Source organism: Pseudomonas sp. CFBP 8758 (assembly GCF_014841725.1).
GTDB classification, from domain to species: domain Bacteria; phylum Pseudomonadota; class Gammaproteobacteria; order Pseudomonadales; family Pseudomonadaceae; genus Aquipseudomonas; species Aquipseudomonas baltica.
Window position 1 is genome coordinate 454271 of record NZ_JACYUK010000002.1, and the last position, 115343, is coordinate 569613.

94 protein-coding genes, 9 tRNA genes and 3 pseudogenes (1 of these 106 cut by a window edge) are annotated in these 115343 nt (G+C 61.0%); 48 read left to right on the plus strand and 58 right to left on the minus strand.

What is annotated here, in order from left to right; all coding sequences use genetic code 11:
- The first annotated feature begins 138 nt into the window (after positions 1 to 138).
- The 4 genes from IFT75_RS05890 to IFT75_RS05905 all read left to right on the plus strand — a co-directional run bounded on the left by IFT75_RS05890 (position 139) and on the right by IFT75_RS05905 (position 550).
- Positions 139 to 214: transfer RNA gene (locus tag IFT75_RS05890), tRNA-Glu, on the plus strand.
- 2 nt (positions 215 to 216) lie between these two features.
- A tRNA-Gly gene (locus tag IFT75_RS05895) sits at positions 217 to 292 on the plus strand.
- A gap of 103 nt (positions 293 to 395) precedes the next feature.
- Positions 396 to 471: transfer RNA gene (locus tag IFT75_RS05900), tRNA-Glu, on the plus strand.
- Positions 472 to 474: 3 nt separating this feature from the next.
- Positions 475 to 550: transfer RNA gene (locus tag IFT75_RS05905), tRNA-Gly, on the plus strand.
- Positions 551 to 699: 149 nt separating this feature from the next.
- Here the strand turns inward: IFT75_RS05905 and IFT75_RS05910 are convergent.
- The 12 genes and pseudogenes from IFT75_RS05910 to IFT75_RS05965 form a co-directional block, all read right to left on the minus strand.
- Complete coding sequence (locus IFT75_RS05910) at positions 700 to 1566, minus strand: TauD/TfdA dioxygenase family protein (protein WP_192053740.1); 867 nt, start codon at positions 1564 to 1566, stop codon at positions 700 to 702.
- 62 nt (positions 1567 to 1628) lie between these two features.
- A complete protein-coding gene (locus IFT75_RS05915; protein ID WP_192053742.1) occupies positions 1629 to 2963 on the minus strand; it encodes an LLM class flavin-dependent oxidoreductase in 1335 nt (444 codons plus the stop codon).
- A 12-nt stretch (positions 2964 to 2975) separates the two neighbouring features.
- Positions 2976 to 3953, minus strand: a complete 978-nt coding sequence (locus IFT75_RS05920) for an ABC transporter substrate-binding protein (protein ID WP_192053743.1) — start codon at positions 3951 to 3953, stop codon at positions 2976 to 2978.
- A 602-nt stretch (positions 3954 to 4555) separates the two neighbouring features.
- Positions 4556 to 6175, minus strand: a complete 1620-nt coding sequence (locus IFT75_RS05925; RefSeq protein WP_192053745.1) for a dipeptide ABC transporter ATP-binding protein — start codon at positions 6173 to 6175, stop codon at positions 4556 to 4558.
- Positions 6172 to 7128 (minus strand): ABC transporter permease, encoded by a 957-nt coding sequence (locus IFT75_RS05930; protein WP_185793932.1) that lies wholly within the window; start codon positions 7126 to 7128, stop codon positions 6172 to 6174. Before IFT75_RS05930 ends, IFT75_RS05925 begins: the two co-directional genes overlap by 4 nt.
- Before the next feature lie 20 nt (positions 7129 to 7148).
- Entirely contained in the window at positions 7149 to 8108 is a 960-nt protein-coding gene (locus IFT75_RS05935; protein ID WP_192053747.1) for an ABC transporter permease, read from the minus strand.
- Positions 8105 to 9757 carry an ABC transporter substrate-binding protein gene (locus tag IFT75_RS05940; RefSeq protein WP_192053749.1) on the minus strand — a complete coding sequence of 551 codons (1653 nt, stop codon included), beginning with the start codon at positions 9755 to 9757 and terminating at the stop codon, positions 8105 to 8107. The genes IFT75_RS05935 and IFT75_RS05940 overlap by 4 nt, the downstream gene beginning before the upstream one ends.
- Positions 9758 to 9920: 163 nt before the next feature.
- Positions 9921 to 10712 (minus strand): ABC transporter ATP-binding protein, encoded by a 792-nt coding sequence (locus tag IFT75_RS05945; RefSeq protein WP_192053751.1) that lies wholly within the window; start codon positions 10710 to 10712, stop codon positions 9921 to 9923.
- Between the two features lie 4 nt (positions 10713 to 10716).
- Positions 10717 to 11493, minus strand: a pseudogene (locus IFT75_RS05950) (ABC transporter permease); the annotation flags it as partial.
- 61 nt (positions 11494 to 11554) lie between these two features.
- Positions 11555 to 12349 carry a class II aldolase/adducin family protein gene (locus tag IFT75_RS05955; RefSeq protein WP_122479286.1) on the minus strand — a complete coding sequence of 265 codons (795 nt, stop codon included), beginning with the start codon at positions 12347 to 12349 and terminating at the stop codon, positions 11555 to 11557.
- A gap of 113 nt (positions 12350 to 12462) precedes the next feature.
- Complete coding sequence (locus IFT75_RS05960) at positions 12463 to 14046, minus strand: rhodanese homology domain-containing protein (RefSeq protein WP_192053755.1); 1584 nt, start codon at positions 14044 to 14046, stop codon at positions 12463 to 12465.
- Positions 14043 to 14666, minus strand: a complete 624-nt coding sequence (locus IFT75_RS05965; RefSeq protein ID WP_192053757.1) for a cysteine dioxygenase family protein — start codon at positions 14664 to 14666, stop codon at positions 14043 to 14045. Before IFT75_RS05965 ends, IFT75_RS05960 begins: the two co-directional genes overlap by 4 nt.
- 94 nt (positions 14667 to 14760) lie before the next feature.
- Between IFT75_RS05965 and IFT75_RS05970 the strand changes: the two genes are divergently transcribed.
- From IFT75_RS05970 to mntP, 3 genes are all read left to right on the plus strand, one after another.
- Entirely contained in the window at positions 14761 to 15654 is an 894-nt protein-coding gene (locus IFT75_RS05970; protein WP_192053759.1) for a LysR family transcriptional regulator, read from the plus strand.
- 148 nt (positions 15655 to 15802) lie between these two features.
- A complete protein-coding gene (locus tag IFT75_RS05975; RefSeq protein ID WP_192053761.1) occupies positions 15803 to 16927 on the plus strand; it encodes an acyl-CoA dehydrogenase family protein in 1125 nt (374 codons plus the stop codon).
- Between the two features lie 226 nt (positions 16928 to 17153).
- Positions 17154 to 17720 carry a manganese efflux pump MntP gene (gene mntP / locus IFT75_RS05980; protein WP_192053763.1) on the plus strand — a complete coding sequence of 189 codons (567 nt, stop codon included), beginning with the start codon at positions 17154 to 17156 and terminating at the stop codon, positions 17718 to 17720.
- Between the two features lie 96 nt (positions 17721 to 17816).
- Here the strand turns inward: mntP and IFT75_RS05985 are convergent, their stop codons facing one another.
- Positions 17817 to 18782 carry an aliphatic sulfonate ABC transporter substrate-binding protein gene (locus IFT75_RS05985; RefSeq protein ID WP_192053765.1) on the minus strand — a complete coding sequence of 322 codons (966 nt, stop codon included), beginning with the start codon at positions 18780 to 18782 and terminating at the stop codon, positions 17817 to 17819.
- Positions 18783 to 19153: 371 nt separating this feature from the next.
- On the opposite strand from IFT75_RS05985, the gene IFT75_RS05990 reads away from it, so the two are divergent.
- Positions 19154 to 24379 carry a Tc toxin subunit A gene (locus IFT75_RS05990; RefSeq protein WP_192053767.1) on the plus strand — a complete coding sequence of 1742 codons (5226 nt, stop codon included), beginning with the start codon at positions 19154 to 19156 and terminating at the stop codon, positions 24377 to 24379.
- A gap of 36 nt (positions 24380 to 24415) precedes the next feature.
- On the plus strand, positions 24416 to 28522 hold the full coding sequence (locus IFT75_RS05995) for a Tc toxin subunit A-related protein (RefSeq protein ID WP_192053768.1): 4107 nt from the start codon (positions 24416 to 24418) through the stop codon (positions 28520 to 28522).
- A 77-nt stretch (positions 28523 to 28599) separates the two neighbouring features.
- Here the strand turns inward: IFT75_RS05995 and IFT75_RS06000 are convergent, their stop codons facing one another.
- A complete protein-coding gene (locus tag IFT75_RS06000; protein ID WP_192053770.1) occupies positions 28600 to 29010 on the minus strand; it encodes a PA2817 family protein in 411 nt (136 codons plus the stop codon).
- Between the two features lie 72 nt (positions 29011 to 29082).
- On the minus strand, positions 29083 to 31530 hold the full coding sequence (locus IFT75_RS06005; protein ID WP_192053772.1) for an acyl-CoA dehydrogenase: 2448 nt from the start codon (positions 31528 to 31530) through the stop codon (positions 29083 to 29085).
- A gap of 384 nt (positions 31531 to 31914) precedes the next feature.
- Between IFT75_RS06005 and IFT75_RS06010 the strand changes: the two genes are divergently transcribed.
- The 5 genes from IFT75_RS06010 (at position 31915) to IFT75_RS06030 (ending at position 36852) form a co-directional block, all read left to right on the plus strand.
- Complete coding sequence (locus IFT75_RS06010; protein ID WP_122479275.1) at positions 31915 to 32847, plus strand: ABC transporter ATP-binding protein; 933 nt, start codon at positions 31915 to 31917, stop codon at positions 32845 to 32847.
- The gene (locus IFT75_RS06015; protein ID WP_122479274.1) at positions 32844 to 33623 is read left to right on the plus strand and encodes an ABC transporter permease; all 780 of its coding nucleotides are present in this window, start codon (positions 32844 to 32846) and stop codon (positions 33621 to 33623) included. The genes IFT75_RS06010 and IFT75_RS06015 overlap by 4 nt, the downstream gene beginning before the upstream one ends.
- A gap of 154 nt (positions 33624 to 33777) precedes the next feature.
- Positions 33778 to 34632, plus strand: coding sequence for a glycine betaine ABC transporter substrate-binding protein (locus tag IFT75_RS06020; protein ID WP_122479273.1), 855 nt, complete (start codon positions 33778 to 33780; stop codon positions 34630 to 34632).
- A 253-nt stretch (positions 34633 to 34885) separates the two neighbouring features.
- Positions 34886 to 35197, plus strand: coding sequence for a DUF485 domain-containing protein (locus tag IFT75_RS06025; protein ID WP_122479272.1), 312 nt, complete (start codon positions 34886 to 34888; stop codon positions 35195 to 35197).
- Positions 35194 to 36852, plus strand: a complete 1659-nt coding sequence (locus tag IFT75_RS06030) for a cation acetate symporter (RefSeq protein ID WP_192053774.1) — start codon at positions 35194 to 35196, stop codon at positions 36850 to 36852. Before IFT75_RS06025 ends, IFT75_RS06030 begins: the two co-directional genes overlap by 4 nt.
- Positions 36853 to 36954: 102 nt before the next feature.
- Here the strand turns inward: IFT75_RS06030 and IFT75_RS06035 are convergent, their stop codons facing one another.
- Entirely contained in the window at positions 36955 to 37113 is a 159-nt protein-coding gene (locus tag IFT75_RS06035; protein ID WP_122479270.1) for a DUF3309 family protein, read from the minus strand.
- A gap of 168 nt (positions 37114 to 37281) precedes the next feature.
- Between IFT75_RS06035 and IFT75_RS06040 the strand changes: the two genes are divergently transcribed.
- Positions 37282 to 37614, plus strand: a complete 333-nt coding sequence (locus tag IFT75_RS06040) for a YnfA family protein (protein ID WP_122479269.1) — start codon at positions 37282 to 37284, stop codon at positions 37612 to 37614.
- Positions 37615 to 37832: 218 nt separating this feature from the next.
- Entirely contained in the window at positions 37833 to 38030 is a 198-nt protein-coding gene (gene csrA, locus IFT75_RS06045) for a carbon storage regulator CsrA (protein ID WP_043187251.1), read from the plus strand.
- 3 nt (positions 38031 to 38033) lie between these two features.
- Here csrA and IFT75_RS06050 read toward each other — a convergent pair whose 3' ends face one another.
- The 13 genes from IFT75_RS06050 to IFT75_RS06110 all read right to left on the minus strand — a co-directional run bounded on the left by IFT75_RS06050 (position 38034) and on the right by IFT75_RS06110 (position 52002).
- Complete coding sequence (locus IFT75_RS06050) at positions 38034 to 38261, minus strand: YheU family protein (RefSeq protein ID WP_192053776.1); 228 nt, start codon at positions 38259 to 38261, stop codon at positions 38034 to 38036.
- Between the two features lie 112 nt (positions 38262 to 38373).
- Entirely contained in the window at positions 38374 to 39564 is a 1191-nt protein-coding gene (locus IFT75_RS06055) for an osmoprotectant NAGGN system M42 family peptidase (protein WP_122479267.1), read from the minus strand.
- A gap of 107 nt (positions 39565 to 39671) precedes the next feature.
- On the minus strand, positions 39672 to 41414 hold the full coding sequence (ngg, locus tag IFT75_RS06060; RefSeq protein ID WP_192053778.1) for an N-acetylglutaminylglutamine synthetase: 1743 nt from the start codon (positions 41412 to 41414) through the stop codon (positions 39672 to 39674).
- Between the two features lie 3 nt (positions 41415 to 41417).
- Positions 41418 to 43190, minus strand: coding sequence for an N-acetylglutaminylglutamine amidotransferase (locus tag IFT75_RS06065; RefSeq protein WP_192053780.1), 1773 nt, complete (start codon positions 43188 to 43190; stop codon positions 41418 to 41420).
- 171 nt (positions 43191 to 43361) lie between these two features.
- Positions 43362 to 44126, minus strand: a complete 765-nt coding sequence (locus IFT75_RS06070) for an ABC transporter ATP-binding protein (protein WP_185793914.1) — start codon at positions 44124 to 44126, stop codon at positions 43362 to 43364.
- A 13-nt stretch (positions 44127 to 44139) separates the two neighbouring features.
- Positions 44140 to 45255 carry a succinylglutamate desuccinylase/aspartoacylase family protein gene (locus IFT75_RS06075; protein ID WP_192053782.1) on the minus strand — a complete coding sequence of 372 codons (1116 nt, stop codon included), beginning with the start codon at positions 45253 to 45255 and terminating at the stop codon, positions 44140 to 44142.
- 9 nt (positions 45256 to 45264) lie between these two features.
- Positions 45265 to 45975 carry an ABC transporter permease gene (locus IFT75_RS06080; RefSeq protein ID WP_122479262.1) on the minus strand — a complete coding sequence of 237 codons (711 nt, stop codon included), beginning with the start codon at positions 45973 to 45975 and terminating at the stop codon, positions 45265 to 45267.
- A complete protein-coding gene (locus tag IFT75_RS06085) occupies positions 45972 to 46700 on the minus strand; it encodes an ABC transporter permease (RefSeq protein ID WP_192053784.1) in 729 nt (242 codons plus the stop codon). Before IFT75_RS06085 ends, IFT75_RS06080 begins: the two co-directional genes overlap by 4 nt.
- A 69-nt stretch (positions 46701 to 46769) precedes the next feature.
- A complete protein-coding gene (locus IFT75_RS06090) occupies positions 46770 to 47552 on the minus strand; it encodes a transporter substrate-binding domain-containing protein (protein WP_192053787.1) in 783 nt (260 codons plus the stop codon).
- A 256-nt stretch (positions 47553 to 47808) separates the two neighbouring features.
- The gene (locus IFT75_RS06095) at positions 47809 to 49518 is read right to left on the minus strand and encodes an ATP-dependent DNA ligase (protein WP_122479259.1); all 1710 of its coding nucleotides are present in this window, start codon (positions 49516 to 49518) and stop codon (positions 47809 to 47811) included.
- A complete protein-coding gene (locus IFT75_RS06100; protein WP_192053789.1) occupies positions 49515 to 50525 on the minus strand; it encodes a ligase-associated DNA damage response exonuclease in 1011 nt (336 codons plus the stop codon). The genes IFT75_RS06095 and IFT75_RS06100 overlap by 4 nt, the downstream gene beginning before the upstream one ends.
- Positions 50526 to 50669: 144 nt before the next feature.
- Positions 50670 to 50745, minus strand: a tRNA-Asn gene (locus IFT75_RS06105).
- A gap of 60 nt (positions 50746 to 50805) precedes the next feature.
- Positions 50806 to 52002, minus strand: coding sequence for an amino acid aminotransferase (locus tag IFT75_RS06110; protein WP_192053791.1), 1197 nt, complete (start codon positions 52000 to 52002; stop codon positions 50806 to 50808).
- Between the two features lie 288 nt (positions 52003 to 52290).
- Here IFT75_RS06110 and uvrB point away from each other — a divergent pair, with 288 nt between their 5' ends.
- The 9 genes from uvrB to IFT75_RS06155 all read left to right on the plus strand — a co-directional run bounded on the left by uvrB (position 52291) and on the right by IFT75_RS06155 (position 58919).
- On the plus strand, positions 52291 to 54306 hold the full coding sequence (uvrB, locus tag IFT75_RS06115) for an excinuclease ABC subunit UvrB (protein ID WP_192053793.1): 2016 nt from the start codon (positions 52291 to 52293) through the stop codon (positions 54304 to 54306).
- A gap of 219 nt (positions 54307 to 54525) precedes the next feature.
- Positions 54526 to 56004 carry a glutamate--tRNA ligase gene (gene gltX, locus IFT75_RS06120; protein ID WP_122479255.1) on the plus strand — a complete coding sequence of 493 codons (1479 nt, stop codon included), beginning with the start codon at positions 54526 to 54528 and terminating at the stop codon, positions 56002 to 56004.
- Between the two features lie 242 nt (positions 56005 to 56246).
- Positions 56247 to 56322, plus strand: a tRNA-Ala gene (locus IFT75_RS06125).
- Positions 56323 to 56391: 69 nt separating this feature from the next.
- Positions 56392 to 56467: transfer RNA gene (locus IFT75_RS06130), tRNA-Glu, on the plus strand.
- 52 nt (positions 56468 to 56519) lie between these two features.
- Positions 56520 to 56595 (plus strand) — tRNA-Ala (locus IFT75_RS06135).
- Positions 56596 to 56638: 43 nt separating this feature from the next.
- Positions 56639 to 56714 (plus strand) — tRNA-Glu (locus tag IFT75_RS06140).
- 122 nt (positions 56715 to 56836) lie between these two features.
- Entirely contained in the window at positions 56837 to 57274 is a 438-nt protein-coding gene (locus tag IFT75_RS06145; protein WP_122479254.1) for an acyl-CoA thioesterase, read from the plus strand.
- 102 nt (positions 57275 to 57376) lie between these two features.
- Complete coding sequence (locus IFT75_RS06150) at positions 57377 to 58321, plus strand: tRNA dihydrouridine synthase (protein ID WP_122479253.1); 945 nt, start codon at positions 57377 to 57379, stop codon at positions 58319 to 58321.
- A gap of 151 nt (positions 58322 to 58472) precedes the next feature.
- On the plus strand, positions 58473 to 58919 hold the full coding sequence (locus IFT75_RS06155) for an Hsp20 family protein (RefSeq protein WP_192053795.1): 447 nt from the start codon (positions 58473 to 58475) through the stop codon (positions 58917 to 58919).
- 71 nt (positions 58920 to 58990) lie between these two features.
- Here the strand turns inward: IFT75_RS06155 and IFT75_RS06160 are convergent, their stop codons facing one another.
- Positions 58991 to 60076: an ABC transporter ATP-binding protein gene (locus IFT75_RS06160; RefSeq protein WP_192053797.1), complete on the minus strand. Its 1086-nt coding sequence runs from the start codon at positions 60074 to 60076 to the stop codon at positions 58991 to 58993.
- On the minus strand, positions 60073 to 60993 hold the full coding sequence (gene argF, locus IFT75_RS06165) for an ornithine carbamoyltransferase (protein WP_192053799.1): 921 nt from the start codon (positions 60991 to 60993) through the stop codon (positions 60073 to 60075). The genes IFT75_RS06160 and argF overlap by 4 nt, the downstream gene beginning before the upstream one ends.
- Positions 60994 to 61272: 279 nt before the next feature.
- On the opposite strand from argF, the gene IFT75_RS06170 reads away from it, so the two are divergent.
- The gene (locus IFT75_RS06170) at positions 61273 to 61566 is read left to right on the plus strand and encodes a hypothetical protein (protein WP_122479249.1); all 294 of its coding nucleotides are present in this window, start codon (positions 61273 to 61275) and stop codon (positions 61564 to 61566) included.
- A gap of 134 nt (positions 61567 to 61700) precedes the next feature.
- Positions 61701 to 62042: a Grx4 family monothiol glutaredoxin gene (gene grxD, locus IFT75_RS06175; protein ID WP_043187303.1), complete on the plus strand. Its 342-nt coding sequence runs from the start codon at positions 61701 to 61703 to the stop codon at positions 62040 to 62042.
- 103 nt (positions 62043 to 62145) lie between these two features.
- On the opposite strand, the gene bfr is transcribed toward grxD, so the two are convergent.
- From bfr to pyrC, 4 genes are all read right to left on the minus strand, one after another.
- The gene (gene bfr / locus IFT75_RS06180; protein WP_122713240.1) at positions 62146 to 62622 is read right to left on the minus strand and encodes a bacterioferritin; all 477 of its coding nucleotides are present in this window, start codon (positions 62620 to 62622) and stop codon (positions 62146 to 62148) included.
- A gap of 199 nt (positions 62623 to 62821) precedes the next feature.
- A complete protein-coding gene (locus IFT75_RS06185) occupies positions 62822 to 63043 on the minus strand; it encodes a bacterioferritin-associated ferredoxin (RefSeq protein WP_122479247.1) in 222 nt (73 codons plus the stop codon).
- 153 nt (positions 63044 to 63196) lie between these two features.
- Positions 63197 to 63871: a ribonuclease T gene (gene rnt, locus IFT75_RS06190; RefSeq protein ID WP_122479246.1), complete on the minus strand. Its 675-nt coding sequence runs from the start codon at positions 63869 to 63871 to the stop codon at positions 63197 to 63199.
- Positions 63868 to 64914 carry a dihydroorotase gene (gene pyrC, locus IFT75_RS06195; RefSeq protein ID WP_192053801.1) on the minus strand — a complete coding sequence of 349 codons (1047 nt, stop codon included), beginning with the start codon at positions 64912 to 64914 and terminating at the stop codon, positions 63868 to 63870. Before pyrC ends, rnt begins: the two co-directional genes overlap by 4 nt.
- Positions 64915 to 65044: 130 nt before the next feature.
- Here pyrC and IFT75_RS06200 point away from each other — a divergent pair, with 130 nt between their 5' ends.
- Both IFT75_RS06200 and IFT75_RS06205 read left to right on the plus strand, forming a co-directional pair.
- Complete coding sequence (locus IFT75_RS06200; protein ID WP_122479244.1) at positions 65045 to 65968, plus strand: flagellar protein MotY; 924 nt, start codon at positions 65045 to 65047, stop codon at positions 65966 to 65968.
- 96 nt (positions 65969 to 66064) lie between these two features.
- On the plus strand, positions 66065 to 67282 hold the full coding sequence (locus IFT75_RS06205; protein ID WP_122479243.1) for an argininosuccinate synthase: 1218 nt from the start codon (positions 66065 to 66067) through the stop codon (positions 67280 to 67282).
- Between the two features lie 52 nt (positions 67283 to 67334).
- On the opposite strand, the gene IFT75_RS06210 is transcribed toward IFT75_RS06205, so the two are convergent.
- Positions 67335 to 67883 carry a hypothetical protein gene (locus tag IFT75_RS06210; RefSeq protein ID WP_122479242.1) on the minus strand — a complete coding sequence of 183 codons (549 nt, stop codon included), beginning with the start codon at positions 67881 to 67883 and terminating at the stop codon, positions 67335 to 67337.
- A 470-nt stretch (positions 67884 to 68353) separates the two neighbouring features.
- Here IFT75_RS06210 and IFT75_RS06215 point away from each other — a divergent pair, with 470 nt between their 5' ends.
- On the plus strand, positions 68354 to 68980 hold the full coding sequence (locus IFT75_RS06215; protein WP_122479241.1) for a response regulator transcription factor: 627 nt from the start codon (positions 68354 to 68356) through the stop codon (positions 68978 to 68980).
- 21 nt (positions 68981 to 69001) lie between these two features.
- Here the strand turns inward: IFT75_RS06215 and IFT75_RS06220 are convergent, their stop codons facing one another.
- The 4 genes and pseudogenes from IFT75_RS06220 to metG form a co-directional block, all read right to left on the minus strand.
- Positions 69002 to 69181 (minus strand): PA3496 family putative envelope integrity protein, encoded by a 180-nt coding sequence (locus IFT75_RS06220; protein WP_192053803.1) that lies wholly within the window; start codon positions 69179 to 69181, stop codon positions 69002 to 69004.
- Between the two features lie 106 nt (positions 69182 to 69287).
- A complete protein-coding gene (gene nth / locus IFT75_RS06225) occupies positions 69288 to 69926 on the minus strand; it encodes an endonuclease III (protein ID WP_192053805.1) in 639 nt (212 codons plus the stop codon).
- Positions 69927 to 69960: 34 nt separating this feature from the next.
- Positions 69961 to 70779: pseudogene (locus IFT75_RS06230) on the minus strand (RnfABCDGE type electron transport complex subunit B); the annotation flags it as partial.
- Between the two features lie 107 nt (positions 70780 to 70886).
- Positions 70887 to 72938 (minus strand): methionine--tRNA ligase, encoded by a 2052-nt coding sequence (gene metG, locus IFT75_RS06235; RefSeq protein ID WP_192053808.1) that lies wholly within the window; start codon positions 72936 to 72938, stop codon positions 70887 to 70889.
- A 190-nt stretch (positions 72939 to 73128) separates the two neighbouring features.
- Here metG and IFT75_RS06240 point away from each other — a divergent pair, with 190 nt between their 5' ends.
- Both IFT75_RS06240 and IFT75_RS06245 read left to right on the plus strand, forming a co-directional pair.
- Positions 73129 to 73455 (plus strand): aspartate-semialdehyde dehydrogenase, encoded by a 327-nt coding sequence (locus tag IFT75_RS06240; RefSeq protein WP_192053810.1) that lies wholly within the window; start codon positions 73129 to 73131, stop codon positions 73453 to 73455.
- 61 nt (positions 73456 to 73516) lie between these two features.
- Positions 73517 to 73681 (plus strand): hypothetical protein, encoded by a 165-nt coding sequence (locus IFT75_RS06245; RefSeq protein WP_163007605.1) that lies wholly within the window; start codon positions 73517 to 73519, stop codon positions 73679 to 73681.
- A 7-nt stretch (positions 73682 to 73688) separates the two neighbouring features.
- Here IFT75_RS06245 and IFT75_RS06250 read toward each other — a convergent pair whose 3' ends face one another.
- The gene (locus IFT75_RS06250) at positions 73689 to 74159 is read right to left on the minus strand and encodes a MaoC family dehydratase (RefSeq protein WP_043187336.1); all 471 of its coding nucleotides are present in this window, start codon (positions 74157 to 74159) and stop codon (positions 73689 to 73691) included.
- A 164-nt stretch (positions 74160 to 74323) separates the two neighbouring features.
- Here IFT75_RS06250 and fadD2 point away from each other — a divergent pair, with 164 nt between their 5' ends.
- From fadD2 to IFT75_RS06270, 4 genes are all read left to right on the plus strand, one after another.
- Positions 74324 to 76009, plus strand: coding sequence for a long-chain-fatty-acid--CoA ligase FadD2 (gene fadD2 / locus IFT75_RS06255; protein ID WP_192053812.1), 1686 nt, complete (start codon positions 74324 to 74326; stop codon positions 76007 to 76009).
- Positions 76010 to 76279: 270 nt separating this feature from the next.
- On the plus strand, positions 76280 to 77977 hold the full coding sequence (gene fadD1, locus IFT75_RS06260; protein ID WP_192053814.1) for a long-chain-fatty-acid--CoA ligase FadD1: 1698 nt from the start codon (positions 76280 to 76282) through the stop codon (positions 77975 to 77977).
- A gap of 101 nt (positions 77978 to 78078) precedes the next feature.
- Positions 78079 to 81990 carry an ATP-dependent RNA helicase HrpA gene (gene hrpA / locus IFT75_RS06265; protein ID WP_192053816.1) on the plus strand — a complete coding sequence of 1304 codons (3912 nt, stop codon included), beginning with the start codon at positions 78079 to 78081 and terminating at the stop codon, positions 81988 to 81990.
- A 76-nt stretch (positions 81991 to 82066) separates the two neighbouring features.
- On the plus strand, positions 82067 to 83188 hold the full coding sequence (locus IFT75_RS06270) for a beta-ketoacyl-ACP synthase III (protein ID WP_122479233.1): 1122 nt from the start codon (positions 82067 to 82069) through the stop codon (positions 83186 to 83188).
- An 82-nt stretch (positions 83189 to 83270) separates the two neighbouring features.
- Here the strand turns inward: IFT75_RS06270 and IFT75_RS06275 are convergent, their stop codons facing one another.
- On the minus strand, positions 83271 to 84554 hold the full coding sequence (locus tag IFT75_RS06275; RefSeq protein ID WP_192053818.1) for a putative porin: 1284 nt from the start codon (positions 84552 to 84554) through the stop codon (positions 83271 to 83273).
- A 278-nt stretch (positions 84555 to 84832) separates the two neighbouring features.
- On the opposite strand from IFT75_RS06275, the gene IFT75_RS06280 reads away from it, so the two are divergent.
- Positions 84833 to 85957, plus strand: coding sequence for a GNAT family N-acetyltransferase (locus IFT75_RS06280; RefSeq protein WP_192053820.1), 1125 nt, complete (start codon positions 84833 to 84835; stop codon positions 85955 to 85957).
- A gap of 439 nt (positions 85958 to 86396) precedes the next feature.
- Here the strand turns inward: IFT75_RS06280 and IFT75_RS06285 are convergent, their stop codons facing one another.
- The 3 genes from IFT75_RS06285 to IFT75_RS06295 form a co-directional block, all read right to left on the minus strand.
- Positions 86397 to 88226, minus strand: a complete 1830-nt coding sequence (locus IFT75_RS06285) for an ABC transporter ATP-binding protein (protein WP_122479715.1) — start codon at positions 88224 to 88226, stop codon at positions 86397 to 86399.
- Between the two features lie 61 nt (positions 88227 to 88287).
- Complete coding sequence (locus IFT75_RS06290; RefSeq protein WP_122479230.1) at positions 88288 to 88851, minus strand: peptidylprolyl isomerase; 564 nt, start codon at positions 88849 to 88851, stop codon at positions 88288 to 88290.
- Between the two features lie 154 nt (positions 88852 to 89005).
- Positions 89006 to 89947, minus strand: a complete 942-nt coding sequence (locus IFT75_RS06295; protein WP_192053822.1) for a LysR family transcriptional regulator — start codon at positions 89945 to 89947, stop codon at positions 89006 to 89008.
- A 212-nt stretch (positions 89948 to 90159) separates the two neighbouring features.
- Here IFT75_RS06295 and IFT75_RS06300 point away from each other — a divergent pair, with 212 nt between their 5' ends.
- The 5 genes from IFT75_RS06300 (at position 90160) to IFT75_RS06320 (ending at position 96522) form a co-directional block, all read left to right on the plus strand.
- Positions 90160 to 91026: a carboxylate/amino acid/amine transporter gene (locus IFT75_RS06300; RefSeq protein ID WP_192053824.1), complete on the plus strand. Its 867-nt coding sequence runs from the start codon at positions 90160 to 90162 to the stop codon at positions 91024 to 91026.
- Positions 91026 to 92216 carry a sugar transporter gene (locus IFT75_RS06305; RefSeq protein WP_122479227.1) on the plus strand — a complete coding sequence of 397 codons (1191 nt, stop codon included), beginning with the start codon at positions 91026 to 91028 and terminating at the stop codon, positions 92214 to 92216. The genes IFT75_RS06300 and IFT75_RS06305 overlap by 1 nt, the downstream gene beginning before the upstream one ends.
- 351 nt (positions 92217 to 92567) lie before the next feature.
- Positions 92568 to 93080 (plus strand): sigma-70 family RNA polymerase sigma factor, encoded by a 513-nt coding sequence (locus tag IFT75_RS06310; RefSeq protein ID WP_122479226.1) that lies wholly within the window; start codon positions 92568 to 92570, stop codon positions 93078 to 93080.
- Entirely contained in the window at positions 93077 to 94024 is a 948-nt protein-coding gene (locus tag IFT75_RS06315) for a FecR domain-containing protein (RefSeq protein WP_199864062.1), read from the plus strand. Before IFT75_RS06310 ends, IFT75_RS06315 begins: the two co-directional genes overlap by 4 nt.
- 167 nt (positions 94025 to 94191) lie before the next feature.
- On the plus strand, positions 94192 to 96522 hold the full coding sequence (locus IFT75_RS06320; protein ID WP_244652716.1) for a TonB-dependent receptor: 2331 nt from the start codon (positions 94192 to 94194) through the stop codon (positions 96520 to 96522).
- A 155-nt stretch (positions 96523 to 96677) separates the two neighbouring features.
- On the opposite strand, the gene IFT75_RS06325 is transcribed toward IFT75_RS06320, so the two are convergent.
- Complete coding sequence (locus IFT75_RS06325) at positions 96678 to 98621, minus strand: methyl-accepting chemotaxis protein (protein WP_122479224.1); 1944 nt, start codon at positions 98619 to 98621, stop codon at positions 96678 to 96680.
- 252 nt (positions 98622 to 98873) lie between these two features.
- Between IFT75_RS06325 and IFT75_RS06330 the strand changes: the two genes are divergently transcribed.
- Together IFT75_RS06330 and IFT75_RS06335 are read left to right on the plus strand one after the other, a co-directional pair.
- Positions 98874 to 99758, plus strand: a complete 885-nt coding sequence (locus tag IFT75_RS06330) for a hypothetical protein (RefSeq protein ID WP_244652702.1) — start codon at positions 98874 to 98876, stop codon at positions 99756 to 99758.
- Positions 99759 to 99921: 163 nt separating this feature from the next.
- Positions 99922 to 100203, plus strand: coding sequence for a hypothetical protein (locus tag IFT75_RS06335; protein ID WP_192053830.1), 282 nt, complete (start codon positions 99922 to 99924; stop codon positions 100201 to 100203).
- Positions 100204 to 100287: 84 nt separating this feature from the next.
- Here the strand turns inward: IFT75_RS06335 and IFT75_RS21580 are convergent, their stop codons facing one another.
- The 12 genes and pseudogenes from IFT75_RS21580 to IFT75_RS06390 all read right to left on the minus strand — a co-directional run bounded on the left by IFT75_RS21580 (position 100288) and on the right by IFT75_RS06390 (position 112419).
- A complete protein-coding gene (locus tag IFT75_RS21580; RefSeq protein WP_425311994.1) occupies positions 100288 to 101073 on the minus strand; it encodes a methyl-accepting chemotaxis protein in 786 nt (261 codons plus the stop codon).
- Positions 101074 to 101142: 69 nt separating this feature from the next.
- Positions 101143 to 102168: pseudogene (locus IFT75_RS21585) on the minus strand (HAMP domain-containing protein); the annotation flags it as partial.
- A 748-nt stretch (positions 102169 to 102916) separates the two neighbouring features.
- Positions 102917 to 103708 (minus strand): SDR family NAD(P)-dependent oxidoreductase, encoded by a 792-nt coding sequence (locus tag IFT75_RS06345; protein ID WP_192053835.1) that lies wholly within the window; start codon positions 103706 to 103708, stop codon positions 102917 to 102919.
- A 648-nt stretch (positions 103709 to 104356) separates the two neighbouring features.
- The gene (locus IFT75_RS06350; RefSeq protein WP_192053836.1) at positions 104357 to 105013 is read right to left on the minus strand and encodes an amino acid ABC transporter permease; all 657 of its coding nucleotides are present in this window, start codon (positions 105011 to 105013) and stop codon (positions 104357 to 104359) included.
- Entirely contained in the window at positions 105010 to 105657 is a 648-nt protein-coding gene (locus IFT75_RS06355) for an amino acid ABC transporter permease (RefSeq protein WP_096140669.1), read from the minus strand. The genes IFT75_RS06350 and IFT75_RS06355 overlap by 4 nt, the downstream gene beginning before the upstream one ends.
- Positions 105657 to 106457, minus strand: a complete 801-nt coding sequence (locus IFT75_RS06360) for an amino acid ABC transporter ATP-binding protein (protein ID WP_192053838.1) — start codon at positions 106455 to 106457, stop codon at positions 105657 to 105659. The genes IFT75_RS06355 and IFT75_RS06360 overlap by 1 nt, the downstream gene beginning before the upstream one ends.
- Before the next feature lie 161 nt (positions 106458 to 106618).
- The gene (locus IFT75_RS06365; protein ID WP_192053840.1) at positions 106619 to 107506 is read right to left on the minus strand and encodes a nitrilase-related carbon-nitrogen hydrolase; all 888 of its coding nucleotides are present in this window, start codon (positions 107504 to 107506) and stop codon (positions 106619 to 106621) included.
- Positions 107499 to 108995 (minus strand): class I adenylate-forming enzyme family protein, encoded by a 1497-nt coding sequence (locus IFT75_RS06370; protein WP_192053842.1) that lies wholly within the window; start codon positions 108993 to 108995, stop codon positions 107499 to 107501. Before IFT75_RS06370 ends, IFT75_RS06365 begins: the two co-directional genes overlap by 8 nt.
- Positions 108996 to 109045: 50 nt before the next feature.
- Positions 109046 to 109534 (minus strand): MaoC/PaaZ C-terminal domain-containing protein, encoded by a 489-nt coding sequence (locus tag IFT75_RS06375; protein WP_096140673.1) that lies wholly within the window; start codon positions 109532 to 109534, stop codon positions 109046 to 109048.
- Entirely contained in the window at positions 109527 to 110363 is an 837-nt protein-coding gene (locus tag IFT75_RS06380) for a polysaccharide deacetylase family protein (protein ID WP_192053844.1), read from the minus strand. Before IFT75_RS06380 ends, IFT75_RS06375 begins: the two co-directional genes overlap by 8 nt.
- Positions 110360 to 111544, minus strand: a complete 1185-nt coding sequence (locus IFT75_RS06385; protein ID WP_096140675.1) for an acyl-CoA dehydrogenase family protein — start codon at positions 111542 to 111544, stop codon at positions 110360 to 110362. Before IFT75_RS06385 ends, IFT75_RS06380 begins: the two co-directional genes overlap by 4 nt.
- 89 nt (positions 111545 to 111633) lie before the next feature.
- Positions 111634 to 112419: an aspartate/glutamate racemase family protein gene (locus IFT75_RS06390; RefSeq protein WP_192053846.1), complete on the minus strand. Its 786-nt coding sequence runs from the start codon at positions 112417 to 112419 to the stop codon at positions 111634 to 111636.
- 278 nt (positions 112420 to 112697) lie between these two features.
- On the opposite strand from IFT75_RS06390, the gene IFT75_RS06395 reads away from it, so the two are divergent.
- The 4 genes from IFT75_RS06395 to IFT75_RS06410 all read left to right on the plus strand — a co-directional run.
- The gene (locus IFT75_RS06395; RefSeq protein ID WP_192053848.1) at positions 112698 to 113087 is read left to right on the plus strand and encodes a RidA family protein; all 390 of its coding nucleotides are present in this window, start codon (positions 112698 to 112700) and stop codon (positions 113085 to 113087) included.
- Between the two features lie 23 nt (positions 113088 to 113110).
- A complete protein-coding gene (locus tag IFT75_RS06400) occupies positions 113111 to 114691 on the plus strand; it encodes a phytoene desaturase family protein (protein WP_192053850.1) in 1581 nt (526 codons plus the stop codon).
- 195 nt (positions 114692 to 114886) lie between these two features.
- A complete protein-coding gene (locus IFT75_RS06405) occupies positions 114887 to 115300 on the plus strand; it encodes an acyl-CoA thioesterase (RefSeq protein ID WP_192053852.1) in 414 nt (137 codons plus the stop codon).
- Between the two features lie 19 nt (positions 115301 to 115319).
- Positions 115320 to 115343: the start of a TetR/AcrR family transcriptional regulator gene (locus IFT75_RS06410; protein ID WP_096140710.1), read on the plus strand. The gene runs 582 nt beyond the window's last position; 24 of the gene's 606 nt are visible here — the first part of the coding sequence; it begins with the start codon at positions 115320 to 115322; its stop codon lies off the right edge, out of view.

Below are 115343 nucleotides of genomic sequence, written 5' to 3' on the forward strand. Positions count from 1 at the left end.
CCGCAAAGCACGGTGAAGTCATTGATTTAAATAAATTTATAACAGGGGGTTGACGACCCTCGAAAGCATCCATAGAATGCGCGCCACTTGCAGCGTAAAGCACACAGCGAAGCGCGGCAGGGAGTGAAGTTGTAGCGTGTCCCCTTCGTCTAGTGGCCTAGGACACCGCCCTTTCACGGCGGTAACAGGGGTTCGAGTCCCCTAGGGGACGCCATTGCGGGAATAGCTCAGTTGGTAGAGCACGACCTTGCCAAGGTCGGGGTCGCGAGTTCGAGTCTCGTTTCCCGCTCCAGTTTAAGCAGTGTGGCCTTCGGGCGGCACTGAGTGAAACCAGCATCCAGTCTTCGGACTTGGGTCTGGGCCCCGGAATACACACCATGTGTTTCGGTCAGCGTGTCCCCTTCGTCTAGTGGCCTAGGACACCGCCCTTTCACGGCGGTAACAGGGGTTCGAGTCCCCTAGGGGACGCCATTTGCGGGAATAGCTCAGTTGGTAGAGCACGACCTTGCCAAGGTCGGGGTCGCGAGTTCGAGTCTCGTTTCCCGCTCCAAATTCAATGAAAACGCCGCTCAGAGATGAGCGGCGTTTTTGTTCGTGCGTGATTTATGAGTCATGCACCGTGGCGTGCCTTTCGCGGCCGATGACCGCTCCTGCGCAGTAGCGAGCCGACCGTAGGAGCGGTCAGCGGCCGCGAAGGGTTCACTGCGGGCTGTCGGGCTGAACCCGGCGCCGATGGGGAATGTCGTCGTCGGCAATCAATACCCGTTCCATTGCCCGCGGGAAATCACCGTAGTTGTACACCGGGTAATGCAATGCCCCACGGTTGTCCCAGAACGCTACATCTCCGGCTTGCCACTTGAAACGCACCTGGTACTCCGGGTTGCTCACTTCCTTGAGCAACAGGCCGACGATCTCGCGGCTTTCTTCCAGTGACAGACCCAGAATTTGCGGTGACATCGAAAAGTTGATGAACAACGCATCTTCGCCCGTCTCCGGATGCGTACGCACCAGCGGGTGCGCGAGGATCGGGTAGTTGTAGCCGACCTTGTCCAGCGCGGGTTTGAAGTTGTGGGTGACGAAGGCATTGTCGATGCGCTCGCGCAGGGCCGCCGGCAGGCTGCGGTACACCAGCCCGGTGTCGGCCCAGAGCGTGTCGCCGCCGGTTTCGGGCAGCGACACCGCGCGTAGCACGGCGCCGAAGGTGGGTTTGAGCATCCAACTGGTATCGGTATGCCAGCGGCCCTTGCGGGCGTCGCCGTAACGGTCGCGGGCTTCACTTCCCAGAATCAGGTGGGCGTTGGGACGCTCGTGGTCCTGCTTCTGGGTGGTCGGATGCTGGTACAGCTCGCCGAACTGACGGGCGAACGCCAGTTGCTGGGCGGTATCGATGTGCTGGTCACGGAAGAACAACACTTTGTGCTTGAGCAGCAAGGCACGTATTTCATCACGGGCGTGCGCGTCGAGTGGGCGTCGCAGATCCAGGCCCTCGATCTGCGCGCCGATGGTCGGCTCCAGCGCAGTGGCGCGGATCGCCGTGGCAGGGCGCGGTATTTTTTCGGCAAACATGGCAGATGTCCTTTGCAATCGAGTGCCGGAGCCCACGGCCACGGCGGGTGGGGAAAGGGAATTCAGGCCACTTCTTCGTTGCGGCGCGCGGTTGCGTTGCGATTGGTCGGCACCTCCAGGCCGAGGCTGTCGCGCAGGGTCAGGCCGGGGTATTCGGTGCGCAACAGGCCGCGTTGCTGAAGGATCGGCACCACGTAGCGGGTGAAGTATTCAAGGCCGTTGGGCAACAGCGAGTTGATGATGAAGCCATCGGCGGCGTGACCCTCGAACCAGGCTTGCACCGCGTCGGCGACTTCTTCTGGCAGGCCGACGAAATCCCGGTCGGGCTTGGCGAAGCGCAGCGCCACTTGGCGCAAGGTCAGGTTCTCTTCACGGGCCACGTGCTTGATACGCTCGGACGTACCTTTGTGGCTATTGGCGCCCAGGTCGCCCAGATCGGGGAAGGCCGCGTCCAGGTCATGCCCGTTGAAGTTGTAGTCGTTGAACGGGCGGCCGAGGGCGACGATGGCGTCTTCGATGCCCACCAGGTCTGCAGCTTCCTGATAGCGGCGCTCGACCTCGTCGCGGTCCCGGCCCACGATCGGGCTGATGCCGGGCAGGATGAACAGTTTGTCCGGGTTGCGACCGGCCTTCGCAGCACGTTGCTTGAGGTCTTGGTAATAGGCGTGCGACTCGGTGAACGACTCGTGCCGGCAGAAGATCGCATCGGCGTTCTGCGCCGCGAATGTACGGCCGTCTTCGGAAACGCCGGCCTGGAAGATCACCGGTTGACCCTGGCGCGAGCGGGCGATGTTCAGGGGTCCCTTGACCTGGAAGAATTCGCCCTGATGGTTCAGTGCGTGCAGCTTGCTGCGGTCGAAAAACTCGCCGGTGGCCTTGTTGCGGGTAAAGGCGTCGTCTTCCCAGGAATCCCACAGCCCCTTGACCACATCCACGTGCTCCCGGGCGATGCGGTAGCGAACGGCATGGGGCGGGTGCTCGGCCTTGCTGAAGTTGTCGGCGGTGCCGGACAGCCAGGAGGTGACCACGTTCCAGCCGGCGCGCCCGCCACTGATGTGGTCGAGCGAAGCCAATTGCCGCGCCACCTGGTAGGGCTCGGTGTAGCTGACCGTGATGGTAGCCACCAGGCCGATGTGCTCGGTAGTGGCGGCCAGCGCCGAGAGCAGGGTGAGCGGTTCGAAGCGATTGAGGTAGTGCGGGCTCGAGCGTTCGTGAATGTGCAGGCTGTCGGCGATGAAGGCGAAGTCGAAGCGCGCCTCTTCGGCCAGCCGCGCCTGCTGTTGGTAGTAGCGCAGGTTGGTGCTGGCGTCGGCCAACGCCTGCGGATGGCGCCACTCGCCCCAGCCGTGCCCCACACCGTGGATCATGGCGCCCAGTTTCAGTTGTCGTGTGCTCATGGGAATCTCCTGTTATGGCGCGCTGGCCAGTGGGGTTTGGGTGGGTGCACGGTAGGCGTTGAAATGCTTGTCGAAACCTTGGGCAACCTTGACCGGCTGGGCCAGCACGCCTTCCTCCAGATAGATGTCGGCGGTTTGCTGCAGGTCGGCGATCACCGCGTCGGTGATCTCGGCGCGGGTGTAGCGGGTCTCGTTGACCGAGGCCAGGTGCACCGCCAGGGGCAGGCGGGTGACCTGAGCCTGGGCTGCGGCGAACTCGTCGTGGTGGGTGTTGGCCCATTGGTAGGCACGCTCCAGGCGCACGACGAAGTCCTCGACCTGCGCGCGCTTGGTTTCAGTGGCTTGCTGCGTGGCGACCAGGTAGGTGTTGTTGGTCAGCAGGTCGGTGCCCTTGCGCAGGATGCGGGCGTTGCCTTGGTTCAGCGCAATGGTGGTGTAGGGGTCCCAGGTCGACCAGGCGTCGGCGTCGCCGGACTGCAGGGCGCCTTGGGCATCGCTGGGCAGCAGGTTGACGAAGGTGATGTCGGACGTCTTCAGGCCCGCGTCACGCAAGGCCTTGATCACCAGGAAGTGGCCGATGGAACCGCGATTGGTGACGACCCGCTTGCCCTTGAGGTCGGCGACCGACTGCAGCGGCGAGTCCTTGGGCACCAGGATGGACGTGGTATAGCGGCCTTCGAAATGGGTAATGCTGACGGCCTTGAGCGGCGCGCCGGAACCCAGCGCGAAGACATAGGGCGCATCGCCCAGATAACCCACGTCCACCGCGCCGGCGTTCAGCGCTTCGCCCAGCGGCGCGGCGGCTGCGAATTCCGAGAACTCGATGGGGTAGGGAACGTTCTTGAGTTCACCGGCGGCGGTGAGCAGCAGCTTCAGGGTGGATTTCTGATTGGCAACGCGCAATGGTTCGAGCTTGTCGGCCCAGGCCAGGGGGCCGGTGGCCAACAGCCCGACGGCCAAGACGAGGGAAAGGACACGGGAACGGGTCATGGACAGCGACTCCTGAAGAGGGATTGAGTTACCTCCACCAGGCGAGGGGTCGGTCTGCATTCAAGCTAAAGCTCTAACGAGGCGCTGTGAAATGACATTTAGTTCTAAGTTAATTATTCTTTTTATGAATTCTTAGGTGATGGCAATATGCGTAGCTAGCATATTTTTGTATGGGTCTGTCTCGTAGGAGCGGTCCGTGGCCGCGAAGGGGCGCTGCGGTGGTTCAGGCATACCGCGGTGTTTTTTCGCGGCCGATGACCGCTCCTACGGGGGTTGCGCGGAGTATTGTAGGAGCGGTCCGTGGCCGCGAATGGGCGCTGCGGTGGTTCAGGCATACCGCGGTGCTTTCTTCGCGGCCGATGACCGCTCCTACGGGGATTGCGCGGAGTATTGTAGGAGCGGTCCGTGGCCGCGAAGGGGCGCTGCGGTGGTTCAGGCATACCGCGGTGTTTTTTCGCGGCCGATGACCGCTCCTACGGGGGTTGCGCGGAGTATTGTAGGAGCGGTCCGTGGCCGCGAATGGGCGCTGCGGTGGTTCAGGCGTACCGCGGTGCTTTCTTCGCGGCCGATGACCGCTCCTACGGGGGGCGGGATGACGTGGCTCAGGCCAGGGCGCGTTGGCGCTTGCCGGGGACGGCGTCCAGCAGGGCCTGGGTGTAGGCATTCCCCGGATGGTTGAACAGCTGCGCAGTGGGGCCCTGGTCGACGATGCGGCCCTGGCGCATGACCAGCACCTCATCGGCGACGTTGGCAATCACTGCCAGGTCATGGGAGACGATGACGTAGGCGATGCCCAGCTCGCGTTGCAGCTCGTCGAGCAGATCGAGGATCTGCCGCTGCACCGAAACGTCCAGGGCCGACACCGGCTCGTCCAGCAGCAGAAGGTCGGGCTGCAGTGCCAGGGCCCGGGCGATGGCCACACGCTGGCGCTGGCCGCCGGACAGCTCCCTGGGCACGCGGTCGAGGAAGTGGGCCGGCAGATGCACCCGTTCGATCAATTCACGCGCAGCCCGATCGAGCTCCGCCCCTCGGGCCAGGCCGAACGAGACGAGAGGTTCGACGATGCTGTCGAAGATCGACAGGCGCGGGTCCAGCGCTGCGAACGGGTTCTGCTGCACCAGTTGCATGCGCCGACGCAGCGGCCGGAATTGTCGCCAGCCGAAATCGGTCACGTCCTGCTCGGCAAACTCGATACGGCCGCTGTCGGCTTTCTCCAGCCCCAGGGCAATGCGCAACGCCGTACTTTTGCCCGACCCGGATTCGCCGACGATGCCCAGGGTCTGCCCGGCGCAGACCTTGAAGCTGACATCGGCCAGCGCCTGGAAGCGGTCGGCCTGGCCACGGACCCGTGGCAGCCGGTAATGCTTGTTCACCGCAGTCAGCGCCAGCAGCGGCGGTTGCCCTGGCGCAGCCGCAGCGCGCGGTGCGCGGGGCTCGGCGAAGGCTGGCGCGGCGGCGATCAAGGCGCGGGTGTAAGGCTGGGTCGGCTTTGCCAGTACCTGCTGCGGCGTGCCGTGCTCGACCAGCCTCCCGGACTTCATCACCAGCACCCTGTCGGCGCGGTCGGCGGCCACGCCCAGGTCGTGGGTGATGATCAGCAACGAGATGCCTCGCTCGCGCACCAGCCCCTCGAGATGATCGAGAATCCGCTGCTGGACGGTCACATCCAGCGCACTGGTCGGCTCATCGGCGATGATCAGTCGCGGATTGCCGGCCAGCGCGATGGCGATCAGCACGCGTTGACGCATGCCGCCGGAGAGCTCGTGAGGGTACTGCCGGGCGCGCAGCGTCGGGTTGTCCAGGCCGACCTGGGCGAGCAGCTCGCTGACATCGTTGTCTACCCCGCGGTAGCGCCCACCTCTGGCCAGCACCAGTGCCTCGGCGATCTGCACGCCGATGCGCTGGGTGGGGTTGAGGCTGACCATCGGGTCTTGTGGTACCAGACCGATGGTGCGGCCGCGCAGTTGGCGCTTGACGCGTTCGCTGGCCTGGCTCAGGTCCTGCCCGGCCACCACCAGCCGACCGGCAGTCAGCACGGCGCTGTCAGGCAGCAAGCCGAGGATAGCGTTGGCCACAGTGGTCTTGCCCGAGCCCGATTCTCCGACGATGGCCAGGGTCTCGCCCTGGGCCAGGCTGAACGATACATCCGTCACCGCTTGGGTGTGCTGCGCACCCTGGCGGTAGGCGATGCCCAGGTTGTGGACTTCAATGAGCGCGTTCATCGCTTGATCTCTTCAAAGGTGCGGGCCAGGTGATTGAGGCTGAACACCACCGCCACGACAAAGGCGCCGGGCAACAGCGCCACCCACGGCGCGGTGATCAGAAAATGCCGTCCGGTAGCGATCAGCGTGCCCCATTCCGGCGCCGGTGGCGCGGCGCCGAAACCCAGGAAGCTGAGGCCTGCGGTGGCCAAAATGGCGGCGCCGAAGTCGAGGGTGGCGAGCACGGCGACCGGCCCCCAGGCGTTGGGCAGAATGTGCCGCCACAACGTCTGCAACCAGCTCGCACCGCCCAAGCGGGCGGCTTCCACGTAAGGCAGGGTCTTCACGCGCAGCACCTCGGCGCGGGTGGTGCGGGCAAAACCGGGAATGATCCCTACACCCACGGCGAGGGCTACCGGCAAGGTGCCGAAGCCGATGGCGGTGACGATGGCCAGGGCCAGCAGCAAGCCGGGCAGGGCCAGCAGCACGTCGATCACGCGCATGATCAGCGCATCCACGCGGCCCCCGGCGAACCCCGACAGCACGCCCAGGCTCAAGCCGCCGAGCAGGGCCAGGCCAACCGCCAGCAGCGCTGCCTGAATCGACAGGCTGGCGCCGTGGATCACGCGGGTATACAGGTCGCGGCCCAGCTCGTCGGTGCCGAACCAATGGGTGGCGTTGGGCGCGGTGAGCTTGGCCAGCGGCGCCGTGGCATTGGGGTCGAAGCCGCTCAGCACGCCCGGTGCCAGCGCAGCCAGCAAAGCAAAGGCGACTACCAGCGCGGCCAGCATGAAGCCGGGCCGGCGCAACAGGGGACGTGAAGCGCTGAGCAGGCGTGACCAGCGATTGCGCCGTCGCCATGGCGTGGTGGCCTCCACTGGCAATGGCGCGGATGGCGTCGTAGCCGGCAAGCGTTGTATCGACGGCGAGCCGAACCGACGGTCGAGGTTGTGCACGGCGTTGGATGAAGGCATGAGCGGAATCCTTGGCAGGCCTAGGCCGCACTGGGCGCACGGGGCGCGTGGGTGATACGGGGGTCGAACATCGGGTAGAGCAGGTCCACCAACAGGTTCACCACCACGAAAGCGGCCGCGGAGATGGCGACGATCGCCAGCACCACCGGAATGTCCTGGCGCAGTACGGCTTCCTGGGCCAAGCGCCCGACACCGTTGCGGCTGAAGATGGTTTCCACCAGCACCGCACCTGACACGGTGTTGCCGACCTGCAGGCCGAACAGCGTGAGAATCGGCAGCGCGGCGTTCTTCAGGCCGTGGCGGTACTGCACCTGGGCGCGGCTCAGACCCTTGGCGTAGGCCGTAGTGATGTAGGGCTCGCGCCACACCTGCTGAAATCCGCGTTGCAGCACCTGGGCATACACCGCTGCGCTGGGGATCGCCAGGGTGATGGCCGGCAGCACCAGGCTGTCCAGGCCCTGACTGCCGGTGGCGGGGAACCAGCCCAGGCCGAAGGCGAACACCTGGATCAGTAGCAGGCCCAGCCAGAATATCGGCACCGAGAACCCCAGCGACGGCAGGCGCGCCATGGCCGATTGCAGGGGTTGCCAGCGCACGTAGGCGGTCAGGTAGGCCAGACCGATGCCGCCGATCAACGACAGCACGATGGCCGACCCGGCCAGGGTCAGGGTTTGTGGCAGGCGCTCGGCCAGCAGCGCAGTCACCGGCCGGTTGAGCGACAGCGACTGGCCGAAGTCACCGTGCAGGGCCTGCCAGAGCAGATGCACGTACTGCTCGAACAGCCCGCGATCCAGCCCGTAGTAGGCACGCGCCTTGGCCAGGTCCGCCGGTGACAGCGCATCGACTTCCAGGCCCGAGGCGCTGAGCATGATCGACAGCGTGTCGCCGGGCAGCAGGTAGAGGATGAAGTAGGTGATGGTATAGGCGCCCCACAGCACTAGCAGCGCCTGGCCGACACGCCCCAGCAGGTAACGGTTCATGGCGTGCCGACCTCGATGTCACCGAGGAAGGCGAAGCCTTCTGCGGTCCAGTGGAAGTTCTTCACCCGAGCCGCCGTGGCTGCCTGCCAGACACGCTCGTAGATCGGGATGGCCGAGGCCTCGTCCACCAGCAGGTCCTGCAGATCGCCGTACGCCTTGGCGCGTTGCTCGGCTCGAGTGGCAGTGATGCCAGCGTCGAACAGCGCGGTGGCCCGGTTCAGGGTCGCCGGTTCGTAGGTATTGGTGGCCAGGGTCGAGCTGTTGGCACTGCGCGGATCGAGAATGGTCTGCAGAATGATCGGATCGGCGCGGGTCATGTAGGTGGACGTCAGGTCGTAGTTGCCCTGGGCATTGGCGGCGGTCCATTCGGCGCGGGTCACCACGTTGAGTTTCAGGTCGATACCCACCTTGCGCAGTTGATCCTGCACCAGCACATCGCCGGCCGTTTCACTGCCGTTGATGTTGTAGGCCAGGCTCAGGCGCTTGCCGTCCTTGTGTCGATAGCCATCGGCAGCCGGTGCCCAGCCTGCCTCGTCCAGCAAGCGTGCGGCGCCGACAGCGTCGTAGCCAAGCTTGGCGCCCTGGGCCTTGAAGTACGGAGTGGTGCTGTCGTACACACCGTCGACGACGGGGAAATCGGCGTTGTACACGGTGCTGGCGTAGCTCTTGCGGTCGATGGCCTTGAGCAGTGCCTGGCGCACTTTCCTGTCGGCCAGTACACGGCCGTTGCGGGTGTTGGGGTAGAGGTTCAACGCGGGGCCGGGCAAGGCGCGGCTCTGAATGGTAGCGCCCTTGCTCTGGTACAGCTTGAGGTCGACTTCCGAGAACGGGTTGCGCGGCCACAGCACATCGACCTTGCCCTGCAGGAACAATCCGTTGCGTACGCTTTCCTCGGCGATGTAGCTGATTTCCACGGCATCCAGATGGGCGTCGGCCTTGTTCTTCATGTTCGCCGACGCCCAGTGGTAGCCCGGTCGACGGGTCAGTCGGGCGCCGCTCTCCGGCGTGTAGTGCTCGAGCACGAACGGCCCGGTGCCGATGATCTGGCCGAGCGAGCGCTGCTTGGCGGTCAACTGGTAGGAGGCCGGTGCAAGAATCGCCAGGTTGGTGGTGGACGTGGCCTGCAGGAAGCCGGCGTTGGGTCGTGACAGCACCAGTTTGACGGTGAAGTCGTCGAGCACTTCGGCATGGTCGTAGCCGGCCAGGTAGGTTGCGCCGAAGGTCGCCGGCAGCTCCTGGGCGAATGCCTTGTCGCTGTCGAAGGCGGCCTTCACGGCGTGGGCGTCGAAGCGCTCGCCGTTGCTGAAGGTGACGTCGTCACGTAGTTGGAAAGTGTAGCTCAGGGCATCGTCGCTGATGTCCCAGCTCTTGGCCAACCAGGGAATGATCTTGCCGGTGTCCGGGTCCTGGTCGGTCAGTGATTCGGCGACGTTGCGCAGCAGCACGCGATGTTCGAGCCAATAGACCTGGAACGGGTCGACGCTGACCAGGGTGGTGTTGTCGCCGAAGAAGGCGATCTTGAGGGTCTTGTCGGCGTGTTCGGGGGCCGAGGGCGAGCAGCCCGCCAGTGTTGCGAGCAGTATGCCCAGTGCCAGCAGGCGGGGGCGTTGGGGCAGGTTCGAAGCCGATGGGTGGGTTGGGTGGGGCATGGGTGACTGTCCTTTGTAGTGCTGTGATCGGCTTGGGTTTGGGGTGCGGGCCTTCGCGGGCAGAGCCCCGCTCCCACAGAGGTTGGTGGTGCCTGTGGGAACGGGGCGGGCGGCAAGTTCTCTGTGGGAGCGGGGCTCTGCCCGCGAATGGCCCCACTTCGATTCAGGTAGCGAGCGCTCGTGGTCTGTTGGCCTGCGGCAAGGGTCCATCGGCCACCTGAGGCGGGCCGGCTTCCACGCCCAGCAGCCCCAACAGGCGTCGGCGAATGGCATTGAAGGCCGGTGTGCCTTTTTCCCGAGGGCGATCCAGGCCAATGGGCAGCGCTTCGGCAATGCGCCCGTTCTTGAGCACGATGATGCGATCGGCCAGCAGGATCGCTTCCTCGACATCGTGGGTGACCAGCAGCACTGCAGGCCCGTGGGCACGCCACAGATCGATGATCAACTGATGCATGCGAATGCGGGTCAGCGCATCGAGGGCGGCGAACGGTTCGTCCAGCAGCAGCAGGCGGGGCTCGCGCACCAGGCTGCGGGCCAATGCCACGCGCTGGGCTTCACCCCCGGACAGGGTGGCGGGAAAGGCATCGAGCCGATGCGCCAAACCCACTTCGGTCAGCGCCTTGACCGCACGCTCGCGGGCCTGGGGGGTGCGCACGCCCAAGGTGACGTTCTTCCACACGCGCTTCCACGGCATCAGGCGCGGTTCCTGGAACACCGCCGAGCGGGCCGCAGGCACCAGCAGGCGGCCACCTTCGATCGGGTCGAGCCCGGCCAGCGAGCGCAGCAGGGTGGTCTTGCCCGAGCCGCTGGCGCCCAGCAGGGCAACGAACTCGCCGGGCGCGATGTCCAGGTTCAAGCCATCGATGACGCGGTTGGCGCCGAACTGACGTACCACGTTCTGCAGGCTGACGGCGGGTTGTGGGTGCAACGGGCGGGTGACGTTGTGTGCGGTCATGGGATCAGCTCTTCACGAAGGAGGGGCGCCAGGCCAGGGCGTAGTGCTCCAGGGCGCGGATGATGCCGTCGATCAGCAGCCCCAGCAGGCTGTACACCAGCAGGCAGATGACGATGATGTCGGTGCGCATGAAGTCGCGCGCGTCGCTGGCAAGGAAGCCGATGCCGGAGGTGGCGTTGATCTGCTCGACGAACACCAACGCCAGCCAGGAGATCGCCAGCGAATAGCGCAGGCCGACGAAGAACGACGGCAGCGCGCCGGGCAATATCACGTGCCAGACCAGTTCGCGACGGTTCAGCCCCAGGGTGTTGCCGGCTTCGATCAGCTTGGGGTCGATGCTGCGGATGCCGGCGAACAGGTTCAGGTACACCGGAAAGGTGGTGCCCATGACGATCAGCGCGACCTTGGTGAATTCGCCGATGCCGAACCACAGAATGAACAGTGGCACCAGCGCCAGTGAGGGTACGGTGCGCAGCATCTGCATGGGTGAGTCGAGCAGCACTTCGCCACGCCGCGAAAGGCCGGTGAGCAGGGCCGCAGCGGTGCCGATGAACACACCAATGGCCAGGCCCGACACCGCGCGCTGCAGGGATATCAGCAGATGCGCCGGGAGCTCGCCGCTGATGGTCAGCGCCCAGAACGTCACACCGATGCTCGACGGCGCGGCGATGATACGCGGCGGGATCAGCCCGACCCGCGAGGCCAGCTCCCAGAGCACCAGGATCGCCAGCGGGCTCAGCAGCCTGAGTACGAAGCCTGGCACCTGCACGCCGCGCCGGGATGCGCTGGGCGTGACTTCGAGCATGTGGATGGGCGCCCTGGCGATCGGCGCAGAGGCGATTTCAGGTGGCATAGTCTTGGCCCTCGCGGTCGAGCTGACGGATCAGGGCGTCCCAGTGCAGTTGGATCTTGGGGTTGTCGCCGCTGGCTGCACTGGCAGATTGCTGATGCACCTTGTCGATGGCCGCCTGCGGCGCCAGCAGCAGGTCGGCATTGCCGCCGGCCTGGGCGGCGATCTGGATGTTGCAGGCCCGCTCCAGCCCATGCAGTTCGCGGAAGGCATGTTCGACACTGACGCCTCCGGTCAACAGGCCGTGGTTGCGCAGGATCAGGATGTTGCTGTTGCCCAGGTTGCGAACCAGGCGCGTCTGTTCGTCCAGGTCCAGGGCTATGCCTTCATAACCGTGGTAGGCGACGCGGCTGTAGTAGAGCAATGCGTGCTGGGACAACGGCAGCAAGCCGTTGCGCTGGGCCGACACTGCAGCACCATCGCGGGTATGGGTGTGCAACACGGCTTTGAGGTCGGGGCGTGCGCGGTGGATGGCGCTGTGGATCACGTAGCCGGCGTGGTTGATGCCCAGCCCCAGTGGATCGTCGATCAGCTCGCCGTCGATATCCACCTTGACCAGATTGGATGCGGTGATTTCATCGAACAGCAGGCCGAAGGCGTTGATCAGGAAGTGCTCCTGATCACCCGGCACGCGGGCCGAGAAGTGCGTGTAGATATGGTCGGTCCAGCGCAGTTGCGCGGCCAGGCGATAGGCGGCCGCGAGCTTGACGCGCACCTCCCATTCCTGCGGCGTGACACGCTGGCGCAGCGTGGGCGTGGAATCGTGCAGAACGGACAACGAAGTCATCGGGTCTCTCCTGAAAAACGTGCGTGCCGGCGGCGACGGCACATGAGTGCGATCGCCGCTCGGTCCGGTTTCATCAGGTCCCGAGCAGCCAGTGATGTAGGGGCGTTGCGGTGTCAGATCACCTTGAAGCCGTGGGTGCCGTCCCTGGCCAGTTGCTCGACCAGACCGAACTCCCAATCCAGGTAGCCTTGCATGGCTTGGCGAGGGTTGTCGGTGCCCTCGTAGGGGCGCCGGTAGCGGTCGCTGCGGGGCACGGCCAGATGGCGTTCGCCGGCTTCCACCGGCAGGCCCTGGGCCACCCAGGCGGCGTTGCCACCTTCGAGGAGGAACACCGGTTTGCCGGTCAACGCCTGCAGATCGGCCACCGCAAAGCGTGCCAGCAGGCCGCTGCCGCAGGTCACCACGTAGCGTTCGGCCACGGGTACGTTCTCCAGGGCCTGGGGCAATTGCGCGCGCAGTGCCCAATGGGCACCGGCGATATGACGTTGCACGTGGTTGGCGCTGCTGGTGAAGTCGAACACCTGGGTGTTGCCCTCGCGTTGCCACCGAGCGAGCGTCGCCGGGCTGATCGTCTCGGCTTCCGGCAGGGTCGGCAGTGGCGTCTGCCAGGCGCCGTCGGCAGTGAAATCGCTGGACTGTGCATCGTCCAGCACGAACACGTCCCAACCCATCTGGGCCAGCCACGACGCGCTCATGTTGGCGCGTACGCCGTCGTCGTCCACCAGCACCAGCCGCGCACCGCGCACGCTGGCGAAATGATCGGTTTCCTGCACCAACTGGCCGCCCGGGGTGGAGCGCGCCGCAGGCAGGTGCCCGGCCGCGTATTCTTCCGGGGTGCGCACGTCGAACACATAGGTGGTGCGGCCCTGTTCGGTTTGCCAGCGGGCCAGCGCTGCAAGCGTCGCGTGTTGCACACCGGCCCTGTCCGCGACCGCGCGTGCCGACTGCGCCGCTGCCGCGCGGGTGTGCTCGGCGACTTCGCCGAAGCGACGTTGCTGGCCGTGCTCCAGTGTCTGACCTGCCAATGTCCAGCCGATGGTACCGTTGCGCAGTGCCGACACCGGGTTGGGAATGCCCGCATTGACCAGCGACTGCGTGCCGATAATGCTCCGGGTGCGACCGGCGCAGTTGACGATCACTCGGGTCTGCGGATCGGGCGCGAGTTCGCGGATGCGCAGCACCAGTTCGGCGCCTGGCACACTGATGCCGCCCGGAATGCTCATGGTCTGGTATTCGTCGAAACGTCGTGCGTCGACCACCACCACGTCGGCCCGGCTGTCGAGCAGGGCCTGCACGTCCTCGGCCGCCAGTGACGGTGTATGCAGCAGGCTTTCGACCAGCTCGCCGAAGGCCTTGCTCGGTACGTTGACGTCGCGAAACAGCTCGCCGCCTGCATCGTGCCAGCCGGCAAGCCCGCCTTGCAGCAGCGCCACATCGGTGTAACCGAGCGCTTGCAAGCGTTGCGCGGCCACGGCGGCAAGGCCTTCGCCGTCGTCATAGACGGTGATGGCCGTATCGCGGCGCGGTACCCGGGCGTAGATGTCCAGTTCCAGCCGGGACAGGGGGATATTGGCGGCGAACAGTGGGTGAGCCTCGGCGAAAGGCGCCTCTTCGCGGACATCGATCAATGCCACTTCCTGGCCGTCCAGCAGTGCCTGGCGCAAGGTGGAGTAGGGGCGTACGGCAATCTGGCTCATGCGGGTGAACTCTCTTTTGGCGGGCGCTCTTTGGACAAGTCCCAGAAATTGGGGATGCCGGCATTGGAATAACCGGAAATGAATGGCTTTTCTTCGCCGCTTTCGCTGTACACAGCGCGCGCTACCGCGCCGATATTGGCGCCGTAGACATGGATGCTGATGGACACCCGATCGTGGAAGGCATTGCTGACTTGATGGATGTCGCCGATGTTGGGTGATACCGCTTCGACCTGGCCCGGCCCGAGGCGGATCGGCGCGCCGTCGGGCACCAGGCGCCCATCGGCTTCGCGGCTGAAGCCTTGGGAAAACTCGGCACCGCGCAACATGCCGATCAGGCCCCAGACGCGATGGTCATGGATCGGTGTGCTCTGCCCAGGGCCCCAGATGAAGCTCACCACGGAAAAGCGCTGGCGGGCGTCGGCGTGCAGCAGGAATTGCTGGTAGCGTTGCGGATCGGGCTGGGCAGCGATGGCCGGCAGCCAGTCGTCGTGGCTGACCAGCCGCTGCAGCAGCACTGCGCCTTGTTCCAGCACCGCCGGCTCGCTGGGTTCGCGATCCAGCAACTCGGCCAGGTCGCCGACGAACTGGCGAAAGCGGTCATAGCGCAGTGGGTGAGTCATTTCAGTAGCCCTCGAACAGATTCGTTATTACCCTAGCAAAGGGATTAAGCTTCCCGAAATTCAATTTGTTCATAAGCTAATATGCGAAAAGCGAATGAAGATAGATGACATCCAAGCGTTCCTGGCAGTCGTGCGCCTGCAGTCCCTGAGCGTGGCCGCCGAATCCCTGCAGCTGACTCAGTCCGCTGTCACCCGGCGCCTGCAAAGTCTCGAAGAGTCGCTGGGCGCAATTCTGCTCGACCGGCACACCAAGCCGATGAAACCCACGGCCATCGGCCTGCGCGTGTATGAACGCTGCCAGGGCGTGATGCGCGAGGTCGATTCGCTGCATGAGTTGGTGGCCGAAGACGCGCTACCCTCCGGCACGCTGCGTCTCGGCGTGCCGCAGACGGTCGGCGACGCCGTGCTGCTCGATGCCCTGCACGCCCTGAAGCAGCGCTTCGCCGACCTGCACGTGCAGGTCGCCCACGGCTGGGGTGGGCAGTTGGTCCAGCGCATCCAGCACCGTGAGCTGGATGCGGCTGCGGCGTTGTTCCCGGCAGGCAAGGTGTTTCCCGACGGCGTGGTGGGTCACTCGCTGGCGCGCATGCCGCTGCTGGTGGTTGGGGCCAAGGGCCTGGATTTCGGCAAACGCTGCAAGCTGGCCGACTGCCAAGGCGAAGGTTGGGTGCTGAATCCCGACGGTTGTGGCTTTCGCGCTGGCCTTTCGCACGCCCTGGCCGAGCAGGGCCTGAGCCTGAAACTGAACCTGGAGACCTTCGGCACCGACCTGCAACTGGGCCTGGCGGCCAGCGGCATGGGCCTGGGTCTGGTCCCGGCACCGCTGTTGCAGCACAGTCGCCACCGCGAACAACTGCAGGTTCTGCAGGTGGCGGATTTCAAACCCATGGTCGACCTGTGGCTGGTGCATGCGGCGTTCGTCGGCAACCTGCAAGGCGCGATCAGGCTGTTCGGGGAAAGCGTGGCACACGGGATGAATACGGACTGATGGAGAAAGATACGTGCGCGTTTAGCATATTAGGATATGCCTAAAATGATCTTTACTCATGTCCTTGAAGGTGCGTAGATTAGTCGACAACCACAGCGCTGCCGCTTCGAGTTGCGTTGCCGTGCACTTGTCCGACCGAGTTCTCGCCATGCCCCAGTTAGACCCCGGCGCCCTTGCCGCGCTCACCGAACGAATGGCACTGCACGCCGAGCGCTACGACCGCAGTGGCGAGTTCCCCCATGACAACATCGACCACCTGCACAGCCTCGGCCTGCTCGCGCTGACCGTGCCCACGGCCTATGGCGGCGGCGGGGCCGACCTGCCCACGGCGCAGAAAGTGGTGGCGGCAGTCGCCAAGGGCGAGCCGGCGACGGCGTTGATCCTGGTCATGCAGTACCTGCAGCAGGCCCGTCTGCACCAGAGCGAGCGTTGGCCTCAGGCATGGAAGCAGCGCCTGGCGCTGGACGCCGTGGAAAGCGGGGCGCTGATCAATTCGCTGCGGGTCGAGCCCGAACTGGGCACGCCGGCCCGCGGCGGCCTGCCCAACACCGTGGCGCGACGTACCGCCGAGGGCTGGCGACTGGACGGCCGCAAGATCTATTCCACTGGCAGCCACGGCCTGACCTGGCTGCTGGTGTGGGCGCGCAGCGATGATGACGATCCGTTGGTGGGTTCCTGGCTGGTGCACCGAGACACCCCCGGAATCACCATCGAAGACACCTGGGACCACTTGGGCATGCGTGCCACGTGCAGCCACGATGTGGTCTTCGACGACGTGCTGGTGCCGTTCGACCAGGCCGTCAGCGTAAGTCCGGCCAGCACGCCGCAGCCGGAACTGGACGGCGAAGGCCTGCTGTGGATGGCGGTGCTGATGTCCAGTGTCTACGACGGCGTCGCCCAGGCCGCACGTGATTCGTTCATCGATTGGCTGCAGCACCGCGTACCGGCCAATCTCGGTGCCGCCCTGGCGACGCTGCCGCGCTTCCAGGAACGGGTCGGCGAGATCGACAGCCTGCTGCTGGCCAACCAGGCCCTGTTGCAATCGGCCGCCGAAGGCCGCCTGCCCGCCGAGCGCTGGCCCGCCATCAAGTATCTGGTGTGCAACCAGGCCATACGCGCCGTGACCCTGGCCATCGAAGCCGGCGGCAACCCGGCGCTGGATCGTCGCAACGCGCTGGAAAGGCACTACCGCAACGTGCTCTGCGCGCGCATTCATACCCCCCAGGATGACAGCGCCCTGGTTGCAATAGGGCGTCAGGCGCTGGCGCTCTGACACCCATCAACGGGCTCACGAAATTTTCATGTGCCGCTGATTACAGTGGCGTCCCTTGTTGGGGAGTAGCCTGCTCTGGACCTCGGTCCAGCGCGTTCGTGTCAACATTCTCGGCTGCCTGCCGTGGCACGAACACCTTGTGGTTGGTGAGACCAACGATGCATCCATGCCTAAAGCCGGGCGTGTGGTCGCGTCGTTGACTCATAGCCCGGCTGGATCTTCGACCGTGAACCCCATTTCCATCCTCTTCGTCGCCCTGGCGATGTCCACCGACGCCTTCGCCGCCGCCATCGGCAAAGGCGCGACACTGCACAAACCGCGATTCACGGAAGCACTTCGTACGGGTGTCATCTTCGGTGCTATCGAGACCATCACCCCCTTGATAGGGTGGTTCATAGGCCAGGCGGCGACTGAGTACGTTCAAGACTTCGACCACTGGATCGCCTTCGTGCTGTTGGTGGCACTTGGGCTGCACATGATCTACAACGGGGTCAAAGCTGAAGCCCCGGAAGAGGACAAGCCGCAACAGCATTCCTTTGCCATTCTGGCCGTCACCGCCTTTGCCACCAGCATCGATGCTCTTGCGGTTGGCGTAGGCCTGGCCTTCGTCGACGTGAACATCTGGATTGCAGCCGCCGCCATCGGCGTGGCGACCACGATCATGGTCACGATCGGCGTGATGCTGGGTCGGGTACTGGGCGTCGTCGTCGGCAAACGTGCGGAAATCGTGGGCGGCATCGTGTTGATGCTGGTCGGTGCGGTGATTCTCTACGAGCATTTGTCTGCGGCGTAATCGGAGCAGTCGACTGCTCATGGGCTGCGTTTTTCAGCCCAGTTGGCGGCGGCAGATCAGGGGCCGCCGCACAGATCCTGGGAGTGCGTCGTTGGATTACTCGCCAGGCGCCCACACCTCCACGTTCACCGCATCGATCCGCTTGGGAATCAGCTTCTCGTCGTAAAAGGCATCGGCGATCTTCTGCTGCTCGGCCAATCCTTCGTGGGTGACGGGCTGCACATCGTAGCTGCGGCGGGCGTTCGCCTGCTGCACCACTGCCGGGTCAAGATTACCCCAGAGCGGACCCAGAATCGCGGCGGCGTCGGCCGGGTTCGCCTTGACCCATTTGCCAGTTTCGGCCAAGTCGTCGAACACCGTTTTCAGGATCGCCGGGTTGGCCTTCGCATAAGGCGTGCCTGCCAGATAGTAGCGCTTGTACGAGGCCAGGTTTTCGCTGCCCGCCAGTACGCGGGTAGGTTGGTGCTGCTGCGCGGCACTGAGGAACGGTTCCCACGCCACCCAGGCATCCACCTTCTGGTTTTCGAAGGCGGCGCGGCCGTCGGCGATGGTCAGGTAGGCCGGCTTGATGTCAGTGAACGTCAGATCACCCTTGCGCAAGGCCGCCAGCAGCAGGTAGTGAGCCCCTGCCGCCTTGGTGACTGCTACGGTATGGCCACGTAGGTCTGCCAGCGATTTGAGCGGCGAGTCCTGCCGCACCAGAATCGCCTGGGCCTGCGGTGAAGCCGATTCGGACGCGTAGTAGGTCAGCTTGCCGCCGGCAGCTTGAGCGAACACCGGCACCGTGTCGGCAACGTCTGCCGACAGGTCGACGTTGCCGACGTTAAGCGCTTCGAGCAGCGGCTGGCCACTGGCAAATTCGTGCCAGCTGACGCGCACGCCTTTGTCTGCCAGTTGCTTCTCCAGCGTACCTTGCTGCTTGAGCAGCACCATCAGCGTCGAGGACTTCTGGTAACCGATGCGCAGCTGGGTTTCTGCCGCTGCCGAAAAGCTGAAGGCAACGCCGAGCGCAACGCTGAGGCTGGCGGCAAGCAGGTGCCGCGGGGTGAAGAGGGTGGACATGGTTTCAAGTCTCGTCTCCGACGCATCCGCGGGGCGCGGTCGGCTCGAAGAGAACGGGGAAGGGCATGCCGGTGATCCGGTGAAGCGACTATAGAAGAACAGTTCAAAGCACGGTAATGGCGTTTAGTTATCAGCTTATGCAGCCTCACCGGCCAAACTGATTCGCACTGCACTTCACCCGCCTGTTCTTCATCGATGCGAAAGGTTCTCAGTTGGCGTCTGTCATCTTCGCATATACAAATTTCTCTTTTAAAAACATACACGTACCTATCACTTCTGTCAGGCGACGTCCAAGCAAACATTACCTAGTGTGGCGGCTTCACTGCGCAGCCCGTTCGCGGGCCTGCGCCGAACAGCCAAGGTAGATAGCCATGAAAGATGAAACGCCGGCGGAACGTACCCTATCCGCACATTTGAAGAATATCGCCGTCAATGCCGAACAGCACCAGACCCTGTCCAAGGTTCAAGGCTGCACGGCAATGGAGATCGCTCAAGGCAGCGTCGACGACCTGATCAAGCTCGGCAAGGGTTTTGACGTAGATCAAGCGCAAGCCTTGCATCAGCGCGCCAGCTCGGTGGCCGTGCTCGCAGCGCGACAGATGCGCGAACAACGCCTCAAGGCCAGCGAGCCGGCTTCGGCGGCCATGGCCCGCAGCGGCGTCCGTGCGCTGGTCGACGGCCCCAGCTTCGAAAGCCAGTTCACCCCCAGTTGGTCGAGCAACTGCATGCCCGGCGCTATCGAGGCAACCTCCTCGCCTGCGGCTTATCTGACCAGTCTTTACCGTCTTGCCACCCAGACCATCGAGCCTCTGGCCATCGAAGGTGAAGCCATCACGCTGGCCCAGCGTCGTCCCGATCTGGTTGACCTGACCTTGGACCCGGTGAGCCTGGAGCGCGTCGAGCCGACGGTAGTGATCGTCAATGAGATTCTCGAGCGCGCCGCGCGCGAGTTTCTGGACGGCCGCAACCGCAGCGAAGAAGCGGTAGACGATGTACTGCTGGCCACCCGTTATCCTTTCCAGTTGCCGTATGAGCGGTATCAGGCGCAGATCAACCATGTGCTGCAGCGCAAGCGCTACCAACTGGGTGACGTGGTTCGACAACTCGATCCCAAGTTCCCCTATTTCAAGGAGCAAGGGTTGCATTCGGCGGCCTCCGACGATGCCCTGCAACTGGATGCCGCGTTTGGCCCCGAGCAGCGCGCGCTGCTGCTGGAAGCGCCTTATTTTCCGCTGACGAACCTGGCCCGCAAGGCCCCAGGCCTCCAGCGCCAGGCAGCCATGGCCGTGGCTCAGGCCAGCTTCTACAACCGTCACTACGGTGTTGCCAACGCCGAGCCGCTGGTGGATATCCCTACCTTCTGCAAGCGCACGGGCATCAACCAGGCGCAACTGGAAGACCTGCTGTCCATTGAAACGCGCGCACCGGTGGCTTCGCCCAATGTGGCCGGGTTGGCGCCGGCATCGCCTGCCGTGGTCGGTTCCAGCTACATCAACGCGGGTACCGCGCCGACCTTGGGCGTGGTCAGTGAGGGTGGGGCGATGCACCGTTTCATCGGCCACACCGATGGCCATTTCGACCGCCTGCAACGCATCATTCGTCTGTCGCGCTGGATGGAGCTGAGCTTCGCCGACATCGATCTGCTGCTATCGGCAGCCTTCAAGACCGAGCACGGCAAGACCCCGCACGCTTTTCAGATCACCGAAAACACCCTGCGCATGCTGGGTCTGTTTCGCCAACTGCAGCGCGATTTCAAGGTAACCGCTGAAGACTTTTCGGCGCTCGTTCATGGCGTAGGCCTGTATGCGTGCGGCAGTGACACGCCGCAGTTCGATCGCATTTTCAATGCCAGCGGCCTGTTTGAAACGCCGTTGTGTCTGGACGACAGCGTATTTCCAATCGTTCCGGCGACGGAGAATCAGTACCGCAAGGTCGATCATCTGTGCAGCGCGCTGGGCATCAGTTTCGAAACCTACGTCTACATCGCTCGCTACATCGCTCAGGGGCTCCACAGTCAGGGCAACGAAAGCATGGCTGACTTCGATATCAACAGCTTGCGGTGGTCCCACGCTGTAGTCTCGGCGTTCTACCGCCTGGTGAAGCTGCCACGCTATCTGGGCATTTCGAGTATCGAGGCGATTGCCTTGCTGCAATTGATCAACCAGAGCGCCAACCAGTACATCAACCGCTTGGCGCAGCCCCGGCTTGCCGTGCATCAGCACTCGGAAACGACTGACACCCTGAGTGTGATCCAGTCCTTGGCCGATGTGATCAAGTGGTGCAACACGCATCAGTTGTCGGTCAACTGGTTGTATCAGCAGGTCATGCCACTGACTCCCGTTGCGGCAGCGACCGAGCACGAGATCGATCTGCTCAAGCAGATTCAATCACGTATGGGAGCGGTATTGGTCAGCCAGGCGACCTTCGTCGAAGCAGGTGCACCGCAGTATTCAGCGGGTGATGCGCCAACTGCGATTGACTGGCTGGCTGAATTCGAAGCGCTCGTTTCCGGTGACGGCCTGATCATTGATCGCAGCATCATGGCCCCCGAGTACGAGGACGAAGCCTACTATACCGAGCGGCTGCTGGAGCTGATCGATCGCGTGATGAGCCGCCATGGCGTCACAGCGATCTCCGACCTGCGCATCAAACTGTTCAGTGTGGTGATGGACGCCCGTGCCGCTCAGCAGAGCCTGGTTTGGGAATGCCTGGCCAGCACCTTGAAGGTGACTGCCGAGCAGTGCCGCGAGCTGCTGCTGTGGGCGCGTGGCACGACCTATCAGTTGCTTGCCGAAGTACTGCGGGTGTTCGCCATCGAGGGGGGCGCCGGTGTCGCGGTGCCCGTGGGCGATGAAGTGCTGACCATCCTGGCACGTCTGGCCCGCCGGGCAGCGATCGCGCAACAGCTGAACGTCAGCGCCATGGCCTTGCGCAGTTTTGTGCGTAACCCTGAGTGGTTCGGCCGCCCGGCGCAAGTTCGCCGAACCAGATCCGCCACCTGGTCGATCGACGACATCGGCTTTGCAGATCTCTACAGCCTGGTGCAGTACCAGAGAGTGGTGAAATTCAGCCGTCGCGGTGAGCAGGAGTTGCTCGACTACCTGCAGCTGGTGAACAGCCTGCCCCAAGAGCTCAGCGATGCCGATGCCGAACTTGTGCGCGAAGATGCTGCGGGCAAGATCGCCGGATTTATCGGCTTCGGCACTCGCGACATTCTGCAAACAGCCGCGCTGTTGGCTGACAACGGGATTCTGCTGACGGTGCTGGAACTGGATCACCTGATCCGTATTCGCGAGTTCTGTAACGAGCTGCAATTGGGCACCACGGCAGTGGTCGACCTGAGTCGGCTGCGCAGCGACAGTTCGCGCAACGACTACCGGGCCGCTGGCGAGGGTGCCTTGGCCAGCTTGACCGCCAGCCTGTCAGGTGAAGGCAAACAAGTGGAAGGTGAACTGGGGCAAAGCGAGTCTTCATGGATCATTGTCGACCGTGAGCTGTTGGTGGCCAGGACCGACGAGGTCGCACGCTTCACCATTACCGTCAGAAACTTCCTGGGCCAGCCGATGGGTGGTATTCGAGTCGCCTGGCGTACCAGCCTGGGCGAACTGCAATTACCCGCGATGACGGAAACCGACGCCAATGGCGAAATGACCGCGACCCTGATGGCTGGCGATGAGATGGGCACCGCTCAGATCACCGCCACCTACGGCCTGGACCGGCAGATCCAGGCGCCGCTGGTGCGGATCGATTGCGATGAAAGCACCCTTGACTTCATCGAGGTGCCCCATTACCCGAATCCTGCCGAGGCGCTGGCGGGTGACCGTGAAGAAATCGAGTTTGCGGTGGAACTCGTGGATATGCATGGCAACGTGGGTCGCGATCGTGTGGTGCAGTGGGAGACGGACCTGGGTCAATTCCAGCGTCCGCAGACGCGCACCGATAGCGAAGGCCTGGCGTATGCGACGTTGCACAGCCAGCCGTCGGGTCCGGCCAGCGTGGTAGCGGTGTTCGAGTTCAACGGTAACGAGCACGCGTTTCAACCCGTCAGGTTCCTGGAACAGCCTTACTTTCAATACATACGCTTCGCGAGCGCCATCGCGGCGACCCAGCCGGTAGAGGTCACTTGCCGCATTATCAACCTGGATGAAACGCCTGTAATCGGCGCCACAGTGACTTGGGGTTGCACCGTCGGCGGCTTTGATCAGCAAGCTACGAGCATCACCGATGGGCAGGGTATTGCCCGCATCAATTTCACCGCAGCCCAGGCAGGGTCCGTGATAGTGAGCGTTGATGCCACTGTGTCGGACACCCAATTGCGCCCCCTCGCCAGTGCTGCGACGCCTATCTTCGAGCTGCCAAGACTGGTCGAACATGCACCATTGGAGCAGATTTTCGGCATCGGCCAGTCACGCCCAGCGCAGTTCCGTGTACGCCTGGAGCCAGCATTGAGCCGCCAACCGGTGACATGGCATCAAGATGATCGAGAGCTCGGAACCAGCTACACCGACAGTCAAGGATGGGCCATATTCGAGCGTCGTTTTGTGGGCAGTGATCATGGCGATAAAATAGTGACCGCGCGGGGAGTAGGGCAGGGCAATGAGGCTCATTTCTCTGTTGCGGTAGTGCGTGCTCACGAATCTTTGCAAGTTGAAACGAGCGACCTGTTGAAACATTTTGATGGCAGTTCGTTCGTCATCCCGCGCGGTGGGCAGGGAACCCTAAATATCCGCGCGGTGCGCGGAGATATCGGCGATGACGCTGCCTGGATGCAATGGTCGATAGCTGAAGATAAAGCGGACCTGCACGGCATTTCTATAACGCCGGCACGTGGTCAAAAAATATATGCCGATGAGCACGGCTGCATTCAACTGCATCTAGATGGGCTGGCGGCTGAATTCCTGGCCGGCGGTGCAGATAGCAATTCATTCAGACTGGACGTCACGACGAACCTGAATGTGACAGCGTCTATCAGCTTATGTGTAAGAGAGTTGGTTGAGGCAAAGCTGCAGAGTTGGTCTCCGGTAGGAAAAGACGTATTAACATGCCAGTTCTACGCTCGAAGTGGGCACCCACTGGTGGACGGGAACGTGATGATAGGAGGAGGTTCAGAATCGCCGCTTTCACTTAATGAACAGGGCGCTAGCAGCAGCGGTGACTACATCAGAAATGACCCTGGAATTGTGACGATTACAGCGCATCCAGATACGTTGATGATGTTTGAGAACGGTATGAGTGCCGTCGATACGCTAATCCATCACATCCCACTTGACGAAAAAGACCGGCGTCCGGATTTCAGGACAATCGTCACTAGCCCCGACAGCCGAGTGCGTATCGAGGGGCGGAACGTTTGGATACCTGCCATGGAAGATATTACGTTGGAGTACAGGGTGCTGTATGGAGAGGTACCCGTTGTGGGGCTGGAATGCATAGGCGATAGCAGATTACAAGTCATCCGTAAGGCGCGGGAAAGAACCGACGATAACGGCCGGATGACGGTGATCGTCAACATTGGCAACAGGCAATCAGGAGCTATCGCTGATAAGCATCGTACTGGTAGTCATCTGTTCAATGTGACTGATGTTGACCGACTTAACTAATCTGCTGTTCCTGTAATTATAGCTGAAGGCTTTATCATGACCGTCTATACACCTGAATTACTATTATCCCACCGCGACGCCCTGGTCGGTTACTACTTGGGTCAAATTGTTCCTGAACACCCTGTTCCCGGCGCTCGCCGTCTGGAAACCCCTGAGGACTTGTACGAATACCTGCTTATCGATAACCAGGTCAATGCCCCTGTCGATACCAGTCGTATCGCCATGGGTATGGCCAGCCTGCAGCAATATATTCATGCCATCTACAATGGGATGGAGCCTGGCTATCGTGGAATTTTCGACAAGCAGGCGCAGCAACTCTGGCGCGAAAGCAAGAGTGAGTACGCTATCTGGGCGGGTAATCAGATGTTGCAGGACTACCCCGAGAACTACATCGAACCCACACTACGTATCAATCAGACGCAGGCATTCACGGAGTTCACCAACGACATCAATCAGAGTCGCCCGTCCAAAGAGTCCGTGCAGAATGCTCTGCGGCACTATTTGAACAAATTCGAACACTTGAGCAATCTGAACGTGGTGTCCGGCTATATTGATGGGGTGGACTTTCGTAATGCCGATTACTACTTTCTGGGGCGGCAGAACGTCGAGCCCTATCAGTATTTCTGGCGCAAGGCCCAGGTACGTTTTGGCGAGGCCACCGGCCAGGCCGAAGGTGACGATTACCTGAGCCCCACTGCCTGGAGCGAGTGGTTGCCGGTAAACATCCCTTCGGGAAGCAAGATCCTGCACATCAGGCCGCTACTGCTGGACGGTCGTTTGTATGTCGCGTGGATCAGCCAGCAAGAAAAGATGCGCGAACGCCCCGACGGCGACGACGTGGTAGGTACCCACGAGTCCGTGCCAAGTTACAGTCTGAACGTTGCCTACCGAATGATTGATGGCAGTTGGTCGCCAGCCATGGTCACGGTGCTCAAGGATAAGCGTAAATACGATCCAGACGCCGACTATTTCGTGGCCTTTGTCAGCGAGGCCGATCCAGACGACAAGAAAATTGTCTTTGCATATGGCGTGACCGATGCAGACCAGCCTGATTATGAAGGATTGATTTTCGATGCGCGGTTCAATGTGCTGTTTCACGATGTCGTGAATCACACTGGCGTCAGCGGTTATCTGGGAAAAATGCTCAATGCCTTGCAGCATTTCTCCAACGCAGATAATTCGTTGCAACATCCGCTGGCCAGCGACCGCTGGACCCACCCTGCAGTGACCCAAGGCTATGAAGAGGCTTATCATAAAGTTGGCGCTTTGAGTGGGTGGATGCGGTTGGTGACGTGGTTCTGCATCGATAAAGAAGGGCGCTACTGCCTGCGCGTTCGTGGTCAAGTCACTAAAGCCTTCATCAACGCCACGACAGAACGCCCGCATAACGCCCATTTAATTTTGAGCTGTTATGTCAGCGGGGTGCAAAAGGCGGGGGCAGAGTTCCGCGACATCGCCCTGAACGGCAATGCCTGGACGCCGGATGTCATGTTTGTGTTTGGCGCACAACCTGGGGACATTCCGTCCACGATCGACATCAGCTTTGGCGACGTGGCGAGCACACCTTCGCGGGATCATTATGTGGTCACGCTCAATGCCTTGCCCGAGGCTCGTCCCAAACTGCGTCACGAGGCGACTGGAGGGCAGTTTCTCGACTTGACCGCGCTGCGGCTGACTGGACTGCAATACGTCCGCCTCAATACGCTGTTTGCCCGAGACTTGGTTGCCAAGGCAAACGTGTCGGTAGATGCCGTACTCAACTGGTCCACCCAGCATATGCAGGAACCGCCGCTTCCGGGTAGCACTGCGGTGAGCTACATGGACTTCCATGGCGCCAACGGACGATATTTCTGGGAGCTGTTTTTCCATGTGCCCCATGCGGTCGCCCAACGTCTGCACAACGAGTTCGATTTCTTCGGTGCCGAAGAGTGGCTCCACTACATCTTCAACCCGCAAGCCAAGATCAAGCCCACCCAGCCGCCCAGCCCCTTGTACTGGTCGGTGCGCCCTCTAGAGGAGGCCAGCAGTGGTGACTATGAAGTGGTCGGTATCACCGATCCCGACGCGATCTGCTATTCACATCCAGAGCACTACCGCAAGGCGATCTTTACCTTGTATGTGCGCAACCTCATGGCCTATGGCGATTCCCTGTACCGTCGCCTGACCCGCGACAGTTTGAACGAGGCGAAGCTGATGTACGTGCGTGCGCTCTCGTTGATGGGTAACAAACCGGACAACCGGATGGTCGGTCGCTGGGAACCTGTCAGCCTGGGCGTGGCTGCTGAAATGAACGGGCAAACGTTCGCACGCTACGAACATCCACTGAGCGCACGCTCGCTACCCGCCATACAGGGCGAGGATCGGCCGTGGTTCGAACTGCTCGACTCCGAACGTTTCCGCCTGCCGGTCAACACCCAGCTGCTGGATATCTGGGACGACATTGCGCGGCGACTCGAGAACCTGCGCAACAATCTGACCATCGACGGCAAGCCGCTGCTGTTGCCGCTCTATGCTCCGCCGGTGGACCCGAAAATGCTGCTGCGCGCGCAGAACAGCGCCAGTGGGCTGGTACAGCGCAGTGTCGGTGGCATGGCGCCGATTCCGCCGTATCGCTTCCGCGCGCTGCTGCCGCGGGTGCAGAATGCGGTGGAGACCCTGATTCGTTTCGGCGAGCAGGTACGCACTTACCGTGAGCTCAAGGATCGTGCCGAGCAGGAAGAACTGCAACAGTCCCACGTCCTGGAGCTGTCGCAGTTCGGGATCAAGCTGCAGGAATTGGCGATCGACCAAGCTGACGCAGGTCTGGTGGCATTGACCAGCAGTCGCCAGGTCATCAAGCAGCGCTTCGACTACTACTCAAAGCTGGCCGAAGAGAACGTTTCGTCGGCAGAGGAGCGGGCCAAGGACCTGAACTTGAAGTCCGCCATCGCCAGCGCAGGCACTCAGGCCCTGGAACGTGTCGCCGGCGCGGTGAATATGGGCTCGGTGATCGTCACGGCTGTGGGCGGTGGACACACCCGTGCCGGTTCGGCCGTCCAGGCTGTGGCCGTGGTTGCCGGAATGGCAGCCGATTCCATGCGTATCAATGGCGAGATGCTTTCCATCAACGAGCAATACCGGCGTCGCCTGGTCGAGTGGGAGTTTCAGCGCGACCAGGCGTCGGCCGAGCTGTCGGCGGTGGACAAGCAGATCAATGCCCAGAAGCTGCAGATAGAATCCGCTCGTGAGCAACTGGCCCATGCCGTACGCAGCGAACAGCAGTCGCAGGACTACTATGCATTTCTGAAAACCCGCAGCACCAATGCCGGCCTGTACCAATGGCTGCTCAGTCAGCTGTCGACCTTTTACTTCCAAGCGTACGATGCGGTTGTCGCGTTGAGCCTGAATCTGGAAGCCTGCTGGCAGTATGAGCTGGGTGATTTCCAGACTCGATTCATCCAGCCCAACGTGTGGTTCGAAAACTACTTCGGCCTCACCGCCGGCGACGCGCTGAAGCTGCAACTGCTGCGCATGGAGGCGGCCTACCTGAAACGCAATGAACGGCGTCTGGAGCTGACCAAGACCGTTTCCCTCAAGTCTCTGTTCGAGAAGATAGGCAGCGAAGAGCGCTGGGAGATGGCACTGACCCAGCTCAAGGAGCGCGGGGAACTGACGTTCGACCTTCACTGCTCGTTGTTCGACGGCGATTACCCGGGGCATTACCTGCGGCAGTTGGTCAGCGTCTCGGTATCACTGCCGGTTGTGGTCGGGCCCTATCAGCAGATCCATGGCGTGTTGACCCAAGTTTCCAGCAAAACCGTGACCAAGGCCGACCTGCGGGCGATGAATTCGCTGTACGGCCTGCCGGATGCGAACACCCAGCATATCCTGTTCAACCCCCGTGCCAGCCAAAGCATCGCCCTGTCCTCTGGCATGGACGATCACGGCCTGTTCATGCTCGACTTCAACGACGAGCGCTACCTGCCGTTCGAGGGAACTGGCGCGGTTTCCAGCTGGCAATTGAAATTCCCTCGCCACGATCGTGCGCCTCAAAGCGCAATGCTCGATACCTTGACTGACATCATCGTCAACCTGCGCTACACCGCAGTGGATGGTGGGCCAGGGTTCGCCAGTCAAGTGGAGGGTCTGCTGGAGCAGATGTGATCTGATCCCACCTGGCTGAAACGACAAAGGGGTCGCTCGATGAGCGACCCCTTTGTCGTTATGCATCCGGCGTCCAGTCAGTGGCGAGCTTCCTGCCCCGACATCGCCATCAGCTGCTTCTCCTGATTCCAGTCGAACGGTTCGTCGTTCTCCTCGGCCTCGAAACGGCGCTCTTCAAGCGCCTGGTACAGCGCGATCTCTTCGTCGGGCATGTAGTGCAAGCAGTCGCCGGCGAAGAACCACAGCAGGTCGCGTGGCACCAGGTGGGCGACCTGCGGGTAGCGGGTGATGACCTGGCACATGATGTCCTGGCCCAGGTACTGGCTTTCCACCGGGTCGACCGGCAGTTGCGCACGCAGCTCATCGAAGCGCTCGAGAAACAGCGCGTGGCTTTCCTCAGGGACCTGCTCCGCCTCGCCCAGAGCCACGAGGATGCTGCGCAGATGGTCGAGCAGGACAAGGTGGTATTCGAGATGGTTAATGGCCATGGTGGGGTCCTCTTGAGCGAAACGGGCGCGGGAGTATAAAGCTCCACGCGCCCGCTGTCTTTTCGCTGATCCTCAGCGGACCTTGTCCGCAGTGGGCAGCAGCTCTTCCTTGCTGAAGTCGTCGACGTCGATCACCTTGCGCCGTGCAGCTTCTGCCTGTTGCAGGGTCTGCGCCTCGGCGGGTTGCAGCACGCCGGCGTGCAGGGCTGCATCGATCAGCGACTGGCCGGGTGTAGCGCTGAATTGCCGTGCCTTGTAGGCCTGTTGCAGTTTCCTGTGCAGCGGCTGGCTTTCGCGCAGCAGGTCGAACGCCACTTGCAGCGCGCCGACCGGATCGTCCGCGCCCTGTGGGCGGTAGCAGCCGGCCAGCAGTTCTTCCAGCGCCGGGTCGCCTTTGTGGCGACCGGTGATGGCCGCCACTTCGGCTTCCAGCTTGTCGGAAGGCCCGGTGTGTCGCCGACCGAACGGGAAGACTACGCCACGCAGCAGATACCCGAGCGCCTTGTTGGGGAAGTTCTTCAAGATGGCATCCAGCGCGTGCTCGGCCTGGCCCAGGCTTTCTTCCATGGCCCAGCACACCAGCGGCCGCAGATGCTCGGGCGAGTTCTGGTCGTGATAGCGCTTGAGCGCTGCAGAACTCAGGTACAGGTAGCTGAGCACATCGCCCAGACGCGCCGACAGCCGCTCGCGACGCTTGAGCTCGCCACCGAGCAGCATCATGCTCAGGTCCGCCAGCAGGGCAAAGGCAGCTGCCTGCCGGTTCAGGGCGCGGAAATAGCCTTGGGCAAGACGGTCACCCGGCGCCTGTTCGAAGTGGCCCAGGCCCAGGTTCAAGACAAAGGTACTGGCCGCGTTACCGACGGCGAAGCCGATGTGCTTGAGCAGCAGCGCGTCGAACTCCAGCAGTGCCTGGTCTTGGTCTTCGCGGCCAGCCAAGGCCATCTCCTTGAGCACGAACGGATGGCAGCGGATGGCACCCTGGCCGAAGATCATCAGGTTGCGCGACAGAATGTTCGCGCCCTCCACGGTGATGAAGATCGGTGCGCCCTGCCAGTTGCGACCCAGGTAGTTGTTGGGACCCATGATGATGCCCTTGCCACCGTGGACATCCATGGCGTGGGTGATGCAATCTCGGCCGCGTTCGGTCAGGTGGTACTTGAGAATGGCCGAAAGCACCGAGGGTTTCTCCCCCAGGTCCACCGCATTGGCAGTCAGCATGCGGGCGCTGTCCATCAGCCAGGCGTTGCCACCAATTCTGGCGAGGGATTCCTGGATCCCTTCGAAGGCCGCCAGCGGGACGTTGAACTGCTCGCGAATCTGCGCGTATTGGCCTGTGACCAGGCTGGTGTACTTGGCGGCACCGGTACCGACTGCCGGCAAGGAGATCGAGCGACCCACCGACAGGCAATTCATCAGCATCATCCAGCCCTTGCCCAGCATCGGCTGGCCGCCGATCAGGTAGTCGAGGGGGATGAACACGTCCTTGCCCGAATTCGGCCCGTTCATGAACGCAGCCCCGAGTGGCAAGTGGCGACGACCGATTTCCACGCCCGGCGTGTCGGTCGGAATCAGCGCCAGGCTGATGCCCAGGTTTTCCTTGTCGCCCAGCAAGTGCTCGGGGTCGTGGGCCTTGAAGGCCAGGCCAAGCAGGGTGGCGATCGGACCCAGGGTGATGTAGCGCTTTTCCCAGGTCAGGCGGATACCGATGACTTCCTCACCTTGCCACTGGCCTTTGCAGATGACACCGACGTCGGGCATCGCGCCGGCATCCGAGCCAGCCAGGGGGCCGGTCAGCGCGAAGCAGGGGATGTCGTCGCCGCGTGCCAGGCGAGGCAGGTAGTGATTGCGCTGCTCGTCGGTGCCGTAGTGCAGCAGCAGTTCAGCGGGGCCGAGCGAGTTCGGCACCATGACGGTAGACGCAAGGTCGCCGCTGCGAGTGGCCAGCTTCATCGCTACCTGGGAGTGGGCGTAGGCCGAAAAGCCCTTGCCGCCATATTCCTTTGGAATGATCAGGGCGAAAAAGCCATGCTCTTTGATGTGGGTCCAGGCGGCCGGCGGCAGGTCCATGTCCTGACCGATCTGCCAGTCGCTGACCATGGCGCAGAGTTGCTCGGTCGGGCCGTCGATGAATGCTTGCTCTTCCGCGCTCAACTGCACCTTGGGGTAGGCCAGCAAGGTGTTCCAGTCGGGCCGGCCGCTGAACAATTCGCCATCCCACCAGACCGTGCCGGCGTCGATCGCATCGCGCTCGGTGTCGGACATCGGCGGCAGGGTCTTCTTGAACCAGCGAAACAACGGGGCGCTGAAATGCTTGCGGCGCAGCTCTGGCATCAGCAATGGCAGCGCACTGGCAATCAGCAACAGCCAGAGCAGTGTCAACAACCATCCAGGCGCGTGACTGGCCGCGCCCATGATCACTAGAAACACGGCGACGATACCCATGGCGGGCAGGGCGGCAATGCGCCGATGAGCCAGCCAGGCGATGCCGACCACGAGGGCGACGATCCACAACAACAACATAGTGTTTTCTCCGTGTAAGCCAGGCGGGACGAACCACCTGCAGTTGCCGTCGACACGGGGCGGCAGACGGGAAAACGGTGGCCAGGCACGTAAGCTTCGGTGTGGGACAGATCCGGTACTTGCCTGGATAGTGACCGTTGCAGGGTAGGGGAGTTCGCGGCGCAGACGGCCGGAGGCAGTTGCCCGGAACGTTCGCTGGCCGCTGTGGCCCTATCTGCATGGGCGCTCGCGGCACGCGTGGGACTGATGTGCACTATCGACAGCAGTCACTTTACGGGGGCGGTCACCGCGCCCATCATGGAGTCAGTTGTTACACATCTGGTTGCAAATCATCGCAGTCGCCCTTACTTCATCACCACTCTCAACACGGCGTATAGACCCCTTATGAGTTCTGCTCTGTCCATTCGACAGTTGACCAAGACCTACGGCAACGGGTTTCAGGCCCTCAGCGGCATCGACCTCGACGTAGCGGAAGGCGACTTCTTCGCACTGCTGGGCCCCAACGGCGCAGGCAAATCGACCACCATCGGTATTCTTTCCACCCTGGTCAACAAGACCAGCGGCACGGTCAACATCTTCGGCAACGACCTGGACCGCCAGCCGGCAGCGCTCAAGCGCAGCATTGGCGTGGTGCCTCAGGAGTTCAACTTCAACCAGTTCGAGAAGACCTTCGACATCGTCGTGACCCAGGCCGGCTACTACGGGATTCCGGCCAAGGTCGCCAAGCAGCGTGCCGAACAGTACCTGACCCAGCTGGGGCTGTGGGACAAGCGCGATACGCCGTCGCGCTCGCTGTCGGGCGGCATGAAGCGGCGCTTGATGATCGCACGGGCGCTGATCCACGAGCCGCGCCTGCTGATTCTCGATGAGCCCACCGCCGGCGTCGACATCGAACTGCGGCGTTCGATGTGGGGCTTCCTCACCGAGCTGAACGAAAAAGGCATCACCATCATCCTCACCACCCATTACCTGGAAGAGGCCGAGCAGCTGTGCCGCAACATCGGCATCATCGACCACGGCACCATCGTCCAGAACACCAGCATGCGTGAACTGCTCGGCACCCTGCACGTGGAGACCTTTCTGCTCGATCTGGGCCAGCCGCTCAACGCGGCGCCGCAGTTGCAAGGCTACCCCTGCACCCTGGTCAATCCGCAGACGCTGGAAGTGCAGGTCGACAAGGAGATCGGCATCACCTCGCTGTTCGGCCAGCTGGCGCTGTTGAACATTCCGGTGTTGAGCCTGCGCAACAAGACCAATCGCCTGGAGGAGTTGTTCGTGTCTCTGGTGGAGAAGAATCTGAGGAAGGTTGCGGTATGAGTTCCGAATTCCAGGCCAATGTGGTCGCTCTCAACACCATCGTCTACCGCGAAGTGCGGCGCTTCACGCGGATCTGGCCGCAGACCCTGCTGCCGCCAGCCATCACCATGGTGCTGTACTTCGTCATCTTCGGTAACCTGATCGGCAAGCAGATCGGTGGCATGGGTGGCTTCAGCTACATGGAGTACATCGTGCCGGGGCTGATCATGATGTCGGTGATCACCAACTCCTACGGCAACGTGGTCTCGAGTTTCTTCGGCGCCAAGTTCCAGCGCTCCATCGAAGAGCTGATGGTTTCGCCACTGTCGCCGCACACCATTCTGATCGGCTATGTCGCGGGTGGGGTGTTGCGCGGCTTGATGGTCGGGATCATCGTCACCGCACTGTCGTTGTTCTTCACCGATCTGCAGGTGCATCACCTGGGCATCACGGTGCTGGTGGTGCTGCTGACCGCCACGATCTTTTCCATGCTGGGCTTCGTCAACGCGGTGTTCGCGCGCAACTTCGACGACATCTCCATCGTGCCGACCTTCGTCCTCACACCCTTGACCTACCTGGGTGGGGTGTTCTATTCGATCAGCCTGCTGCCGCCTTTCTGGCAGACCGTGTCCCTGGCCAATCCGGTGCTGCACATGGTCAATGCCTTCCGCTACGGCATCCTTGGCGTCTCGGACATCAGTATCGGCGTGGCGGTGGCATTCATGCTGGTGGCCACGGTGGTGCTGTACTTCGCCTGCGTGAAGTTGCTGGTCAGCGGCCGCGGCATGCGCAGCTGAGTTCCCCCGGCCGGACCGCAAGGCCCGGCCATGTCGTTTCTCGACGGTTCAAGGTCGTAGGTGGAGCATGATCATCGGCGCGCGAAGTCGATGATCAGGACGCCAACATATGCCGTGCGGCATTCGTCGCGCGCAGCCTTATCGGGGAAGCAGAATGAACATGAAGAAAGTTCTCGGAGCCAGTGCTGCTCTGGTTCTGGCCATGGGATGTAGCTGGGCCAGCGCTGCCGCCAAGGAAGTCACCATCGGCTACGTCGACGGATGGTCGGACAGCGTTGCCACCACCCATGTCGCCGCCGAAGTCATCAAGCAGAAGCTGGGCTATGACGTGAAGCTGCAGGCAGTGGCCACCGGGATCATGTGGCAGGGCGTGGCCACCGGCAAACTCGACGCGATGCTTTCTGCCTGGCTGCCGGTGACCCACGGCGAGTACTGGGCCAAGAACAAGGACAAGGTGGTCGACTACGGCCCCAACTTCAAGGACGCCAAGATCGGCCTGATCGTGCCTGAATACGTCAAGGCCAAGACCATCGACGACCTCAAGACCGACGAGACCTTCAAGAATCGCATCGTGGGCATCGACGCGGGCTCGGGTGTGATGCTCAAGACCGATCAGGCGATCAAGGACTACGGCCTGTCCACCTACAAGCTTCAGTCCAGCTCCGGCGCCGGCATGATTTCGGAGCTGACCCGTGCCGAGAAGGCCAACGAATCCATTGCCGTGACCGGTTGGGTGCCGCACTGGATGTTCGCCAAATGGAAACTGCGCTTCCTGGAAGACCCTAAAGGCGTGTACGGCGCTGCGGAAACCGTCAACAGCATCGGCAGCAAGGGCCTGGACAAGAAGGCGCCGGAAGTGGCTGCCTTCCTGAAGAAGTTCCAGTGGTCGTCCAAGGACGAAATCGGCGAAGTCATGCTGGCCATCCAGGACGGTGCCAAGCCTGATGCCGCCGCCAAGGCCTGGGTCGACAAGCACCCTGACCGTGTGGCCGAGTGGACCGCCAAGTAACCAAGTAACCCCCAAAAGGGCCGCCTGTAGGAGCGGTCATCGGCCGCGAACCAGGCACTGCGTTATATCTGGTCAACCGCGGTGCAGCCTTCGCGGTCACTGACCGCTCCTACGTTGAACCATGAAAGGTCGCCTCAGGGCGACCTTTTTTCATTTTCAGGCTCCGATCTACTACTAAGGTCGTCTGGAGTGCGCTCCAGAGCAGCCTAAAGTGGAATACGTTCTATCCATCTATGCTGCGAGGACAAAAACAATGAACGACAGCATTTACCTCTCGATTCAAAACAGCCCACGCTTCAAGGAGCTGGTGAGAAAAAGAGAGAAGTTCGCTTGGATACTTTCAGCAATCATGCTTGGACTGTATTCGGCCTTCATCCTCTTGATTGCCTACGGCCCGCACATCCTGGGCGCCAAGATCAGTCCTGAATCGTCGATCACCTGGGGCATTCCCATCGGTGTCGGCCTCATTCTTTCCGCCTTCGTGTTGACCGGTATCTACGTCAAGCGCGCCAATGGCGAGTTCGATGACCTGAATCGCCTGATCCTGCAGGAGGCCAAGCAATGATGCGGCGTCTATTGGCAACACTGGGCGCATTCGCCCTGGCTCCAAGCGTGATGGCGGCTGATGCACTGACCGGCGCGGTGCAGAAGCAGCCGCTCAACGTGGCGGCGATCATCATGTTCGTGCTGTTCGTCGGTGCCACCCTGTGCATCACCTACTGGGCCTCCAAGCGCAACAAGTCAGCCGCGGACTACTACGCCGCCGGCGGCAAGATCACCGGTTTTCAGAACGGCCTGGCAATTGCCGGCGACTACATGTCGGCGGCGTCCTTCCTGGGGATTTCCGCGCTGGTGTTCACCTCCGGCTACGATGGCCTGATCTACTCCATCGGCTTCCTGGTGGGCTGGCCGATCATCCTGTTCCTGATCGCCGAGCGTCTGCGCAACTTGGGCAAGTACACTTTTGCCGACGTGGCGTCCTATCGCCTGAAGCAGAAAGAAATCCGTACCCTGTCGGCCTGTGGTTCGCTGGTGGTGGTGGCGTTCTACCTGATCGCGCAGATGGTAGGTGCCGGCAAGCTGATCCAGCTGCTGTTCGGCCTCGACTACGCCGTGGCCGTGGTTCTGGTGGGTATCCTGATGTGCCTGTACGTGCTGTTCGGCGGCATGCTGGCGACCACCTGGGTACAGATCATCAAGGCGGTATTGCTGCTGTCCGGTGCGTCCTTCATGGCCCTGATGGTGATGAAACACGTCGACTTCGACTTCAACGTGCTGTTCTCCGAAGCCATCAAGGTGCACGCCAAGGGTGAAGCCATCATGAGCCCCGGTGGGCTGGTGAAAGATCCGATCTCGGCCTTCTCGCTGGGCCTGGCGCTGATGTTCGGTACGGCTGGCCTGCCGCACATCCTGATGCGCTTCTTCACCGTTTCCGATGCCAAGGAAGCCCGCAAGTCGGTGCTCTACGCAACGGGCTTCATCGGCTACTTCTACATCCTGACCTTCATCATCGGCTTCGGCGCGATTCTGCTGGTCAGCACCAATCCGGCGTTCAAGGACGCAGCCGGTGCCTTGCTCGGTGGTAACAACATGGCCGCGGTGCACCTTGCCGATGCGGTCGGCGGCAGCATCTTCCTTGGCTTCATCTCGGCCGTGGCCTTCGCCACCATCCTGGCTGTGGTGGCCGGCCTGACCCTGGCCGGTGCTTCGGCGGTGTCCCACGACCTGTACGCCAGCGTCATCAAGAAAGGCAAGACCAACGATAAGGACGAGATCCGCGTTTCCAAGATCACCACCGTCTGCCTCGGTGTCCTGGCGATCGGCCTGGGTATCGCATTCGAAAGCCAGAACATCGCCTTCATGGTGGGCCTGGCGTTCTCGATCGCGGCCAGCTGCAACTTCCCGGTCCTGCTGCTCTCGATGTACTGGAAGAACCTGACCACTCGCGGCGCCATGATCGGTGGCTGGATGGGCTTGATCAGCGCCGTGACGCTGATGATTCTCGGCCCGACCATCTGGGTGCAGATTCTGCATCACGACAAACCGATCTATCCCTACGAGTACCCAGCTCTGTTCTCGATGGCCATCGCCTTCATCGGTATCTGGTTCTTCTCGATCACCGACAAGTCGGCAGCCGCTGACGAAGAGCGTGCGCTGTTCTACCCGCAGTTCGTGCGTTCGCAAACCGGTCTGGGTTCCAGCGGGGCAGTCTCCCACTGATACCTGCACCACGCTGCAAGCAAAAAAAATCCGATGCCCGCGAGGGCATCGGATTTTTTCATTTCTGCTGTGCGGCCCGGTGCAGGCTGCACATCGGCAAGATTATATCTTGCCGAGCAATACCAGGATCAGCAGGATGACCAGTACAGTACCGATGATACCCGACGGGCCATAACCCCAACTTCTGGAGTGCGGGAATACTGGCAATCCGCCAATCAACAGCAGAATCAGAACGATGATCAGTATGGTGCCCATGGCGATTTCCTTATTTGGACAATGAGATGATTCGTCAGCGAGCCAGTAGCACTCGTCCGCCTAATAGCTCGGACTATGACCTGCCGTAAAAAGTCCCAAAGATTTAAAAATGTTTCCGAGCCGGGTCTGGGCTGGCGTATTCTCGCGGGCCGATATTCGCTCTGGAGAGTTCGAGTGCTCAATTATGCGTGGTTTTTGCTGGCCGCCCTTTTCGAGATCGCCGGCTGCTATGCCTTCTACCTTTGGCTGCGGATGGGCAAGAGCGCACTGTGGGCATTGGCAGGCGTGCTGAGCCTGACCTGTTTCGCGCTGTTGCTCACGCGCGTGGAAGCCGCCTATGCCGGCCGTGCGTATGCAGCCTACGGTGGCATCTACATCGTTGCTTCGCTGGGGTGGCTGGCCGTGGTCGAGAAAGTTCGGCCGCAGACCTTCGACTGGCTCGGCGCAACGTTGTGCGTGCTGGGGGCGAGCATCATCCTGTGGGGGCCGAAGCTGCAACAGGGCTAGGAGCGGCGAGTGTGGCCAAGATTGTAAATATCCATACAAAGACAGCTTGAAGTGTATGGATCGGTACAACTAAGTGACGGCTTGCCTGCTGCAAGTGCGAAATATCTGACAGGGAATTTACTAACTTTCGTAGGCTTAAACTGTATTGCTCTGCTTGCCTTGTGATGGTCGAAAACAGGGTCCACCCTCAAGAAGCATTCATTTGAGGGAACAAAGCCATGCTGGTATTGACGCGACATGTAGGCGAGCTGATCTCGATCGGCGATGACGTCTGGATCAAGGTGCTGGACGTGCGGGGCAACACCGTGCGCTTCGGCATCCAGGCGCCCAAGGACGTGGAAGTGCACCGTGCCGAGGTCTATCGGCGAATCCAGGAGAAGCACGGCAAGCATGCCAAGGAGGTGCCGGTGGTGTGACGCTCAGTCGAACAGCTCGGGCGCTATGTCGTGCTTGAGCATCAGCGTGCACTGCTGGCTCTCCGGATCGAAAACGATGAACGCCTGTTTCTTGGCCAGTGCATGACGCACGCGTTCGACCCGCGTGGGCAAGGGTGTCTCATCGCCGTTGTCGGTTCCGTCGCGGGTCACGAAATCTTCGATCAGGCGGGTCAGGGTGTCGGCTTCGAGGTGGTCGTAGGGAATCAGCATGTTCGGCGCTCACAGGGTAGACCGGCATTGTAACAGTGCCGCGCCTGCCCGAGGCCCCAAGCCAGGCAGCGGCAAGGGGCAGGGCGGCGGTGGTCCGGTTGGATCGGGCCGATCAATGGCTGGATTTCTGCCCCAGCACATCTTCGACCGCAGGTACGCGGGTGTCCGATTCCATCTGCGCGTCGTGCTCCAGCTGATGACTGAAACGCTCGAGCGAGCCGTTGTTCGGCTTCGCATCGCTGGCGAACACCGGCGGGCTCAGCATGTAGGCCGTAAGAATGCGGCTCAGCGCGCTGAGGCTGTCGATGTGCGTGCGTTCATAGCCATGGGTTGCGTCGCAGCCGAACGCCAGCAGCGCGGTGCGAATATCGTGGCCCGCCGTGACGGCCGAATGAGCGTCGCTGAAGTAATAGCGAAACAGGTCGCGCCGCACCGGCAGTTCGTTCTCGTCGGCGAGCCGCAACAGATGCCGCGACAGGTGATAGTCGTAGGGGCCACCGGAGTCCATCATGGCCACGCTCACGGCGTGCTCGCTCGAATGCTGGCCGGGTGCGACAGGTGCGATGTCGATGCCGACGAACTCACTGACGTCCCACGGCAGAGCCGCCGCCGCGCCAGAGCCGGTTTCCTCGGTGATGGTGAACAATGGATGGCAATCGATCAGAGGCTCGTAGTCGCTCTCGACGATGGCCTTGAGCGATGCCAGCAGCGCGGCAACACCTGCCTTGTCGTCCAGATGGCGGGCACTGATGTGGCCGCTGTCGGTGAATTCGGGCAGTGGATCGAACGCCACATAGTCGCCGATGTTCACCCCCAGCGACTCGCAGTCGGCACGCGTCGCGCAGTAGGCATCCAGGCGCAACTCGACATGGTCCCAGGTCACTGGCATCTGGTCGACGGCGGTGTTGAACGCATGCCCGGAGGCCATCAGGGGCAGCACGCTGCCGCGGATCACGCCGCTGTCGGTGAAAACGCTCACACGGCTGCCTTCGGCAAAGCGGCTCGACCAGCAGCCTACCGGCGCCAGTGACAGGCGACCGTTGTCCTGCACCGCCCGTACGCTGGCGCCAATGGTGTCCAGATGCGCAGACACAGCGCGGTCCGGTGAATTCTGCTTGCCTTTGAGAGTCGCGCGAATGGTACCGCGGCGTGTCATTTCAAAGGGAATGCCCAGCTCTTCGAGGCGTTCGGCGACGTAGCGCACGATGGTATCGGTGAACCCGGTAGGGCTGGGAATGGCGAGCATTTCCAGCAGCACTTTCTGCAAGTACTGGATATCCGGTTCGGGAATTTTGGCTGTCATGGAAACTCCTGAGGTGGATAGGGTTATGGGGACCGCTTCGTCACGATCCCGGTAGCGTTTCAGCGCGGAGCCTGTGCGGGTCGCCGCGGCAGGCTCCATGCGGGCGTTTACCTGGGACCGCTGTGCGGGAACAGCAGATCGACGAAGCGCTCTGCCGTCGGTTGCGGTTCGTGGTTGGCCAGGCCCACGCGCTCGTTGGCTTCGATGAACACGTACTCCGGCTGGTCGGCGGCCGGAACCAAAAGGTCCAGACCCACCACCGGTATGTCCAGCGCGCGAGCGGCACGTACCGCTGCGTCGGCCAGTACCGGGTGGAGAATCTGCGTGACGTCCTCCAGATGCCCGCCGGTGTGCAGGTTGGCCGCTTTGCGCACTGTCAGCGTCTGGCCGCTGGGCAGAATGCTGTGCATATCGAAACCGGCGGCCTGCACGGTGCGCAGGGTTTCCTGGTCCAGCGGAATCCGGCTCTCGCCGCCAGTGGCCGCCTGGCGACGGCGGCTCTGCACATCGATCAGCGTGCCGATGTCGGTGTGCCCGTCTCCAATGATCTGCGCCGGCCGGCGGATGGCTGCCGCAACCACTTCGTAGCCGATGACCACGATGCGCAGGTCAACCCCTTCATGGAAGCTTTCGAGCAGGACCCGGCTATCGAACTGGCGAGCATGCTCGATGGCCTGCTGCACCTCGTCGAGTGTGCTCAGGTCCACGGCCACACCGTTGCCTTGCTCACCGTCGAGCGGCTTGACCACCACCCGGCCATGTTCGTCGAGGAAGTCCTGGTTGTCGTCGGCACTGCCGGCCAGCTGCTGCGCCGGCAGGCTCAGGCCAGCGGCCCTGAGCACCTTGTGGGTCAGGCTTTTGTCCTGGCACAGGGTCATGCTCACCGAGCTGGTCAGGTCGCACAATGATTCGCGGCAACGGATGCGCCGGCCACCGTGCGCCAGCGTGAACAGACCAGCCTCGGCGTCGTCCACCTGCACATCGATGCCCCTGCGAAACGCCTCGTCGACGATGATCCGCGCGTAGGGATTGAAATCGGCCTGCGGACCGGGGCCCAGGAACAGTTTCTGGTTGATGCCGTTCTTGCGCTTGATGGCGAAGGTGGGCAGGTTGCGAAAGCCCAGCTTGGCGTAGAGGTTCTTGGCCAGGCGGTTGTCGTGCATCACCGACAGATCGAGGTAGGCCAGGCCGCGGCTCATGAAGTGCTCGACCAGATGCCGCACCAGCACTTCGCCCACACCTGGGCGTGTGCAACGTGGGTCGACGGCCAGGCACCACAGGCTGCTGCCTTTTTCCGGATCTCGAAAGGCTTTGGCATGGTTGAGGCCCATGACACTGCCGATCACATGCCCGGTGTCTTCATCTTCGGCCAGCCAGTACACCGGCCCGCCCTGATGTCGTGGGGTCAGCAGGCTCTGGTCGATGGGCAGCATCTTGCGCTTGAGATAAAGCTGGTTGATGGCCTGCCAATCGCCATCGCTCTGCGCCCGACGAATACGGAACCCACGAAACACCCGCTGCGCGGGTCGATAATCGCTGAACCACAGGCGCAGGGTATCGGACGGATCGAGGAACAGTTGTTGAGGCGCCTTGGCCAACACCTGCTGCGGCGCGGCAACGTACAGAGCGATGTCCCGCTCACCCGGTTGTTCGTTGAGCAGCTCGGCAGCCAGGGCGTCCGCGTCGGGGTAGGTATGCCCGATCAGCACGCGGCCCCAGCCGCAGTGCAACGGTCGTTGTTGCAGGTCGTCGCTATGGCCTTCTTCGGCCAGCCGCGCCTGCAAGCGCTCGTAGGACGGCGACTGGCCGCGCTGCAAGCGCTGGTTGAATGCCGTGGCATGAGCTTTCATCGATCAGAGTCCTTGTTCGCTGAGCCACAGGTTCAACGCCGCCAGCTGCCACAGCTTGGAGCCGCGCAGCGGCGTGAGTTGGCCTTGCGGATCGGTCAGCAGACGGTCGAGCATGGTCGGGTTGAACAGGCCGCGGTCCTGGCTGGGGTCCAACAGCAGGTCGCGCACCCAGTTGAGTGTGTCGCCTTCGAGATGCTTGAGGCCAGGCACCGGGAAATAGCCTTTCTTGCGGTCGATGACTTCGCTCGGAATCACCAGCCGCGCCGCTTCCTTGAGCACCTGCTTGCCACCATCGGGCAGCTTGAACTTGCCCGGAACCCGCGCGGAAAGTTCGACCAGTCGATAGTCCAGGAACGGCGTGCGCGCTTCCAGGCCCCAGGCCATGGTCATGTTGTCGACGCGTTTGACCGGGTCGTCGACCAGCATCACTGTGCTGTCCAGGCGCAAGGCCTTGTCCACCGCTGCATCGGCGCCGGGCATGGCGAAGTGCTCGCGCACGAAATCACCGGCAGCATCGTTGGCGGTCAGCCATTTGGGTGCCACGGTTGCGGCGTAGTCGTCGTAGCTGCGGTCGAAGAACGCATCGCGATAGGCCTGGTACGGATCGCTGGCGCCGTCCACTTGTGGGTACCAGTGGTAGCCTGCGAACAGTTCGTCGGCGCCCTGGCCGCTCTGCACGACCTTGCAATGCTTGGCAACTTCCCGCGAGAGCAGGTAGAAGGCGATGCAGTCGTGGCTGACCATCGGCTCGCTCATCGCGCGGAACGCGGCGGGCAGCTGCTCAATGATCTCTCGCTCCTCAATGCGCAGCTGGTGGTGCTCAGTACCGTAGTGTTTGGCGATCAGGTCGGAATACTGGAACTCGTCGCCACGTTCGCCGCCGGCATCTTGAAAGCCGATGGAGAAGGTCGACAGATCCTTCACGCCCACTTCGCGCAACAGACCTACCAGCATGCTCGAATCGACGCCGCCGGACAGCAGCACGCCCACATCCACGGCGGCCCGCTGGCGAATGGCGACCGCTTCGCGGGTGCTTTCCAGCACACGGTCGCGCCAGTCTTCAAGGGTCAGGTTGGCTTCGTCGGCATGGGGCCCATAGGGCAAGGTCCACCACGTTTGCTGTTCGGTCTTGCCGTTGGCATCGATGCGCATCCACGTCGCTGGCGGCAGCTTTTCGATGCCCGCGATCAACGTCCGTGGCGCAGGCACTACGGCGTGGAAGTTCAGGTAGTGGTTCAACGCCACCGGGTCGAGAATCGGGCTGATGTCGCCACCCTTGAGCAGCGCCGGCAGGGCCGAAGCGAAGCGCAGGCGCTTGTCGGTGCGCGACAGGTACAACGGCTTGACGCCCAGACGGTCGCGGGCAATGAACAGACGTTGCGTGTCGCGCTCCCAGATGGCAAAGGCGAACATGCCGTTGAGCTTGGGCAGCAGTTTTTCGCCCCAGGCATGATAGCCCTTGAGCAACACCTCGGTGTCGCCGCCCGAATAGAAGCTGTAGCCCAGCGCTTCCAGCTCGCTGCGCAGTTCGGGAAAGTTGTAGATGGCACCGTTGAACGCCAGGCTCAGGCCCAGCTGGGCGTCGGTCATCGGCTGCGCGGAGCCGTCCGACAGGTCCATGATCTTCAGGCGGCGATGGCCCAGGGCAATCGGCCCTTGCGCCTGAAAACCCCAGGCGTCCGGCCCGCGTGGGGCCAGTTCATGGGTAATGCGTTCCACGGCCGCAAGGTCCGCAGGTTGAAAGTCGAAGCGCAACTCACCAGCTAATCCGCACATAAGTCCTTACCGGTTTTTCCGTTGGGGAATGGCCGAGTTAAGTTCGGCCAGGTATGAAACTGACCGAGGCGGGTAGCGAGAGTTTTAGAACGATCGGTTATAAGGGCGATAAGTCGCCGGGTAAGCATTCGCGGGTAGAACCCGCTCCCACAGGTCGGCGGCGCTTGACGGCTACTTGAGATTACCGCTGAGAAACTGCCGGAGGCGTTCGCTTTTCGGATTGGCCAGCACCTGGGAGGGTGGGCCTTCTTCCTCGACCAGCCCCTGATGCAGGAACAGCACCTGGCTCGAGACTTCGCGGGCGAAGCTCATCTCGTGGGTGACCATGATCATGGTCCGGCCTTCCTCGGCCAGGCCCTTGATCACCTTCAGCACCTCACCCACCAGCTCCGGGTCGAGCGCCGAGGTAGGTTCGTCGAACAGCATGACCTCCGGTTCCATGGCCAGTGCGCGAGCGATGGCCACGCGTTGCTGCTGGCCGCCGGAGAGGAACGCTGGATACTGGCTGGCAACCCGCTCAGGCAAGCCGACCTTGTCCAGGTAGCGCAACGCGCGGGCCCGCGCTTCGTCCTTGTCGATGCCCAGCACCCGGCGTGGCGCCATGGTGATGTTGTCGAGCACGGTCATGTGGCTCCACAGGTTGAAGTGCTGGAACACCATGGCCAGGCGCGTGCGCAGGCGCTGCAATTCTTCGGCGTCGGCAACCCGCATGCCGCCGTGGTCGCTGATCATCTGGATCGGCTTGCCATCCAGGCTCATGGCGCCGTCGTCGGGCTGCTCGAGAAAATTGATGCAGCGCAAAAAGGTGCTCTTGCCCGAGCCGCTGGCGCCGATCAGGCTGATCACGTCACCCGTGCTGGCCTTGAGCGAGACGCCCTTGAGCACCTTGTTGTCGCCATAGCTCTTGTGCAGGCCGTCGATGGTCAGTTTGTACATGCGCAACACGTCCTCAAGGTTGAAGTAGATAGCCGCTGCGGCAGGCCTGGGTACCCGCGACATGGGCCACCAGCATGCCAGCGGTGGCCATGCGCCGCAGCGAGCGGGCGTACATCAGGCCAGGCTGCCGATTGCGCACCGGGGTAACCGTATTGCTCAGCGGATCGATGATCTCGGCGATCAACTGGTCGGCTTCCAGGTACTGTCCGGGCACCGCGCTGTACACCAGTAGCCCACCCACCGGCGCGGTCACCGGTTCTACGGCAGCCAGCGGCGTTGCCGCAGCGAGCAACGCTGGCAGGTCGGCTGGCTGGCGGTCGATGGCACCGACGCTGGCCAGGTAGTCGAGGATGGCCTGGCAGTCGCCGCTGGCCATCGGATGGTTGACGTCGCCCTGGCCGCGCAATTCGACAGTGACCGAAAAGCTGCCCATGGCGATCGGGAAGCGCTCGCCGAAACGTTGCTGCAGCTGCCACCACAACAGGCTGAAGCACTCGTCGAACGACTGCCCGCCCGAATCGGTGGCCAACAGACTGGCCTGGGCGCCCAGATAGCGCGCCAGCGGCTCTACCTGCGGCCAGGCCTCGGGCGTGGTGTACAGATGCTGCACGGCTTCGAAGTCGCAGTGCAGGTCCAGCACCATATCGGCGTCGCACGCCAGGCGCTGCAGGGTCAGGCGCTGCGACTGCAGGGCGGTGGCGGGCTGCAGCCGGTTCAGCCCATCGCGCAGATGCGTGCGGATCAACGCGGTATTGCGTGCCACATCCTCACCCAGCAGGCTCTCGACGGCGCACCCGACCTGATCGGCCAGGTCGACGAAACGGCGATTGAAGTTCTCGCCGGTTTCCAGCTCGTAGCGGCCCATGGGGGTGTCCATGACGATCTGGTCGAGCCCGGCCGGGTTGGCGATGGGCACCACCACGATCTGCCAGCGCAGTTGCCCGGCGCTTTCCAGTTCGGCCAGGCGCTGACGCAGGTGCCAGGCGACGAGCATCCCCGGCAGCTCGTCGGCATGCAGCGAGGCTTGGATATAGACCTTGCCGGCACCGCTCGGGCCGTAGCTGAAGCTGTGTATCTGGCGCGCGGTGCCCGGCAGCGGAGCCAGCAGTTCATGAATGTCGTGTTGCATGTTCAGGTCCTAGTGCGTCGGGCCGAGAAAGGCCAGCCAGCGGCGTTCGGCCAGGCGAAACAGTCCGACCAGAGCGAAGGTGACGGTCAGGTAGATCAGCGCGGCGATACCGAAGGATTGGAAGGTCAGGAAGGTCGCCGAATTGGCGTCACGCGCGACCTTGAGAATGTCCGGGATGGTGGCGGTGAACGCCACCGTGGTCGAGTGCAGCATGAGGATCACTTCGTTGCTGTAGTAGGGCAACGAACGGCGCAGGGCGGACGGCATGATCACGTAGGCATACAACTTCCAACCGCTGAGGCCGTAGGCTTTGGCCGCTTCGACCTCACCGTGGTTCATGCTGCGGATGGCCCCGGCGAAGATTTCCGTGGTGTACGCACAGGTGTTCAGCGCGAATGCCAGCACCGTGCAGTTCATCGCGTCGCGGAAGAAGTCGTTGAGCAGAGGCTGCCCGCGCACCGCCTCCAGGCTGTAGATGCCGGTGTAGCAGATCAGCAGCTGGATATAGAGCGGGGTGCCGCGGAACAGGTACGTGTAGAACTGCACTGGCCAGCGTACCCAGCGCCGATTCGAGACCCGTGCGATCGACAGCGGCACCGAGAACACGAAGCCGATCACCAGGGCGGCAGTGAGCAGCCACAGGGTCATCGCCAGGCCGGTGATGTTCTGCCCGTCGGAGTAGAGGAACGGTCGCCAGTATTCTTGAAGAAGCTCGATCATCGCAGGGCCTCCCGGGTGCCCGCGCTGTAGCGTCGTTCAAGCCAGCGCAGGGCGATGTTGGAGGCACTGGTGATCAACAGGTAGATGAGCGCGGCCAACACCAGGAAGTAGAACAACTGATAAGTGCTCTTGCCCGCGTCCTGGGCGGCCTTCACCAGATCGGCCAGGCCGATGATCGACACCAGCGCCGTGGCCTTGAGCATGACCATCCAGTTATTGCCGATACCGGGCAGGGCGTAGCGCATCATCTGCGGAAACACGACATAGCGAAAGCGCTGCGAGCGCTTGAGGCCATAGGCCGTGGCCGCTTCGAGTTGCCCGCGCGGTACTGCCAGCATGGCACCGCGAAAGGTCTCGGTGAAATAGGCGCCGTAGATGAAACCCAGGGTGATGACCCCAGCGGCGAAAGGATCGATTTCGATGTAGTCCCATTCCAGCGCTTCGGTAATACCGGTCAGCCAGGTCTGCAGGCTGTAGAAAATCAGCAGCATCAGCACCAGGTCGGGCACGCCGCGAATCAGGGTGGTGTAGAGCTGCGCAGGCACGCGCAGCGCCGCGGCGCCGGACAGCTTGGCGCTGGCGCCGAGCAGGCCCAGCACCACGCTGACCAGCAGCGAGAGCAGGGAAAGCTTGATGGTCATCCAGGTGCCCTCGAGCAGCAACGGGCCGAAGCCCTTCAAGCTGAACGCAGACAACCCGAGGTACTGCAAAAGGTCATCGAACATGAATCTGGCCTTTGCCGATCAAAAAAACGCCCATCCCCGAGCGGGAATGGGCGCTGTCATCGCGGGGGTTTATTTACCGCTGTACAGGTTCAGCTCACCGAAGTGTTTCTTCTGGATTTCGCTGTAGGTGCCATCATCATGTAACGCTTTGATACCTTTATCGATGAACGCCTTGAGTTCCTTGTTACCTTTGGCGATACCCACGGCCGTCTTGGCCGGCAACAGCTCGCTGTCGATAGCCTCGCTGACTTCATAGCCAGCACCCTGTGGCGACTTCAGGAAGCCCAGCTCGGCCTGCAACATGTCTTGGATGGACGCGTCGAGACGACCTGAAATCAGGTCGGCGTAGACCTGGTCCTGATTCTGATAGGCCTGGGTCTTAACGCCAGCCTTGTCGAGCACGGCCTTGGCGTAGGCTTCCTGAATGGTGCCTTGCTCGTAGCCCACGGTCTTGCCCTTGAGCGAGGCCAGGTCTGTGCTCAGGCCTGCACCTTTCTTGAACACCAACGAAGTCGGGCCCGAGAACAGTTCGTTGGAGAAGTCGATGACTTTTTCCCGCGCCGGGGTGACGGTCATCGAGGAAATCACGCCATCGAATTTCTTCGCCTTGAGGCCCGGAATCATGCCGTCGAAATCGCTTTCGACCCACTTGCAGGTCACTTTCAGTTCCTTGCAGATGGCATTGCCCAGATCGATGTCGAAACCCACCAGGCTGCCGTCGGCGGCCTTGGATTCGAACGGTGCGTAGGAAGGATCGACCCCGAAGCGCAACTCCTTGTATTCCTTGGCCATTGCGCTGCCGGCCGAAAACGCCAGGGCCAGAGCAGAAAGGGTCAGCAATGCTTTTTTCATCGTGCAGTCCTTAAAACCAGTTGAATGCGTTGGTGAGGGCGATGTGCGTTACCGGCAAGTGCCAGACATCATTTTGATAGCAATTTCCGCACCATAGTCCCAGTGCAGACCGCTCTGAGCAAGGTTGTGTCGCGTGGCAGCAAGTTTTGCCATGGCCCGAGTCCGCTTGGATGTCCGCGCTGCGCGTCATTGGTACAGCAATGCCCTGAAATAATCCACGGCAAAAAAATGCACCTCGACGGTGCATTCAGAAGGGTTAGGCCAACAGGTCCTGCAGGGTCGCCAGACTGTCCGCTTCTGCCACCGGTTTGTCGTGGCGCCAGCGCAACATGCGCGGGAAGCGCACCGCAATACCGCTTTTGTGGCGCTTGGACAAGGCAATGCCCTCGAAGCCCAATTCGAAGACCAGCGTCGGGGTCACGCTGCGCACCGGGCCGAACTTCTCCACGGTGGTCTTGCGAACGATCGCGTCGACCTTGCGCATTTCTTCATCGGTCAATCCGGAATAGGCCTTTGCGAAAGGCACCAGCGTTCGCTCGGACGCTTCGGGTGGGCCATCCCACACGGCGAACGTGTAATCGCTGTACAGGCTCGCCCGGCGCCCGTGGCCGGCCTGGGCATAGATCAATACCGCGTCGACGCTGAACGGGTCGACCTTCCATTTCCACCAGGTGCCCATGTCCTTGGTGCGGCCGACGCCATACAGCGAATCGCGGGCCTTGAGCATCATGCCTTCCACACCCAGCGCGCGCGACGCTTCGCGCTGTCGGCCGAGGTCTTGCCAATCGTCGCCGGTCAATACCGGCGAGGGGCGCAGCACGGGGTCGGCGGCCTGCGCGATGACCTGTTCCATCCGCGTGCGACGTTCGTGCTGCGGGCGGTTGCGCCAGTCTTCCCCTGCCCATTCGAGCAGATCGTAGGCGAGCACCACCACCGGAATCTCTTCAAGGATTTTCTTGCTCAAGGTTTTACGGCCGATGCGCTGCTGCAGCAGGGCGAACGGCTGCACGGCGGGTGCATCGGCCGACGCACTCGATGACTCGTCCAGGCTGAAATGTTCAGGTGCCACATCGGTTGCTGGCGGGGTTTTCCAGACCACGATCTCACCGTCGATGACCGTACCGTCAGGCAGGCTCGCGGTCAGTGAGTGCAGCTCCGGGAAGCGATCCGATACCAGTTCCTCGCCGCGCGACCAGATCCACAAGCGCCCCTCGCGCTTGACCAGCTGGGCGCGAATCCCATCCCACTTCCATTCCACCTGCCAGTCGCTGCTGGGGCCCAGCAAGGTGTCGAACTGATCGACCGGTTGCTGCAGAGAGTGGGCGAGGAAAAACGGGTAGGGCTGGCCACCCCTTTGGGCATGTTCGTCCGCCGATTCCTGGGCGATGAGCTTGAGGTAACTTTCGGCGACCGGACGGTGCGACAGGTCGGTGTAGCCCACCAGGCGCTGGGCGACGCGCTTGCTGTCGATACCGGCCATCTGCGCCAGCGCGCGGGTGACCAACAGCTTCGACACACCGACGCGAAAGCTGCCGGTGATCAGCTTCAGGCACAGCATCAGGCTGGCCCGATCCAGCTGCGCCCACAGCGGCGGCAAGCGCGCGTGGAGCTCCTCGGGCGGCAGCCCGCGCAGGGGCAGCAGGGCGTTTTCCAGCCACCAGGCCAGGCCTTCGTCGCTGCTTTGCTCAGCTTCGGGCAGCAACAGCGAGAAGGTCTCGGCCAGGTCACCTACGGCTTGATAGCTTTCTTCGAACAGCCACTCGGGCACGTTCGCCAGTTTGATCGCCAGCTCGCGCAAGATCTTGGTCGGCACCAGCTGCCGTGGACGGCCACCGGAAAGGAAGTACACCGCCCAGGCAGCATCGGCCGGTTGCGCCTGACGGAAGTAATCTTCCAGAAACTGGCGCTTGGCATTGGTCGAGGTGGTTTCGTCGAGATTGGCATACAACTGCGCGAAAGCTTTCAAGACGCGACCTCCTGAGGTTCCTCTTCATTGCCGTACTCAGTGGTGAACCCCTGTGCGTCCAGGCCGATGTCGCGCAGATAGCGCACCAGCACCTCTACCGAGCCGTGGGTGACCATGACCCGCTCGGCTCCGGTCTGCTCGATGGCCCAGAGCAGGCCTGGCCAGTCGGCGTGGTCGGACAGCACGAAGCCTCGATCCACACCACGGCGGCGGCGGGTACCGCGCAGACGCATCCAGCCACTGGCGAAGGCGTCGCTGTACTCACCAAAGCGGCGCATCCAGGTACTGCCCCCGGCCGAGGGCGGGGCGATGATCAACGCGTTGCGCAGTGCCGGGTCGGTTTTCTTGAAGTCCCCGGCGTATTGGGTTTCCGGAATATAGACACCGGCATCGCGGTAGACGCGGTTGAGCGGTTCGACCGAGCCGTGGGCCAGAATCGGTCCGATGCTGGCATCGATGCCATGCAGCAAGCGCTGGGCCTTGCCGAAGGCGTAGGCGAACAACACGCTGGCCTTGCCTTGCTCGGCGTTGGCTCGCCACCACTGGTTCACTTCCTCGAAGATCTCCGCTTGCGGCTGCCAGCGATAGATCGGCAGGCCGAAGGTCGATTCGGTGATGAAGGTGTGGCAACGCACTGGCTCGAAGGGCGCGCACGTACCGTCCGGCTCGACCTTGTAGTCGCCCGAGGCTACCCACACCTCACCTTTGTATTCCAGGCGGACCTGGGCCGAGCCCAGTACGTGTCCGGCAGGATGGAAACTCAAGGTCACACCGTTGTGCTGCAGGACTTCGCCGTACTCGAGCAATTGCAGATTTATCTCCTGGCCCAGGCGAGTGCGCAGGATGCCTTCGCCGGGTGCTGCGGCCAGGTAGTGTTGGTTGCCCGTGTGCGCGTGGTCGCCGTGACCATGGGTGATCACCGCGCGCTCGACGGGCTTCCATGGATCGATATAGAAATCCCCGGCGGTGCAATACAGACCTTCGGGACGAGCGACGACAAGATCCATGGCAGGTCGGCCAGGTAATGGGTGTGTTGTTATGAGGGGGTGGGGCAGGGGAAAGTTCGAAGGCATACGCCTTGACGAGCGCTGCGCGTGGCCCGTGACGCAGGCATGAAAAAGCCCCTGCGATGAGGGGCTTGTTTCAGAATCTGGCTCCACGACCTGGACTCGAACCAGGGACCCAATGATTAACAGTCATTTGCTCTACCAACTGAGCTATCGCGGAATCTGCTGCGTATGTTACTGATTGCTAAGGGGAAGTCAAGCCTTCCCCTTAGCAAGGTTGTTACAGCACCTTGACGATGGCCTTGATCACGCCGCCGATATTGCTTTGGTTCAAGGCGGCCACGCAGATGCGCCCGGTATCCAGCGCGTAAATGCCGAACTCGCTGCGCAGGCGACCGACCTGCTCGGCGCTCAGCCCGGAATACGAAAACATCCCCGCCTGGCGAGCGACGAAGGTGAAGTCACGGTTGGCGCCCTGGGCAGCCAGGCCCTCGACCATTTGCAGGCGCATGCCGCGAATGCGTTGGCGCATCTCGCCCAGCTCGGCTTCCCACATGGCTCGCAGTTCGGGGCTGTTGAGCACGTTGGCGACGATCATCGCGCCATGGGTCGGCGGGTTGGAGTAGTTGGTACGAATGACCCGCTTGATCTGCGACAGCACGCGCGCGCGCTCGTCGCTCGACTGGGTGACGATCGACAGCGCACCCACCCGCTCGCCATACAGCGAGAACGACTTGGAAAACGAACTGGAAACGAAGAAGCTCAAGCCCGACTCGGCGAACAGGCGCACGGCCGCCGCGTCTTCCTCGATGCCGTCGCCAAAGCCCTGATAAGCCATGTCGAGGAACGGCACGTGGCCCTTGCGCTTGACCACATCCAACACGTTGACCCAGTCCGCCGCGTTGAGGTCGACCCCGGTGGGGTTGTGGCAGCATGCGTGCAGCACAACGATGGAGCCTGCGGGCAGGGCGTCGAGGTCTTCGAGCATGCCTGAACGGTTCACGTCGTTGCTGGTCGCATCATAGTAGCGGTAGTTGCGGACACTGAAGCCTGCAGCTTCGAACAGCGCACGGTGGTTTTCCCAGCTCGGATCGCTGATCGCGACGACCGCATCGGGCGACAGCTGCTTGAGGAAATCTGCACCGATCTTCAGGGCGCCGGTACCGCCAACGGCCTGCGTGGTGACCACACGGCCCGCTGCCAGCAGGGGCGACTGGGCACCGAATATCAAGGTCTGTACGGCCTTGTCGTAGGCAGCGATGCCGTCGATGGGCAGATAGCCACGGGCCGCGTGCTGTGCAACGCGCTGCGCTTCGGCTTCGATCACCGCGCGCAGCAGGGGAATTCGCCCCTCTTCGTTGCAGTACACGCCCACACCCAGGTTCACCTTGTCGGTGCGGGTGTCGGCGTTGAATGCTTCGTTGAGGCCCAGGATAGGATCGCGGGGTGCCAATTCGACAGCGGAAAACAGGCTCATTTTTACCGTAGCTCTGATCGGGAGTAAGGAAGGGTGCACGCTTCATCCATGCTGCGCGAAGCGGTGCGCGAGTGGGATGTCAGTATAAAGACGCTTGGCTGACGGGGCGACAGGTTGCACCTGGTTTTACCTGTTTTTGCCGATTTATTTTCGACCATTGGTCCCGCGTTTACCGGAGGTCTTGGGCCTTGCCCTTGAAACTCGTAGGAACAGGCGCAAACTAGGGTTAAGTACTGTCTATAAATACAGTCGGAAAATGTCCGGCTGGTGCGACTCATGAGGTGTGGCATGTCCCAGTTCCAACTCGTTACCCGTTTCGAGCCTGCTGGCGATCAGCCGGAAGCCATTCGCCTGATGGTGGAGGGTATCGAGGCAGGGCTGGCGCACCAGACATTGCTGGGGGTAACCGGATCGGGCAAGACGTTCAGCATTGCCAACGTGATTGCCCAGGTGCAGCGTCCGACACTGGTGCTGGCGCCCAACAAGACCCTGGCAGCTCAGCTGTACGGCGAGTTCAAGGCGTTTTTCCCGAACAACGCCGTCGAGTATTTCGTCTCCTATTACGACTACTATCAGCCCGAAGCCTACGTGCCGTCGTCGGACACCTTCATCGAGAAGGATTCCTCGATCAATGATCACATCGAGCAGATGCGCCTGTCCGCCACCAAGGCACTGCTCGAGCGCAAGGACGCCATCATCGTCACCACGGTGTCGTGCATCTACGGCCTGGGCAGCCCTGAAACCTATCTGAAAATGGTCCTGCACGTGGACCGCGGCGACAAGCTCGACCAGCGCGCGTTGTTGCGCCGTCTGGCCGACCTGCAATACACCCGCAACGAAATGGACTTCGCCCGCGCCACGTTCCGTGTGCGCGGCGACGTCATTGATGTGTTCCCGGCCGAATCCGATCTTGAAGCCATCCGTATCGAGCTGTTCGATGACGAGGTCGAGAACATCGCCGCGTTCGACCCGCTGACCGGCGAGGTCACGCGCAAACTGCCGCGCTTCACCTTCTACCCCAAGAGCCACTACGTTACTCCGCGCGAGACCCTGCTCGGCGCTGTGGAAGGCATCAAGGAAGAGCTCAAGGAGCGCCTGGACTACTTTCGCGACAAGAACAAGCTGGTGGAAGCCCAGCGGCTGGAGCAACGCACCCGCTTCGATCTCGAGATGATCCTCGAGCTGGGCTATTGCAACGGCATCGAAAACTATTCGCGCTACCTCTCCGGCCGCCCTTCGGGCGCCGCTCCGCCCACGTTGTACGATTATTTGCCAGCCGACGCCTTGCTGGTGATCGACGAGTCGCACGTCAGCGTTCCGCAGGTGGGTGCGATGTACAAGGGCGACCGCTCGCGCAAGGAAACCCTGGTCGAGTACGGCTTCCGCCTGCCGTCGGCGCTGGATAACCGGCCGATGCGTTTCGACGAGTGGGAAGGGGTGAGCCCGCAGACCATCTTCGTATCTGCTACCCCCGGCAACTACGAGGCCGAGCACGCGGGGCGCATCATCGAGCAGGTGGTGCGCCCGACCGGCCTGGTCGATCCGCAGGTGGAAGTGCGGCCGGCGCTGACCCAGGTGGATGACTTGCTGTCCGAGATCCGCAAGCGCGTCGCAACCGATGATCGCATTCTGGTTACCGTGCTGACCAAGCGCATGGCCGAAGACCTTACCGATTACCTGGCCGACCATGACGTGCGCGTGCGCTACCTGCACTCGGACATCGACACCGTGGAGCGGGTGGAGATCATTCGCGACCTGCGCCTGGGCGCGTTCGACGTGATCGTGGGGATCAACCTGCTGCGCGAAGGCCTGGACATGCCCGAGGTCTCGCTGGTGGCGATTCTGGATGCCGACAAGGAAGGTTTCCTGCGCTCCGACCGCTCGCTGATCCAGACCATTGGCCGTGCCGCGCGAAATCTCAATGGGCGTGCCATTTTGTATGCTGATCGCATGACCGGTTCGATGGAGCGTGCCATCGGCGAAACCGAGCGCCGTCGCGAGAAGCAGATCGCCTTCAACGAGGCCAATGGCATCGTGCCCAAGGGCGTTATCAAAGATGTCGCCGATATCATGGAAGGCGCCACCGTGCCCGGCTCGCGCAGCAAGAAGCGCAAGGGCATGGCCAAGGCTGCCGAGGAAAACGCACGCTACGAGAACGAGCTGCGCTCGCCGAGCGAGATCACCAAGCGCATCAAGCAGCTGGAAGAGAAGATGTACCAGCTGGCACGGGACCTGGAGTTCGAAGCGGCAGCACAGATGCGCGACGAAATCGGCAAACTGCGCGAGCGCCTGCTCAAGGTCTGACACCGCGTCGCCCCCTTCGCGGGTAGAACCTGCTCCCACAGAAAAGCACCAACCAGCCCGCCCCCATGTGGGAGCGGGGCGGGCGGCCGAGCCCTCTGCCCGCGAAGGCCGCACTGCGTTCCCAGCCGAGCACCCATGCCCGTCGCCACACGATTCTGGAGCCTTGCCCCCAAGCCCTGCTAACATCGGCGTTTCGATTCAACCTGCTCGAGACCCTTCATGACCGTTCGTACGCGTATCGCCCCATCGCCCACCGGCGACCCCCATGTCGGCACGGCCTACATCGCCCTGTTCAACTATTGCTTTGCCAAACAGCATGGCGGCGAATTCATCCTGCGCATCGAAGACACTGACCAGTTGCGCTCCACCCGCGAGTCCGAGCAGCAGATCTTCGACGCCCTGCGCTGGCTGGGCATCGAGTGGAGCGAAGGCCCGGACGTAGGCGGCCCTCACGGCCCTTACCGGCAAAGCGAGCGGGGCGACATCTACAAGCAGTACGCCCAGCAACTGGTCGACATGGGTCACGCGTTCCCCTGCTTCTGCACGGCCGAAGAACTCGACCAGATGCGCGCCGAACAAACCGCCCGGGGCGAAACCCCGCGCTACGACGGTCGTGCCCTGTTGCTATCGGCCGAGGAAGTCCAGCGTCGCCTGGCAGCAGGCGAGCCCCACGTCATCCGCATGAAGGTCCCTACCGAGGGCGTCTGCGTGGTCCCGGACATGCTGCGCGGCGATGTCGAAATCCCGTGGGACCGCATGGACATGCAGGTCCTGATGAAAACCGACGGTCTGCCCACCTACTTCCTGGCCAACGTGGTCGATGACCACCTGATGGGTATCACCCACGTACTGCGCGGTGAAGAATGGCTCCCCTCGGCGCCCAAACTGATGAAGCTCTACGAATACTTCGGCTGGGAGCAACCGGCACTGTGTTACATGCCGCTGCTGCGCAATCCTGACAAGAGCAAGCTGTCCAAGCGCAAGAATCCGACCTCGGTCACGTTCTACGAGCGCATGGGTTTCATGCCTGAAGCCATGCTCAACTACCTGGGCCGCATGGGCTGGTCGATGCCCGACGAGCGCGAAAAGTTCTCCCTGGCTGAAATGGTCGAGCACTTCGATCTTTCCCGTGTATCCCTGGGCGGTCCGATCTTCGATATCGAGAAGCTCTCGTGGCTCAACGGCCAGTGGTTGCGCGAGCTGCCGGTGGAACAGTTCGCCGCACGGGTACAACAGTGGGCTTTCAACCCTGACTACATGATGAAGATCGCTCCCCACGTGCAGGGCAGGGTGGAAACCTTCAGTCAGATCGTTCCGCTGGGTGGCTTCTTCTTCGCCGGCGGGCTGCAGCTGGACGCGCGCCTGTTCGAAAGCAAGAAACTCTCTGCGGACCAGGTGCGGCAGCTGATGCAGTTGATCCTGTGGAAGCTGGAAAGCCTGCGCCAGTGGGACAAGGAACGCATCACCGCGACCATCCAGGCCGTGGTCGAGTCGCTTGGTTTGAAACTGCGCGACGCCATGCCGCTGATGTTCGCCGCAATCACCGGGCAAGCCAGCTCGGTGTCGGTTCTGGATGCCATGGAAATCCTCGGCCCGGACCTGACCCGTTTCCGCTTGCGCCAGGCCCTCGACCTGCTCGGCGGCGTCTCCAAGAAAGAAAACAAGGAGTGGGAGAAGCTCCTGGCTGCAATCGCCTGACCCCCGACGCGGCTCGCGCCGCTGCTACAGAAGATCGCGGGCCCGGCACACCGCACGTGCATCCGATGCACCGCGATCCCTGTAGCAGCGGCGCAAGCCGCGTCGCTCCTCGCCCAAACCCAGCAAAACCGGTAAGTCCCTGTAATCGCGATAAAAAACTTCAGAATAATTCTGAAAATAAGTTTGACACCCTGGCGAGGTCGTCTTAATATGCGCCCCGTCCACACAGCAACACACTGTTTGGGGCTATAGCTCAGCTGGGAGAGCGCTTGCATGGCATGCAAGAGGTCAACGGTTCGATCCCGTTTAGCTCCACCAAATTCCAGGTTCGATGTCACGTGCTGATGACGAGCCGATCAGTTCCAGACTGATCTTGGTAGAAGGTATGTCCCCTTCGTCTAGTGGCCTAGGACACCGCCCTTTCACGGCGGTAACAGGGGTTCGAGTCCCCTAGGGGACGCCAGTTGTACAGAAATGCCAGTGAAGTCGGCATTCCGCCGCAGGGCGATAAATTCGGGGCTATAGCTCAGCTGGGAGAGCGCTTGCATGGCATGCAAGAGGTCAACGGTTCGATCCCGTTTAGCTCCACCAATTTGCCGGAGTCCGCAACAGCGGGCTTGACTGAAGGTTTTGCGTCCCCTTCGTCTAGTGGCCTAGGACACCGCCCTTTCACGGCGGTAACAGGGGTTCGAGTCCCCTAGGGGACGCCACGATTACCCGCTCTGCGGGACTTATAAGGCTCATTCGATTATTGAATGAGCCTTTTGTTTTTCTGCCCTCGCAATAATCGCCCATTCCTGAATCGCCACCGCCCAATTCTTCAGGAGCGCCCATGAACTGGGATCGGCCCACCCCCTTCGTTATCCAGCTCCAGGTGCAGTCCGACGACATCGACGGCCTCGGGCATGCCAACAATGCAGTCTACGTAACCTGGCTCGAGCGCTGCGCCTGGCAGCACTCGCAGCACCTGGGTCTGGATCTGGCAACCTACCGCCAGTTGGATCGCGCCATGGCCGTGGTGCGCCATGAGATCGACTACCTGGCCAGTGCCCACGAAGGCGATGAGCTGCACCTGGGTACCTGGATCCTCGATTGGGACCGCCGCCTGAAAATGACACGCCAATTCCAGCTGCTGCGTCCGCGCGATGGTGCGGTGCTGCTGCGGGCCCGCACTACCTTCGTGTGCATCGAGCTGTCCAGCGGCAAGCCCAAACGCATGCCGCCGCAGTTTCTGGAAGGGTACGGCTCGGCGATAGCCATCGAGCCCTAGAGCCATCAATTCTTGGCACCATCGGGTAGCAGCGCTGCCGTCGATGTGCAGGCTTTCTGCTAGAATCCGCTCCCTTTCACGCCTCTGCCCGAGAACTACCCCATGCAATTAGCTTTGGCGCCCATGGAAGGGTTGGTCGACGATATCCTGCGCGACGTCCTCACCCAGGTCGGCGGCATCGACTGGTGCGTCACCGAGTTCATCCGCGTCAACGAGCGCGTGCTCACCGCCGCCTACTATCACAAGTTCGGCCCCGAGCTGCTTACCGGTGCGAAGACCCGTGCCGGGGTGCCGCTGCGCGTGCAACTGCTTGGCTCCGACCCCTCGGCCCTCGCCGACAACGCTGCGTTCGCCTGCACCCTCGGCGCGCCCGTGATCGATCTGAATTTCGGCTGCCCGGCCAAGACGGTGAACAAGTCCCGTGGCGGCGCGGTGCTGCTCAAGGAACCCGAGTTGCTCCACCGCATCCTGCGCGAAGTGCGCGCCACCGTCCCTGCGCACATTCCCGTGACGGCCAAGATGCGCCTGGGTTTCGATACCCCGGACAGCGCCATCGAATGCGCCACGGCCTTGGCCGAGGGCGGAGCGGATGTGCTGGTGGTGCACGCGCGGACCAAGGTCGATGGCTACAAGCCGCCTGCGCACTGGGAGTGGGTCGCCAAGGTGCAGGACGTGGTGAAGGTGCCGGTCTATGCCAACGGCGACATCTGGACCGTGGCCGACTGGCGGCGCTGCCGCGAGGTCAGTGGCGCGCAAGACTTCATGCTCGGTCGTGGCCTGGTGTCCAGGCCCGACCTGGCTCGGCAGATCGTTGCGGCCCGGCAAGGCATCGAGCTGCCTGACATGACCTGGTCCGAGCTGCTGCCATTGATCCGCGAATTCTGGCGTCAAGCCCGTGCGCAACTGACACCACGCCAGGCACCGGGCCGACTCAAGCAGTGGCTGGCCATGCTGACCCGCACCTACCCCGAAGCGACCGAGCTGTTCACCCTCGTGCGTCGCGAGCAGGATTGCGACGCCGTGGAACGATTGCTGCAGCCGGGCTAGCGGGTCGCCTTACCGCACGAAAAAATGGCTGCGCCGTTAAAATGTTTTCGTGCGAACTCTTGAAAGCCCTTGGGTGGTCCCTATCTATGGGGTACGCGATGCCGAATTCGGGTCGCGGAGACAACCACTCGCTGAGATTCAGGAGAGACACATGACTACCGCATTTTCCCTTGCTCCACTGTTTCGCCACTCCGTGGGCTTCGATCGGTTCAATGACCTGTTCGAGTCTGCCGCACGCAACGAGTCGGCCAGCAGCTACCCACCCTACAATGTCGAAAAGCATGCCGATGATCAGTACCGGATCGTCATTGCCGCCGCAGGCTTCCAGGAAGAAGACCTGGAGCTGCAGGTCGAGAAGGGCGTACTGACCGTCAGTGGTGGCAAGCGCGACGCTGATACCAGTGCAGTGACCTACCTGCACCAGGGCATCGCCCAGCGCGCGTTCAAGCTGTCGTTCCGCCTGGCCGACCATATCGAGGTCAAGGCTGCAGCGTTGAACAGCGGGCTGCTCAATATCGACCTGCTGCGTGTCGTGCCTGAAGAGGCCAAGGCCAAGCGGATCCCCATCAATGGATCCGCGCAGACTCGTCTGCAGTAACGCTTGAAGCCGTAGAAGAAAGGGCGCCTGGTGGGGCGCCCTTTTTTATTGGCTGAAATTTCTCCGGGTTGTCAGGCCTGTCGGCGCGTGTCGGCCAGCACCGGCACACTGCCTGCTGCAGGAAACAACACCAGATGGTCGGCGGCGACCTGAATACCAACTTCGGCCCCTGGCTGATAGTCCAGGTGACTGGGGAATACGGCTTCAAGTTGGCTGCCGGTCGGTAGCTGCAGGCGATACAGGGTAGCGGCGCCCTGGAAGCTCTTGCCGACGATGCGTGCCTTGAGCGAGCTGTCGGGCGCGTGCACGATGTCGTCGGGACGCAGCAGCAGATCGACGGCGCTACCGGCAGGCCATGTATAGGCACGGTTGCCACGCAGAACACCCAGCTCGGTACTCACCGTCTCCGGATCCAGCAATTGACCACGTATGAAATAGCCCTGGCCGATGAAGCTGGCCACGAACGGCGTAGCGGGTTCATGGTACAGGTTGTACGGCGTATCCCACTGCTCCAGCCGACCCTCCTTGAACACGCCCACATGATCGCTGACGGCGAAGGCTTCTTCCTGATCATGGGTGACCAGGATCGCGCTGGTACCGCGGCGCTTGAGAATGTCCCGCACTTCGTGACTCAAGCGACGGCGCAGCTCGACGTCGAGGTTGGAGAAGGGTTCGTCCAGCAACAGCAGCTGCGGCTCCGGCGCCAGTGCTCGGGCCAGCGCGACACGCTGTTGCTGGCCACCCGACAGTTCATGGGGATAGCGTGCATCCAGGCCACCCAGGTTGACCAGTTCGAGCATGTCGCCGATGACCTGTGCCTGGCGCGGATGCTTGCGAATGCCGAAGGCGATGTTCTGGGCCACGGTCAGGTGGGGAAACAGCGCGTAGTCCTGAAAGACCATGCCGATCCGACGTTTCTCCGGGGCCAGGGTGTGCCCGGCCTTGGAAATGATTTCGCCATCGAGCGTGATCTCGCCTTCATGAACCGGCTCGAAACCGGCGATGGCGCGCAGGGTCGTGGTCTTGCCGCATCCAGAGGAGCCGAGCAGGCAACCGATGTCGCCTGCATTCAAGTGCAGATTGAGGTTCTGGACCACGCGTTGGGCGCCATAGCCGCAGGCCAGGTTGCGCAGTTCGAGCAGCAGTGCGGTGCTCATTGAGGGCGATACCCTGGAGCGACCAGAAATTCCAGCAGCGCTTTCTGCGCATGCAGGCGGTTCTCGGCCTGGTCCCAGGCCACGGCGCGAGGGTCGTCGAGTATGTCGTGGCTGATTTCCTCGCCGCGATGTGCAGGCAGGCAATGCATGAACAACGCGTCGTCGGCCGCCAGGTCGAGCAGCTCGCGGTTGACCTGATAGGGCTTGAACAGCTTCAGGCGGCGGGCGGTTTCTTCTTCCTGGCCCATGGAAGTCCAGACGTCGGTGCTGACCAGATGCGCGCCACGTACGGCTTCGCGCGGATCGCGGACCACGCTGACGCGGTCCGGGGCCATGGCGAGGAATCGCGAGTCGGGCTCGAAGCCTTCGGGGCAGGCAATGCGCAGTTGGAAGTCGAACTGGATGGCCGCTTCTATATAGCTGTGGCACATGTTGTTGCCATCGCCGATCCAGGCCACTGTCTTGCCTTGAATGGCACCACGGTGTTCCAGGAACGTCTGCATGTCGGCAAGCAACTGGCACGGATGCAGGTCATCGGACAGGCCGTTGATCACCGGTACCCGCGAATTGGCGGCGAACTCGGTCAGTGTCTGGTGGGCGTAGGTGCGGATCATCACCGCATCGAGCATGCGCGACATGACGATGGCACAGTCGCCGATGGACTCGCCACGGCCCAGCTGTGTATCGCGCGGGGACAGGAAAATCGCCTGGCCGCCGAGCTGGATCATGCCGGCTTCGAAGGACAGGCGGGTACGCGTCGACGATTTCTCGAAGATCATGCCCAGTACGCGGTTCCTCAAGGGTTCGAAAAGCACGCTGCGCTGGCGCAGGTCCTTGAGCTCGATGCCTCGACGAATGATGCTGATTAGCTCTTCGGGCGTGCAATCCATAAGGGAGAGAAAGTGCCTTGCGCTCATCATTGACTACCTTTTGCCACGGACCGCAGGTACTCGAAAACAGGTTTTTCGGAAAAACGAGTGAGACCTGCGGCGAAAGCCGCACGGGGCGACGAAATAAGGGAAGGCGCCATCCTATAAGGAACTGTCGCCTTTTACCAACAGCCACTGCAGTTTTGAACGGGGCCAACAAGTTTCACAGGGTTTCGATAGCTGGATGTTTCGCCCGACCATCTGACGTTTCCTAAACATCGGGCGTGGGTTATAAATGCGTCTTGGGAAACACACGGAGTTTGCGGAATGGAATCGAAAGAACAACAACTGCTGGAGCTGCTCGGCCTGACCGCGCGCACCCTGACCCACCTGACGGCATCCATGACCTCGATGTCGTTCGAACTGCTGCGCAGTTCCGACGAGGTCACACGCTCGGCCGGCAAGCACATGATTGATCGCATGGCGACCATCAGCACCGGCCTGGACGACCACTGGCGCCTCATCGGCGAACTGACCGGTGTGCATGTCGCCCAGGAAGAAGTCGAAACTGTCCTGGAAATCCAGCTGCAGGCACTGCCACCTTCGCTGCCGCTGAACTAGTTCGGCACACTTGGCAACGCCTTCGCTCTGAGCAACGGTCAGCGCAAGAGCCCGAGCGTAGCGCTCGGCTTTCCGTTACAATGCCTCACCGTGCCGACGACTGAGTCGGATATACAAGCCGAGCGAGGTGCTCCATGGATATTATCGAAACGATCAAAGAGCAGATTGCCAACAACACAATCCTGCTTTACATGAAAGGCTCGCCGAATGCGCCCCAGTGCGGTTTCTCGGCCAAGGCTTCGCAGGCGATCATGGCCTGTGGCGAAAAGTTCGCCTACGTCGACATCCTGCAGAACCCGGAAATCCGTGCAAACCTGCCCAAGTACGCCAACTGGCCGACTTTCCCGCAGCTGTGGGTGGCCGGTGAGCTGGTAGGCGGTAGCGACATCGTGGCCGAAATGGCCGCCAACGGTGAATTGCAGACGCTGGTCAAGGACGCTTCGGCCAAGGCCGCACAGCCCAAAGCCGACGCGTGATCCGCTTGCTGGCTGGCCTTGGTGCCAGCCAGCCATGAAAAAGCCCCGCGCTGTTCACGCAGCGCGGGGCTTTTTCATGGTGTCGCGTCAGGGTTGGGAAGACTCAGCTTTCTTCGCCCATGCTCGACTGCAGGTAGTTCTCGATCCCGACCTTGTCGATCAGGCTCAGTTGAGTCTCCAGCCAGTCGATCTGTTCTTCCTTGCCTTCAAGAATGTCTTCGAGCATTTCGCGGCTGCCGAAGTCGCCAGCGGTTTCGCAATGAGCGATGGCGCCTTTCAGATCGCCCAGGCCCTTGTATTCGATCTTGAGATCGCAGGCCAGCATTTCACCGGCGTGTTCACCGATCAAAATCTTGCCCAGCTCCTGCAGGTTGGGGATGCCCTCGAGGAACAGCACGCGCTTGATCAACTTGTCGGCGTACTTCATTGCGTCGATCGACGCCTTGTATTCATGCTTGCCCAGCTTGTTCAGGCCCCAGTCTTCGTACATGCGGGCATGCAGGAAGTACTGGTTGATGGCGACCAGCTCGTTTCCGAGGATCCTGTTGAGATGCTGGATGACGCTGATATCGCCTTTCATGATCAGAGAGCCTGCGCGGGTATAGGAGTAATGGCGTGAAGTTTGGCCTCAGGAACTAAGCATGTCAAACCTAAGTTATTGAATACTATATGAAAATTAATCGGAATAAGAATGACTGAGTTCCGCGTTTGTTGCTAAGTCGTTGTATTCCAGACATAAAAAAACCGGGCGGGGCCCGGTTTCTTCAAAGACGGTGGTTTTACGCGGGTGTAAATTCTGCTGGGTAGGGCAGTGCAGAGGCCTGAGCGGTCTGGATTTGAGTCAGGGTATCGCGTACCACTTCCTTGGCTAGGCAGGCACATTTACCGCACTGCGTGGCCACGCCGAGGGTTTCACGCACGTCACGAAAGCTGCAGCAGCCTTCGTAGATCGCATCGCGAATCTGACCATCGGTGACACCCTGGCAAAGACAGACATACATACGTAAGAACCGCCGCTGTGTTGGTTTCAATGCGGAGGATCCTAATGTTAATGAGAATGCTTGTCAAAGCAACTCGCGACTACGTTTGGCACAAGCGATGAACGGTTGCAGCAGGGGCCGTCGATCATTCTCGACGTTCCCTGCTGCACCGGTTCAATCGTTGAAATCCTGCCAGCCGCCCATCTGCTTCCAGCGATTGACGATGCCGCAGAACAGCTCGGCGGTCTTCTCCGTGTCGTAGCGAGCCGAGTGAGCCTCGCGCCCGTCGAAATCAATATCGGCGGCCTGGCACGCCTTGGCCAGGACGGTCTGGCCGTAGGCAAGCCCTGCCAGGGTAGCGGTGTCGAAGCTGGAAAAGGGATGGAACGGGTTGCGCTTCATTTCGGTACGCGCAACCGCGGCATTGAGAAAGCCGAGGTCGAAACTGCTGTTGTGGCCCACCAGGATCGCGCGCTTGCAACCGTTGGCCTTCAGCGCCTTGCGGATGCCGCGGAAGATGTCGGTCAGCGCTGTCTCTTCGCTGACGGCCATGCGCAGGGGGTGGTCCAGCTTGATACCGGTGAACTCCAGCGCAGCGGCCTCGACGTTGGCCCCCTCGAACGGCTCGACGCGGAAGAAGTAGGTATGGTCGGCAAAGACGAAGCCTTTCTCGTCCATGCCGATGGTCGTTGCGGCGATTTCCAGCAGGGCGTCGGTGGCGCAGTTGAAGCCGCCCGTCTCCACGTCCACGACTACCGGCAGGTAGCCGCGGAAACGTGCGGCCATGGGATGGCGCGAGCCAGTGCCCGAACCGCCCGTGTCTTCGTCGTCGTAGTTGTCTTCACTCACGCATCTTTCTCCAGCAGGCGCCAGCGCAGTTGTTCACCGGCGCGCAGCGGGATGACTACCTGCTCACCGAATGGCAGGCTGGTTGGGGCGGTCCACTCGTCGCGGACCAGGGTAATGGTGTCGGTGTTGCGCGGCAGGCCGTAGAAATCCGGGCCATGCAGGCTGGCGAAGCCTTCCAGCTTGTCCAGCGCATCACGCTGCTCGAATGCCTCGGCGTACAGCTCGATACCGGCGAAGGCGCTGTAGCAGCCGGCGCAGCCACAGGCCGCCTCCTTGGCATGCTGCGCGTGGGGCGCCGAATCGGTGCCCAGGAAGAACTTGGCGCTGCCGCTGGTGGCGGCGTCGAGCAAGGCAACCTGGTGCGTATTGCGCTTGAGAATCGGCAGGCAATAGAAGTGCGGGCGGATGCCGCCCACCAGCATGTGGTTGCGGTTGTACAGCAGGTGCTGCGGGGTGATGGTCGCCGCGACATTGGCCGGCGCGGCCTTGACGAATTCGGCGGCCTCGGCCGTGGTGATGTGCTCGAACACCACCTTGAGCGCGGGAAAGCGCTCTACCAGCCGGCGCATGTGCTCGTCGATGAAGATCTTTTCGCGGTCGAACACGTCGACATCACCACGGGTGACCTCGCCGTGGATCAGCAGCGGCATGCCGGCATCGCTGAGGGCTTCGAGCGCCTCGGTGATGTTGTCCAGGCTGGTCACCCCGGAATCGGAATTGGTAGTGGCGCCGGCCGGGTACATCTTGGCCGCCTTGACGAAGCCGCTGGCCTTGGCGGCGCGGATGTCGGCAGCGCTGGTGCGATCGGTCAGGTACAAGGTCATCAGCGGTTCGAAGGCGCTGCCTGCAGGGCGTGCGGCAAGGATGCGCTGGCGATAGGCATCGGCTTCGGCGGCGGTGCGCACCGGCGGTACCAGGTTGGGCATGACGATGGCGCGGGAGAAGATTCGCGATACATCGGCCACGGTATGCGGCAGCACGGCACCATCACGAAGATGAATGTGCCAGTCGTCGGGACGCAGAAGGGTCAGGCGGTCGGACATTGGGGATTCCAGGCGGTTCGAACTCGCCGCGAATGCTACCGGAAAACGCCGTGCACGGCATCCGCTATCAAGTTTTGCAGGCCATGTCCGATACCTTGGAAGTACCCTGTTCGAACCCGTGGAGCCTGTCGTGCGCCAGCGTTATATTGCCCTGCTCAGTGTGTTTGCCAGCCTTCCGGCCCTGGCGATGAATTTCCAGACCCGTCTGGAGAACGTCGAGTGGAAGGTCGCGGGTGACCAGTTCGAATGCCGCCTGGGCCAGCCCGTGACCAATTTCGGTTCGGCCGAATTCGTCCGCCGTGCCGGCGAGCAGGCCGTGTTTCGCCTGACTTCCGCCAGCCGCCTGCTGGGCACGGGTTCTGCCACGCTGATTGCGGCTGCGGCACCGTGGCAACCCGGTCGCGGCGACATCAATCTGGGCAGCGTGCGCCTGGGCCATGGCGAAGCTCTGCTCACCAGCTCGCAAAGCCAGGCCAGCGGCTTGATCAATGGCCTGCTCGAGGGTCGCATGACCCTGGTACGCAGCCAGTCCGGAGGCGGCCAGCCGGTGGAGATCCGCCTGCTCTCGGCGCGTTTCGGCCAGGCTTTCGGCGAGTACCAGGCCTGTGCAGCAAAGTTGCTGCCGATGAACTACGACCAGATCCGCCTGAGCGAAGTAGGCTTTCCCCGCAACCTCGAGCTCGATGGGGCGGCCAAGGCGCGCCTGGACAAGCTGCTGGCTTTCATGAAGGCCGATCCGAGCGTCAATCACGTGCAGCTCGACGGGCATTCGGACAACAGCGGCAACCGCCTGGTCAATCGCGATCTGTCCAGGCGTCGGGCCATGGCCGTGCAGGAATACCTGCTGGCCCATGGCTTGAGCGACAGCCAGATCACCTTGCGTTTCCATGGCGAAAGCTACCCGCTGGTGACCAACAACACAGCTGCCAATCGGGCGCGCAACCGCCGTGTGAGCATTGAGTTGAGCCGTGCCGAAGCGGCCCCGAACGTCACCCCAGCCACCGATTCGCCCGCCGTTCTGGCCACGGAAAAACCCCCTGCCAAGCCTTTGTGATTGTCGCTTGTTCAACCAAAGCTGTCGCGCCCCTGTAAATTCGCGGCCTTGGGCGGTAGAATCGACGGCTTTCCGTAGAACCCGTGGAGTGATGGCATGGCGGACGTAAACAAGGTCGTTCTGGCGTATTCCGGCGGCCTGGACACTTCGGTGATCCTCAAGTGGCTGCAGGATACTTATAACTGTGAAGTGGTGACCTTCACTGCCGACCTGGGTCAGGGCGAAGAGGTCGAACCGGCCCGCGCCAAGGCACAGGCCATGGGCGTGAAAGAAATCTACATCGACGATCTGCGCGAAGAATTCGTGCGTGACTTCGTGTTCCCGATGTTTCGCGCCAACACCGTTTACGAAGGCGAGTACCTGTTGGGTACGTCCATCGCTCGTCCGCTGATCGCCAAGCGCCTGATCGAAATAGCCAATGAAACCGGTGCTGATGCCATTTCCCACGGCGCCACCGGCAAGGGCAACGACCAGGTGCGCTTCGAACTGGGCGCCTATGCACTCAAGCCCGGCGTCAAGGTCATCGCACCATGGCGTGAATGGGATCTGCTCTCCCGTGAAAAGCTGATGGACTACGCCGAAAAGCACAACATTCCGATCGAGCGCCACGGCAAGAAGAAATCGCCGTACTCGATGGACGCCAACCTGCTGCACATTTCCTACGAGGGCGGTGTGCTGGAAGACACCTGGACCGAGCACGAAGAAGATATGTGGCGTTGGACCGTCTCGCCGGAGAACGCCCCGGACACCCCACAGTACCTGGAGCTGACCTTTCGCAATGGTGACATCGTCGCGCTGGATGGCGTCGACATGACCCCCGCGACCGTGCTGGCGACGCTGAACCGCATCGGCGGCGAGCACGGCATCGGCCGCCTGGATATCGTCGAGAACCGCTACGTGGGGATGAAGTCCCGTGGTTGCTACGAAACCCCGGGCGGCACCATCATGCTGCGCGCCCACCGTGCGATCGAATCCATCACCCTGGATCGCGAAGTGGCCCACCTCAAGGACGAGCTGATGCCCAAGTACGCCAGCTTGATCTACACCGGCTACTGGTGGAGTCCTGAACGTCTGATGCTGCAACAGATGATCGACGCCTCCCAGGTCAACGTGAACGGTGTGGTTCGACTCAAGCTGTACAAGGGCAATGTGATCGTTACCGGTCGCAAGTCCGATGACTCGCTGTTCGACGCCAACATTGCGACCTTCGAGGAAGACGGCGGCGCCTATAACCAGGCCGATGCCGCAGGCTTCATCAAGCTCAACGCGCTGCGCATGCGCATTGCCGCCAACAAGGGCCGCACGCTGTTCTGATACAGCGCAGGCGTGTCGGCAACCCCGGTTTCGACCGGGGTTTTTTTATCGATCAGCTCAGCAGTACCGTCCACTTCAAACGACCGGGCTGCAGCGCCGCCACTTGGCAATGCAGCCCGGTCAGGCGCGTGACCAGTGCACTGGGCAAGGGTGGCGGTGCAGCCTGGCCCACCAGCACGATCAATAACGGTCGGACGTGCTTGCGCGTTTCCAGAATATCAGCCAGCCGTTCCAGATGGGCTGCCACGCGGGTGCGCGTGGGCAACGTGCTGGTGTCGATGATATGCAGATCATTGTGCGCCAGGCGTACCCGGTTATCGGCTCGGTATTTATAAGCGTCCACTTCGTTGTCGAGACTTTCAAGAAAATACGCTGAACTCTCGAAGTCCGAGGGCGAGTAAAGTGCACGTCGATTGAAGTTGAGCGTTGCAAAGAAAAGAATGGCCAGGAAAGTTGGGAAACCTACCAGAAACCATATATAGATGGTCTGGCTGGTGTCGTCCAGAAACGGCAGGCTCGCCAAGGCCGATGCCTCGACCATGGCCGTGAACAGCGCGATGACGCCCAGCGGATTGGGACGGGTGATCTTCTTGTTAGCCACGTGTGCCTCGCAGGGCCGTGTCCGGCCGGTAGTTGCTGGGCCAACGATAGTAGTAGGGTCGCCGGGCCGCGCAGGATGCATAGTTATCTGCCTGCCGCTGTCGTGGTGCCCGCGGGCATGCGCCGCTGCACGCGGTCGCCAAGGCTCTGGCCCGGTGTTTTCCAGCTGAAGTTGTGTAGATCGACTGCCGGTATTTATCCTGCAACAGCTTGGCCGGTTCGAGGCGCACGGCTCAATTGAAGCGGCTGGTCAATTATGCAATGCTCCTGCTCCTTGGTTTTATAAGCAGAGCTCGATGCCGCCAAACACTGTACAGAAATTTTCACCGGCTTAATATGTAGGAATATTCGTCGGGTGTTGTAGGAAGTGTCTTAGTTATTGCCTGCCCAGATTCTCTATCGTCCAAGGCGGCAGTTGTCTGGGGTAATGTGCGGGCTCTAGAATTCGAACAGCGAAAATTGGATCTTCCCATGAATAAAGTGCTGATCGTGGACGACCATCCGGTCATCCGCCTCGCCGTGCGGTTGCTGATGGAGCGCCACGGCTACGAGGTAGTGGCCGAGACCGACAACGGCGTCGACGCGTTGCAACTGGCCCGTGACCACGCCCCGGACATCGTCATTCTCGATATCGGTATTCCCAAGCTCGACGGGCTGGAAGTCATCGGTCGGCTCACGGTCAGCGAGCCTCAGCTCAAGGTGCTGGTGCTGACTTCGCAGGCACCGGGGCATTTCTCCATGCGTTGCATGCAGGCAGGTGCGGCGGGCTACGTGTGCAAACAGCAGGACCTCACCGAACTGCTCAGTGCGATCAAGGCCGTATTGTCCGGCTACAGCTATTTCCCCAATCAGGCGTTGCACTCGGTGCGAGCGAGCCTGGGCAATGCCTCGGAAGCCGATATGGTGGATCGCCTGTCCGGGCGAGAAATGATGGTGTTGCAGCAGTTGGCCAAGGGCAAGTCGAACAAGCAGATCGCCGACGGCATGTTCCTCAGCAACAAGACCGTGAGTACCTACAAGACGCGCCTGCTGCAGAAACTCAATGCTCGCTCGCTCGTCGACCTGATCGAGTTGGCTCAGCGCAATGGGTTGGCCTGATCTGCAGGCAAGCCATGTGGCCTATATATCGAAATCGTAGTCAGCCAACTGCCGTTGCAGACGTTTTTCCTCGAGCAGGTTATCGATCGTACGGCGCTTGCTCAGATTGCTCTTGACGGGCTCGACGACGGGCTCGGCTTCTTCACTTTCTACGGTGGTGAAGTCGTCTTCCGTTTCCAGCACTTCGTTATCGGTACTCATGATGTCAGCTCCAGGCATGTGCTGCCAATGGCGGACCTTATAGCGATATTCGAAGACGGCGTAAAAAAGATTTTTTCAATCGAGAGCTGAGCTCTTACAGGCAACCTCAATCGTCGCTGGTCTTGTGCTTGTATTCACACAGGTCTTCGATGCGACAGCTACCACAGCGGGGCTTTCGCGCCTGACAAACGTAGCGTCCGTGCAGGATCAGCCAGTGGTGCGAGTCGAGCAGGTACGCGCGGGGCACGAACTTCATCAGTTTCTGCTCGACCTCGACCACGTTTTTCCCCGGCGCGATCCCGGTGCGGTTGCTGACACGAAATATGTGAGTGTCGACGGCCATGGTCAGTTGCCGAAACGCCGTATTGAGCACCACGTTGGCGGTCTTGCGTCCAACGCCAGGCAGCGCTTCGAGAGCTTCGCGGGTCTGCGGCACCTGGCCGTTGTGCCGTTCCACGAGCAGGCGGCAGGTTTCGATGACATTGCGCGCCTTGCTGTTGTACAGGCCGATGGTCTTGATGTAGCTCGACAGCCCTTCGACGCCCAGCGCATGCATCGCCTGGGGAGTCGGTGCGACGGGGAATAATTTCGCGGTGGCCTTGTTCACGCCCACGTCAGTGGATTGTGCAGAGAGAATGACGGCGATCAGCAGCTCGAAGGCAGACCCATAGGCCAGTTCCGTCTTGGGCTCTGGATTGTCTTCGTGCAGCCGACGGAAGATTTCCTGGCGTTTCGTCGCGTTCATCGGGTGAATAGATCCTTGGCAGGCTGGGCTAGAGTGTTTGCAGTGTGGCGAGGTGACGTTCGGCGGCCTCATGCTCGCGGCCCAAGGTGTCGAGCACGAGGAATTGCTCGAATGTTGGCGGGGTCACGAAAGCCTTCCGGGTTTTCACCAGCTGTGCGCGGGTCATGGCCACGGCAATCTTCGCCTGTTTCAGGGCGCTATCGCCACCGCTGGCCTTGGCCGCCTTCGCTGCCTTGATCCGTTCGAGTGCCGACAGGGCTGGGCCCTGCGCTAGCGCAACGGTCGCTGAACGCAGGGGCCTTGGCGCTCGCTCGGCCTGTCGGGCAGTCTCGATCCTTTGCAAGCGCTCGTTGCGGGCCTGGTAGCGTTGTCGGGCCTGATCGCGCTTTCGCAGTCGAGCGCGTTGCTGTTCGGGACCGCACGAAGGGTCGCTCGCCAGCGACGTGAAAGCCGATGTCGGCGCCGGGCGCATCTCGATGCAGTCGACGGGGCAGGGCGCCACGCACAGGTCGCAACCCGTGCATTCGTCTGCCAGTACGCTGTGCATCAACTTGGCCGCGCCGAGAATGGCGTCCACCGGGCAGGCTTGAATGCATTTGGTACAGCCGATGCATTCCGCCTCGCGTATGTAGGCGACCTGGGCGGGTGCCGTGCCACGTTCCGGGTCCGGTGCCAGTACCGGCAACTGCAGCAACTGGGCCAGGGCGACGATGGTCGCATCACCCCCCGGCGGGCAACGGTTGATCGGTTCACCGGCGGCAATACCGGCTGCGTAGGGCTTGCAGCCGGCATGGCCACATTTGCCGCATTGAGTCTGCGGCAGCAATGCGTCGATGCGTTGGATCAGGGTCATGGGCCGGCCGGAGTGCGGATGAGGGCAGATGGCAAGGGTGACGTTGGCAGCAGCCTTGCCCGTCGTCTTGCGCTGAAGATGACGGGCAGGGTGCGCGAGCCGCGGACCTATTTGATGCGCTGGCCGGGCTTGGCGCCGCTGTCGGGGCTGAGCAGGTAGATTTCCTCGCCGCCAGGGCCCGCTGCCATGACCATGCCTTCGGAGATGCCGAAGCGCATCTTGCGAGGCTTGAGGTTGGCAATCATCATGGTCAATCGACCTTCCAGCGCGGCCGGGTCAGGATAGGCGCTCTTGATCCCGGAGAAGACGTTGCGCTGTTCATCGCCGATGTCCAGGGTCAAACGCAGCAGCTTGTCTGCGCCTTCCACCGCTTCGGCCTTGAGGATCAGCGCGACGCGCAAGTCGACCGCAGCGAAGGCGTCGAAGTCGATCTCGGCGGCCAGTGGCTCCTTGGTCAGCTCACCGTTGCCAGTGGCGGGCGTAGGCGCGACAGGGTCCTGGGCAGCGGCGAGGTCTTGCTTGGAGGCATCGGTCATCGTCTGCACCTTGACCGGGTCGATACGGGTCATCAGCGCCTGGAACGGGTTGAGTCGATGGTCGGCGAGCCAAGTGGCATGGTCGTCCCAGCTCAGGGGTTCGACATTGAGGAAGCGTTCGGCTTCGCGGGCCAGCTCGGGCAATACCGGCTTGAGGAAGATGATCAGTTGACGGAACAGGTTGATGCCCACCGCACAGACGGCCTGGACCTCGTCGCCGCGGCCTTCCTGCTTGGCCAGCGACCACGGCGCTTTCTCGGCAATCCAGGCGTTGGCACGGTCGGCCAGTGCCATGATTTCGCGCATGGCGCGGGCGAAGTCGCGGACTTCATAGGCTTCGGCGATGCTCGGCGTTGCATCGAGGAACGCCTGGGTCAGCTCCGGCGCGGCATTGGCGGTGACCAGCACGCCGTCGTTGCCCTTGTGGACGAAACCGGCGCAGCGGCTGGCGATGTTGACCACCTTGCCCACCAGGTCGGAGTTGACCTTCTGCACGAAGTCATCGAGGTTGACGTCCAGGTCGTCCACGCCACGGCCCAGCTTCGATGCGAAGTAGTAGCGCAGGTATTCGGGTGCCAGGTGATCCAGGTAGGTACGGGCCTTGATGAAGGTGCCGCGCGACTTGGACATCTTCTCGCCATTGACCGTAAGGAAGCCGTGCACGTTCAGCGCGGTCGGCTTGCGGTAGCCGGCGCCTTCGAGCATGGCTGGCCAGAACAGCGCATGGAAGTTGATGATGTCCTTGCCGATGAAGTGGTACAGCTCTGCCGTCGAATCCTTGCCCCAGTACGCATCGAAGTCGAGTTCGGGGCGGCGGGCGCAGAGGTTCTTGAAGCTGGCCATGTAGCCGATCGGCGCATCCAGCCACACGTAGAAATACTTGCCTGGCTCGCCGGGAATCTCGAAGCCGAAATACGGCGCGTCGCGGGAAATGTCCCACTCCTGCAGGCCGGCATCGAGCCACTCGGCGATCTTGTTGGCCACCGCGTCCTGCAAGGTGCCGCTGCGAGTCCAGCCTTCGAGCATCTGCTGGAAGTCAGGCAACTTGAAGAAGAAGTGCTGGGAATCCTTGAGTACGGGCGTGGCGCCCGAGATCGCCGACTTCGGATCCTTGAGCTCGGTGGGTGCGTAGGTGGCGCCGCACTTTTCGCAGTTGTCGCCGTACTGGTCGGCTGCCGCGCACTTGGGACAGGTGCCCTTGATGAAGCGGTCGGCCAGGAACATCTGCTTCTGCGGGTCGAAGTACTGGGTGACCGAACGCTGGGCAATATGACCGGCTTCGCGCAGTTTCAGGTAGATCTCGCTCGACAGCTCGCGGTTTTCTTCGCAATGGGTGGAGTGGAAATTGTCGAAGTCCACCAGGAAGTCGGCGAAGTCGGCGCTGTGCTCGGCCTTGACGTTGGCGATCAGCTGTTCCGGCGTGATGCCTTCCTTTTCCGCGCGCAGCATGATGGCCGAGCCATGGGCGTCATCTGCACAGACATAGACGCACTGATTGCCGCGATGCTTCTGGAAGCGCACCCACATATCGGTCTGGATGTACTCCAGCATATGGCCAAGGTGGATGGAACCGTTGGCATAGGGCAGGGCGCTGGTGACGAGAATCTTGCGTGGCTCGGACATGGGGCTCGGCTACTGGAAGTGAAACGAAGACCGAACACTATAAAGGGGCCAAGGGATTTTTTCACCTGTTGTCAGGGCTTGCGAGCAGCGTTCGGTGATCCGTCCGCGTCAGTGCGATCATGCCAGTGCGACAAAATGCCTCAAGTCGCTGCGAGGACGGCCGACAACCTGAGATTAGGAGACTTCCCTCATGATTCCGCCCCTGATCCCGATCAGCGTCGTGCCGGTGACCTCGCAACTGGACCCGGTCAAGTCCACGCCCAGCATCGCGCCGGTCGCGCCAGCCCAGCCCGGCTCGAACGAAACCGCCATCGACCTGCGCCATCACGATGCCGACCAGACCGCCCTGCTCCTGCGCGAGGAGCAGCGACGACGCCAGCGTGAGGGCCGGCAGCCCGACCCCGACGAGCACACGCCGGTGCCGGGTGACTCGCTCAACGCCGACAAAACGGTTCCGGTGGCGCCTTTGGTCGAGGACCCGCCGCGCCAGGGGCTGTGGGTCGATATCCAGGTCTAGTCAGAGCCGTTCGCGCGCTGCATCATGGACCATCCCATTCGCCATCCGACCCGACACTGCCATGAGCCAAGACGACAACCTGATCGATTTTGCCAGCGAACGCGGCAAGCGCATCCATGACCTCAAGGACAAGCGCCTCAACGAAATGCGCCAGGCATTCGAACAGGCGCTGCCACTGGCCCAGGCCAAGGCCGGGAAGAAAGCCAAGAAGCCTAAGAAGCGCTGAAGGCCCTTCAGCCGATGCTGATGGGTGGCGGGCTGACCAGGGTCACGGTCTGCTGCTTGCGTGGCGCAAGAATTTCCGCCTCGCCGTCGACCACCAGTTCATCGCGCTGATTGAACACGCGAGTGGCAATGCGGACGCGAAACTTGGGCAGTTTCTCGAGGATTTCCAGGCGCACGGTCAGGGTGTCGCCCAGTTTCACCGGCTTCTGGAAGCTCATCTGCTGGCCCAGGTAGATGGTGCCGGGCCCTGGCAGCTCGCATGCCACTGCGGCGCTGATCAGCGCACCACTGAACATGCCATGGGCGATGCGTTCCTTGAACATGCTGCTGGCGGCGAATTCTGCGTCGAGGTGCACCGGGTTGTGGTCGCCCGACATGGCGGCGAACAGCTGGATGTCGCGTTCCTGCACGGTCTTGCTGAAGCTGGCGGTCTGGCCGACCTCGAGCGCTTCGTACGGGGTATTGGTGACTTGGGTCATGAGCGGTGGGTCCTTGGCTTGGCGACGGTCGTGGCCGCGTCAAATAGATTCACGATGTTAACAGCGGGGTCGTGCGCATTTGCGTGGGTTGCGGCAGCTGCTAACGTCGGCAGCATACCGCAGGCGCAATGGCCGGGCGGGCTTCGAATCAGAGGACAATAATAATGCATCCTGATTTCTGGAACGACAAGCGCCCACCGGGCGTGCCCCACACGCTCCCCGTCGATGAATTCACGTCCATTGTCGATGTGTTCGACCGCTCCTGCAGCACCTTTGCCGATCGTCCGGCCTTCAGCAACATGGGCGTTACCCTGACCTACGCCGAGCTCGACCGGCACTGCAGCGCGTTTGCCAGCTGGTTGCAGCAGCACACCGATCTGGTCCCCGGCGACCGCATCGCCGTGCAGTTGCCCAATGTCCTGCAGTACCCGATCGCGGTGTTCGGCGCGCTGCGCGCGGGCCTGGTCGTGGTCAATACCAACCCTCTATATACCGTGCGGGAAATGCGCCATCAGTTCCGCGATTCCGGCGCGCGGGCGCTGGTCTACCTCAACCTGTTCGGCGACAAGGTCGAACAGGTGCTGCCGGACACCACGCTGCACTACCTGATCGAAGCCCGCCTGGGCGATCTGATGCCCACTGCCAAGGGTTGGCTGATCAACACGCTGGTGAGCAAGGTGAAGAAGCGCGTGCCTGCCTACCATCTACCCCAGGCAGCGTCGTTCAAGACGGTTCTGGCGCGAGGCGCAGAGCTTGCGCCACGTCCGGTAGCGCCGACCCTCGAAGACCTCGCGGTGCTGCAGTACACCGGCGGCACCACTGGCCTGGCCAAGGGCGCCATGCTCACCCATGGCAATCTGGTCGCCAACATGCAGCAGGTACGGGCGTGTTTCCATCAGCTCGACGAACAGGGGCAGACGATCCTGCAGCAAGGCCACGAGGTGATGATCGCGCCGCTGCCGCTGTACCACGTGTATGCGTTCACCGCGAACTGCCTGTGCATGATGGTCACCGGCAACCATAACGTGCTGATCAGCAACCCCCGCGATATCGGTGCCTTCATCAAGGAGCTGAAAAAATGGCGGTTCACCGCGCTGCTGGGCCTGAACACGCTGTTCGTGGCATTGATGGAGCACCCGCAGTTCCGTTCGCTGGACTTCTCCCGCCTCAAGGTGACCAACTCCGGCGGCACGGCTTTGGTCAAGGCCACTGCCGAACGCTGGGAAAGCCTTACCGGTTGCCGCATCGTCGAAGGCTATGGCCTGACCGAGACATCGCCGGTGGCCTGCACCAACCCGTATGGCCAGAGTGCGCGCATCGGCAGCGTGGGTATTCCTGTGGTTGGCACGGCGTTGAAGGTGATCGACGAGCAGGGCTGCGAGTTGCCGTTGGGCGAGCGGGGCGAGCTGTGCATCCAGGGGCCCCAGGTGATGCGCGGCTACTGGCAGCAGCCCGAGGCGACCGCCGAGGCGCTGGACGCGCAAGGCTGGTTCAAGACCGGCGACATCGCCGTCATAGACCCCGATGGCTACGTGCGCATCGTCGACCGCAAGAAAGACCTGATCATCGTGTCCGGTTTCAACGTCTATCCCAACGAGATCGAGGACGTGGTCATGGCCCATCCGCAAGTGGCCAACTGCGCGGCCATTGGCGTGGCGGACGCGCGCTCAGGCGAGGCGGTCAAGCTGTTCGTCGTGGCTCGCGATCCGCAACTGACCACGACCGAGCTGATGGCCTACTGCAAGGCCAATTTCACCGGCTACAAGCTGCCACGGGAAATTGTCCTGCGCGATGCCCTGCCGATGACGCCCGTGGGCAAGATCCTGCGGCGTGAGCTGCGCGACGAGTGACGCGCAATGCAGGCGCCAGGCCCTGGTGTCACAGCCCTCGAACGCTGACGCCTGCTGGCCTGCGTCGTGTGAAATCAGGTGTGACCGGAATTGACGATACGGTCACAATGGTTACCGGCGAGCCACCTTCGGCCTCTAGTCGCCTTATGGCAAAGCTGCTACTCTCGGCGCGCTTTTCGGCATTCGGACCTGTAGCGGTCGTGCTGACATATCAATAATAATCGCATCGAATGCGGTGAAGATTCGCTGGCGCTGGAGGAGTGGGCTTCCATGATCGAAAATTTCTGGAAGGATAAGTATCCGGCTGGAATCGCGGCGGATATCGATCCAGACATGTATCCCAATATCCAGGCGGTGCTCAAGCAGTCCTGCCAGCGCTTCGCCGACAAGCCGGCGTTCACCAATCTGGGCAAGACCCTCAGCTACGGCGAGCTCTATGAGCTGTCCGGTGCCTTTGCCGCGTACCTGCAGCAGCACACCGACCTGGTGCCGGGTGACCGCATTGCGGTGCAGTTGCCAAACGTCCTGCAGTATCCGGTGGCGGTCTTCGGTGCCATTCGCGCAGGCCTGGTGGTGGTCAATACCAACCCGCTGTACACCGCGCGGGAAATGGAACACCAGTTCAAGGACTCCGGCGCCAAGGCCCTGGTCTGTCTGGCCAACATGGCGCACCTGGCAGAAAAGGTCGTGCCCAAAACGGCCGTGCGCCACGTCATCGTCACCGAAATCGCCGACCTGCTGCCACCGCTCAAGCGACTGCTGGTCAACAGCGTGATCAGGTACGTGAAGAAAATGGTCCCGGCCTATCACCTGCCGCGTGCGGTGAAGTTCAACGACGTGTTGAGCAAGGGTCGCGGCCAGGCCGTCACCGAGGCCAATCCGGCCAGCTCGGAAGTAGCCGTGCTGCAATATACCGGCGGTACCACCGGGGTGGCCAAGGGGGCGATGCTCACCCACCGCAATCTGGTCGCCAACATGCTGCAGTGCAAGGCCTTGATGGGCGCCAACCTCGATGAAGGCTGCGAAGTGCTGATCACGCCGCTGCCGCTCTACCACATCTATGCCTTCACCTTTCATTGCATGGCGATGATGCTGATCGGCAACCACAACGTGCTGATCAGCAATCCGCGCGACCTGCAGGCGATGGTCAAGGAGCTTTCCAAGTGGAAGTTCAGCGGCTTCGTCGGGCTCAACACGCTGTTCGTGGCCCTGTGCAACAACGATGCGTTCCGCAAGCTCGACTTCTCGGCGTTGAAAGTCACCCTGTCGGGGGGCATGGCCCTGCAGCTGGCGGCCGCCGAACGCTGGAAAGAGGTGACGGGCTGTGCCATCTGCGAGGGCTATGGCATGACCGAAACCAGCCCGGTCGCCTCGGTGAACCCCAACCAGCGCATCCAGATCGGCACCATCGGCATTCCAGTACCGTCCACCCTGGCCAAGATCATCAACGATGCGGGCGAAGAGCTGCCGTTGGGCGAAATCGGCGAGTTGTGCATCAAGGGCCCACAGGTCATGAAGGGCTACTGGCAGCGCCAGGACGCCACCGCCGAGATCCTCGACGCCCAGGGCTGGCTGAAGACCGGCGACATCGCACTGATACAGCCCGACGGCTACATGCGTATCGTCGATCGCAAGAAGGACATGATCCTGGTCTCCGGTTTCAACGTGTACCCCAACGAGCTGGAGGATGTCCTTGCCACCCTGCCGGGCGTGCTGCAGTGCGCCGCCATCGGCATACCGGACGAAAAGTCCGGCGAGTCGATCAAGATCTTCGTCGTGGCCAAGCCGGGTGTCACCCTGACCAAGGAGAAGGTCATGGAGCACATGCGTGCCAACGTCACCGGCTACAAGGTGCCGCGCACGGTGGAATTCCGCGACGTGCTGCCGACCACCAACGTGGGCAAGATCCTGCGGCGTGAACTGCGCGACGAAGAACTGAAGAAACTGGGCATCAAGAAATCGGCCTGATCTCTGCCCAGCTCCGGGGGCTGCCGACACAACCCCCGCAAATCTGCGACAATCGCGGGGTGTAACCTTCGACGTACCCCACCAAGACCTCTGCGTACCTGATGACCGACCAAACCGTTTCGATTGACCAGCTTCTGAAAAACCTCGACCAGGCCATGATCGGCGACCGTCACCGCCTGCGCAGACAGTTGCACGAACTGCGCAAGCGTCCTGACGAGGCGAAGCTTGGCCAGTGGGTCGAGAAAGTCCAGGCCTCGTTCGCCCGCGTCCAGGCGCGTCGGCTGAGCGTGCCAAGCGTGCGCTACGACGACAGCCTGCCGATTGCCGCCAAGCGCGACGAGATCAAGAAAATCCTCGCCGAGCACCAGGTGCTGATCATTGCCGGTGAAACCGGCTCGGGCAAGACCACCCAGTTGCCCAAGATCTGCCTGGAAATGGGCCGCGGCCAGCATGGTCTGATCGCTCATACCCAACCGCGCCGGATCGCGGCGCGCAGCGTGGCCAGTCGGGTCGCCGAGGAATTGGCCACGCCATTGGGCGGGTTGGTTGGCTATCAGGTGCGCTTCGAAGACCAGAGCGATGCCAATACCCTGGTCAAGCTGATGACTGATGGCATCCTGCTGGCCGAGACCCAGCACGACCGCTTCCTCGAACGCTACGACACCATCATCGTCGACGAAGCGCACGAACGCAGCCTCAACATCGATTTTCTGCTGGGCTACCTGAAGACCCTGCTGCCACGGCGGCCCGACCTCAAGGTCATCATCACCTCGGCCACCATCGATCTGCAGCGTTTCTCCGAGCACTTCAACGACGCGCCGATCATCGAGGTGTCCGGGCGGACCTTCCCGGTGGACACCTGGTATCGGCCGCTCACTGCCGAGCAGGACGAGGAAGGCAATCAGATCGAGAACGACCTGACCGTCGACCAGGCGATCCTGGCGACGCTCGACGAAATCGCCGCCTTCGAGCGCAGCGAGCGCAAGACGCCGGGCGACGTGCTGGTGTTCCTGCCCGGCGAGCGCGAGATTCGCGATGCCGCCGACATGCTGCGCAAGGCGCAGCTGCGGCACACGGAAATTTTGCCGCTGTACGCGCGCCTGTCGCCGGCCGAGCAGCAGCGCATCTTTCAGTCCCATCCCGGGCGCCGTGTGGTTTTGGCCACCAACGTGGCGGAAACGTCGCTGACCGTGCCAGGCATTCGCTACGTGATCGACAGCGGCACCGCACGCATCAGTCGCTACAGCTACCGTGCCAAGGTCCAGCGCCTGCCGATCGAGGCGGTGTCCCAGGCCAGCGCCAACCAGCGCAAGGGTCGCTGTGGCCGGGTCGAACCGGGCATCTGCATCCGCCTGTACAGCGAAGAGGATTTTCTCTCGCGCCCCGAATTCACCGATCCGGAAATCCTGCGCACCAACCTTGCGGCGGTGATTCTGCAGATGCTGCACCTGCGCCTGGGCGAAATCGACCAGTTCCCGTTCATCGAGCCGCCCGATGGCAAGGCCATCAGCGATGGCTTCAATCTTTTGCAGGAGTTGTCCGCGGTCAACCGCGAGAACCAGCTCACGCCCATGGGCCGCCAGTTGGCCCGGTTGCCGATCGACCCGCGGCTGGGACGCATGCTGCTCGAGGGCGCGCGCCAGGGTAGCCTGCAGGAAGTCTTGATCATTGCCAGCGTGCTCTCGGTGCAGGACCCGCGCGAGCGTCCGCCCGAGCGCCAGCAGGCTGCCGACCAGGCGCATGCGCAATGGAAGGATGCCGATTCGGACTTCGCCGCGCTGGTCAATCTGTGGCGTGGTTTCGAAACCCAGCGCCAGGAGCTGGGCGCAAGCGCGTTGCGCAACTGGTGCCGCAAACAGTTCCTCAATTACCTGCGCCTGCGCGAATGGCGCGATGCGCATCGGCAACTGAGCCTGATCTGCCGTGACCTGCAGCTGGAAGTGAACAAGGACGCTGCGGACTATCCCAGGTTCCACAAGGCGGTGCTGTCCGGCCTGCTCAGTCAGATCGGCCAGAAGACCGAAGACGGCGACTACCTGGGCGCACGCCAGCGTCGCTTCTGGGTCCACCCGTCCTCGGGCATGGGGCGCAAGAAGCCTCAGTGGCTGATGGCCGCCGAGCTGGTCGAAACGACCAAGCTGTATGCGCGCATGGTCGCCAAGATCGAACCTGACTGGATCGAACCGCTGGCCGGGCATCTGATCAAGAAGAACCATTTCGAACCGCACTGGGAGAAGAAGCGCGGCCAAGTCGTGGCGTTCGAGCAGATCACGCTCTACGGCATGATCGTGGTTGGCCGGCGCCCGGTGCATTTCGGCCCCATTGACCCGGTGACGTCACGCGAGCTGTTTATCCGCGAAGGCTTGGTACGTGGCGAGATCCAGTCGCGAGCCAAGTGCCTGACGGCCAATCGCCTGCTGCTCGAGCAACTCGACGAGCTGGAAGCCAAGGCCCGCCGCCGCGACATTCTCGCCGACGAAGAAACCCTCTACGGCTTCTATGAGGCACGCCTTCCTGCCGAGATTCACCAGACCGCGACCTTCGACAGCTGGTACAAGGTCAACAGTCAGAAACAACCCGATCTGCTGATCATGCGCGAAGAGGACGTACTGGCCCGCGAGGCGAGCGAAGTCACTGCCGCGCAGTACCCGGACACCCTGCGGCTGGGCGACCTGAGCCTGCAGTTGAGCTACCACTTCGAGCCCAATCACCCGCGCGATGGTGTCACTTTGTGCGTGCCCGCGCCGCTGCTGCCCGCGTTGCCGGGTGAGCGCCTGGAGTGGCTGGTGCCGGGGTTGCTGGAAGCCAAATGCATTTCGCTGGTGCGCAACCTGCCCAAGGCCTTGCGCAAGAACTTCGTGCCGGTGCCGGACTTCGTTCGCGCAGCGCTCGCACGCCTGACGTTCGGCGCAGGCTCGCTGCCGCAGGCGCTGGGGGGCGAATTGCTGCGCATGACCGGCGCGCGAGTCAGCGACGAGGCGTGGGCCGAGGCGGCCCAGCAGGTCGACAGCCATCTGCGCATGAACATCGAAGTGCTCGACGGCCAGGGCAAGTTTCTGGGTGAAGGGCGTGACCTGGCCGAGCTGACCGCGCGCTTCGCCGAGGCCAGCAGCGCGGCGTTGGCCGTGCCGAGCACGGCCAAGAGCCAGCAACCGGTGCAGGCCAAGGCGTTCGCCAAGGTCGAGCAGACTACCCAGCAGAACATCGCCGGACTGTCGATGACGGTGTATCCCGCATTGGTCGAAGAGGGTGGTACGGTCAAGGAAGGGCGTTTCTCGACAGCGGCCGAAGCCGAATACCAGCATCGCCGCGCCCTGCAGCGCCTGTTGCTGCAGCAATTGTCCGAGCCTGCCAAGTTCCTGCGCGGCAAGTTGCCGGGCCAGACCGAGCTGGGCCTGTTGTACCGCGAACTGGGCCGTGTCGAAGCCTTGGTCGAGGATATTCTGCTGGCCAGCCTCGACAGCTGCGTGCTCGAGGGCGAGGCCAGCCTGCCGCGCGATGGCGTGGCACTGGCAACGCTGGCCGAGCGCAAGCGCGGTGCATGGGCGGAGCATGCCGAGCGTCTGGCGCGCCTGACCCTGGATATTCTCAAGCTCTGGCACGGCCTGCAGAAGCGCTTCAAGGGCAAGATCGATCTGACCCATGCCGTGGCGCTGAACGATATCAAGCAACAACTGGGCAATCTGGTCTATCCCGGTTTTGTGCGTGACACTCCCGCAGCGTGGTTGAAGGAAATGCCGCGCCTGCTCAGGGCTGTCGAGCTACGCTTGGAGAAACTGCCCAGCCAGGTGCAGAAAGACCGGGTCTGGAGCGGTGAGCTGTCCAATCTCTGGAGCCAGTATCAGGCACGCCTGAACAAGCATGGCCAGGAAGGCAAGCGTGATCCACAGCTGGCGGCCTACCGCTGGCTGCTGGAGGAGTATCGAGTGTCGCTGTTCGCGCAGCAGTTGGGCACCAAGGTGCCGGTATCGGACAAGCGCTTGAGCAAGCAGTGGAGCGCAGTGGACGCCTGAATCTGCCCGGGTCGATTGACCTGGGCCTGCGTGGCGTCCATGTGAATGAGTTGCCCCTAACAATAGAGGAACGAGCGTGCATAACGTCGTCATCAGCGGCACCGGCCTGTATACGCCGGCCCAGAGCATCTCCAACGAAGAGCTGGTCGAGTCTTTCAACCACTACGTCGAAGCGTTCAATGCAGACAACGCCGCCGCCATCGAGCGTGGCGATGCACAGGCGCTGGCGCCGTCCAGCGCGGCTTTCATCGAGAAGGCCAGTGGCATCAAGAGCCGCTTCGTCATGGACAAGGCCGGGATTCTCGATCCGCAGCGGATGAGACCGCACCTGCCTGAACGCGGTAACGACGAGCAGTCGATTCTGTGCCAGATGGCGGTTGCAGCCGCCGAGCAGGCCTTGCAACGGGCTGGCCGCACGGCCGCCGATGTCGACGCGGTGATCGTCGCCTGTTCCAACCTGCAGCGTCCCTACCCGGCAGTGGCTATCGAAGTGCAGCAGGCGCTGGGTATCCAGGGTTTCGGTTTCGACATGAACGTGGCCTGTTCCTCGGCCACGTTCGGTATCCAGCAGGCAAGCAACAGCGTGCAGTTGGGGCAGGCGCGCGCGGTGCTGGTGGTGAGCCCGGAGATCTGCACCGGGCACTTGAATTTCCGTGACCGCGACAGCCACTTCATCTTCGGCGATGCAGCAACGGCCGTATTGGTGGAACGGGCAGACCTGGCCACTTCGACGAACCAGTTCGACATCGTCAGCACCCGTCTGCAGACGCAGTTCTCCAACAATATCCGCAACAACTTCGGGTTCCTCAATCGGGCCGAAGCGTTGGGGGCAGGAGGCGACGACAAGCTGTTCGTGCAGGAAGGCCGCAAGGTGTTCAAGGAAGTCTGCCCGATGGTTGCCGAACTGATCAGCGCCCATTTGGCGCAGAACGACATTGCCGTGCAAAGCGTCAGGCGCTTTTGGCTGCATCAGGCCAACCTGAGCATGAATCACTTGATCGTCAAGAAGCTGCTTGGCCGCGACGCCAGCGTCGACGAGGCGCCGGTGATTCTCGACCGGTATGCCAATACCAGTTCGGCGGGATCGGTGATTGCCTTGCACACCCATCAGGATGATCTGGCGCCAGGCTCGCTCGGGGTGTTGAGCTCGTTCGGCGCAGGCTACTCCATCGGCAGCGTGATTCTGCGCAAGCGCTGATCGACTGCCGCAACACCAGTGAAAAAGGCGCAACCTGCGATGAACTCGCACGTTGCGCCTTTTTCAGTAGGGCGATGTGGAGTTAGAACTTGGCTTCCAGGTCCAGTTGCAAGGTGTTCACGTCGGCATCGGTGCGGGTCCGGCTGGCAACGTCGGATTCGGCCAGGAAGTAGGTGGCACCCACGGCGAAGTTCTTGTCGATTTCGTAGCCCAGCTTGACCTTGTGGCCGCGTGAGCCGGTGAAGCCGTTGGCGAAGTCGGAGTCGGTGAAAGCCCCCACCACGGCGTTGCGCTGCACGTCGCGGTAGTTGTAGTCCAGGCCGAAGCCGGCAAACTTGGTCTTGAAGCCGGCCAGCCAGGCAGTGTCCTGCTTGCCGACCAGAGCGGTGGCTTCGGCATCACCGTTGACCACGTACTGACCATAGACCGACAGCGGCAACGGCAGGCCGGTGATGTCCAGTTGACCAAAGCCTTCGTACAGGGTGAATTCGGTGGAGGCGTTGCCGTTGACGGCCAGCACGGCGGCGGCGTTGGTGGCGTTGTCATTGTCGTAGGAATAGACGCTGCCGCCCAGGGTCATCTTGACGTTGTCGCCCAGCGCAAAGCGCGCGCCGGCCTGGCCGGTGTACATGCGCAGGTCGTGCTCGAACTGGCGACCTTCGCCGTCGATGTTGTCGGTCAGTACGTAGTAGCCCGTGCTGCCGAACAGTTCAGCGCCGCCCAGAGGCAGCTTGTAGGTGGCGGCTACGCCCTCGGGGTTGATGTCGCCGTCCCAGATCACGTCGCCCATGCTGACCCAGGGTTGGCTCATCTTGCCGCCGATCAGGTGCAGGTCCTTGATGGCGGTAGGGTGCCAGTCCAGGTAAGCCTGGTCGAGCCAGATGGATTTCTTGCTGAAGGCGCCGTCCAGGCTCTGGTTGGTGGAGCGGGCGTCGGCGCTGCTGCCGGTGGCGACGCGGATGCCGGCATCGACCTGCGGGTTGATTTCACTGTAGACGCCGATGCGGGCGCGGATGCGCTGGCGGTCCTGGTTGCGGTCGCCGCTGGAACCATCGCGCTCGCCATCGACGTTGATGCTTTCGTGGCGCAGGCGTACGTCGCCCTTGATCTGTGTCTTTGCGGCCCAGGCGACTTTCTGGTCGAACGCGCTCATCTTCTTCGATTGTTCGGCGGCGGCCACTTGCTGGGCCTGTTTCTCACCGTCTAGCTCGGTCTTCAATTCGGCGTATTGCGCAGCGTTGATCGAGCCATTGGCGCGCAGCATGTCGAGCAGCTTGGCATCGACCGCGGCACTGGCCTGGGTGCTGATGGCCATGAGGACGGTGGCGCTCAGGCTGACCTTGGTGAGTGTTGAAACACGACGCATGACATTCTCCCTATCGCAAAAAAGGCCGGCAAGCGCCGAGCCTGAAAGTACTTCCGGACGCGCCTGGCAGACGGCGTGGCTGACCCCGGAAAACTGGCGCAAGTATTGCGAGGGGTGATGACAAAATAATGTCAGAACAATGGCTTAGCGATGACACTGAAATGACTGAATAGCTTGAGCCAGAGCCTTTGCCGAGTGATGGCACCGTATTCGCGGGTGACCGCGACGAGAGCCTGCGCGATACTGGGCGGCACGTCCCGTCAATTGGAGCCCTACCGATGCCGCTGCATGTAGCTGCCAGCTTGTCCGCCATCGACGCCGCGCAGTGGGACGCGCTGCTGCCTGAACCGCAGCCGTTCCTGCGGCATGCTTTTCTCAGCGCGCTGGAGGACAGCGGCAGCCTGGGCGAGCGCTCGGGCTGGGCGCCCGAGCACCTGGTGCAGATCGAAGACGGGCGGCTGGTGGCGGCGTTGCCCAGCTACCGCAAGTGGCATTCCTACGGGGAGTACGTGTTCGATCACGGCTGGGCCGACGCTTGCGAGCGCGCCGGTATCGACTATTACCCCAAGCTGCTTGGCGCGGTGCCCTTCAGTCCGGTGAGTGGTCCGCGACTGCTTGCGCGTCTCCCTGGGGACGGGGTCGAGCTGCTGCGCTGTGTGCCGGGCTATCTGGAGCTGGAAGGCCTCAGTGGTGCCCACGTCAATTTCACCGACCCCGCTCTCGATGAACTGTTGAGGGCCGAGCAGGGCTGGATGGAGCGGTTGGGTTGCCAGTATCACTGGCACAACAGAGGCTATCGGGACTTCGATGATTTTCTCGACGCACTGAGCTCGCGCAAGCGCAAGCAGATGCGCAAGGAGCGGGAGCAGGTGCGAGCCCAGGGTATCGAGTTCGAATGGCGCGAAGGCGCGCAGGTGAGCGAAGCCGAATGGGATTTCGTCTATGCGTGTTATGCCAATACGTACTTGGTACGCGGGCGTTCGCCGTACCTGACCCGGGATTTTTTCAGCCTTTTGGCCGAACGGATGCCCGAGGCGATTCGCCTGGTGCTGGCGACTCACGAGCGGCGTCCGGTGGCCATGGCTTTCAGCCTGGTGGGTGGGGGCAGTTTCTACGGCCGTTATTGGGGCTGCCTGGCCGAGTATGACCGGCTGCACTTCGAAACCTGTTTCTATCAAGGCATGGACTATGCAATCGCCCACGGCATCGAGCGGTTCGATGCCGGGGCGCAGGGCGAGCACAAGTTGATTCGCGGGTTCGAGCCGGTGATCACCCGCTCATGGCACTACCTGCGCCATCCTGGGTTGCGCGATGCGGTGGAGAATTTTCTGCAGGCCGAGCGGGCAGGGGTGCTGGCCTACGCCGATCAGGCACGGGAAGCCTTGCCGTATCGGCAGGCCTGAACATTCCATGGGTATGCCTGATGCATCGCGGCGCGCCTTTCGCGGCCGATGACCGCTCCTACAAGGGGGGGTGTGACATGCGGTCATGCGATCAACTGTAGGAGCGGTCAGTGGCCGCGAAGGGTGCACTGAGGTGTGTCTGGCAGACCGCAGCGTTGCCTTCGCGGGCAGAGCCCGCTCCCACAGGAGGGTGGGTGTGACATGCGGTCATGCGATCAACTGTAGGAGCGGTCAGTGGCCGCGAAGGGTGCACTGAGGTGTGTCTGGCAGACCGCAGCGTTGCCTTCGCGGGCAGAGCCCGCTCCTACAGGGGGGGGGGTGACATGCGGTCATGCGATCAACTGTGGGAGCGGTCAGTGGCCGCGAAGGGTGCACTGAGGTGTGTCTGGTAGACCGCAGTGTTGCCTTTCGCGGGCATAGCCCGCTCCCACAGGGGTGATCAGTCCATGCCTACGAAACCGCCGGTCTGGTGATGCCACAGCCTTGCGTACAGACCGCGCTGCGCCAGTAGCTCGGTATGGCTGCCGATTTCGACCACCTTGCCTTTCTGCAGCACGACCAGGCGATCCATTTTGGCGATGGTGGACAGGCGGTGAGCAATTGCAATCACGGTCTTGCCTTTCATCAAAGTTTCCAGGCTTTCCTGAATCGCCGCTTCGACTTCGGAATCGAGCGCCGAAGTCGCTTCGTCCATGATCAGGATCGGCGCGTTCTTCAGCAGGACACGGGCGATCGAGATGCGCTGGCGCTGGCCGCCGGAGAGCTTCACGCCGCGTTCACCCACATGGGCGTCGAAACCACGGCGGCCTTCGCTGTCGGACAGCAGCGGCAGGAAGTCATCGGCGCGGGCTTTGCGTACCGCTTCCCAGACCTGCTCCTCGGTAGCATTGGGCTTGCCATAACGCAGGTTGTCGAGGATCGAGCGGTGCAGCAGCGAGGTGTCCTGGGTGATCAGGCCGATCTGCTCACGCAGGCTCTCCTGGGTCACCTCGGCAATGTCCTGGCCGTCGATCAGGATGCGGCCGCTGGGCAGGTCGTACAGGCGCAGCAGCAAGTTGACCAGAGTCGACTTACCCGCCCCTGAGGGGCCGATCAGGCCGATCTTCTCGCCCGGTCGGATATCCAGGGTCAGACCCTCGATGATGCTGTCGCCCTTGGGGTAATGGAAGTGCACGTCTTCGAAGCGCACGTTGCCGCGGTCGACCTTGAGCCGTGGAGCCCCTTTCTTGTCGGTCACGCTGACGGGCTGGGCGATGGTCTGCAGTCCATCCTGCACCATGCCGATGTTTTCGAAGATACCGTTGACCACCCACATGATCCAACCGGACATGTTGACGATACGGATCACCAGGCCGGTGGCCAGGGCAATCGCGCCCACCGAGATGAGCGACTGCGTCCACAGCCACAGCGCCAACCCCGTAGTAGCGACGATCAACAGGCCGTTTATGGTGGTGATGGCGAAGTCCATGGCGGTGATCACGCGGCTTGCCAGTTGGGTTTTCTCGGTCTGCTCGCTGATCGCATCACGCGCGTACTGCTGCTCCATGCTGGTATGGGCGAACAGCTTGAGCGTGGCGATGTTGGAATAACCGTCGACGATGCGGCCCATCAGTTTCGAACGCGCGTCCGAAGACACTACCGAGCGTTCCTTGACCCTTGGAACGAAGTAATAAAGCGCTATCACATAGGCGACGATCCACAGGATCAGCGGGATCATCAGCCGCCAGTCGGCCTCGGCGAACAGCACCAGGGCGCTGATCGCGTAGATCAGTACGTGCCACAGGGCGTCGACTGCGGCGACCGCCGAATCGCGCAACGAGTTGCCGGTCTGCATGATGCGTTGGGCAATGCGCCCGGCGAAGTCGCTGTGGAAGAAATTCATGCTCTGCTTGAGCACATAGTTGTGGTTCTGCCAGCGAATCAGGCTGGTCATGCCGGGACTGATCGCCTGGTGCACCAGAAGATCATGCAGGCCGATGAAAATAGGCCTGAACACCAGCGCCACCACCACCATCCAGGTCAGCTCCAGCGCGTTGTCGCTGAAGAAGTGCACGTTGGGCGTGCCTTGGGCCATGTCGATGATGCGACTGAGGTAGCGGAACAGTGCGACTTCGATCAATGCACCGATCAAGCCCACCACCAACAGGGTGGCGAAGCTGGGCCACACCTGCTTGAGGTAGTAGATGTAGAAGGCCAGTACTTTGTTGGGGGGCGTTTCCGTAGGCGCTTCGCGGAAGATATCGATCCATTGTTCGAAGCGGCGATAAATGCTCAAGCGTGCTCTCCTGTGCGGGTTGACGGTCCTGGCCGGGGCCGACGTGGCGTGCGGATCAGTCCACGCGTTTCGCCGACTTGATCATCACCGGATCACTGGGCACGTTCTGCATGCCGCGTGAGGTCGTGGTCGGCACGTTGGCGATCTGGTCGACCACTTCCATGCCCTTGACCACCTTGCCGAAGACTGCATAGCCAAAATCACGGCCACCATGGTCGAGGAAGTCATTGTCCTTCTGATTGATGAAGAACTGGCTGGTGGCCGAGTCCTTTACTTGAGTGCGAGCCATCGCGAGGGTTCCCCGGACGTTGTGCAAACCGTTGTCGGCTTCGTTCTTGATCGGACCCTGGGTTGCCTTCTCACGCATGTCTGCGGTGAAGCCGCCAGCCTGGACCATGAAACCCGGAATCACGCGGTGGAACACGGTGTTGTTGTAGTGGCCCTTGTCGACGTAGGCAAGGAAGTTGGCGGTGCTGATCGGTGCCTTGGCTGCGTCCAGCTCGACTTCGATCGGGCCCATGCTGGTGTCGAGCAACACGTGAGGGTGCTGGGCGTCGGCGGCCATCAGGTGGCCCGCCAGGGACAGGGAACAGGCGGCCAGAAGGATTTTTTTCAGCATGGGTGTGAAGTCCTTGAAAAGGGGAGGCAAATGCTTTGAGCCAAAAGCGGCGCAAGCGTTCGGGGCAATGTGTGGCAAGCGTGCCGCCAAAGGACGGCCACGGCGAGTCGCAGGGGCAAAATCAATGTTACCGAATGTTCGCAGGACGAGGGGGTCAGGCGCCCTGATCCAGCACCACCTGCTCCAGCGCCGGGATCGGCACGTCCAGCGGGGCGGTATCGAAAGTGCGCAGCAGTTCGACGAGAATCTGCGTGGCCGGACCCAGCGGCTTGTCCTTGTTCGAATACAGATAGAACGTGGGGTGCCGACTGCCGCCCTGTTCCAGAGGCAAGGCGGCGAGGGTGCCTTCGCGCAGCTCGCGTTCGATCATGTGCCGGGGCAACCAGGCGAAGCCCAGGCCACTGCCGACGAAGCTGGCGGCGGTGGCCAGGCTGCCGACGGTCCAGCGCTGCTCTGCGCCCAGCCAGCCGACGTCGCGCGGTTGCTGGCGCCCCGAGTCACGGATCACCACCTGCATGTGGCCGTGCAGGTCCTGCACGCTCAGCGCCCGGCCCATGGCCAGCAGGGCGTGTTCGGGGTGCGCGACGGCAATGAATTCGATGGCGCTCATTTCGGCGCCCAGGTAGCCCGGAATGCTGTAGCTGCTGATCGCCAGGTCGGCGACGCCTTCCTGCAGCACTTCCTCGACCCCCGACAGCACTTCCTCGCGCAGCCGCACTCGGCAGCCGCGGCTCTGCGGCATGAACGCGGTCAGGGCACGAATCAGCCGCGCGTTGGGGTAGGCCGCGTCGACCACCAGGCGGACTTCGGCTTCCCAGCCCTGTTCCATGTGGTGCGCAAGGTCTTCCAGCTGGCTGGCCTGCTTGACCAGTTGCCGGGAGCGGCGCAGCAGCACGCCCCCGGCGTCGGTGAGCACCGCCTTGCGCCCGTCGATGCGCAGCAGCGGTACCCCGAGCTGGTCCTGCATGCGGGCCACGGTGTAGCTGATCGAAGACTGCGAGCGGTGCAGGGCTTCGGCCGCCTGGGCGAAGCCGCCATGGTCGACCACGGCCTGCAGGGTTCGCCATTGATCAAGGGTGACGCGCGGCGCTTTCATCTTCGACTCCTGTGTCTTGTGCGCACCGCCCGCCCGAGGGTGCAGCGATCCGTCCCGATGCGCCACAGGGTAGAGGAATGATCGGACAAGACAACTTATTTGATGGGTCGTGGCAGGTATCCAGGGGTCTTCCATCGATCCCACGCTGGCTTCACTGGCCTGACCTGCCCCAGATGCGCTAAGGTCCGCGCCTCGCAAATTCGGGGCGCACCATGCAATACCTTCTGATCGTCACCCTCATCCAGGCCTTCTCTTTCAGCTTGATCGGCGAATACCTCGCCGGTCATGTCGACAGCTATTTTGCCGTCCTCGCGCGGGTCCTGCTCGCCGGGCTGGTGTTCCTGCCGCTGACCCGCTGGCGCCAGGTCGAACCGCGCTTTCTGCGCGCCATGCTGCTGATCGGCGCGCTGCAGTTCGGCATTACCTACGTGTGCCTGTACCTCAGTTTTCGCGTGCTGAGCGTGCCGGAAGTGCTGCTGTTCACCATTCTGACGCCGGTGCACGTGACCTTGATCGAGGATGCGCTGAATCGCCGTTTCAACCGTTGGGCGCTGGTAGCGGCCCTGGTCGCGGTGGCAGGTGCCGCCGTGATCCGCTTCGACCGCGTCAGCCCGGACTTCTTCATCGGTTTCCTGCTGTTGCAGGTGGCCAACTTCACCTATGCTGCCGGTCAGGTGCTGTACAAGCATCTGCTCGCGCGCCACCCCAGCGATCAGCCGCAATACCGTCGCTTCGGCTATTTCTATGTCGGCGCCTTGCTGGTGGTGCTTCCGGCATTCCTGCTGTTCGGCAACTCCGACCACCTGCCGCAGGCGCCCTTGCAATGGGGCGTGCTGGCGTTTCTCGGGCTGGTGTCGACGGCGCTCGGCATGTATTGGTGGAACAAGGGCGCAAGCCTTGTGCCGGGGGCGACGCTGGCGGTGATGAACAACCTCCACGTACCGGTCGGTCTGCTGCTCAACTTGCTGATCTGGAACCAGGACGAACCACTGGGACGGCTGTTCCTGGGTGGCGGTGTGATCCTTTTCTCGGTGTGGTTGAGCCGTCTGGGCGTGCGTGACAGCAAGGTGCAAGCATGATGAAAACAGGATCCACAGAAACGTCCACACGCAACTGGTCCAGCGTCATCGCGCTGGCACTGGCGGCGTTCATCTTCAATACCACGGAGTTCGCGCCGGTCGGGCTGCTGACGTCCATCGGTCAGAGCTTCGCCATGCCAACGGCGCAAGTAGGGCTAATGTTGACGGTGTATGCCTGGGTGGTGTCGCTGATGTCGTTGCCGATCATGTTGCTGACGCGCAACGTCGAACGTCGCCGGTTGCTGATCGGGGTGTTCATGCTGTTCGTGGTCAGCCATGTGGTGTCCAGTGTCGCCTGGAGCTACGCAGTGTTGCTGGCCAGTCGCATCGGTATCGCCTTTGCCCACGCCCTGTTCTGGTCGATCACGGCATCGCTGGCGGTGCGGCTGGCGCCACCGGGCAAGCACACCCAGGCGTTGGGGTTGTTGGCCACCGGGACGTGCCTGGCCATGGTGCTGGGCGTACCGCTGGGGCGGGTGGTGGGCGAGGCGCTGGGATGGCGCACCACGTTCGTCGGAATCGGTGTGGTGGCGACGGCGGTGGGGCTGTGGCTGGCGAAAAGCCTGCCGGCGCTGCCGAGTCAGAACTCCGGTTCGCTGCGCAGCCTGCCCATGTTGCTCAAGCGCCCGGTGCTGGTCGCGCTGTACGTGACCACGGCGCTGGTGATCACTGCGCAGTACACGGCCTACAGCTACATCGAACCGTTCGTGCAGGCGGCGGCACGCATGAGCGGGGAGATGACCACGACCTTGCTGCTGCTGTTCGGCGGCGCGGGGGTGATCGGCTCCCTGGTATTCAGCCGCTACAGCGGCCGTTATCCGCGTAGCTTCATGGTGGTGTCGATCGCCCTGCTGGGCCTGTGCCTGATGCTGCTGTTGCCGCTGGCGCGCCACGCCACCTACCTGAGTGTGGTGAGCGTGGTCTGGGGCATATCGATCATGTGCTTCAGCCTGGCGATGCAGTCCAAGGTGCTCGAGCTGGCGCCGGATGCCACGGACGTGGCCATGGCGCTGCATTCGGGCATCTATAATGTCGGCATTGGCGGTGGGGCGCTGCTGGGCAGTGTGGTGATCACCCAGTTGGGGGTGGCGAACATCGGCAGCGTCGGTGCGCTGATGGCGGGGGCGGGCTTGCTGCTGTGCTGGCACACCACGTATCGGCGTGGTCATTCGGCACCCGCCTCGGGTTGACCGGTCTGCAACACCGCGCCGATCCCGGACGCGGCTTGCGCCGCTGCTACAGGGGAATGCGGTGTTTCTGGGGTAACGCGTTGAGGCGCGATACAGGGGAATGCGGGGGGTCGGGGGAACGCGTTAAGGCCGGATGCAGGGGAATGCGGTGTTTCTGGGGTAACGCGTTGAGGCCTGATACAGGGCAACGCGGTCCCTGTAGCAGCGGCGCGAGCCGCGTCGGCGGCGCATGCGGTTTGCCTGGGTGACCGCGTGCTGGTCGGATACAGCATCGAGGGCGTAACTAACGGTTCCGCTTGCAACCCTTTTTAAAATACAATCGATCTCATTTACATCTGACAGGTGCCGATGATGGTCGATCTTGCGGGGGCGGACGTTCGGGCGTTCGAAACGCTCTACCGCGACAATCGCAGCTGGCTGGAGCAGTGGCTCAGCCGCCGGCTGGGCAGTGCCTGGGATGCGGCGGACCTTAGCCAGGATACGTTCGTCCGGGTGCTGGCCAGCCCTCAGTCGGTGGCTGACCTGCAGGAGCCTCGCGCCTATCTCAAGACCGTCGGCAAACGTCTGCTGGTGAACTTCTACAAACGGCGCAGCCTGGAGCAAGCTTATCTGGATGCGCTCGCCACGCTGCCTGCAGACGTCGCGCCTTCGCCGGAACAGCGCTGGCAGGTGCTGGAAACCCTGCACGCCCTGGATCAGCTGCTCGATGGCTTGCCCACCGCAGTTCGCCGCGCCTTTCTGCTCAGCCAGCTGGAGGGGCTGGGGTACCGGGAAATCGCCGAACGGTTGCAGGTCAGCGAGCGCAGCGTCAAGCGCTACATGGCGCAGGCCTACGAGCACTGCCTGCTGGCCGAGCTGTGCTGAGCCCCGAGCCGAGCGACGAAGCACGTCGGGTTGCCCGGTCGGCGGCACGCTGGTGGGTGTGCATCGAGTCCGGCGCGGTCAGCGAGCAGGATCTTGCCCGCCTGCAACGCTGGCGTGAAGCCAGCGACGCCCACGAGTCGGCCTGGCGGCGGGTATCGGCGCTCAAGGGCCGCTTTCAGATCCTGCCGCCAGCGCTGGCCATGGCCAGCCTGGATCGTCCGGCGCCAGGCCGTCGCGACATGCTCAAGGGCTTGCTGGGCGTAGCCGTAGTGGCCCCCGCCGGCTGGTGGCTCGCGCGCGAGCTGCCCCTCGACGCCTGGCGCGCCGATGAGGCCACCGGGACTGGCGAGCGGCGTCGACTGACACTGGCCGATGGCAGCGTGTTGCATATCAATACCTCGACGGCGGTCGATATCGATGCCGAAAAACGGCAACTCACTCTGCGGCGCGGAGAATTCATGTTGCGCCTGGCCGATGCCACGCCGTTCCACATCCGCACGGCGCTCACCGACGTGAGGCTCGACCAGGGTGAGATCAACGTCCGCGAGGGCAGCGGAGTCTGTCGGCTGTCGGTGCTTGCCGGGCAGGCAGAGGTTCGCCCCACAGGCTTTGCCGCGCTTACCTTGCGCGCGGGGCAACGTATACAGTTATCCGACGCAGGGCCTGGTCCGATCACCGGTTTCGATCCTCGCCAACCGGGTTGGCGCGAAGGCGTGATCGTTGCCCTCAACCAGCCCCTGGGGGAGTTTCTGCGCGAGCTGGACCGTTATCGCCCCGGCATTCTGCGCTGGCAGCCCGAACTGGAAGCCCTGCGCGTGACCGGCAGTTTTCGCCTGGACGAGCCTGATCAGGTATTGAATCTGTTGGCGGTCAGCCTGCCGCTGAGCGTGCAGTGGCGCACGCGCTATTGGGCCACCTTGGTGCCGCAGGAAAAATCCGCGTAGCGCCTGTCCCCTTTTGCGCGCTCGCTTGTCATGGAAAGGTAAGCACACTCAAAGAGCCTTCAGCCATGCCCGCACGGCCCCCTCGTTCGTTCCCCCGGTCCACCCGCAAGCCACCGACCCACTATGCGCGTGCGCTGCACCTCAGCGTGGTGCTCGGCCTGGCGCCGATGCCGTTGCAAATGGCCCTTGCCGATGGCGGCGCTCGCGTCTACAGCGTGCCGCAGGGCGATCTTGCCGCTTCGTTGACACGCTTTGCCAGCCAGGCCGGTGTCAGCCTGTCGGTCGCCCCCGCGTTGGTCGATGGTCGGCGCAGCGCCGGGCTGGCCGGTGAGTACAGCGTCGAAAGCGGTTTCGCCCAGTTGCTGGCCGGTAGCGGTCTGCGTCTGCAGGCGGTGGGGCAGAATGCCTATATCCTGGTAGCTGCGCCCCAAGGGGCAGACGTCGTGGAAATCACCCCCACCACGGTGACCGGTGCCGCGCAAGGCAGCCTTGCAGGCGAGCCGTATGCCGGTGGGCAGGTGGCGCGGCGTAGCTCGCAAGGCCTTTTGGGTGCGCGGGACTTCATGGACACGCCGTTCAGCATGACCAGCTACACCAGCGAGACCACCAAGAACCAGCAGGCCCGCACCCTGGGCGATCTGGTGGCCAGCGACCCGGCAGTGCGTACCACCAACCCGGCAGGTGGGCGTTTCGAACAGTTCACCATTCGTGGCTTCAGCCTGTTCAACAGCGATGTGTCCTACAACGGGTTGTACGGAATACTGCCCACGTATTCCATCGACATGGAAATGGCCGACCGAGTGGACATCCTCCGCGGGCCCAGTCAGTTGATCAATGGCATTTCCCCGCGGGGCAGTGTCGGTGGCGGCATCAACGTGGTGCCCAAGCGTGCCACCAATACGCCGATCAACGAGTTCACCGCCAGTTACGCTTCCGACAGCCAGGCCGGCGGCGCGGTGGATGTCGGCCGCCGCTTTGGTGAAGATCAGCGCTTTGGTGTCCGCCTCAATGCGGTGAAGCAAGCAGGTGATACCACGTGGGACCAGCAGAGCGTGGACCGCGAGATGGCCGTGATCGGGTTGGATTTTCGCGGCGAGCGCCTGCGGCTTTCCACCGACCTGGGGCATACCGCACGTGATACCGATGCGCCGCAGGAGCGCGTCCAGGTCGGTGTCAACGCGCGCGTGCCGGGTGCCAACCATGTGCGCGACAACTACGCGCAACGCTGGAGCAAGGCGCGTACCGAGGATACGTTCGGGGCGTTCAATGGCGAATACGATTTGAATGATTCGACCCTGCTGTACGGCAGCATCGGTGCACGGGAAAGCAACCACGATTTCCTCCGGCACAACGTGTCCGTCACCAACGATGCCGGTGCCTTCGAGGTACTGCCCCGCGACTTCACCCGCGACGAGAGCGTGCGCACGGCCACGGTGGGCGTGCGCAACTGGTTCCAGACCGGCTCGGTCAGCCATGAGGTGAATCTGGCCGCCAGTCATTTCTACATGGACTTCACCAATGGCGGTGCGCGCTACGCCAGGGGGCGCAGCAACCTTTACGACCCGATAGCGACGCCGACTCCGAACAATCCCACGCGGCAGGACGCGAAGGTCTATACCGAGAACAGGTTCGACGGCGTGGCGCTGTCCGACACCCTCGGCTTTTTCGACGACCGCTTGCTGCTGACCCTGGGCGGGCGCTGGCAGCGGGTCAAGGTCGATGACTGGAGCGATGGGGTGAAAGGCGATACGGGCTACGACGAGGAGAAGTTTTCGCCTTCGGCAGGCGTGCTCTACAAACTCACCGACGAGCTGTCGCTGTATGCCAACTATCTGGAAGGCCTGAGCCAGGGCAAGATCGCGCCTTCCACCTCGATCAACGAGGACGAGATTTTCCCGCCTTTCATCAGCCGCCAGGTGGAGGTGGGTGCCAAGTACGATCTGGGCAGCCTGGCTATCACCGCGGCCGCGTTTCGTATCAAGCAGCCGGCGTACGAAACCAACACCGTCACCCGCACCTTCGGGCCCAATGGCAAGCGCGAAAACAACGGCGTGGAATTGAGCGTGTTTGGTGAGCCGCTTGCTGGCGTGCGCCTGCTGGGCGGGGTGATGTACATCGACAGCGAGCTGAGCGGTACCACGGCAGGCGCCTTCGATGGCAACCGTGCACCCGCCACGCCCGAGCTCAATGTCAACCTGGGTGCAGAGTGGGACGTGCCGGCCTTGCCAGGGTTGACGCTCAGTGGACGCGGGATCTACTCCAGCGCGCAGTACCTGGATCAAGCCAACAGCAAGGAAATCGACAGTTGGGAGCGATTCGACGTGGGTGCGCGGTACGCGTTCAAGGTGCAGGGCAAGGCCGTCACGCTGCGCGCCAATGTCGAGAACGTGCTGGACAAGCGCTACTGGGCGTCGGCTGGCGCTTCGGACGATAGCGAGCCGGGGTTGACCTTGGCCACCCCGAGAACCTACCTGGTCTCCGCCACGGTTGGCTTCTGACTGTCCGTGGGACCAGCCATCTGTGGGAGCGGGCGCTGTGGTGTGTCAGACGGTATGCGATGAAGCCTTCGCGGGCAGAGCCCGCTCCCACAGGTTGAAGCGGGACCCTGTAGGAGCGGGCTCTGCCCGCGAAAAAGACACTGCGGTTTATCGGCTTAAACCTTGAAGCGTCCGACCAACCCTTTCAGATGTCCGGAAATGTCTGTCAGCCGCCCCGATCCCGATTGTGCCGTGTGCGCGTACTCTTCGACCAACTGAGCATCGGCATGGATCTGCGCGATGTGCCGGTTGATTTCTTCGGCCACCTGGTGCTGCTCCTCTGCCGCCGTGGCGATCTGGTTGTTCTGGTCACGGATCGAATCAACCGAAGTACGAATCTTGTCGAAGCTATCCCGCGCCTGCTGGATGCATTCGACGCTGTCCTGGGACACCTGCAGGCTCCCCTGCATCTGCTGGGTGATGACCTGGGTACGGCGAGCGAGATTGCCCAACAGGCCGTCGATTTCCCCGGTCGAGTCGGCGGTACGACGGGCCAGCGCCCGCACCTCGTCGGCGACCACGGCAAAACCACGCCCCTGGTCTCCGGCCCGCGCCGCCTCGATGGCGGCGTTTAGCGCCAGCAGATTGGTCTGCTCGGCGATGGAGCGAATGGTGTCCAGAATGCTGTTGATGTTCTTGCTGTCCTGCTGCAGCAGCTGCATGGTTTCAGTCGACTGTTGCAGCTCCGAACTCAGTTTGAGCACGCAGGTGGTTGCCTCGCCAATACGCTGCTGACCGTCGCTGACCTGTTGGTAGCCATTGTCGGCGCTGGTGGCCGCTTCGCCGCAGGAACGCGCCACTTCGTTGGCCGTCGCGACCATTTCGTTGAACGCCGTGCTGACCAGCTCCACCGCTTCGCGCTGGCGCCCAGCCACTTCATCCATATTGCGCGCGACCTCGTGCGTGTCGGCGGCGGCCACCTGCAGGTCGGACGATGCGGTGCCGATACGTTGCACCAGCTGCGAAATCATCCCGATGAACTGGTTGAACCACCCGGCCAACGCCGCCGTCTCGTCCTTGCCCTGAACCGTCAGCTGACGCGTCAGGTCGCCTTCGCCTTCGGCAATTTCCTGCAGGCCGTTGGCGACGCCCCGGATCGGCCGCACGATGACCCCGGCGAAGCTTGCACCGACGATGGCGAATACCACGGCCAGGGCTGCGGCGATGGCTGCGATCAGCCAGGTCAGGTTCGATGCCCGGGCCATCACCTCCTCACGCTCGATCAGGCCGATGAAGCGCCAGCCAAGCCCGGACGAGCTGACGATGTTGGCCATGTACACCTTGCCGTCGATCTCGACCTGGGTCGAACCGTCGCCGTGCCTGGCCAGCCCGGCGTAGTTGGCGCCCAGGTCGGCCAGCGGCTTGAAGTTGTGTTTTGCATCGCTGGGGTCCACCAACACGTTGCCGTTGGCCTCGATCAGCATCAGGTAGCCGCTGTTGCCCAGCTTGATGTTTTTCACCAGTTCGGTCATCTGCTTGAGCGAAACATCCAGGCCCACCACGCCGACCACCTTGCCGGCAGCGTCGGTGACGCTGTGCACCGTACCGATCAACGACACATCATCGGCCGCCCAATAGTAGGCGTCCGTGCGCACGGTGGTGCCGGGTGCGGCCATCGCCGCCTTGTACCAGGGGCGCTGGCGCGGGTCGTAGTTGGCGATCTTCGGATCGTTGGGCCAACTGGCGTAGCCGCCATCGCTGAGCCCCAGGGACAGGTAGGCGGTGCTCGGATGGGTTTTGGCGAAACCGTCGAAAATCTCCAGCAAACGCTGGTTGTTTTCGGTCAGGGGAATCTGTGGGGCGTCTGCGCCCGAGTAATTCTTCAGACCCGTGGCGGCGACGATACGTGGGTCCTTGGCCAGGTACTCCACGTTCTGGCTGATGCCATCGAAGAACTGCTTCATGCCATTGTCGATCTGACGGATCTCCCGCCCGCTGCTGTCGACGAAGTCGGCCCTGGCAGCTTCGCGCAAGTTGAAGACGACGAGCACGGCGACCACGATCACTGGCAGGCAGGCGATGATCGCGAACCCCCAGGTCAATTTTTGCTTGATGTTCATGGTGTATTCCGCTGGTTTTATAGGTGTTGGTCGGCAGAAGGAAAGGCAGCGTGCTGCGTGCAGTCTCGGGAATTGTTCTTCGCATCGCTTTCAACCTATCGGCGACGAAAGGTCAAGCTGAACTGCGTCCGGCGGGCGCCGGACAGGCGGTCGCTTCGGCACCTTAAACGGTGGTGGGCCGGCAGCCCGCTCGCGGTACTTTTTCAGTCGTGCAGAGTCTACACAGTGACTTTTCTGACAGAGCTTTCGCGCATGCTTACCGTATCTCGTTTTCCACTGTTCGCCTTCGCGCTGGCCGCGGTCATCCAGCCAAGCGTGGCGGCACCGCGCAGCGTGCCTTCCATTGACACCGAAGACGCCGCACTGGGCAGTGTCGAGATCGGCGAGGAATCAGGCCGCTTTCACCCGCAACTGAGCGTGGATGTCCGCAATGGCGACTTCGCCCGCGGCAACTACGACGATGACGCGGCAAGCCTGGGTCGCGTGCCCTTGCATGCCCAGGCCGGTTTCGCCCTGGACCTGCACCAGGCTGTCGACGGTCGTGCCAACGCCTGGCTGGTGTTCAGCACGAGCAACGGTTTTCATGATCCATCGAGCGATGAAAGAGTAAGCCCGCGGCGCTGGTACGAGAGCAACAACCTGCTGGGATTGGTGATATCGCCCGTCGAGGGGTTGAGGCTGGGGTTTGTCTACACGGTCAAGACCAGTCCGAACGATGTCGCCGACACCACTCAGGAGGCGAGCTTCACCCTGGCCTACCAGGCTGAGTCGGGGTTTGGCGCATGGCGCCCGGGTTTGGCGATCACCAGCCGTACGCAGGGGGACAGTGGCCTGTATACCCAAGGCAGCGTGGAGCCTGGTGTGGACCTGAGCGATGCCGGTCTGCGCTTGAGTTTTCCCAGCACGGTCGGGATCGGCTGGAATGGATTCTATGGTCCCGATTCCGGCGACCGTCTCTATGCCCGCAGCGGGCTGGCGCTCGAGCAGCCCTTCAAGTGGGGGGAAACACGCTGGAGCGCCCGCGCCGAGGCCCTGGCAATCTACCGCGATGGCACCCTGCGCGAACTCAGCGGCCCGAACGGCGAAACCGACAGCGTGGTGCCTCAGGTGACCATGAGCCTGTCCATGGCGTACTGACCATTACCTGTAGGAGCGGGCACGGACCGCTCCTACAGATGAATCTGCTTCGGGGCCAGGGCCTGGTGCCTCTACCAGGACACACCTTGATTCAGAATCCCTGCTTCGGCAAAAACCTGTAACGGTATGATCTGGCGCATTCCCATCCCTCCCTGAGGTTTCCATGCAATCCAGACTCATCGCTTACCCGGCCATGGTCGCGCTGACCGTCCTTCTTGCCGGCTGTGACGCGGCCGAAACCGCGGCGAACAAGGTCATCGAAACCTCCAAGACGCAACTGGTCGAAGCAGCGCGTGACACCTTCAGCGAATCGGCCAAGCAGATCAACGAGACGATCGACAAGGCGCAGCAGAGCGCCAAGCCGTGGATGCAGAGCAGCGACGACAAGGCTGAAACCCAACACTCTGCAGCCGAACGAGAGAACAAGGCCAAGTCCGAGGGTTGAATCCGGCCCGCGCTTGCACACCTCAACATGCGTCAGTCCGGAAGATCAGCGAGCAGGGCCCACTACTCGCTGCGGCCGACGCGGCTAGATCTTAAAGCTGTCCACCAACTGCTTCAAACGGTTGGCCTGCTGGGAAAGCGCATCGCAATTTCGCAGGGTTTCGGTGAGGTTGGTCACGCCCTGCTGATTCAGCATGTTGATTTGACTGATATCCACATTCAGCGCCTCCACCACCGAAGTCTGCTCCTCGGTAGCGGCAGCAACGGATTGGTTCATGCCGTCGATCTCGCCGATTCGCTGGGTCACGATGGCCAGACGATCGCCGGCCTGGTTGGCCACCGTCATGCTTTGCTGACTGGAAGCCTGGCTGGTATTCATGGTCACCACCGCTTCGCGCGAACCCACCTGAAGCGCCGTGATCATCTTGTGAATCTCTTCGGCAGACTCCTGGGTGCGATGCGCCAGGTTTCGCACCTCATCGGCCACGACTGCAAAACCACGGCCCGCTTCACCGGCCCGCGCCGCCTCGATGGCAGCGTTCAAGGCCAACAGATTGGTTTGCTGGGAAATACCCTTGATCACGTCGAGGATGTGGCCAATGTTGTCGGTGCCCGCGTTCAAGGTTTCAATCTGCTCGCACGACAGGCTGATTTTCTCGGATAACGTGCTTATTGCCTCGATGGTCCGCGTCATCACTTGGCGACCGTCGTCGGCCTGACCGCTGGCATCGCTGGCCTGACGCGACGCTTGCGCGGCGTTGCGGGCAATCTCCTGGGCGGCAGCACCCAGCTCGTTGATTGCAGCTGCAACGCTTTCGGTACGGGCGCTTTGCTCGTCGGAGCCTGCGATGGACTGGTTGGAAGAGTGCATGACCCGTTGGGCCAATGCATGCACTTCCCGGGTAGCCGACGACACCTCGCCGATGGAGGCATGGATGCGCTCGACGAACTGGTTGAACGAGGTACCGAGTTCACCGAATTCATCACGGCTTTCAACGACCAGGCGACGCGTCAGATCGCCTTCGCCCTGCGCGATGTCACGCATTGCCCGGCCCATGGTCACCAATGGACGCATCAAGACCTTGATGAGCAAGGTCAGCAACAAGGCAATAGCGAGAACGGCAACGACCATGGCGATCACGGCCGACGTACGGAACTGGCGCAGTGGGGCGTAGGCCTTGTCCTTGTCGATCGACAGACCCACGTACCAGTCTGCCGAAGGCAGCCCTGTGACCGGCGTGAACGACAGCAGTCTCGCCTCGCCACCGAGGCTGACCTCCTGCAGATTCTTCTCGATTCGCGGCGTGCTGCCGGGGTAGATGTCTTTCAGGTTTTTCATGACCTGATCCTTGTCCGGCGACACCAACACCTGACCGTCTGCGCTGACGAGAAACGCCTGGCCGATCCCGCCAAAATCCACCGAATTGATGATCTGCACCAATGTGTCGAGGCTCAAGTCGCCGCCGACTACGCCCATCAACTGACCTTGGCGTTTGACGGGCGCTGCCACCGTGACGACCAGGCCACCCACCGATGCCAGATAGGGCGGCGTCAGCATGACTTGATCCGCTGTCACCGCAGCTTTGTACCAGGGCCGCTGACGCGGATCGTACCCGTCAGGCATCTTGGTGTCGGGACGCTGGATGAAGGTGCCGTCGGCCACACCCATGTAGGTGAATTGAAAGTTGGTGGTGATCACGGGCTGGTCCAGCAGGCCCGGGTAGTCCGCCTGGTCGCCTTGATAGGCAATGTTCTGGCGCAGGTTTTCAATCACCAGAATCCGGCCGCTGAGCCAGTTCTTGACGCTGCTGGCGGTCAGCTCGCCCGACTGCTTGACCGATGCGCTGAGGTTCTGCTGAATGGCGCTGCGCTGCAGGTAGTCGTTGTAGAGCGTGAACAAGGCGAACGCCAGGATGACGATGCTGCACCCGGCGATCAGGATTTTATGGCTGAATTTCAAGTTCATGGACGCTAGAGGTTCCGAGGCATGAGGGGGCGAAAGCCAGGCGCCGTGCTGGGGATGCAGCAGCGCTGTCAGGCAGCAGGTCGGACTGGGGGCGAGCACCGGATGGCGGCAATCGAGTTGCGCCGACAACCGTCGTCTTCAGCGTTTCGGCTGCGCGCGCGCGAACATGAGAACTGATCGTGGTTTTCCGCCACACGGTCATCGGCCGACGAGGGCGCACCGTGTGGTGCCTGATACACCGCAGCACTTGTTTCGCGGCCACGGACCGCTCCTGCTAAGGGAATTGCTTTCAGTGCGGACCGGTCACTGCTCGTGTGCTGACCCCGCACCCAAACGCGCTGATGCAAGATGTGTTCGACAGGCGCCTACACACAAGCGTCATCCCTGATCGACTACTATGCAAAGAAATTCTCTGCGCCTCGAGCCTGAACCAGGGCTCGCTGCACTCGGTTAGGCATTTGATAGGCCTCAGGGTCTGAGCAGATGATTGCATGAAAGGTGAGACTAAGTTGAAAGCACGTGTTCTGAAGCGAAAGGGGGTATCACCGGGGTACGCCAAGCTTTAGGCGTTATGTCCGTGAGGCCAATGGGCCGCAGCGAATAAGATACTGCGCTTCATTACGCCAGGTGCTCCGGGTAGCTCGGAACCTCCAGCTCGGGATTCTGAGGCACAACAGGGCTGTCTGACGATACTTTCAACACCGCTCTCGGCAATATTATCTAGCTCGATAGCGGTGTTGTAGTGCCTTTAAGCTACGTAACCACCGTCAACGGTCAGATCATGACCAGTTATATAACTGGCTTCATCGGAAGCAAGGAAAATAATAGCTGCCGCAATTTCGTCAACGGTACCCTTACGCCCTGCGGGAATTACCTTTTTCAGAGCATCTGGATCCGAGCTGCCCACCCCACGATTCATCAGATGCGCTGCAGAAGGAATCACCGACGCAGAGTTGCTTCGGATATCTGTAGCTATAGAGCCCGGGCAAACCGTATTGAATGTGATGCCAGTGTGTGAGAGAGACGCTGCCATCTGCCGAGTGAAACCAATCAAGCCGAACTTTGACGCCGTGTAAGCTGCACCATCTGCTCGACCTACAAGGCCGCCAATTGAGGAGACGTTGATTACTCGACCGAATCCTTGGGGAATCATATGCTTGAGGGCGGCTTGGGATGTCAGGAATGCACCCTTAAGGTTGATAGCCATGATCTGATCCCAGAGCTCTTCGGTTGTCTCAGTCACATCAGCAAAGCCGTCAAACACCCCTGCATTATTGATTAGCACATCGATCTTTCCGAAATGATCGATAGCGGTGCGCACCAATGCGTCTACTTGCTCTCGATCACGGACGTCAGTCTTTACAAAAACAACTTCACCGCCCTTGTCATTCAACTGGCGGCATGCTTCTTGACCGCGATCTGCTTGAATCCCTCCCATGACTACCTTGGCGCCTACGCTGGATAACGACGTGCACACGGCCAAACCGATCCCCGATTCACCGCCAGTGATGACAACAACCTTGTCTTTGAGGTTAAACATTGCGACTCCTAGATCGATGGAATTATCGTTAAAGACGGTGCATGAATCACTAGGTCAAGAAATGCGGAAGTCATGCCGACGCTAGCCATCCACATCAAAAAAGACCAGTGGGTACCATATTAGACCTAAGGGTATTTTTTTTCAATCGAGTAAGTATTTCAAGCGGATACAGGGCGGTTTGTCAGGAGCACGGCCCTCTGTCTCCAAGACAGAGCCATCCTACTGGCCAATTTCGACACGTGTCGTCGTGGATTCTCTCAAGGGGCATGTTGCTACCCTCTCGATTGACTCACACCTAAATCAGTGTTGACGGGCTTAAGCTCAAAGGCTATCTGCTGGACACGACAGCACGCGTGGTTTTGGCTTCCTCCCACCCAAGTTCCATTTTGAAACCGCATCACTGCTCGATACGACCCTTGATTTTTAGATAAGCCAAGGCAGGGTACGGACGTCGATTTCATTAGGTGAAGCACGTTCTCGCGATGTAGATTTGGACAACGTGAGATTCCCCAGTCCTGTGCGTACCCAATATATGTATATCGCGAAGCGTGTGAGGAGCCTCTTCATACCGTGTGCTCTAAAGTCCGCCACCAACAACAGTTGCGGGGTGGAGATGTGAGGAGGTTTACGGAACCCCTTGGTGTCTAACTAGATATGCCTGCTCAAGCGCCTTTCCATCTGCGATACGACGATGGTAGCGGGTATGCATACTGCGGCGTACATCAGCCCTGTAAGCATGAGAACCGACATGTATTGGAATGTAGCCGAACCTATTTCGTTTGCTCGCGAAACAATCTCTGGCAATGCGATGGTGAAGCACAGTGAAGTCGTCTGCAGCATGACGAGAGCAAATCCGAGCAGAGGAGGTAAACAAATCCTCATCGCCTGCGGGACTATCACGATTCTCATTGCTGTCGCGGGTGCTAAACCTAAGGTAACTGCCGCCTCCCGTTGACCAGGCGGAACAGCTTTGAGTCCACCCCGGATGATTTCGCTTGTGTAGGCAGCGGTACTCCAACCGAGTGCAAGAACCGATGCTGCTGCGGAGCTCAGCGATACATGCACATTGGGAAGGCCGAAGTAAAAAAATTGCAGCAGAATCAGCACCGGGGCTCCTCGTCCAAGCTCCACTATGCAGATCGAAAATATGCGCAACATTTTGATCTTGGAGTCTGTGCCTATTGCCAGAAAAAGACCAACTGGCACTCCCCAAAGCAGAGCTAGAGCGCAAATTTGAAGACTAAGTTTATAACCGTCTAGAAGTTCGGGGAGCCATACAGACCAGTTACCAAAGAATTCGCTCATCGTTCGATCCTAGCGCGAAGGTTCGCATCGACACTGCGTGAAAGCCATGCCATCGCGAAGCTAATCAAAAGATAAAGGCATCCGGCTAGAGCATAAATCTCTAATCCTTTAAACGTCTGCTGGCTAAGCTGGTAGGCCACTTGGGCCACCTCAGGCACGCCGATCGTAGATGCAATAGCTGTGTCCTTTAATAAGCCGATCGCGTACGTGCTGCAGGCTGGCAAAGAGTAGCGAAACACTTGGGGCGCCATAACTGACATAGCTCTATCCCAAAAGCCTAGCCCGAGCACGTGCGACGCTTCACGCTGCCCGTGCGGTATAGCCAGTAGAGCTCCGCGGTAAATCTCAGCAAGGTTGGCTGCCGTTATTAGACCTAGGCCTAGCATTGCCGCAACGAACGCACTGAGTTGAACCACGTATTCGCTGAAGGAAAAGAAGATAAAAAAAAGCCAGACGATTGGGGGGATCGATCTCATAAATACAGTCACGCTGATAGCAACTGCGCGCAGAGTGGCGTGCTTTGAGATACGCATCATGCACAAAGGGATAGCCAGAAGAGCGCCCAGCAGAAATGAAGAAAGAGTCAGCGCTAAGCTCCATGGCACTGCTTTTAGCAATGCCACAAGAAAGATCAAGGCTTCCATCAGCGATCCCTCACCGCGGTCAGGAATCTTTGCACACGCTCGTTTTGGGGATCACGCATAACCTCCTTGCTAGGGCCTTGCTCAATGATGCGGCCTTCAGCCATGACGACCACCCGATCAGATACCTGCTCTGCGAAACGCATCTCATGGGTTACCACAATCATAGTCATGCCGCTGTCGGCCAACTCACGCATTACCGCCAACACTTCCAAGCCAACCTCAGGATCGAGGGCAGAAGTAGGCTCATCGAATAGCATGATTTCTGGATCCAGAGCCAAGGCCCTAGATATTGCAATACGTTGCTGCTGGCCGCCGGAACAACGACTAGGGTACATGCCTGCTTTGGCGGCTAACCCTACTCGTGTTAGCAACAGCATGGATCGTTCATCGGCCTCCTGCTTGCTGCGGCCGAGCACCTTGCGCTGCGCGAGGCTAACGTTTTCAAGCACAGTAAGGTGGGGAAACAGATTAAAAGACTGAAACACCATTCCGAGTTTTTTCTGCAGCTTGGCCAGATCTTGCTTGGAGGGTTTCTTTGTAGCGTCAATGACGACTTCACCAACTCGAATGATTCCTTCAGTAGGCGGTTCCAGCTGATTGATACAACGCAGTAAGGTGCTTTTCCCGGAACCACTAGGCCCGATTATGGCTACAACTTCGCCGCTGCATAGCGAAAAATCAACGTCCTCCAAGACTCTGATTGTACCAAACTTCTTTCCTACCCCTTCAATACATAAAACTGCGCTGGGGTCGCTTGTTTTTTTCGACAAGTTTATGGTCGAGGTAGTCACGCTATTCATGGTGGTATTCCAATGACGAACAAGTAGACTGGAACCCGGCCTCTAAAACACACTTAGATGGCCGGGACGCCTTGATCTGAACAACAGCAGTCTAAAGTCGAGCAGTATTTGTTATTTTTGTTTTGGCCGAAGGCTCATGCTACAGCGTCATGCTTTATGAATTAACGGGATAATTTCTCATACACATCAGGCCGGCGATCCGTGAGTTGTTTAACCTCTCCTTTCGCGCGAGACAGTCTAAGAAGGTCGAGATCAAGAACAGTGTGCACCAGCGCCTCGGTGTTCATTTCTGCCGAGGCATATGTGCCATCATCTATTTTGAATCTGTTATCTATCGGGCATGCGACAAACGCTTGCCCTTTGCAAACTGTGCGGTAGTCATTCGGAATGTCCAGTGCCCCAAGAAGAGGAGAGACGCAAACATACATCTGATTTTCCAGCGCGCGGGCGTGTCCACTATGCCATTCTCTCCAAGCGCCGCGAGTTTCAGTAAGCGTAGGAACGAAAATCACCTCCACTCCCTGATCCGCTAAATGCCTGGAAAGCTCAGGATATTGCACGTCGTAGCAGACATACATGCCACACTGTACGCCTTCAATTTCGAAGACATTCAACGCACTCCCACCACAGGTATTAATCGCTTTTTCACCGCGTGTGAGGTGTATTTTGTCCTGCTCTAGAACAGTACCATCCGGTCTAAATACAAAGCTTGTGTTGAAGGCCTTGTCATCGACCTCATGCCAATAGGTAGCACCTACAATGGTGACATTATGACGCTGAGCCAGTGCAGACATCCCAAGCTTGTAGCCGTCGTATAGCGGGTTAAATACGGTGCGATAGAATGCTGCAACGGTGGTGTTGTCTACCGTGGCAGCCTGATCGTGGCTCCATAGTAAACCCATCCCGACAAACTCCGGCAGTACGAGGACTGCACTGCCTGCCACCTGCGCTTCTTTGACCTTCGTCTCAATATCCTGCAAAAAATCATCGAGAGAGCGAGCAGGCTTTATTGTGTAGGCAGAGATTGAAACCTTCAGCGAGTTAGACATTTTGTGTCCCCTTCCAGTAGCTCGACAATGCCTTCTTGTCAATCTTCCCCGTATTGCCCAGCGGCATTTCGTACAAGTGAACAAAATGTGCCGGCACCTTAAAGTCCGCGAGCACATGTCGACAATGATCAGTTAGCGCTTGCGTGTTCACTGGGTGATTAGTACGTGATACGTAAAATGCTACCGGTAACTCACCAAATTTTTGGTCTTCTACCCCTATTACTCCACAGGATTGAATATCCTGGTGGGTTAGGAGGACTCCCTCAACCTCTGCTGGGGCGATATTGGCGCCACCGCGGATGATAATGTCTTTGATTCTGCCAGTGAGGTAGAAGTAGCCCCTGGTATCAAAATGGCCAAGATCGCCTGTACGGAAAAAACCATTATCAAAAGAAGCCTCGGTGAGAGCCTGGGCGTTAAGATAACCTGACGTGGTGGCCGGGGCTCGTACTATGATTTCTCCTGTCACATTGGCCGGTAAGACAGCTCCCGAACTGCTCACCACCTTTATTTCGACCCCTGGTGATGCCTTACCAATGGCTCCCGCCGGCACAGGATCATGATCGGCTGCAAATTTGCCGAACACGGGCCGCACTTCAGTAAGCGCGTAGTAATCTTGAATCTCCGCTCCAAATCTTGCGGTGAAACGCTGCCGCAGTTCCATCGGCAAGGGAGCTCCCGCTGAAATGAGAAGGCGCACGCCCGAAAGGTCATAATTCAGCGAATTTTGCTCTGCGTATTCCACCATCATGGAGAACATTGTCGGCACACCCTGAAAGACGGTGATGCCGTGATGGATGATTGCTTCCAAAACATCCTGAGGTCGAAAGCGCCGCAGCACTACAACTTCGCAACCGGCTTGAATTCCAGTGGCAGCAGCGGTCGATAATCCGTACAGAAAACCAAGTGGTAGTGCTACCAGCATCTTGTCTGCGGGCGTAATCTGCCACATATCAATCAATGACTGATTGCCAGCGGTTTCTGCCTTTTGGTCGAACAGAACCGCCTTGGGTATGCCTGTGGAGCCCGACGTATAAATAATCAAGAAGTGAGCCGATGGAGTCTCTTCAGCATAGATCGTCTCAAGAACTGGCGTGGCAACGAAGAAATCCGTCGCCTGATACACCTGACAATCCAATCCACTTGCCGCCTCATTGGCGTTAGCCGTCAGCTTCTCGTCGGTAAGCAAAAGCTTTGCGTGTGCATGTTCTAAAATGTAGGCGACTTCAGCGCTGCTCAGGCCCGCGTTGATGGGCACGAATGTCCCTCCCAGCTTTGCCATCGCATAGTAAAGTACAAGGATATCGCTGCTGTTCTCGCAGTACACCGCCAACGTCGACGTGTTACTTAGACCTCTCGCACGTAGTACGTTGGCAATGCGATACACCTCACGCACCAAACCGCCATAAGTGAATGCTTTGTCTTCAAACCGCAACGCCATGGCGTCTGGGTTTTTGTGGGCGACGGCTTCGATGCTTTTCAAAATCATGACACTTGACCTCGGATGGAACGTTTGTGCGTGAGGGGTTTATCGAGTTCTCAGACTGGCTTGCAATGCATCATAATTTTCCATTCACCTTCCTGAACCGACTCGCCTCGCTGATTCCTCAAGGAAACATGGAAATTAACAATGCCGACGCCTGGCTTTTTGGTCTCACGTTTGGAGTCCACACGTTGGTAAACGTGAATTGTATCGCCAATTTTGATCGGGCCACGCAGATCCCATGTCATGCCCAAAAAGGCGATTGCAGTGCCTTCCTTGATTCCCAGGCGGCTTTCCAAGCCAGTAGCGATCGCAAAGCCTGCTGGGCCATGGAGGATGCGCCCGCCAAAGACCGTACTTTTTGCAAATTCTTCGTCGGTATGGACGGGGTTGTGGTCACCAGTCAGTGCGGCGAACATGACAATGTCAGCCTCAGTGATGGTGCGGCGAGGTGAGTTCCACTCCTTGCCCACCTCCAGCTCGTCGAAGTACAAGGCGTTCTGGCCGATCCCAGCGCGTTCAACTGCTTGTGCGGTGTCAGACATTGTTTTGCTCCTGTTTAAGAACTTTGGTATTGAGCTTTTGCGCAGCAGCGCCCATCGTCGAAAACTCGACATTAGGCTGTTGCATGTAAGAAATGAGCTGTTCCAGCATCGTTATTCGAGGGCCGCGACCAATTATCTCGGGATGACACGTCAGCGTGAATATTCCCGACACCGAGTGGGCATAATCGAATTCAGAAGACCATGCTTTGAACACATCACTCGGTAGCCTTAAACCCGTATTCAAAGGTCGAACATTGAATTGGAAGTAAGGGTAATCATCGAGCTCCCAAGCCACTGGGAATTCGAGGACTGCGCTTTCAGGGCCGTGAGTGAAGCGCTCTTCAGTCAGTACGTCATGTTTACGTGCATAGAAGACATTAAAATCGTTGGACATAAGGCTGCTGTCATAGATCAGCCCATGTTCCTCCAAGAGATCAATGGTGTTAGCGCTGAGATCCCAGGCCGGAGAGCGATAGCCTATGGGACGAACGCCGGTAACGGCTTGCAGCGTGTCCATGCTTTTGGCTAAGAGCGCGCGTTCTTCGGCTAGCTCCAATCCGACAGGAGACTCGTGGATATAGCCGTGACAAGCTACCTCATGACCTTCAGCGATGATCCGCTTGACCAAGTCTGGATACGAAGTTGCCGTATGTGCTGGCACAAAAAACGTGGCAGGCACTCCACAGCGTTTCAGCACGTCCAGGAGGCGCGGCATGCCGACCTCAGCGCCGAACTCGCCCCTCGACAGAGGGGTAGGGGATACCTGCTTAAAGGTGCTCAACCAAATTGCAACGCCGTCGAAATCAAACGTCAGGCAAACGGTGGTCATTGTGGAAGCCTCAAAACGTCGGCCTCAGACTCGTCAATCAGGCGGCGGGCAATGACCAATTTCTGAATGTCGTTCGTACCCTCACCGACGATGTATAGAGGCGCTTCTCGGTAGAGGCGCTCTACGACAAATTCGTCGATGTAACCGTAGCCACCGTGGATTCTCAATGCGTCTTCTGTGATGTCCCGAGCAGACTCGCTAGCCAGAAGCTTTGCCATGCCAGAAAGCATATCGGCGCGTTCACCTGACTCCTTGGCTCGTGCCGCTTCTGCGGTCATCAATCGAGCAGCAACAAGCTTGGTTGCCATTTCAGCGAGTCTGAGCTGAACAGCCTGATGCTGATCAATGGCTACCCCAAATGACTTACGATCGCCGGCGTAGCGCTTGGCCTCGCTCAAAGCGTTTGCCGCAAGACCCACGGCGCTCGCAGCGATAGCAATTCGACCTACCTCCAAAGCATCAAGCAAATGCCGCATGCCTTTACCGGTAGCACCGCCCAGCACGGCGGTTTTCGAGGCTACGACCTTGTCCAACACGATTTCCATCGTATCAACCAGGCCATACGCCATTTTGTGGAATTCGCTGGTGACACTGACCCCTTCTTGAGTTTTATCGATCAAGAAAAGGCTGGAACGAGGCTTATTGGTTCCTTCGTCAAAGCTGGTACGAGCAAGGGTCAGTAGAATTGTGGCCTTGGCCCCATTGGTGACGAAGATTTTGCTGCCACTAATCGTGAACCCTTCTTCAGTAGGGGTAGCAACTGTCCTGATTGATTGCAGGTCAGAGCCGGCCCCAGGTTCAGTCAGCAACAGAGCACCACGGTGCTCACCAGTTGCCATCGATGGGAGATAGGCCTGCTTTTGCTCTTCGGTGCCATATTTGGCGATTGCGTAAGCCACAGTGCAATGACTATTGATATAAGCCGCGAGCGTCGTCCAACCCGCTGCAATCGTCTCCATTACCACTGCAAATACGGGAAGACGCAGCTGAAACCCGCCGTACTCTTCAGGAATGGCCAAACCGAACAAACCCATCTCCTTCATCGCTGCCAACATTTCGGTAGGGAAGGTCTTGCTGCGATCCATCTCGTGAGCGTGCGGGCGCACTTCACGAGCGATGTATTTAGTAACGGTGTCAATGATATCGTTTTCGATATCAGTAAAATCGGTATGTCGGCTCACTGTAATAACCTCTAGAGCGGTAATACGCTGATACGGAGCTAATCTGAAACTCAGTCTTTTGAATGGCAAGCCTGACTGTTTGACGCTATTTACTTAAAGCGAGCAGCACGGCCATATTTCTCACGAACTTCAGTGAACTCTTCTGGACGACGCTGCTGCATTTTTTCGTAATAACCTGCACGGCTAATACCGTACGCGCCTAGTTGATGAAGGAGACCGAGTGATTCGGCCATCTTCAATGCGAATGTATTAGGGTTGAGGATCGTAGTTTGACGGGGTGCACCACTCGTCAGAAGCCATTTTTCAGTGCAGGCGGAGATGATGGTGCACGCGAGAATGACCGACTCGACGCCGCCATCTTCCATCGCTTTGGCTGATGCGGCTAAAGCGTCTTTAGCTACACCTTCATAATCATTGATCATGTCGGTGATGTACCAATTGATGTAACGCACGTCCTTACATTGTTCGCTTTGGCCGTAAATACGTACCAAGTCACGCATGTACGCTGCAGATTTGCGGTGGTCAGTTACCAGTAGGTAATCATGGCCGAAATAGGAAGCGTGCTGCATGGTTGCTTCCAAAGTCCCAACTACAGGAATGTCAACGAGCTCGCGCGCGGCTCGGACACCTGGATCGTTACAGCAGCCTACGATGACTGCGTCGAAACCTTTCTTTTCAGCATCGATGATGCACTCGAAGAGAACTTCTTCAGTAAGGTGCTTTGGATACCACCAATCGCAGTTCTCTGGGCAGTTTTCCACGTTGGTGACAACCAGCTCATTCCCGTCATTCAGGTAAGGCTCAAGAGTCTCGGTGATCAGCCCGTTGTACGCCGGCGTTCCGAAAGGATTGATGAAGTTGATTCTGACGCCCATGACCATTTCTCCAAACGGGGCGGAGAGCTGAACAGCTCAACGTACCCACCGTATTAAAAATTAGACCGTTGGGTCAGTATGCGGAAATCTTTGAGAGAGTCAAGAGCCTGCTGAGTACCAAAACAGCATCCAGCTCTCCCCGCCACGCGTGCTGTGACATCAGCCTGATCGACCCTTGCATCATAGCGACTCACCGTATAAATTGGATACCCAGCGGTCAGTTTTTTTGGATGATGGTGATTTTTCTCGCATCCAGCCCCCAACCAGGAGTGAACAGCATGATCAAAGGCATCAATGCAGGCAGCGGTTATCCAGGCGTGTCGATGGGCACGTTGGTTAGTGAGGGTGAGTTGTTGTTCTTGTCTGGCCATGTCGGCACCGACGATGCAGGCGAGCCGGTAACAGGCGGTTTCGAAGCTCAGGTTCAAGCTGCTTTCGAAAATATGGGTAAGACCCTGGCAGCGGCCGGAGTAGGGTTCGAGGCATTGGCCAAAATGACGACCTATATCACTGATCCAAGCCCTGAAGGCCTGGCTGCCTTTAAGAAAGTTCGAAACTCCTTTGTGAATATGGATTGCCCGCCTGCCAATGCGCTCGTCACCGTTGCAGGGCTTTATGACCCTGCCATCAAGATCGAGATCGAAGGCGTGGCTCTGATCCCTCGTTAAATTCTGCTTAAGCGAGAATGGTAATGGCCGAGTACGATGCGGTAATAGTTGGCGGCGGGCACAACGGTTTGGTGTGTGCAGCATACCTGGCCAAAGCCGGCAAAAAGGTTTGTGTGCTGGAGCGTCGTCACATCTTGGGCGGGGCTGCGGTCACTGAGGAGCTATGGCCAGGATTTCATTTGTCCGTGGCCTCCTACTGGATGTCCCTACTTCAGCCCAAGATCATGATCGACCTCAATCTCATGAAGTACGGGGTTAAGGTTCTTGATATCAATCCAGGCATACACCCGTTTTTGGACGGCACATCTGTAACGTATTGGCCAGAGGCGTCGCGCATGAGCGACGAATTGCGCAAGTACTCGCAGGAGGATGCTGATGCCTATCCTGAATTTACCGCACACATGCGTAAGCTGGTGGCGCATCTTCGAGAGCTCATTTTCGAGGTGCCGGTAGATTTCACGACGGGTAAGGTTAAGGATCTGACGAAATCCGCAGGTTTGATTTGGCGAATGCGCAAAGCTGGCCCCATGTTTTATGACATATGGGATCTGCTGACGATGAGCTGTCATGACTACCTGAAACGGTGGTTCTCGAACCCTCAGGTGCTCACCGTATTTGGTTGCTACGCTTCGGGCAGCGGCGGCAATATCGGCCCTATGAGCCCAGGCTCCGCCTATGTTCTGGCACGACCTTATCTTCGTGAAAGCGATACTGCCGCAGGCCCAGGTGGACTCGTTCAAGGCGGTATGGGCGCTATCGCCAAGGCGCTTGAACGCAGTTGTCAAGATCTGGGCGTAGACCTTCGATGCAACGCCCCCGTGAAAGAAATTGTAGTTGAGAATGGACGCGCTTCAGGTGTCCTGCTCGACAGCGGGGAGGTGGTTCGGGCCAAGAAAGTAGTGGCCAACGCGAACGCTAAAACGCTATTTCTTCATTTACTGAAGCCGGAACACGTGCCAGCCGAGGTGATTGCTCGCGTCAAACGGATCAGGACGCAATCTACAACGTTCAAGATCAATATGGCGCTGTCTGGATTGCCGAAGTGGAACTGCTTGGTAGGGAAAGACTTGCAGGTGCCAGGTTCAATTACGATCGCCGAGAATCTTACCGAGCTTCAAGAGGCGTTTGAGTCTGGCCAGCATGGACGAATCGCGGAGCATCCCTACATGTGGATTCTCACTCCAAGCGCGTTTGATACGACATGTGCCCCCGAAGGCATGCACACGCTTAGCTTGCTTGGTGGACATGTTCCGTACAGTCTCAAGGATGGGCGTCCATGGGATGAGGTTACCAAAGAGGAGCTGTTTGACCGTGTCGTTGCTCAGATTGAACGGTACGCGCCTGGTTTCCGTGATCTGGTAGTGCATAAGCAGGTACTAACGCCTATCGACATTGAGAAGATGTTTGGCATGACAGACGGCCATGTTCACCATGGCGAGCTGAGTATCGATCAGATTTTTTTCCGTCGTCCAATCGCTCAGTACGCGGACTACAAGACGCCTGTTAACGGCCTATACATGTGTGGCGCTTCGACGCACCCAGGTGGTGGGGTTACTGGAGTGCCGGGATATAACGCATCAAGGGTCATTCTCGCCGATTTCTAACGTCAGATCGCAGGGTTCCCCGTGCCGAGCGTTGACTCGCGCATGGGGTTTTTTTTGTCACTAAATCGTAGCAATAGCATCAAAAGCACCTCTAGGAAGATTAATTTGACTCGCAAGTCCAAAAAAAAGACAATGCGAAATCCTTGCCCCTGGGAATAGCTTTGATCCTGCTGCACGGCTTATCAAGAGGTGTAGATGGAATATACATATCGAGGAGTCGTTTACCCCGCCCAGACGGATGCCATGGGGCATATGACAGTGCAGTATTACGTTGCTGCATTCGATCAAGCGTTTTGGCATTTCATTGCTTCTTTGGGCTACCATCCTGACTGGCGGAACTCGAAAGGCGAAGGGTGGGCGGACGTCAAGTACGTTATCAATTATTCAAGCGAGCTAAAAATCGGTGATTTGTTCAGCGTACGTAGCCAAGTTGTAAAAGTAGGGAATAGCTCGTTGGTTACCCATCATGATTTGCTCAACATCGAAGGCCAAATTTGCGCCGATATCGAGATGACGTCCGTGTACTTTAATTTGACCAAGCGTGAATCGATGAGCCTACCTGACGCTGTTCGTATCAATGCAGGTGCTGCACTTCTTAAGCAGCAATAAAATTTATCAAGGTGACACTGTGACTATCGATCTTCGTGACCAG

Excerpts from the sequence above, each read along its gene's own strand:
- IFT75_RS05910 (WP_192053740.1), bottom strand. The coding sequence starts at position 1,566 with ATGTTTGCCGAAAAAATACCGCGCCCTGCCACGGCGATCCGCGCCACT.
- IFT75_RS05915 (WP_192053742.1), bottom strand. The coding sequence starts at position 2,963 with ATGAGCACACGACAACTGAAACTGGGCGCCATGATCCACGGTGTGGGG.
- IFT75_RS05920 (WP_192053743.1), bottom strand. The coding sequence starts at position 3,953 with ATGACCCGTTCCCGTGTCCTTTCCCTCGTCTTGGCCGTCGGGCTGTTG.
- IFT75_RS05925 (WP_192053745.1), bottom strand. The coding sequence starts at position 6,175 with ATGAACGCGCTCATTGAAGTCCACAACCTGGGCATCGCCTACCGCCAG.
- IFT75_RS05930 (WP_185793932.1), bottom strand. The coding sequence starts at position 7,128 with ATGCCTTCATCCAACGCCGTGCACAACCTCGACCGTCGGTTCGGCTCG.
- IFT75_RS05935 (WP_192053747.1), bottom strand. The coding sequence starts at position 8,108 with ATGAACCGTTACCTGCTGGGGCGTGTCGGCCAGGCGCTGCTAGTGCTG.
- IFT75_RS05940 (WP_192053749.1), bottom strand. The coding sequence starts at position 9,757 with ATGCCCCACCCAACCCACCCATCGGCTTCGAACCTGCCCCAACGCCCC.
- IFT75_RS05945 (WP_192053751.1), bottom strand. The coding sequence starts at position 10,712 with ATGACCGCACACAACGTCACCCGCCCGTTGCACCCACAACCCGCCGTC.
- IFT75_RS05955 (WP_122479286.1), bottom strand. The coding sequence starts at position 12,349 with ATGACTTCGTTGTCCGTTCTGCACGATTCCACGCCCACGCTGCGCCAG.
- IFT75_RS05960 (WP_192053755.1), bottom strand. The coding sequence starts at position 14,046 with ATGAGCCAGATTGCCGTACGCCCCTACTCCACCTTGCGCCAGGCACTG.
- IFT75_RS05965 (WP_192053757.1), bottom strand. The coding sequence starts at position 14,666 with ATGACTCACCCACTGCGCTATGACCGCTTTCGCCAGTTCGTCGGCGAC.
- IFT75_RS05970 (WP_192053759.1), top strand. The coding sequence starts at position 14,761 with ATGAAGATAGATGACATCCAAGCGTTCCTGGCAGTCGTGCGCCTGCAG.
- IFT75_RS05975 (WP_192053761.1), top strand. The coding sequence starts at position 15,803 with ATGCCCCAGTTAGACCCCGGCGCCCTTGCCGCGCTCACCGAACGAATG.
- IFT75_RS05985 (WP_192053765.1), bottom strand. The coding sequence starts at position 18,782 with ATGTCCACCCTCTTCACCCCGCGGCACCTGCTTGCCGCCAGCCTCAGC.
- IFT75_RS05990 (WP_192053767.1), top strand. The coding sequence starts at position 19,154 with ATGAAAGATGAAACGCCGGCGGAACGTACCCTATCCGCACATTTGAAG.
- IFT75_RS05995 (WP_192053768.1), top strand. The coding sequence starts at position 24,416 with ATGACCGTCTATACACCTGAATTACTATTATCCCACCGCGACGCCCTG.
- IFT75_RS06000 (WP_192053770.1), bottom strand. The coding sequence starts at position 29,010 with ATGGCCATTAACCATCTCGAATACCACCTTGTCCTGCTCGACCATCTG.
- IFT75_RS06005 (WP_192053772.1), bottom strand. The coding sequence starts at position 31,530 with ATGTTGTTGTTGTGGATCGTCGCCCTCGTGGTCGGCATCGCCTGGCTG.
- IFT75_RS06010 (WP_122479275.1), top strand. The coding sequence starts at position 31,915 with ATGAGTTCTGCTCTGTCCATTCGACAGTTGACCAAGACCTACGGCAAC.
- IFT75_RS06015 (WP_122479274.1), top strand. The coding sequence starts at position 32,844 with ATGAGTTCCGAATTCCAGGCCAATGTGGTCGCTCTCAACACCATCGTC.
- IFT75_RS06020 (WP_122479273.1), top strand. The coding sequence starts at position 33,778 with ATGAACATGAAGAAAGTTCTCGGAGCCAGTGCTGCTCTGGTTCTGGCC.
- IFT75_RS06025 (WP_122479272.1), top strand. The coding sequence starts at position 34,886 with ATGAACGACAGCATTTACCTCTCGATTCAAAACAGCCCACGCTTCAAG.
- IFT75_RS06030 (WP_192053774.1), top strand. The coding sequence starts at position 35,194 with ATGATGCGGCGTCTATTGGCAACACTGGGCGCATTCGCCCTGGCTCCA.
- csrA (WP_043187251.1), top strand. The coding sequence starts at position 37,833 with ATGCTGGTATTGACGCGACATGTAGGCGAGCTGATCTCGATCGGCGAT.
- IFT75_RS06050 (WP_192053776.1), bottom strand. The coding sequence starts at position 38,261 with ATGCTGATTCCCTACGACCACCTCGAAGCCGACACCCTGACCCGCCTG.
- IFT75_RS06055 (WP_122479267.1), bottom strand. The coding sequence starts at position 39,564 with ATGACAGCCAAAATTCCCGAACCGGATATCCAGTACTTGCAGAAAGTG.
- ngg (WP_192053778.1), bottom strand. The coding sequence starts at position 41,414 with ATGAAAGCTCATGCCACGGCATTCAACCAGCGCTTGCAGCGCGGCCAG.
- IFT75_RS06065 (WP_192053780.1), bottom strand. The coding sequence starts at position 43,190 with ATGTGCGGATTAGCTGGTGAGTTGCGCTTCGACTTTCAACCTGCGGAC.
- IFT75_RS06070 (WP_185793914.1), bottom strand. The coding sequence starts at position 44,126 with ATGTACAAACTGACCATCGACGGCCTGCACAAGAGCTATGGCGACAAC.
- IFT75_RS06075 (WP_192053782.1), bottom strand. The coding sequence starts at position 45,255 with ATGCAACACGACATTCATGAACTGCTGGCTCCGCTGCCGGGCACCGCG.
- IFT75_RS06080 (WP_122479262.1), bottom strand. The coding sequence starts at position 45,975 with ATGATCGAGCTTCTTCAAGAATACTGGCGACCGTTCCTCTACTCCGAC.
- IFT75_RS06085 (WP_192053784.1), bottom strand. The coding sequence starts at position 46,700 with ATGTTCGATGACCTTTTGCAGTACCTCGGGTTGTCTGCGTTCAGCTTG.
- IFT75_RS06090 (WP_192053787.1), bottom strand. The coding sequence starts at position 47,552 with ATGAAAAAAGCATTGCTGACCCTTTCTGCTCTGGCCCTGGCGTTTTCG.
- IFT75_RS06100 (WP_192053789.1), bottom strand. The coding sequence starts at position 50,525 with ATGGATCTTGTCGTCGCTCGTCCCGAAGGTCTGTATTGCACCGCCGGG.
- IFT75_RS06110 (WP_192053791.1), bottom strand. The coding sequence starts at position 52,002 with ATGAGCCTGTTTTCCGCTGTCGAATTGGCACCCCGCGATCCTATCCTG.
- uvrB (WP_192053793.1), top strand. The coding sequence starts at position 52,291 with ATGTCCCAGTTCCAACTCGTTACCCGTTTCGAGCCTGCTGGCGATCAG.
- gltX (WP_122479255.1), top strand. The coding sequence starts at position 54,526 with ATGACCGTTCGTACGCGTATCGCCCCATCGCCCACCGGCGACCCCCAT.
- IFT75_RS06145 (WP_122479254.1), top strand. The coding sequence starts at position 56,837 with ATGAACTGGGATCGGCCCACCCCCTTCGTTATCCAGCTCCAGGTGCAG.
- IFT75_RS06150 (WP_122479253.1), top strand. The coding sequence starts at position 57,377 with ATGCAATTAGCTTTGGCGCCCATGGAAGGGTTGGTCGACGATATCCTG.
- IFT75_RS06155 (WP_192053795.1), top strand. The coding sequence starts at position 58,473 with ATGACTACCGCATTTTCCCTTGCTCCACTGTTTCGCCACTCCGTGGGC.
- IFT75_RS06160 (WP_192053797.1), bottom strand. The coding sequence starts at position 60,076 with ATGAGCACCGCACTGCTGCTCGAACTGCGCAACCTGGCCTGCGGCTAT.
- argF (WP_192053799.1), bottom strand. The coding sequence starts at position 60,993 with ATGAGCGCAAGGCACTTTCTCTCCCTTATGGATTGCACGCCCGAAGAG.
- IFT75_RS06170 (WP_122479249.1), top strand. The coding sequence starts at position 61,273 with ATGGAATCGAAAGAACAACAACTGCTGGAGCTGCTCGGCCTGACCGCG.
- grxD (WP_043187303.1), top strand. The coding sequence starts at position 61,701 with ATGGATATTATCGAAACGATCAAAGAGCAGATTGCCAACAACACAATC.
- bfr (WP_122713240.1), bottom strand. The coding sequence starts at position 62,622 with ATGAAAGGCGATATCAGCGTCATCCAGCATCTCAACAGGATCCTCGGA.
- IFT75_RS06185 (WP_122479247.1), bottom strand. The coding sequence starts at position 63,043 with ATGTATGTCTGTCTTTGCCAGGGTGTCACCGATGGTCAGATTCGCGAT.
- pyrC (WP_192053801.1), bottom strand. The coding sequence starts at position 64,914 with ATGTCCGACCGCCTGACCCTTCTGCGTCCCGACGACTGGCACATTCAT.
- IFT75_RS06205 (WP_122479243.1), top strand. The coding sequence starts at position 66,065 with ATGGCGGACGTAAACAAGGTCGTTCTGGCGTATTCCGGCGGCCTGGAC.
- IFT75_RS06215 (WP_122479241.1), top strand. The coding sequence starts at position 68,354 with ATGAATAAAGTGCTGATCGTGGACGACCATCCGGTCATCCGCCTCGCC.
- IFT75_RS06220 (WP_192053803.1), bottom strand. The coding sequence starts at position 69,181 with ATGAGTACCGATAACGAAGTGCTGGAAACGGAAGACGACTTCACCACC.
- nth (WP_192053805.1), bottom strand. The coding sequence starts at position 69,926 with ATGAACGCGACGAAACGCCAGGAAATCTTCCGTCGGCTGCACGAAGAC.
- metG (WP_192053808.1), bottom strand. The coding sequence starts at position 72,938 with ATGTCCGAGCCACGCAAGATTCTCGTCACCAGCGCCCTGCCCTATGCC.
- IFT75_RS06240 (WP_192053810.1), top strand. The coding sequence starts at position 73,129 with ATGATTCCGCCCCTGATCCCGATCAGCGTCGTGCCGGTGACCTCGCAA.
- IFT75_RS06245 (WP_163007605.1), top strand. The coding sequence starts at position 73,517 with ATGAGCCAAGACGACAACCTGATCGATTTTGCCAGCGAACGCGGCAAG.
- IFT75_RS06250 (WP_043187336.1), bottom strand. The coding sequence starts at position 74,159 with ATGACCCAAGTCACCAATACCCCGTACGAAGCGCTCGAGGTCGGCCAG.
- fadD2 (WP_192053812.1), top strand. The coding sequence starts at position 74,324 with ATGCATCCTGATTTCTGGAACGACAAGCGCCCACCGGGCGTGCCCCAC.
- fadD1 (WP_192053814.1), top strand. The coding sequence starts at position 76,280 with ATGATCGAAAATTTCTGGAAGGATAAGTATCCGGCTGGAATCGCGGCG.
- hrpA (WP_192053816.1), top strand. The coding sequence starts at position 78,079 with ATGACCGACCAAACCGTTTCGATTGACCAGCTTCTGAAAAACCTCGAC.
- IFT75_RS06275 (WP_192053818.1), bottom strand. The coding sequence starts at position 84,554 with ATGCGTCGTGTTTCAACACTCACCAAGGTCAGCCTGAGCGCCACCGTC.
- IFT75_RS06280 (WP_192053820.1), top strand. The coding sequence starts at position 84,833 with ATGCCGCTGCATGTAGCTGCCAGCTTGTCCGCCATCGACGCCGCGCAG.
- IFT75_RS06290 (WP_122479230.1), bottom strand. The coding sequence starts at position 88,851 with ATGCTGAAAAAAATCCTTCTGGCCGCCTGTTCCCTGTCCCTGGCGGGC.
- IFT75_RS06295 (WP_192053822.1), bottom strand. The coding sequence starts at position 89,947 with ATGAAAGCGCCGCGCGTCACCCTTGATCAATGGCGAACCCTGCAGGCC.
- IFT75_RS06300 (WP_192053824.1), top strand. The coding sequence starts at position 90,160 with ATGCAATACCTTCTGATCGTCACCCTCATCCAGGCCTTCTCTTTCAGC.
- IFT75_RS06305 (WP_122479227.1), top strand. The coding sequence starts at position 91,026 with ATGAAAACAGGATCCACAGAAACGTCCACACGCAACTGGTCCAGCGTC.
- IFT75_RS06310 (WP_122479226.1), top strand. The coding sequence starts at position 92,568 with ATGGTCGATCTTGCGGGGGCGGACGTTCGGGCGTTCGAAACGCTCTAC.
- IFT75_RS06320 (WP_244652716.1), top strand. The coding sequence starts at position 94,192 with ATGCCGTTGCAAATGGCCCTTGCCGATGGCGGCGCTCGCGTCTACAGC.
- IFT75_RS06325 (WP_122479224.1), bottom strand. The coding sequence starts at position 98,621 with ATGAACATCAAGCAAAAATTGACCTGGGGGTTCGCGATCATCGCCTGC.
- IFT75_RS06330 (WP_244652702.1), top strand. The coding sequence starts at position 98,874 with ATGCTTACCGTATCTCGTTTTCCACTGTTCGCCTTCGCGCTGGCCGCG.
- IFT75_RS06335 (WP_192053830.1), top strand. The coding sequence starts at position 99,922 with ATGCAATCCAGACTCATCGCTTACCCGGCCATGGTCGCGCTGACCGTC.
- IFT75_RS21580 (WP_425311994.1), bottom strand. The coding sequence starts at position 101,073 with ATGCACTCTTCCAACCAGTCCATCGCAGGCTCCGACGAGCAAAGCGCC.
- IFT75_RS06345 (WP_192053835.1), bottom strand. The coding sequence starts at position 103,708 with ATGTTTAACCTCAAAGACAAGGTTGTTGTCATCACTGGCGGTGAATCG.
- IFT75_RS06350 (WP_192053836.1), bottom strand. The coding sequence starts at position 105,013 with ATGAGCGAATTCTTTGGTAACTGGTCTGTATGGCTCCCCGAACTTCTA.
- IFT75_RS06355 (WP_096140669.1), bottom strand. The coding sequence starts at position 105,657 with ATGGAAGCCTTGATCTTTCTTGTGGCATTGCTAAAAGCAGTGCCATGG.
- IFT75_RS06360 (WP_192053838.1), bottom strand. The coding sequence starts at position 106,457 with ATGAATAGCGTGACTACCTCGACCATAAACTTGTCGAAAAAAACAAGC.
- IFT75_RS06365 (WP_192053840.1), bottom strand. The coding sequence starts at position 107,506 with ATGTCTAACTCGCTGAAGGTTTCAATCTCTGCCTACACAATAAAGCCT.
- IFT75_RS06370 (WP_192053842.1), bottom strand. The coding sequence starts at position 108,995 with ATGATTTTGAAAAGCATCGAAGCCGTCGCCCACAAAAACCCAGACGCC.
- IFT75_RS06375 (WP_096140673.1), bottom strand. The coding sequence starts at position 109,534 with ATGTCTGACACCGCACAAGCAGTTGAACGCGCTGGGATCGGCCAGAAC.
- IFT75_RS06380 (WP_192053844.1), bottom strand. The coding sequence starts at position 110,363 with ATGACCACCGTTTGCCTGACGTTTGATTTCGACGGCGTTGCAATTTGG.
- IFT75_RS06390 (WP_192053846.1), bottom strand. The coding sequence starts at position 112,419 with ATGGGCGTCAGAATCAACTTCATCAATCCTTTCGGAACGCCGGCGTAC.
- IFT75_RS06395 (WP_192053848.1), top strand. The coding sequence starts at position 112,698 with ATGATCAAAGGCATCAATGCAGGCAGCGGTTATCCAGGCGTGTCGATG.
- IFT75_RS06400 (WP_192053850.1), top strand. The coding sequence starts at position 113,111 with ATGGCCGAGTACGATGCGGTAATAGTTGGCGGCGGGCACAACGGTTTG.
- IFT75_RS06405 (WP_192053852.1), top strand. The coding sequence starts at position 114,887 with ATGGAATATACATATCGAGGAGTCGTTTACCCCGCCCAGACGGATGCC.